This is a genomic window from Bacillus pretiosus, from assembly GCF_051294775.1.
Taxonomy (GTDB): domain Bacteria; phylum Bacillota; class Bacilli; order Bacillales; family Bacillaceae_G; genus Bacillus_A; species Bacillus_A wiedmannii.
Map to the genome: position 1 here is coordinate 1339564 of NZ_JBPPHF010000001.1, position 115343 is coordinate 1454906.

At 34.3% G+C, this 115343-nt stretch carries 117 protein-coding genes, 5 pseudogenes and 4 other annotated features (2 of these 126 only partly in view); of the genes and pseudogenes, 37 read left to right on the plus strand and 85 right to left on the minus strand.

All coding sequences use genetic code 11. From position 1 onward, the window contains the following. A protein-coding gene (locus ACSG5Z_RS06680) for an ABC transporter substrate-binding protein (RefSeq protein WP_435711119.1) crosses the window boundary here: on the minus strand, positions 1–820 show its 5' end (the start). It extends 917 nt beyond the left edge of the window; the window shows 820 of its 1737 coding nt (coding positions 1–820); its start codon is at positions 818–820; the stop codon falls past the left edge of the window. A gap of 101 nt (positions 821–921) precedes the next feature. Between ACSG5Z_RS06680 and ACSG5Z_RS06685 the strand changes: the two genes are divergently transcribed. Then, positions 922–2148: an MDR family MFS transporter gene (locus tag ACSG5Z_RS06685; protein ID WP_435711121.1), complete on the plus strand. Its 1227-nt coding sequence runs from the start codon at positions 922–924 to the stop codon at positions 2146–2148. A gap of 22 nt (positions 2149–2170) precedes the next feature. Here ACSG5Z_RS06685 and ACSG5Z_RS06690 read toward each other — a convergent pair whose 3' ends face one another. The 8 genes from ACSG5Z_RS06690 to ACSG5Z_RS06725 form a co-directional block, all read right to left on the minus strand. Next, positions 2171–2839 carry a YjgB family protein gene (locus ACSG5Z_RS06690; RefSeq protein ID WP_087983802.1) on the minus strand — a complete coding sequence of 223 codons (669 nt, stop codon included), beginning with the start codon at positions 2837–2839 and terminating at the stop codon, positions 2171–2173. A 16-nt stretch (positions 2840–2855) separates the two neighbouring features. After that, positions 2856–3713 (minus strand): gluzincin family metallopeptidase, encoded by an 858-nt coding sequence (locus ACSG5Z_RS06695; protein ID WP_435711123.1) that lies wholly within the window; start codon positions 3711–3713, stop codon positions 2856–2858. Positions 3714–3932: 219 nt separating this feature from the next. After that, positions 3933–4328 (minus strand): hypothetical protein, encoded by a 396-nt coding sequence (locus ACSG5Z_RS06700; RefSeq protein WP_000847587.1) that lies wholly within the window; start codon positions 4326–4328, stop codon positions 3933–3935. Positions 4329–4405: 77 nt separating this feature from the next. Then, positions 4406–4648, minus strand: coding sequence for a GlsB/YeaQ/YmgE family stress response membrane protein (locus ACSG5Z_RS06705; protein ID WP_000638305.1), 243 nt, complete (start codon positions 4646–4648; stop codon positions 4406–4408). A 172-nt stretch (positions 4649–4820) separates the two neighbouring features. Next, positions 4821–5786, minus strand: coding sequence for a nucleoside hydrolase (locus ACSG5Z_RS06710; protein WP_435711127.1), 966 nt, complete (start codon positions 5784–5786; stop codon positions 4821–4823). 77 nt (positions 5787–5863) lie between these two features. Next, positions 5864–6052: a DUF3970 family protein gene (locus ACSG5Z_RS06715; protein WP_000621879.1), complete on the minus strand. Its 189-nt coding sequence runs from the start codon at positions 6050–6052 to the stop codon at positions 5864–5866. Between the two features lie 69 nt (positions 6053–6121). After that, complete coding sequence (locus ACSG5Z_RS06720) at positions 6122–6907, minus strand: class I SAM-dependent methyltransferase (RefSeq protein WP_435711130.1); 786 nt, start codon at positions 6905–6907, stop codon at positions 6122–6124. Positions 6908–7103: 196 nt separating this feature from the next. Beyond that, entirely contained in the window at positions 7104–7472 is a 369-nt protein-coding gene (locus tag ACSG5Z_RS06725) for a hypothetical protein (protein ID WP_060487118.1), read from the minus strand. Positions 7473–7923: 451 nt separating this feature from the next. Here ACSG5Z_RS06725 and ACSG5Z_RS06730 point away from each other — a divergent pair, with 451 nt between their 5' ends. The 6 genes from ACSG5Z_RS06730 to coaW all read left to right on the plus strand — a co-directional run bounded on the left by ACSG5Z_RS06730 (position 7924) and on the right by coaW (position 12858). Continuing rightward, a complete protein-coding gene (locus tag ACSG5Z_RS06730; protein WP_071680000.1) occupies positions 7924–8076 on the plus strand; it encodes a YqbF domain-containing protein in 153 nt (50 codons plus the stop codon). A 290-nt stretch (positions 8077–8366) separates the two neighbouring features. Then, positions 8367–9569, plus strand: coding sequence for an MFS transporter (locus ACSG5Z_RS06735; protein WP_000269247.1), 1203 nt, complete (start codon positions 8367–8369; stop codon positions 9567–9569). Between the two features lie 170 nt (positions 9570–9739). Next, complete coding sequence (locus ACSG5Z_RS06740; protein ID WP_435711133.1) at positions 9740–10102, plus strand: hypothetical protein; 363 nt, start codon at positions 9740–9742, stop codon at positions 10100–10102. A gap of 178 nt (positions 10103–10280) precedes the next feature. After that, entirely contained in the window at positions 10281–11480 is a 1200-nt protein-coding gene (locus ACSG5Z_RS06745) for an LL-diaminopimelate aminotransferase (protein WP_435711135.1), read from the plus strand. A 56-nt stretch (positions 11481–11536) separates the two neighbouring features. Beyond that, the gene (locus tag ACSG5Z_RS06750) at positions 11537–11935 is read left to right on the plus strand and encodes a 3-hydroxyacyl-ACP dehydratase FabZ family protein (protein WP_087983795.1); all 399 of its coding nucleotides are present in this window, start codon (positions 11537–11539) and stop codon (positions 11933–11935) included. A gap of 92 nt (positions 11936–12027) precedes the next feature. Further along, on the plus strand, positions 12028–12858 hold the full coding sequence (gene coaW, locus ACSG5Z_RS06755; protein ID WP_087983794.1) for a type II pantothenate kinase: 831 nt from the start codon (positions 12028–12030) through the stop codon (positions 12856–12858). 6 nt (positions 12859–12864) lie between these two features. On the opposite strand, the gene ACSG5Z_RS06760 is transcribed toward coaW, so the two are convergent. The 6 genes from ACSG5Z_RS06760 to ACSG5Z_RS06785 form a co-directional block, all read right to left on the minus strand. After that, positions 12865–13374 carry a 2'-5' RNA ligase family protein gene (locus ACSG5Z_RS06760; RefSeq protein ID WP_137035968.1) on the minus strand — a complete coding sequence of 170 codons (510 nt, stop codon included), beginning with the start codon at positions 13372–13374 and terminating at the stop codon, positions 12865–12867. A 117-nt stretch (positions 13375–13491) separates the two neighbouring features. Beyond that, positions 13492–13971, minus strand: coding sequence for a CcdC family protein (locus ACSG5Z_RS06765; RefSeq protein WP_060487126.1), 480 nt, complete (start codon positions 13969–13971; stop codon positions 13492–13494). A 41-nt stretch (positions 13972–14012) separates the two neighbouring features. Beyond that, positions 14013–14684 carry a DUF4052 family protein gene (locus ACSG5Z_RS06770; protein WP_435711139.1) on the minus strand — a complete coding sequence of 224 codons (672 nt, stop codon included), beginning with the start codon at positions 14682–14684 and terminating at the stop codon, positions 14013–14015. Further along, positions 14681–15553 carry an ATP-binding cassette domain-containing protein gene (locus ACSG5Z_RS06775; RefSeq protein WP_097891888.1) on the minus strand — a complete coding sequence of 291 codons (873 nt, stop codon included), beginning with the start codon at positions 15551–15553 and terminating at the stop codon, positions 14681–14683. Before ACSG5Z_RS06775 ends, ACSG5Z_RS06770 begins: the two co-directional genes overlap by 4 nt. A gap of 2 nt (positions 15554–15555) precedes the next feature. Continuing rightward, positions 15556–15930: a GntR family transcriptional regulator gene (locus ACSG5Z_RS06780; RefSeq protein WP_000805192.1), complete on the minus strand. Its 375-nt coding sequence runs from the start codon at positions 15928–15930 to the stop codon at positions 15556–15558. A 125-nt stretch (positions 15931–16055) separates the two neighbouring features. Continuing rightward, complete coding sequence (locus ACSG5Z_RS06785; protein ID WP_435711142.1) at positions 16056–16688, minus strand: DUF4825 domain-containing protein; 633 nt, start codon at positions 16686–16688, stop codon at positions 16056–16058. 438 nt (positions 16689–17126) lie between these two features. Between ACSG5Z_RS06785 and ACSG5Z_RS06790 the strand changes: the two genes are divergently transcribed. Genes ACSG5Z_RS06790 through ACSG5Z_RS06810 form a run of 5 tightly spaced genes read left to right on the plus strand, consistent with a single transcriptional unit; the run spans position 17127 to position 17942 of the window. Continuing rightward, a complete protein-coding gene (locus ACSG5Z_RS06790; protein ID WP_000156189.1) occupies positions 17127–17267 on the plus strand; it encodes a YrzI family small protein in 141 nt (46 codons plus the stop codon). Between the two features lie 27 nt (positions 17268–17294). Further along, the gene (locus ACSG5Z_RS06795) at positions 17295–17438 is read left to right on the plus strand and encodes a YrzI family small protein (protein WP_000142721.1); all 144 of its coding nucleotides are present in this window, start codon (positions 17295–17297) and stop codon (positions 17436–17438) included. A 28-nt stretch (positions 17439–17466) separates the two neighbouring features. Beyond that, complete coding sequence (locus ACSG5Z_RS06800) at positions 17467–17610, plus strand: YrzI family small protein (protein WP_017560126.1); 144 nt, start codon at positions 17467–17469, stop codon at positions 17608–17610. Positions 17611–17635: 25 nt separating this feature from the next. After that, the gene (locus tag ACSG5Z_RS06805; protein WP_064469812.1) at positions 17636–17776 is read left to right on the plus strand and encodes a YrzI family small protein; all 141 of its coding nucleotides are present in this window, start codon (positions 17636–17638) and stop codon (positions 17774–17776) included. 25 nt (positions 17777–17801) lie between these two features. Then, positions 17802–17942 carry a YrzI family small protein gene (locus tag ACSG5Z_RS06810; RefSeq protein WP_064473550.1) on the plus strand — a complete coding sequence of 47 codons (141 nt, stop codon included), beginning with the start codon at positions 17802–17804 and terminating at the stop codon, positions 17940–17942. A gap of 241 nt (positions 17943–18183) precedes the next feature. Here the strand turns inward: ACSG5Z_RS06810 and ACSG5Z_RS06815 are convergent, their stop codons facing one another. After that, complete coding sequence (locus tag ACSG5Z_RS06815; protein WP_262749302.1) at positions 18184–19269, minus strand: AI-2E family transporter; 1086 nt, start codon at positions 19267–19269, stop codon at positions 18184–18186. A gap of 149 nt (positions 19270–19418) precedes the next feature. Between ACSG5Z_RS06815 and ACSG5Z_RS06820 the strand changes: the two genes are divergently transcribed. After that, on the plus strand, positions 19419–20240 hold the full coding sequence (locus ACSG5Z_RS06820) for an HNH endonuclease (RefSeq protein ID WP_000189705.1): 822 nt from the start codon (positions 19419–19421) through the stop codon (positions 20238–20240). Positions 20241–20468: 228 nt separating this feature from the next. Here ACSG5Z_RS06820 and ACSG5Z_RS06825 read toward each other — a convergent pair whose 3' ends face one another. From ACSG5Z_RS06825 to ACSG5Z_RS06925, 21 genes and pseudogenes are all read right to left on the minus strand, one after another. Beyond that, on the minus strand, positions 20469–20561 hold the full coding sequence (locus ACSG5Z_RS06825; RefSeq protein ID WP_001289320.1) for a putative holin-like toxin: 93 nt from the start codon (positions 20559–20561) through the stop codon (positions 20469–20471). Between the two features lie 222 nt (positions 20562–20783). After that, positions 20784–21896, minus strand: a complete 1113-nt coding sequence (gene ssuD, locus ACSG5Z_RS06830) for an FMNH2-dependent alkanesulfonate monooxygenase (protein ID WP_435711150.1) — start codon at positions 21894–21896, stop codon at positions 20784–20786. Positions 21897–22059: 163 nt separating this feature from the next. After that, positions 22060–22908: an ABC transporter permease gene (locus ACSG5Z_RS06835; RefSeq protein ID WP_087983788.1), complete on the minus strand. Its 849-nt coding sequence runs from the start codon at positions 22906–22908 to the stop codon at positions 22060–22062. Between the two features lie 16 nt (positions 22909–22924). Then, on the minus strand, positions 22925–23911 hold the full coding sequence (locus ACSG5Z_RS06840) for an aliphatic sulfonate ABC transporter substrate-binding protein (RefSeq protein WP_098148229.1): 987 nt from the start codon (positions 23909–23911) through the stop codon (positions 22925–22927). 18 nt (positions 23912–23929) lie between these two features. Then, the gene (locus tag ACSG5Z_RS06845; protein WP_435711151.1) at positions 23930–24685 is read right to left on the minus strand and encodes an ABC transporter ATP-binding protein; all 756 of its coding nucleotides are present in this window, start codon (positions 24683–24685) and stop codon (positions 23930–23932) included. Positions 24686–24856: 171 nt separating this feature from the next. Beyond that, complete coding sequence (locus tag ACSG5Z_RS06850) at positions 24857–25381, minus strand: ribonuclease FAU-1 family protein (protein ID WP_106101950.1); 525 nt, start codon at positions 25379–25381, stop codon at positions 24857–24859. 165 nt (positions 25382–25546) lie between these two features. After that, positions 25547–26602: a hypothetical protein gene (locus tag ACSG5Z_RS06855; protein ID WP_435711152.1), complete on the minus strand. Its 1056-nt coding sequence runs from the start codon at positions 26600–26602 to the stop codon at positions 25547–25549. Between the two features lie 12 nt (positions 26603–26614). Further along, positions 26615–27088 carry a tetratricopeptide repeat protein gene (locus tag ACSG5Z_RS06860; RefSeq protein ID WP_435711153.1) on the minus strand — a complete coding sequence of 158 codons (474 nt, stop codon included), beginning with the start codon at positions 27086–27088 and terminating at the stop codon, positions 26615–26617. 137 nt (positions 27089–27225) lie between these two features. Continuing rightward, the gene (locus ACSG5Z_RS06865) at positions 27226–27915 is read right to left on the minus strand and encodes a phosphopantothenoylcysteine decarboxylase domain-containing protein (RefSeq protein ID WP_075307534.1); all 690 of its coding nucleotides are present in this window, start codon (positions 27913–27915) and stop codon (positions 27226–27228) included. 12 nt (positions 27916–27927) lie between these two features. After that, positions 27928–28728 (minus strand): BA2930 family N-acetyltransferase, encoded by an 801-nt coding sequence (aacC, locus tag ACSG5Z_RS06870; protein ID WP_133058558.1) that lies wholly within the window; start codon positions 28726–28728, stop codon positions 27928–27930. A 324-nt stretch (positions 28729–29052) separates the two neighbouring features. Then, on the minus strand, positions 29053–30300 hold the full coding sequence (locus ACSG5Z_RS06875) for a glutathionylspermidine synthase family protein (protein ID WP_435711154.1): 1248 nt from the start codon (positions 30298–30300) through the stop codon (positions 29053–29055). 20 nt (positions 30301–30320) lie between these two features. After that, complete coding sequence (locus ACSG5Z_RS06880; RefSeq protein ID WP_435711155.1) at positions 30321–30932, minus strand: hypothetical protein; 612 nt, start codon at positions 30930–30932, stop codon at positions 30321–30323. A gap of 112 nt (positions 30933–31044) precedes the next feature. Beyond that, entirely contained in the window at positions 31045–31446 is a 402-nt protein-coding gene (locus tag ACSG5Z_RS06885) for a GNAT family N-acetyltransferase (protein ID WP_097857734.1), read from the minus strand. Between the two features lie 56 nt (positions 31447–31502). Next, positions 31503–32441 (minus strand): DMT family transporter, encoded by a 939-nt coding sequence (locus tag ACSG5Z_RS06890; RefSeq protein ID WP_000643669.1) that lies wholly within the window; start codon positions 32439–32441, stop codon positions 31503–31505. A gap of 69 nt (positions 32442–32510) precedes the next feature. After that, positions 32511–33032, minus strand: a complete 522-nt coding sequence (locus ACSG5Z_RS06895) for a DinB family protein (protein ID WP_435711156.1) — start codon at positions 33030–33032, stop codon at positions 32511–32513. Between the two features lie 15 nt (positions 33033–33047). Next, the gene (locus ACSG5Z_RS06900) at positions 33048–33548 is read right to left on the minus strand and encodes a GNAT family N-acetyltransferase (protein ID WP_087983777.1); all 501 of its coding nucleotides are present in this window, start codon (positions 33546–33548) and stop codon (positions 33048–33050) included. A gap of 34 nt (positions 33549–33582) precedes the next feature. Then, positions 33583–34128 carry a GNAT family N-acetyltransferase gene (locus ACSG5Z_RS06905; protein ID WP_435711157.1) on the minus strand — a complete coding sequence of 182 codons (546 nt, stop codon included), beginning with the start codon at positions 34126–34128 and terminating at the stop codon, positions 33583–33585. Positions 34129–34143: 15 nt separating this feature from the next. Continuing rightward, the gene (locus tag ACSG5Z_RS06910; RefSeq protein WP_435711158.1) at positions 34144–34845 is read right to left on the minus strand and encodes a nucleotidyltransferase domain-containing protein; all 702 of its coding nucleotides are present in this window, start codon (positions 34843–34845) and stop codon (positions 34144–34146) included. A gap of 16 nt (positions 34846–34861) precedes the next feature. Further along, positions 34862–35545: a DNA alkylation repair protein gene (locus tag ACSG5Z_RS06915; protein WP_435711159.1), complete on the minus strand. Its 684-nt coding sequence runs from the start codon at positions 35543–35545 to the stop codon at positions 34862–34864. A 241-nt stretch (positions 35546–35786) separates the two neighbouring features. Continuing rightward, a pseudogene (locus ACSG5Z_RS06920) lies at positions 35787–35972 on the minus strand (cysteine synthase family protein); the annotation flags it as partial. A gap of 11 nt (positions 35973–35983) precedes the next feature. Beyond that, positions 35984–36373 carry a VOC family protein gene (locus tag ACSG5Z_RS06925; protein ID WP_262749317.1) on the minus strand — a complete coding sequence of 130 codons (390 nt, stop codon included), beginning with the start codon at positions 36371–36373 and terminating at the stop codon, positions 35984–35986. A gap of 565 nt (positions 36374–36938) precedes the next feature. Between ACSG5Z_RS06925 and ACSG5Z_RS06930 the strand changes: the two genes are divergently transcribed. The 3 genes and pseudogenes from ACSG5Z_RS06930 (at position 36939) to ACSG5Z_RS06940 (ending at position 39392) form a co-directional block, all read left to right on the plus strand. Next, positions 36939–37766: a peptidoglycan-N-acetylglucosamine deacetylase gene (locus tag ACSG5Z_RS06930; RefSeq protein WP_060487153.1), complete on the plus strand. Its 828-nt coding sequence runs from the start codon at positions 36939–36941 to the stop codon at positions 37764–37766. Positions 37767–37950: 184 nt separating this feature from the next. Then, positions 37951–38611 (plus strand): annotated as a pseudogene (locus tag ACSG5Z_RS06935) (DUF3841 domain-containing protein). 112 nt (positions 38612–38723) lie between these two features. Further along, positions 38724–39392, plus strand: a complete 669-nt coding sequence (locus ACSG5Z_RS06940) for a TerC family protein (RefSeq protein WP_060487154.1) — start codon at positions 38724–38726, stop codon at positions 39390–39392. 68 nt (positions 39393–39460) lie between these two features. Here the strand turns inward: ACSG5Z_RS06940 and ltaS are convergent, their stop codons facing one another. The 11 genes from ltaS to ACSG5Z_RS06995 all read right to left on the minus strand — a co-directional run bounded on the left by ltaS (position 39461) and on the right by ACSG5Z_RS06995 (position 59781). Beyond that, entirely contained in the window at positions 39461–41434 is a 1974-nt protein-coding gene (gene ltaS, locus ACSG5Z_RS06945) for a lipoteichoic acid synthase (RefSeq protein WP_060487155.1), read from the minus strand. Positions 41435–41962: 528 nt separating this feature from the next. Beyond that, complete coding sequence (locus ACSG5Z_RS06950) at positions 41963–43588, minus strand: ABC-F family ATP-binding cassette domain-containing protein (RefSeq protein WP_000633870.1); 1626 nt, start codon at positions 43586–43588, stop codon at positions 41963–41965. Between the two features lie 383 nt (positions 43589–43971). Next, the gene (locus ACSG5Z_RS06955) at positions 43972–47088 is read right to left on the minus strand and encodes an MMPL family transporter (protein WP_435711160.1); all 3117 of its coding nucleotides are present in this window, start codon (positions 47086–47088) and stop codon (positions 43972–43974) included. Between the two features lie 245 nt (positions 47089–47333). Next, complete coding sequence (locus ACSG5Z_RS06960) at positions 47334–47900, minus strand: TetR/AcrR family transcriptional regulator (protein ID WP_088063780.1); 567 nt, start codon at positions 47898–47900, stop codon at positions 47334–47336. 227 nt (positions 47901–48127) lie between these two features. Beyond that, complete coding sequence (locus ACSG5Z_RS06965; protein ID WP_435711161.1) at positions 48128–49288, minus strand: GNAT family N-acetyltransferase; 1161 nt, start codon at positions 49286–49288, stop codon at positions 48128–48130. A gap of 135 nt (positions 49289–49423) precedes the next feature. Then, entirely contained in the window at positions 49424–50713 is a 1290-nt protein-coding gene (aroA, locus tag ACSG5Z_RS06970) for a 3-phosphoshikimate 1-carboxyvinyltransferase (protein ID WP_000664597.1), read from the minus strand. A 16-nt stretch (positions 50714–50729) separates the two neighbouring features. Beyond that, positions 50730–51830, minus strand: coding sequence for a prephenate dehydrogenase (gene tyrA, locus ACSG5Z_RS06975; protein ID WP_435711162.1), 1101 nt, complete (start codon positions 51828–51830; stop codon positions 50730–50732). Continuing rightward, the gene (gene hisC, locus ACSG5Z_RS06980) at positions 51823–52923 is read right to left on the minus strand and encodes a histidinol-phosphate transaminase (protein WP_435711163.1); all 1101 of its coding nucleotides are present in this window, start codon (positions 52921–52923) and stop codon (positions 51823–51825) included. Before hisC ends, tyrA begins: the two co-directional genes overlap by 8 nt. A gap of 18 nt (positions 52924–52941) precedes the next feature. Beyond that, entirely contained in the window at positions 52942–54114 is a 1173-nt protein-coding gene (aroC, locus tag ACSG5Z_RS06985) for a chorismate synthase (RefSeq protein ID WP_435711164.1), read from the minus strand. A gap of 53 nt (positions 54115–54167) precedes the next feature. Continuing rightward, positions 54168–54387, minus strand: a binding site (T-box leader). 10 nt (positions 54388–54397) lie between these two features. Further along, the gene (locus tag ACSG5Z_RS06990; RefSeq protein ID WP_001273578.1) at positions 54398–55474 is read right to left on the minus strand and encodes a bifunctional 3-deoxy-7-phosphoheptulonate synthase/chorismate mutase; all 1077 of its coding nucleotides are present in this window, start codon (positions 55472–55474) and stop codon (positions 54398–54400) included. 194 nt (positions 55475–55668) lie between these two features. Beyond that, positions 55669–55904, minus strand: a binding site (T-box leader). 54 nt (positions 55905–55958) lie between these two features. Continuing rightward, positions 55959–56195 (minus strand) — a binding site (T-box leader). A gap of 106 nt (positions 56196–56301) precedes the next feature. Then, complete coding sequence (locus ACSG5Z_RS06995) at positions 56302–59781, minus strand: DUF4020 domain-containing protein (protein WP_435711261.1); 3480 nt, start codon at positions 59779–59781, stop codon at positions 56302–56304. Positions 59782–59961: 180 nt separating this feature from the next. Here ACSG5Z_RS06995 and ACSG5Z_RS07000 point away from each other — a divergent pair, with 180 nt between their 5' ends. Continuing rightward, positions 59962–60399, plus strand: coding sequence for a YndM family protein (locus ACSG5Z_RS07000; RefSeq protein ID WP_001013096.1), 438 nt, complete (start codon positions 59962–59964; stop codon positions 60397–60399). Between the two features lie 119 nt (positions 60400–60518). Here ACSG5Z_RS07000 and ACSG5Z_RS07005 read toward each other — a convergent pair whose 3' ends face one another. From ACSG5Z_RS07005 to ACSG5Z_RS07015, 3 genes and pseudogenes are all read right to left on the minus strand, one after another. Continuing rightward, the gene (locus ACSG5Z_RS07005; RefSeq protein ID WP_435711262.1) at positions 60519–61049 is read right to left on the minus strand and encodes a cysteine hydrolase family protein; all 531 of its coding nucleotides are present in this window, start codon (positions 61047–61049) and stop codon (positions 60519–60521) included. A gap of 15 nt (positions 61050–61064) precedes the next feature. Then, positions 61065–61598 (minus strand): annotated as a pseudogene (locus tag ACSG5Z_RS07010) (GNAT family N-acetyltransferase); the annotation flags it as partial. Between the two features lie 13 nt (positions 61599–61611). Continuing rightward, a pseudogene (locus ACSG5Z_RS07015) lies at positions 61612–61917 on the minus strand (YfzA family protein). Positions 61918–62017: 100 nt separating this feature from the next. On the opposite strand from ACSG5Z_RS07015, the gene ACSG5Z_RS07020 reads away from it, so the two are divergent. Next, a complete protein-coding gene (locus tag ACSG5Z_RS07020; RefSeq protein ID WP_088122419.1) occupies positions 62018–62536 on the plus strand; it encodes a kinase in 519 nt (172 codons plus the stop codon). 50 nt (positions 62537–62586) lie between these two features. Here ACSG5Z_RS07020 and entB read toward each other — a convergent pair whose 3' ends face one another. Together entB and ACSG5Z_RS07030 are read right to left on the minus strand one after the other, a co-directional pair. Next, positions 62587–64161, minus strand: coding sequence for a cell wall-binding protein EntB (gene entB, locus ACSG5Z_RS07025; RefSeq protein ID WP_306007870.1), 1575 nt, complete (start codon positions 64159–64161; stop codon positions 62587–62589). Positions 64162–64496: 335 nt separating this feature from the next. Continuing rightward, a complete protein-coding gene (locus ACSG5Z_RS07030) occupies positions 64497–64988 on the minus strand; it encodes a nitroreductase (RefSeq protein WP_075307578.1) in 492 nt (163 codons plus the stop codon). Positions 64989–65167: 179 nt separating this feature from the next. Here ACSG5Z_RS07030 and ACSG5Z_RS07035 point away from each other — a divergent pair, with 179 nt between their 5' ends. Together ACSG5Z_RS07035 and ACSG5Z_RS07040 are read left to right on the plus strand one after the other, a co-directional pair. After that, positions 65168–65548, plus strand: coding sequence for a VOC family protein (locus tag ACSG5Z_RS07035; protein WP_262749336.1), 381 nt, complete (start codon positions 65168–65170; stop codon positions 65546–65548). A 23-nt stretch (positions 65549–65571) separates the two neighbouring features. Beyond that, a pseudogene (locus ACSG5Z_RS07040) lies at positions 65572–65916 on the plus strand (GNAT family N-acetyltransferase); the annotation flags it as partial. A gap of 69 nt (positions 65917–65985) precedes the next feature. On the opposite strand, the gene ACSG5Z_RS07045 reads toward ACSG5Z_RS07040, so the two are convergent. Beyond that, a complete protein-coding gene (locus ACSG5Z_RS07045) occupies positions 65986–66984 on the minus strand; it encodes a hypothetical protein (protein WP_327971064.1) in 999 nt (332 codons plus the stop codon). Next, positions 66974–67552 carry a sigma-70 family RNA polymerase sigma factor gene (locus ACSG5Z_RS07050; RefSeq protein WP_087984660.1) on the minus strand — a complete coding sequence of 193 codons (579 nt, stop codon included), beginning with the start codon at positions 67550–67552 and terminating at the stop codon, positions 66974–66976. Before ACSG5Z_RS07050 ends, ACSG5Z_RS07045 begins: the two co-directional genes overlap by 11 nt. 131 nt (positions 67553–67683) lie before the next feature. Between ACSG5Z_RS07050 and ACSG5Z_RS07055 the strand changes: the two genes are divergently transcribed. Continuing rightward, entirely contained in the window at positions 67684–68151 is a 468-nt protein-coding gene (locus ACSG5Z_RS07055; RefSeq protein ID WP_435711165.1) for a hypothetical protein, read from the plus strand. Positions 68152–68194: 43 nt separating this feature from the next. Here the strand turns inward: ACSG5Z_RS07055 and ACSG5Z_RS07060 are convergent, their stop codons facing one another. Then, on the minus strand, positions 68195–69241 hold the full coding sequence (locus ACSG5Z_RS07060; RefSeq protein ID WP_435711166.1) for a DUF2332 domain-containing protein: 1047 nt from the start codon (positions 69239–69241) through the stop codon (positions 68195–68197). A 380-nt stretch (positions 69242–69621) separates the two neighbouring features. Here ACSG5Z_RS07060 and ACSG5Z_RS07065 point away from each other — a divergent pair, with 380 nt between their 5' ends. Further along, positions 69622–71124, plus strand: coding sequence for a malate:quinone oxidoreductase (locus tag ACSG5Z_RS07065; RefSeq protein ID WP_435711167.1), 1503 nt, complete (start codon positions 69622–69624; stop codon positions 71122–71124). A 46-nt stretch (positions 71125–71170) separates the two neighbouring features. Here ACSG5Z_RS07065 and lsrB read toward each other — a convergent pair whose 3' ends face one another. From lsrB to ACSG5Z_RS07085, 4 genes are read right to left on the minus strand one after another with little or no spacing between them, the layout of a single operon-like run. Continuing rightward, on the minus strand, positions 71171–72214 hold the full coding sequence (gene lsrB, locus ACSG5Z_RS07070) for an autoinducer 2 ABC transporter substrate-binding protein LsrB (protein WP_087984658.1): 1044 nt from the start codon (positions 72212–72214) through the stop codon (positions 71171–71173). After that, entirely contained in the window at positions 72211–73200 is a 990-nt protein-coding gene (locus ACSG5Z_RS07075) for an ABC transporter permease (RefSeq protein WP_435711168.1), read from the minus strand. Before ACSG5Z_RS07075 ends, lsrB begins: the two co-directional genes overlap by 4 nt. Next, positions 73197–74150 carry an ABC transporter permease subunit gene (locus tag ACSG5Z_RS07080; protein ID WP_435711169.1) on the minus strand — a complete coding sequence of 318 codons (954 nt, stop codon included), beginning with the start codon at positions 74148–74150 and terminating at the stop codon, positions 73197–73199. Before ACSG5Z_RS07080 ends, ACSG5Z_RS07075 begins: the two co-directional genes overlap by 4 nt. Next, positions 74147–75628, minus strand: coding sequence for a sugar ABC transporter ATP-binding protein (locus ACSG5Z_RS07085; protein WP_435711170.1), 1482 nt, complete (start codon positions 75626–75628; stop codon positions 74147–74149). The genes ACSG5Z_RS07080 and ACSG5Z_RS07085 overlap by 4 nt, the downstream gene beginning before the upstream one ends. Positions 75629–75825: 197 nt before the next feature. Here ACSG5Z_RS07085 and ACSG5Z_RS07090 point away from each other — a divergent pair, with 197 nt between their 5' ends. The 4 genes from ACSG5Z_RS07090 to lsrF are packed head-to-tail and all read left to right on the plus strand — an operon-like array spanning position 75826 to position 79498. Then, complete coding sequence (locus tag ACSG5Z_RS07090; RefSeq protein WP_087984656.1) at positions 75826–76758, plus strand: sugar-binding transcriptional regulator; 933 nt, start codon at positions 75826–75828, stop codon at positions 76756–76758. Then, positions 76758–78320, plus strand: coding sequence for an autoinducer-2 kinase (gene lsrK / locus ACSG5Z_RS07095; protein ID WP_435711171.1), 1563 nt, complete (start codon positions 76758–76760; stop codon positions 78318–78320). Before ACSG5Z_RS07090 ends, lsrK begins: the two co-directional genes overlap by 1 nt. A gap of 26 nt (positions 78321–78346) precedes the next feature. Further along, a complete protein-coding gene (locus tag ACSG5Z_RS07100; protein WP_046959771.1) occupies positions 78347–78709 on the plus strand; it encodes a cupin domain-containing protein in 363 nt (120 codons plus the stop codon). 6 nt (positions 78710–78715) lie between these two features. Then, positions 78716–79498 (plus strand): 3-hydroxy-5-phosphonooxypentane-2,4-dione thiolase, encoded by a 783-nt coding sequence (lsrF, locus tag ACSG5Z_RS07105; RefSeq protein ID WP_000219775.1) that lies wholly within the window; start codon positions 78716–78718, stop codon positions 79496–79498. Positions 79499–79636: 138 nt separating this feature from the next. Here lsrF and ACSG5Z_RS07110 read toward each other — a convergent pair whose 3' ends face one another. Further along, entirely contained in the window at positions 79637–80140 is a 504-nt protein-coding gene (locus ACSG5Z_RS07110; protein WP_087984654.1) for a GNAT family N-acetyltransferase, read from the minus strand. A 244-nt stretch (positions 80141–80384) separates the two neighbouring features. Between ACSG5Z_RS07110 and ACSG5Z_RS07115 the strand changes: the two genes are divergently transcribed. Continuing rightward, entirely contained in the window at positions 80385–80987 is a 603-nt protein-coding gene (locus ACSG5Z_RS07115; RefSeq protein WP_227558184.1) for a hypothetical protein, read from the plus strand. A 143-nt stretch (positions 80988–81130) separates the two neighbouring features. On the opposite strand, the gene ACSG5Z_RS07120 is transcribed toward ACSG5Z_RS07115, so the two are convergent. The 5 genes from ACSG5Z_RS07120 to ACSG5Z_RS07140 form a co-directional block, all read right to left on the minus strand. Next, positions 81131–81523 carry a VOC family protein gene (locus tag ACSG5Z_RS07120; RefSeq protein WP_087984652.1) on the minus strand — a complete coding sequence of 131 codons (393 nt, stop codon included), beginning with the start codon at positions 81521–81523 and terminating at the stop codon, positions 81131–81133. 204 nt (positions 81524–81727) lie between these two features. Next, positions 81728–82432: a nucleotidyltransferase domain-containing protein gene (locus ACSG5Z_RS07125; protein WP_098148218.1), complete on the minus strand. Its 705-nt coding sequence runs from the start codon at positions 82430–82432 to the stop codon at positions 81728–81730. A 140-nt stretch (positions 82433–82572) separates the two neighbouring features. Beyond that, positions 82573–82899: a heme-degrading monooxygenase HmoA gene (hmoA, locus tag ACSG5Z_RS07130; protein ID WP_000469503.1), complete on the minus strand. Its 327-nt coding sequence runs from the start codon at positions 82897–82899 to the stop codon at positions 82573–82575. A 96-nt stretch (positions 82900–82995) separates the two neighbouring features. Beyond that, entirely contained in the window at positions 82996–84210 is a 1215-nt protein-coding gene (locus ACSG5Z_RS07135; RefSeq protein WP_098091319.1) for an MFS transporter, read from the minus strand. Between the two features lie 57 nt (positions 84211–84267). Next, on the minus strand, positions 84268–85311 hold the full coding sequence (locus ACSG5Z_RS07140) for an ArsR/SmtB family transcription factor (RefSeq protein WP_435711172.1): 1044 nt from the start codon (positions 85309–85311) through the stop codon (positions 84268–84270). A gap of 163 nt (positions 85312–85474) precedes the next feature. Between ACSG5Z_RS07140 and ACSG5Z_RS07145 the strand changes: the two genes are divergently transcribed. Next, the gene (locus tag ACSG5Z_RS07145) at positions 85475–86668 is read left to right on the plus strand and encodes a NupC/NupG family nucleoside CNT transporter (RefSeq protein ID WP_087984648.1); all 1194 of its coding nucleotides are present in this window, start codon (positions 85475–85477) and stop codon (positions 86666–86668) included. Between the two features lie 49 nt (positions 86669–86717). Here the strand turns inward: ACSG5Z_RS07145 and ACSG5Z_RS07150 are convergent, their stop codons facing one another. Continuing rightward, the gene (locus tag ACSG5Z_RS07150; protein ID WP_087984647.1) at positions 86718–87965 is read right to left on the minus strand and encodes a glutamate-5-semialdehyde dehydrogenase; all 1248 of its coding nucleotides are present in this window, start codon (positions 87963–87965) and stop codon (positions 86718–86720) included. A 31-nt stretch (positions 87966–87996) separates the two neighbouring features. Further along, on the minus strand, positions 87997–89100 hold the full coding sequence (gene proB, locus ACSG5Z_RS07155; protein WP_098230644.1) for a glutamate 5-kinase: 1104 nt from the start codon (positions 89098–89100) through the stop codon (positions 87997–87999). A 144-nt stretch (positions 89101–89244) separates the two neighbouring features. Then, positions 89245–89455: a binding site (T-box leader), on the minus strand. Positions 89456–89794: 339 nt separating this feature from the next. On the opposite strand from proB, the gene proC reads away from it, so the two are divergent. After that, entirely contained in the window at positions 89795–90613 is an 819-nt protein-coding gene (gene proC, locus ACSG5Z_RS07160; protein WP_087984645.1) for a pyrroline-5-carboxylate reductase, read from the plus strand. Positions 90614–90804: 191 nt separating this feature from the next. On the opposite strand, the gene ACSG5Z_RS07165 is transcribed toward proC, so the two are convergent. Both ACSG5Z_RS07165 and ACSG5Z_RS07170 read right to left on the minus strand, forming a co-directional pair. Further along, complete coding sequence (locus ACSG5Z_RS07165; protein ID WP_435711173.1) at positions 90805–92445, minus strand: M20/M25/M40 family metallo-hydrolase; 1641 nt, start codon at positions 92443–92445, stop codon at positions 90805–90807. A 75-nt stretch (positions 92446–92520) separates the two neighbouring features. Beyond that, a complete protein-coding gene (locus ACSG5Z_RS07170; RefSeq protein ID WP_087984643.1) occupies positions 92521–93270 on the minus strand; it encodes an IclR family transcriptional regulator in 750 nt (249 codons plus the stop codon). 267 nt (positions 93271–93537) lie between these two features. Between ACSG5Z_RS07170 and ACSG5Z_RS07175 the strand changes: the two genes are divergently transcribed. Both ACSG5Z_RS07175 and ACSG5Z_RS07180 read left to right on the plus strand, forming a co-directional pair. Then, entirely contained in the window at positions 93538–94962 is a 1425-nt protein-coding gene (locus ACSG5Z_RS07175; protein WP_088063805.1) for an amino acid permease, read from the plus strand. Positions 94963–95265: 303 nt separating this feature from the next. Further along, entirely contained in the window at positions 95266–95613 is a 348-nt protein-coding gene (locus ACSG5Z_RS07180) for a VOC family protein (RefSeq protein WP_000589594.1), read from the plus strand. A gap of 196 nt (positions 95614–95809) precedes the next feature. On the opposite strand, the gene ACSG5Z_RS07185 is transcribed toward ACSG5Z_RS07180, so the two are convergent. The 4 genes from ACSG5Z_RS07185 to ACSG5Z_RS07200 all read right to left on the minus strand — a co-directional run bounded on the left by ACSG5Z_RS07185 (position 95810) and on the right by ACSG5Z_RS07200 (position 102987). Next, a complete protein-coding gene (locus ACSG5Z_RS07185; protein WP_097890229.1) occupies positions 95810–96997 on the minus strand; it encodes an RtcB family protein in 1188 nt (395 codons plus the stop codon). A gap of 282 nt (positions 96998–97279) precedes the next feature. Beyond that, a complete protein-coding gene (gene desA / locus ACSG5Z_RS07190) occupies positions 97280–98311 on the minus strand; it encodes a Delta(5) desaturase DesA (RefSeq protein WP_116891975.1) in 1032 nt (343 codons plus the stop codon). A 375-nt stretch (positions 98312–98686) separates the two neighbouring features. After that, positions 98687–101068 (minus strand): immune inhibitor A domain-containing protein, encoded by a 2382-nt coding sequence (locus ACSG5Z_RS07195; RefSeq protein WP_179192146.1) that lies wholly within the window; start codon positions 101066–101068, stop codon positions 98687–98689. A gap of 257 nt (positions 101069–101325) precedes the next feature. Further along, positions 101326–102987, minus strand: a complete 1662-nt coding sequence (locus tag ACSG5Z_RS07200) for an alkaline phosphatase (RefSeq protein WP_087984638.1) — start codon at positions 102985–102987, stop codon at positions 101326–101328. A gap of 323 nt (positions 102988–103310) precedes the next feature. Between ACSG5Z_RS07200 and ACSG5Z_RS07205 the strand changes: the two genes are divergently transcribed. After that, a complete protein-coding gene (locus ACSG5Z_RS07205) occupies positions 103311–103793 on the plus strand; it encodes a DUF2975 domain-containing protein (protein ID WP_000809089.1) in 483 nt (160 codons plus the stop codon). A 10-nt stretch (positions 103794–103803) separates the two neighbouring features. Next, entirely contained in the window at positions 103804–104019 is a 216-nt protein-coding gene (locus ACSG5Z_RS07210; RefSeq protein ID WP_002084833.1) for a helix-turn-helix domain-containing protein, read from the plus strand. A 40-nt stretch (positions 104020–104059) separates the two neighbouring features. Here ACSG5Z_RS07210 and ACSG5Z_RS07215 read toward each other — a convergent pair whose 3' ends face one another. The 8 genes from ACSG5Z_RS07215 to ACSG5Z_RS07250 form a co-directional block, all read right to left on the minus strand. Further along, positions 104060–104371 (minus strand): hypothetical protein, encoded by a 312-nt coding sequence (locus tag ACSG5Z_RS07215; RefSeq protein ID WP_087984636.1) that lies wholly within the window; start codon positions 104369–104371, stop codon positions 104060–104062. Between the two features lie 113 nt (positions 104372–104484). Next, positions 104485–104871, minus strand: a complete 387-nt coding sequence (locus ACSG5Z_RS07220; RefSeq protein WP_435711174.1) for a DUF3887 domain-containing protein — start codon at positions 104869–104871, stop codon at positions 104485–104487. A 2-nt stretch (positions 104872–104873) separates the two neighbouring features. Beyond that, positions 104874–105551, minus strand: coding sequence for a YhfC family glutamic-type intramembrane protease (locus tag ACSG5Z_RS07225; protein WP_137015354.1), 678 nt, complete (start codon positions 105549–105551; stop codon positions 104874–104876). Between the two features lie 89 nt (positions 105552–105640). Continuing rightward, positions 105641–106957 (minus strand): GHKL domain-containing protein, encoded by a 1317-nt coding sequence (locus tag ACSG5Z_RS07230; RefSeq protein WP_435711175.1) that lies wholly within the window; start codon positions 106955–106957, stop codon positions 105641–105643. After that, positions 106957–107691 carry a LytR/AlgR family response regulator transcription factor gene (locus tag ACSG5Z_RS07235; protein ID WP_088609176.1) on the minus strand — a complete coding sequence of 245 codons (735 nt, stop codon included), beginning with the start codon at positions 107689–107691 and terminating at the stop codon, positions 106957–106959. Before ACSG5Z_RS07235 ends, ACSG5Z_RS07230 begins: the two co-directional genes overlap by 1 nt. Positions 107692–107853: 162 nt before the next feature. Next, entirely contained in the window at positions 107854–108435 is a 582-nt protein-coding gene (locus tag ACSG5Z_RS07240) for a kinase (protein WP_087984631.1), read from the minus strand. Next, complete coding sequence (locus tag ACSG5Z_RS07245; RefSeq protein ID WP_435711176.1) at positions 108435–108977, minus strand: GNAT family N-acetyltransferase; 543 nt, start codon at positions 108975–108977, stop codon at positions 108435–108437. The genes ACSG5Z_RS07240 and ACSG5Z_RS07245 overlap by 1 nt, the downstream gene beginning before the upstream one ends. Positions 108978–108991: 14 nt before the next feature. Further along, the gene (locus ACSG5Z_RS07250) at positions 108992–109375 is read right to left on the minus strand and encodes a VOC family protein (protein ID WP_435711177.1); all 384 of its coding nucleotides are present in this window, start codon (positions 109373–109375) and stop codon (positions 108992–108994) included. Between the two features lie 282 nt (positions 109376–109657). On the opposite strand from ACSG5Z_RS07250, the gene ACSG5Z_RS07255 reads away from it, so the two are divergent. Beyond that, entirely contained in the window at positions 109658–109906 is a 249-nt protein-coding gene (locus ACSG5Z_RS07255) for a hypothetical protein (RefSeq protein ID WP_048547666.1), read from the plus strand. A 324-nt stretch (positions 109907–110230) separates the two neighbouring features. Here the strand turns inward: ACSG5Z_RS07255 and ACSG5Z_RS07260 are convergent, their stop codons facing one another. Continuing rightward, a complete protein-coding gene (locus ACSG5Z_RS07260; RefSeq protein ID WP_435711178.1) occupies positions 110231–110767 on the minus strand; it encodes a DUF2812 domain-containing protein in 537 nt (178 codons plus the stop codon). Positions 110768–110774: 7 nt separating this feature from the next. Next, on the minus strand, positions 110775–111092 hold the full coding sequence (locus ACSG5Z_RS07265) for a PadR family transcriptional regulator (protein ID WP_435711179.1): 318 nt from the start codon (positions 111090–111092) through the stop codon (positions 110775–110777). A 204-nt stretch (positions 111093–111296) separates the two neighbouring features. Here ACSG5Z_RS07265 and ACSG5Z_RS07270 point away from each other — a divergent pair, with 204 nt between their 5' ends. The 3 genes from ACSG5Z_RS07270 to ACSG5Z_RS07280 are packed head-to-tail and all read left to right on the plus strand — an operon-like array spanning position 111297 to position 114470. After that, entirely contained in the window at positions 111297–112226 is a 930-nt protein-coding gene (locus ACSG5Z_RS07270) for an AAA family ATPase (RefSeq protein WP_435711180.1), read from the plus strand. After that, positions 112223–113386: a DUF58 domain-containing protein gene (locus ACSG5Z_RS07275; protein ID WP_435711181.1), complete on the plus strand. Its 1164-nt coding sequence runs from the start codon at positions 112223–112225 to the stop codon at positions 113384–113386. The genes ACSG5Z_RS07270 and ACSG5Z_RS07275 overlap by 4 nt, the downstream gene beginning before the upstream one ends. Further along, positions 113361–114470 carry a DUF4018 domain-containing protein gene (locus tag ACSG5Z_RS07280; RefSeq protein WP_435711182.1) on the plus strand — a complete coding sequence of 370 codons (1110 nt, stop codon included), beginning with the start codon at positions 113361–113363 and terminating at the stop codon, positions 114468–114470. Before ACSG5Z_RS07275 ends, ACSG5Z_RS07280 begins: the two co-directional genes overlap by 26 nt. 58 nt (positions 114471–114528) lie before the next feature. On the opposite strand, the gene ACSG5Z_RS07285 is transcribed toward ACSG5Z_RS07280, so the two are convergent. Next, positions 114529–115343, minus strand: the 3' portion of a protein-coding gene (locus ACSG5Z_RS07285; protein ID WP_435711183.1) for an MFS transporter. Its footprint extends 643 nt past the window's final position; only the last 815 of its 1458 coding nucleotides appear in the window; the start codon falls outside the window, past its right edge; its stop codon occupies positions 114529–114531.

The window sequence follows — 115343 nt, forward strand, 5'->3', positions numbered from 1 at the left end:
GTACGATAGAACACTGTTCTGCACTAAGCATATGTAAAAACATCCTATTTTCAGCATGTAATTGAATTTCAACAACACATTCATCCACTGCACGGACGCTTTCAACATGTTGTAACATCCATGCGTGTGGGTTGTTTTCAGTTTTCATAAATCGATTCAATGAATGGATAACATCATGTGCAGTAAGTCGTTTTCCATTATGAAGATAAATGCCTTTTCTTAAATAAAATGTCCAAACCTTGTCAGCGTCATTATATTGCCAGTGAAAAGCAAGTCTTGGCTCTATACAATTTGTTTCCTCATTCACATATACGAGTGTATCAAAAATATGTTTAACCATATGACATTCTGAGCGCATCGTAGCGTAAACTGGATCTAAAGCGATGTCCAGGTTCATTTGTACTTGTAAACGAAGTACGTCTTTTCTTCCTTCAGGTGTCCGTTCTATTTGATGACCAAATATGGAATCTACCCAAGCTTCATACTCTTTCTTTATTGATGGAAATTGTGAGCTGTAGCGTTCTACAAATGAGATTCCACTTTTCACATCTCCTTTTTTCGTTAATTCTTTTCCTTTTTCTAAAATTAATGTCATCGGTTGCTTTTGAAATATTAGTTTAGAACGATTCCCTCTTCCACGCCCTGGAAACCAAGTAATCCAACGTAGTTCTTCTAATTTTTTTATTATTAATTTACTATTACGTTCCGTACAAAATAATATTTCGGATATATTTTGCACTGTTATTTCTAATTGTTCTCCTTCTTTTTCCCTTTTGCCATAGGCAATCCATAGTTCAATGTATTGATCTAAAATAAACATCATATTCCCCCTAAAAGGTGAAAAATACTCCTTATTCTTTCTACCCTTTTTCCAATTCTCCTTTCATCTTATCATTTCAATATAGAAAGGAGGAATTAATATTGAACAATCTTTTACTACGTTATAATAAACCAATCATTATAAGACTGTGGGGCGAATTATTAACCCGAACAACTGAATCCATGTTAGCTCTCATTATGATTATTTACGTTAATAAAATGTTAAACGGTAATATAATAATCACCATGCTCATTTTTGGACTACAACCTCTTTCAGACATCATATTTACACTTATTGCTGGGGGAGTTACTGATAAATATGGGCGAAAGAAAATTATGTTGCTCGGATTATTGCTACAAGGCGTTGCAATCGGCAGCTTCGTCTTTGCTCAATCTGTTTTTATATTTGCACTGTTATACGTCATAAATGGGGTTGGCCGTTCCTTATATATTCCCGCTCAACGTGCACAAATTGCTGATTTAACAAAACAAAAACAACAAGCAGAAATTTTTGCTCTTTTGCATACAATGGCTGCAATTGGTTCCGTAATTGGTCCAATAATTGGTGCTATCTTTTATCAAACTCACCCTGAATATTTATTTATAATGCAAAGCATTACACTTATGGTATATGCAGTAGTTGTATGGACGCAGCTTCCAGAAACTGCTCCAGTACTTACAACACCAAAGCAAAAATTTGAAGTATCATCTCCAAAACAATTTGTACACAAACATTACGCCGTTTTGGGACTTATGATTTCTACAATTCCTATTAGCTTTTTTTATGCTCAAACTGAGACAAATTATCGCATTTTCGCTAAAGATATATTTCCAGATTTCGTATTCATGCTTGCTTTTATTTCAACATGCAAAGCTATTATGGAAATCATTCTGCAAATCTTTCTCGTGAAATGGTCTGAACGATTTTCTATGGCGAAAATTATACTTATTTCTTACACCTGCTTTACGATAACTGCAATTGGCTACGGATTTTCAGCAACAATCTTGTCACTATTTTTCACATTACTCTTTTTAGTCATTGGAGAAAGTATTGCTTTCAACCATTTACTTCGATTCGTTTCAGAAATCGCTCCTACAGATAAACGTGGATTGTATTTTTCAATTTATGGATTACATTGGGATATATCTCGAACGTGCGGTCCTGTTATTGGTGCGGTTTTACTAAGTAAACTAAACGGTAGTATGCTATTTTATATTTGTGCTTGTTTCTTAATAATTGGGGGCATTATTCAAGCTCTTTTTGTTCAAAATTTAGAGCGTAATAAAATAAAAAAAGATATTTCAGAACATACTCCCCATGTTTTATAGGCTGCGTCCCTCATCCTTTTTTTTACCCTGCCATTTTATTAATACTATCTTCTGGTGAAAATACCGAAATATGATTTACCTTCCCAGTCGATTTTGGAATAATGAATTTTAACTCAAACTGATTGTTTACTTTATATACATATATTTTGTCTTCCCCATTTACCTTAACTGAAGTTGGTTTTCCTAATGCTTTCTCTATATCTTGTAATGTAATTGATTTCAGTTCTGCATGATAGGAGCGTACATCAAAAACTTGTGATCCTTTATTAAAACCGAAGCTAACATTTTTATTTGTAAAGGTAGCGTACATTCCGTTACCTGCTTGTTCTGTTTTATCTGCTTTCCCCCACGCTTTTTCTATTTCTTCAATATCTCCTGTATGAGCTGCGAACGGAACATTAGGTACTTTTCCTTCTTTCGCTAGTTCAAACAAATCTTTAATGTGGTTAATTGATTTTTGATTGATTACTGTATCTTTCGTGCTTGAATCTGTCTTTGGTTTTGCTGATCCTTCATTATTTGATTTTGCTTCAGGCTCTTTCTTTTCTTCAGAAGAATTATTTTGTTCGTTTTTACTATTTTCAGAGGTTGAGTTTGTTTCCTTTTTTTCGTCTGTCCCTTTACATGCTACTAATGCCAATAGGCATGTAAAAACGAGAAATAACATAGCTATCTTTACATACACTTTCATACATTTCAGCCCCCTATTATAATCTTATTCCTTTCGATAACCAATCCATTACGCTACTTTTCAAATTATATTTGTTCCAAAAAATAAATGCTTCACTTTCTCCTAGTGCTTGTACAACATCCTCTACAAAAGCTGTTCCTAAAAAATAACCAATTCGGTTGTATCCAAAGTATTGTCCGCCAGATAACCGGAACCACTCTTTCTCTTTTTCGAACGTCCATCCTTCTATATAATCTTCCAAAAAACGATTCTTTATTTGTTTTTCATTTTCTATATAGCATTGTAACCAACGTTCACCATCATTGTTATATGAGTAGTACACTGATTCATTTACGCCTTTTATAATTTGCTTTGATAAATATGTTGCAACACCTTCACGATACAAAGTAACTGCCGCGTCAGTCCACTCAGCTTTTGTCCAATCCATTCCATCATTTTGTAACATAACATTATGATATATATGTCCTATTTCGTGAGCGACAATAACACGAAGGTGATTTACATCTGGAGATAATTTTTCTGCCGCAAAAAAGATGTCTCCAATAATTTCCCTTTCTACAAATGCATTAGAGCCAAAAGCTCCAACAAATAAATGAAACTTCATATTTAAATCAAAGTTATAATTATTATGATATTCATTCGTTATCTCTTGAATAATAATCGGTAATGTTTCTGCAATGATATGAATACCTTCTATTTTTGCGGGATATTGTTTAATGGCAGTAGAAAGACGTTCTCTCGTATGTGGACAATGATACTTAAAGTATTCTTCAAATATCTCTGGATGCGAAATGAAATATTGGTTAAGAACTTCTAATTCTACATTATCACTTTCCCATACTTTCAAAAAACTTGGAATTGTATTATTTATCATTTTTCCCATCTCCTTATATATCCCTTCTCGCCATTTACACTGCAATCCTTCCTGAAACGTAGAAAAAGCAACAAAGAAAGATGAGTCTTCTTTGTTGCTTTTTCTGTTTAATCAAACCATTTATCACCATCAGAAATCCATTTACCATAATGCAAACCATAACATTCATCATAATAATAAAAAAAGCTGTCCAAAAAGGACAGCTTTACATATGTATTTTTACACTTCGATTGACTTACCATCTTCAACAATATGATAAAGCAAGTGAGCTAAATGATGAATTGGGCCATACTCTTCCTCTTCTTCATCTGTTTCACCTTGGAACTCAAGATCATTTAAGTACAGTGCTAAAAATTGATAGTATAGTTTTAAATCAAATCCGTAGCACGCAGTTGGCTCTTCATGATCACCTTCGTATTGTAACATTAAGTATTGATCGTTTCCTTCTGCATCTTCTGCGTCAAAGAATACGAAGAATCCAACGTTTGTATCTAAATCAAATAGATGACGAGTGCCTTTTTCTGTTGCTTTGTTGAAGTCCTCTTCACTTAATTTATGTACTGTTGTCGCTTTAGCATTATCTTCTTGATGGAAATTTACTGTAAATGTTTTCAATGCTGACACCTCCTGATTGTATAATACTAGCATAACATATAAAAAGGACTGCTTACAAATGTAAACAGTCCTTACATTCATTTTCGCATTGCTCGTAATAAGAAGCTTACGATGAAAATTAAAACGATCGCACCGATTAAAGCTGGAATAATTGCATATCCACCAATGACTGGACCAAAACTACCAAGTAATTTCGAACCAATCCATGAACCGATAATACCAGCAATAATATTACCAATTACACCACCAGGTACGTCCTTTCCAGTAATTAAGCTCGCAAGCCATCCTAATATACCACCGACGATTAAAGACCAAATCATATGATAACCTCCTTTATATTTTACCAATCAAAATATAATTAGAAACAATTGCTTACCATTAGTTATGTTACATTTTTCAATAGTTATTCATACAGATCAACTATTAGATTATTTCAAAATAATGAACGGCCAGTTTTTCGACTCGAGGTTGATGTTATTCGTAATACACATATTAAGGACAGTCAGGCTTTAATATTGTCCGCATAAACTCTTCTTTAAATGCAGGATAGTCAAAACCAACTGCAATTTTTTGAATTGGTCTATTATCAAATGTTGTTGGCTCGGCTATTTTTCTAAAGTCTGCCACACTTTGTCCTCTTGTTACGTCATTTGTCGTACTGATCCAAACTGCTGACTTTTTATATTCAAAAATATCATCATTAATAAAGGAAATGAACGGAAGTAAATCGTGAATCGGACTTCCAGCAATACCCGGGTATTCTTTTTTATAAAAGTTCTCATAATAAAAATCGATCATCGGTTTAATAAGTTTCGCCTGTCCTGTTCCTTCTTTATTAATAATATCCACCATTTCAGGAGTAATGAGGGCTGCTTGCGTTACATTTAACGGATAAATAGTCGCATTTTTTGCGTACTTCATCACAATATTTGCGGCGATTGGATCCCCATAAAAATTAGCTTCTGATACAGGAGTAACGTTACCAGGAAATAAAAACGCACCGCCCATAATATAATATGAACATACCTTATCCATTACATTTGGATATAATAAAAATAACGTTGCCAATGTTGTTAAACGCCCTGTCGCTACGATAATAATATCTTCTGGACAAGGTTCAATTAATTTAATTAATTCACAAAAATTTTTCCGTTTACAAATCCTCATATCAGGTGGAATAATTGGGCCTAGGCCATGCTCCCCATGAATTTCGGGAAAGAACAATGGTTCTTCCGCTGTCATTGGTCTAGCTGCACCCTCAATGATTTTCACTTCTGTAGCATAGTATCTTTCTAAAAAATACACATTTTCTGTTACGATTTCTCGCGATACATTCCCATATTCAGCAACAATACCTATAATATCTAATTTACATGTTTTATTTGCATAAATTAACGCCACAGCATCATCAATACCAAAGTCTCCAAAAAAGATGATTTTCTTTTTAACTATCCTCACCCCTCTTCAACATAATCTACTATTATTATTATGTAAAAAAGACAAGGCTGTGAAACAGTGCCAACTAAAAAAGCCGCCTATTTATTGGCGACTTCAATCTTTTTATATGATAAATATGCTAATACATTCTTACTTGAATCGTATTTTGGATTATTCCCTTTTCTCGGTTCTCTCATATGTGTTTTTTCAAATCCAGGAATGTCCGGCATTTTCTCCATAAATTCAAGCATTTCTTCTTCAGTTCCTTCAATACGTACGCGAATCATTATTACTTTTCCTCAATTCTCATTTTCTCTGTACTAAGTATAACGTACTTTGAAAAGACTGCAAGAAATTTATCTTTTTAATGTCGCGCTTTTTTTACATACAAACAATGCCATTTCAGTATAAAACGAATTTATTTTATTATTTTCAATTTGAATATTAAAGAATTCTTGCATTTCAACTGGTGTTTTCATCATACACTCTGTTAATTTCATACGTTTCAGCAAAGGTACATTCATCATATCGCACCACCAGTCAAATTCAAATTTCTTGTCAAAAGTAAGACATGACTGCATTTGCAAACCGTTTTTTTCTAACAAGGAAATCCAGTCTGTTTTTTTCAGCGCTCGTTCATGACTCGGATCCCGCTTTTTTTCTATAAAATTATAAAATGTATCGTATTCATTATTTTCCGGTGAAACATTATCTATTAAAATAAACAATCCATTATGTTCTAACGTACGATTTACTTCATATATAAACTGAGGTGGATTCGTAAAATGATGTGCTGCAATTCGGCACGTAATTGTATCAAAAAAACCATCAGCAAACGGTAAACTTTCAGCGTTTCCAACAATAAAAGATACATTTTCATGTCCATTACTGATAATAAAATTTTTCGCATTCTCTAACATTTTTTCTGTTAAGTCTAAGGCAACTACTTCTTTAAACAATGGAGCTAATATATTCGCAACATGTCCACCGCCAGTAGCAATATCAAGAAGACGATTATTATGACGAGACTCAACTTGTTGAACTATATATTGTAAGTCTGGTCCATTAGCATGAATTTTACTTTTTACATATTTTTCAGCATTATTACCAAACTGTTGTTTCACAAGCTCTTCTTTACTCATTTTATCATCTGCTTTCTATTGTTATTTACATATAGGATTCATATAATAATTAAAGTTCTCTTTATGTATTTTCAAATCCTCTTTTCAGCTTACTTCTTATCATGCTTTCCTATCATCAATATAATATAAATTTTACGTTTTATTCCTAAACAAAAAAGGCTACGGAAACTTGTCCCCTAACCTGGCTAAATATTTATTACATTTTTACTTTTTCATATACATCTATATAATATAAATCCTCTTTTAACTTCATAATAACGTCTACTTCGTTATAAGTAGCCTCACGAGCATGTAAACCAAATTGATCCATACCAATCCATATCCATCCAGGTGTATGCTGTAGAACATCTATGTTAAAATAATCTAATTTAATAAGCTCCGATTTTATAAATTTATCTTTATTAGCGATTTGTTTATCCATTAAGCCGTATTCTTTTCCATTTTCAAGTAGCGATATAATTTTCCCTAAAATCGGATGTTCACGTATAATAAAATGGTATTCCCTTTCGTCTACATTCGCCATAATTAAACGAGAATTAGATAAATCTAATCCCAAACTCGGCATATTTATTTTAATCACCTCCAATATTGGTTTCATCTCCATCCTAACAAACAAATATTTAAATAATATTAATATAATGTAAAAATATAAAGGCTGATTTCCCTTTAGAAATCAGCCTTTATATTTTTATATCGTTTCTTTTTCCTCATTATTTCTAGAAACTAAATTTCCAATAGCATCTGCCGTTACTTCAACTACAAATTCACACATACCTGCTACAACTTCTCCAATTACTTCATCCATCTTTTTTCCCCCTTATTTTATATAACTTATTTGTAGTATAGAAGAGATTGGTTATTTTTAACTATCGGAAAACGTGACAACAACATTACAGTTTTGTAATCTTTTGTAATTTGTTTAGTTTCTATCCTTTGAAACTCCAAGTATGATTAACAAGCATATAGGCCATCATAATATTAATTAAGTTCCAATTATGCTAGAGGAGGTGTGTAAAATATACTACGTAAAATTAATTAAAGGTCAATCATTCTATGCTTTTGATCATCGTTTCTTAATGTCTGAAGAAGAAGAGGTTTCCGAGAAAGTTTATAATTACTTACGTCGTAATGAATTTTTCGAAGTACGTAAAGAAGAATATTCGGCCTGATGTATTAAAAGCATCAAGAAAAATATCATTTAATAGTGATATTTTCTTGATGCTTTTATTTTATTTATCCTTAATTTCACTGAATATGTAATCATTGATTTTATACATTTCGACTTACTTGTTTCATCTATTAACACATCAAATTTTTAACAAATCAAAAAGATTGAAATCCACTCATGAAACACGTAATATAGACTCTGACTCTAAAAAAGTTCGTTATAAATTATACATAAAATAAGGAGGTTTTATATACGATTTTTTCATTTTAAAAGACGGAGAGGTTTTACATTATGTGGCGTAATAAAAATGTTTGGATTGTATTAATTGGGGAATTTATTGCTGGTCTAGGGCTATGGCTTGGTATTCTTGGCAACCTTGAATTTATGCAAAAATATGTCCCTTCTGATTTCATGAAATCAGTTATATTATTTATCGGACTATTAGCTGGTGTACTAGTTGGTCCTATGGCTGGTCGTATTATCGATCAGTATGAAAAGAAAAAAGTTCTTCTTTATGCTGGGTTCGGTCGCGTTATTAGTGTTATTTTTATGTTTTTCGCTATCCAATTTGAAAGCATTGCCTTCATGATTGCATTTATGGTTGCTCTTCAAATTTCTGCAGCATTTTACTTCCCTGCATTACAATCTGTAATTCCACTCATCGTACGTGAGCATGAGTTATTACAGATGAACGGTGTACATATGAATGTAGGTACAATCGCTCGTATTGCAGGTACTTCACTAGGTGGAATTCTTTTAGTTGTAATGAGTTTACAGTATATGTATGCCTTCTCAATGGCAGCATACGCTTTATTATTCCTCTCAACTTTCTTCCTACAATTCGAAGATAAGAAATCAACAACACCAAGTAAACAAGCTGCGAAAGATAATAGCTTTATGGAAGTATTTCGTATTTTAAAAGGAATTCCTATTGCTTTTACAGCACTTATATTAAGTATTATCCCTCTATTATTTATAGCCGGATTTAATTTAATGGTAATCAACATTAGTGAAATGCAACATGATCCAACGATTAAAGGCTTTATATATACAATTGAAGGTGTCGCATTTATGTTAGGGGCCTTCGTTATTAAACGTTTATCTGACCATTTCAAACCTGAAAAATTATTATATTTCTTCGCTGTTTGTACCGCTTTTGCACACCTTTCCTTGTTCTTTAGCGATATAAAATGGATGTCTCTTACATCATTTGGTTTATTTGGTTTTAGTGTTGGTTGCTTCTTCCCTATTATGTCGACAATTTTCCAAACGAAAGTGGAAAAAAGCTATCATGGTCGTCTCTTCTCATTCCGTAATATGTTTGAGAGAGTTATGTTCCAAATTGTCTTACTCGGCACAGGCTTCTTCTTAGATACGATTGGATTGCAATATATGGTTCTCATTTTCGGTGTGATTTCATTATTAATTATTTTCATTTCATTATCTAAACAGAAACAATATGAAAAACAACCTTCGCAATCTGCGAATTTATAGCATAAATAAAGACGCATGGATCAGACTTTACACTAGATTCATGCTTTTTCAATTCCGCCTAAATTTTTATGTGAAATTAAATAATTCTTTATAAAAATTTAAACTTTATTTATTACAATATTCGTATCGTATTCGCACGTTTATTAAAAATGAAAAGAAAGGAGTACAAAATGAAAAAGGTTCTATTAATTATTCCAATAGTCATCGTTCTACTTAGCGGATGTAGCAATAATGATATATACGGTTCTTGGGAAGTCGTTGACAACAAAAATGGTCTTTGCCCTGCATCTTATAAATTTGAAACAGTTGTAAAAGAAGAAAAGAAAGAAAAAATTGTTCAATATTTAGTGGAGATGCAAACATCAAAGGAAAAAGAAGATTTATACAAAGGCTCATTTGTAAAGAATTCTAATGTATATCACATTGATTATGGTAACTCATTTACATCGGATCAAACTTTAAAAGTTGTCGATGGCAAATTAAATGTATACTTTTATGCAGTGGAAAAGTTATGTACATATAAAAAGAAATGATTACACTTCATATAAGACGCAGAAAATATTTTCTGCGTTTTTTATGTTTCTCCTTATTATTCTCTCTCTAAATTTGTCAATCATTTTAATTTTCATAAAAAAATGATAAAATGTAAACATGTGTTTTCAGAATAATTAAAAACGCAGAAAGAAAACACTGTTTTTAGGAGGGGTTTTGATGACTTACACGTTAGCAACTAGAATGAAAGCATTCCAATCTTCTATATTTAGTGAATTAGGGGCTTATAAAAAAGAAAAAATTGCAGCAGGTCACAAAATGATTGATTTAAGTATCGGGAATCCTGATATGCCGCCTGCTGACTTCGTAAGAGAAGAAATGGTACATACAGCAAGTGAAAAAGAAAGCTATGGATACACATTAAGTGGTATTCAAGAATTTCACGAAGCTGTAACTGAATATTACAACAACACTCATAACGTTAAATTAAATGCCGATAAAGAAGTTTTATTATTAATGGGTTCACAAGACGGACTCGTTCATTTACCTATGGTTTATGCAAATCCGGGAGATATTATATTAGTTCCGGATCCAGGATATACAGCTTATGAAACTGGAATTCAAATGGCTGGTGCAACATCCTATTACATGCCTTTAAAGAAAGAAAATGAATTCTTACCTAATTTAGCAGCTATCCCCGAAGATATTGCTGATCAAGCAAAGATGATGATTTTAAACTTCCCAGGGAATCCAGTTCCAGCAATGGCTCATGCAGATTTCTTTAAAGAGGTAATTGCATTCGCGAAAAAGCATAACATTATTGTTGTCCATGATTTTGCTTATGCTGAATTTTATTTTGATGGTAATAAACCAATTAGCTTCCTCTCTGTACCTGGTGCTAAAGAAGTTGGAGTAGAAATCAACTCTTTATCAAAAAGTTATAGTTTAGCAGGTAGCCGTATTGGATATATGATTGGAAACGAAGAAATTGTTCGTGCACTTACTCAATTTAAATCAAATACAGATTATGGTGTGTTTTTACCAATTCAAAAAGCGGCATCAGCGGCACTAAGAAATGGCGCTGCATTTTGTGAGAAAAATCGCGGTATTTATCAAGAACGTAGAGATACTTTAGTCGATGGATTCCGAACATTTGGTTGGAATGTTGATAAACCAGCTGGTAGTATGTTCGTCTGGGCCGAAATTCCGAAAGGCTGGACTTCGATAAATTTCGCTTATGCATTAATGGATCGTGCGAATGTCGTTGTTACACCAGGTCATGCTTTTGGACCTCATGGAGAAGGCTTTGTACGTATTGCACTTGTTCAAGATAAAGAAGTGTTACAACAAGTTGTTGAAAACATTAGAAATAGCGGTATTTTTTCTCTTGAAAAAGTAAATGAATTAGTTAAAAATTAATGATAACTCCCCTGCTTAACTGTAGCAGGGGTATTATTTATTGGAGGTACTTTCATATGCATATTCAAGACACTCTTCCTCATCGTTATCCTTTTTTAATGATTGATAAAGTAACAAATGTAAAACATGGTGAATCCGTTACGGGATATAAACTGATTTCAAATAATGAGTGGTTTATAAATGATAATCAAAAACATATGCCTCATATGTTAATTGTAGAAGCACTTGCTCAGCTTAGTGCATTTGTAAATACAAGTGACTCTGAAGGTCTAGGCTTCCTCTCTTCGTTGGATGGGGTTGAATTCCACGGAAACGCATATCCCGGTGATAAACTTGATTTACATTATAAGCTTACTCGCAATCGTCGAGGTTTTATTCTCGGTAAAGGTACTGCAACTATTAACGATCAGCCGATTGTAACTATAGAAAAGCTATTAATATATCAAGCAGAATAGAGACGATGTAATTCGTCAGGATATCTCCCTCCTACAAATTCGTCTCACCAACATGAACAGAGTAAACAAATTACTTGGTTAGGAGCAGGAAAATGGAAAGTACTATCGGTATCGATGCTGGAGGAACATTAACAAAAATTGCTTATTTGAACGAACAAAAGCACTTAGCTTTTGAAAAATTTTATTCAAATGAACAAGATAAAATAATAGATTGGCTTAAGAAAAGCACTCGTATAAAACAAATATGTATAACAGGTGGTAAAGCAAAACAATTACAGCAACTACTTTCAGACTCATATAATATAGTAGAACTAAACGAATTTGAAGCTACTCTTGTAGGTGTCCGATACATATTAAAAGAAGAGCAATATGATATAAACAACTTTATTTTAACAAATATAGGTACAGGTACTTCCATTCATTACGTTTATAATGACAAATATATTCGAGCTGGTGGAACGGGTGTTGGCGGTGGTACTATTATGGGGCTTTCAAAATTGTTAACAAATATAGATCATTTTGAAGATGTGATTCCTTTAACAAAATTAGGTTCTAGAAAAGAACTAGATATTACGGTCGGTGATATTTATGGTGGCATTCTCTCTCCTATTGATACTAGCTTAACTGCAAGCAATTTTGGTAAAGCTACCAAAACAGATTCAAATTTTAGTAGTGCTGATATACTAGCAACTGTGCAAGGACTTGTCGGTGAAGTCGTTACTGCATTAAGCCTTCAATTCGCCGAAACAAAAAACATTGACCATATTATTTATATTGGTTCCACTCTATGTAATAACGTACACCTTCAAAATATTATTAGTAACTACACAAAATATCAAAATAAAACACCAATCTTTTTACGAGATGGTGGTAATAGCGGTGCGATTGGTGCTTTACTTCATGCTACGAATAAAAAAGGCTGACTTTTGTCAGCTTTTTTGCAACGGTACTTCAAATTCTATAATTGATTCCCCATTCTCTCCAATTCGCTCTACACTAACTCTATCAACTATACATTGTAACTTTTCAGGGAAATTATGAATATCCTTAGCTACTTCAGCAGCTAACTCAGTACGTTCTTTTCTCCCGACTGTTACATTCGGTATATACGGAATATCTTCTTTCAAAAATTGTAATAAGGCTCCTGTATATAGCAAGTCATGTAGTTCTTCTATTTGTTTTTGCCCCTTTTCAACTCGTAAAAATAAATATTCCCCTTCACCCGAAATTTGATTCGCAAATTCTATTTCTATCTCTTGTATCCCTTTTGATAATTTTAAAATATGTAATTTCAGCTCATCATTTGAAATCGAGCTTTCAAATGGGAATACAATTGTAATATGCGGTGGGATTAAACCAAATAAAGGATCATGTTTTTTCCTAATGTTCTCTATTTCATTAATAGACATGTCGTTTAGAAAAAGTAAAATTGTACGCATTTTTATATCCCCTACTTTCTCTTTTTATATTCATCATATTGTATGGTAGCTTGCACTTCAACAAATGATTTCAATTACATATAAAAAGAAAAAACTTCTCAAAAGAAAAGTTTTTTCTTATAAAGCATGATTATTATTTTCCCGCCAAACTTTCCTAAACTTTATATAACAAGCAATTCTCCAAGGAATAATATACGAGACAGCAACAACATAAAATAATAAACCAATTGTTTGTTGATCTAAGTCAACAATATATTGTCTTGAACCATATCTTAAAAAGACAAGTGCAATAAAAGTAATTAAAAAAGCTGCGCTTTTTTTCGTATAAATATTCCCATCCTCTCTTCGTTCGTAATTTGTTAGTACTATAAGTGGTACGGCGAAAATAATTCCAATGAATGCTGCTATTATAACTTGTAAAATAGCTGGATGTACGGGACCTAAAAACCATACAATACCTGGTGTTAAAAATAGTAATGGCCATAAAATACGTTTTCCTGTTCCTTTTATTGGCTTATGCATAGAACGATAACGACGCCAAAATATGAGCAGTGCAATGCATAAAAAGACTGTAATTAGTGAAGAAGTGTCTCCCATTTGTTTTTCCTACTCTCCTCAAATATATACTTAATTATATTTTAAATTGTTTGCTCAAATGATACCTTTCGAATAAATATACCGCTAGTCACGACATAGACGATAGTTAATATAATTGAACTGACAATAAAATATGGGATATCTATTAAAGATAGATTAGATGTAGAATTTAAATCCTGTATTCCTACTTCTGCATAAAGCACACTATTCAATGATATAAAAAATGTTCCACCAATCATAAGACCAATCCACTTAAAACGTTTCTTAATCACTACTACTACTTGAAAGAAAGTTGCTATTGTAAGATACAATAATAGTTGTACAATAAACTGTTTAACTGATTGTTCTCCTAAACTAATATTTACTGTACTATACAATGTATTTTTTAAAAAAATTACTTGAAGGAATGAGAAAACCACAGCTTGTAATAAGATATAGAAAACTGATCCAATGAAAAACTGTAATCTCGTTACTCCAAATGAAACTGCTAAACGAAACACATCATCCTGTATGATAAAAGTACTTACTACTATAAACAATGTAATTGCAATCGAAGGATTATTTAATATATGTTGTAAAAATCCTTCTCTTATTTCTCTCAAATCCATTACACTTGTAATTCCTTTTATAAGTAATGCTGCAATCCAAAATATTAAAATTGCTTTATAATGAAAATTTATATGTAACTTCAACTGCTTCATTAACATCGTCATTTCACTTCACCACCAGTTATGTGTATAAATAGTTTTTGTAATGTAATTCTATCAATCAGTAACCCTTCTTTTTCAAGAGAGTAATAATCTTCATTAGAAAGTTCTTCCCATATAACAGCAATCCCCTTATTTCCATAAACTTCTCGATTTATTATTTTTTTATTTATCGAAAACTCATCTACTTTATCTTTTTTTCCTGAAATAATATGAGCTTGTTGCAATAAATCTTCCACCGATGATTGAACAACAAGTGCGCCTGCTTTTATGATGATTACATCTTCAATAACATGGGTTACTTCTTCTACTAAATGTGTTGATAATATTATTGTTCGTGGATACTCACCGTAATCTTCTAGTAGTAAACTATAAAACAACTCGCGATGTGCTGCGTCTAAACCTGTAGTTGGTTCATCAAAAATGGTAATTGGCGCCCTACTTGCTAATCCTTGAATAATTCCGACGACTGTTTGCATGCCATGTGATAATTTATGATATTTCACTGTCATATTAAGCTGAAATTTATCAGCGAGTTCTTCAGCGTACTTTCCATCCCAGTTTTTATAAAACATGTTGCACATCTTAAAAATTTCTTTTACTTTAAAACTTAGATGTGCTTCTTCTTTCACTCTAACGAAACAAATATTTTGCATTGCTTTACTATTTTCAAAAACATGTTCGCCAAATATTGATATACTTCCACTACTTGAAGTAATTTGGCCTGCAAGTAAATTTAATAGTGTCGTTTTTCCTGCCCCGTTTCTACCGAGCAAACCATATATTTTATGCTCTTCCAATGAAATCGTTACTTCATTTACTGCTATTTTCTTTTTATATTTTTTCGTTACGGCTTTTGTTTCAAGTGCAATCATCCCTATTTCCCCTCCTTCGTAATTTTTTGAATCATATCCATCAATTCATCTTTGGATATTTCTAGTACTTTTGCTTCTTCCCACACTTTAGGTAAATATTCAGTCATAAAAGTATTTTGTCTTTTTTTAAGTACGACTTCTTTCGCTCCCTTTGCAACAAACATCCCAATCCCTCTCTTTTTATATAGAATCCCTTCATCCACTAATACATTTACCCCTTTAGCTGCAGTAGCTGGATTTATTTGTAACATCTTCGCAAATTGATTTGTTGATGGAACTTGTTCTTCTTCAAGTAATATGTCTTTTAAAATATCAGATTCAATCGTTTCTGCAATTTGTAAGTATATTAATTTATTTTGCTCCAGAGTAGGTTTCACAATTTCACCACCTTAGGTTCTTAGGTTCATTACTTATGTAATTAACCATATCACATTAAATTATTTATTTCCATAAATTTCTTTTACAAAAAAAGAGAGTCATTCGTTTAAGAATGGCTCTCTTTCTAAAATGTTGAAGTTTCAACTCTTGTTCTCAAATTCTTTTCATTTAATTTCAACTGCTGCACCGGATATTTAGCAAATAAAGCTTTCCGAAACTCTTTCTCATTTATAAACATTGTAATTTTTTCGCTATTATCGTTAAGGAACTTTACTACTTTCTTTTTATCCCATATATCATTTTCTTTTGGAAAATCATCAAATTTTTCATACAAGATTGATAGTATATCTTCTCTTTTTATCGTGAAATTTTTATTTTCTACTTGAAACTCGTAACTTTTCGCATTTGGTACTAAAATCGCTAGATAAATAACGTTAAAGAGAAAATTCTTCTCCATTGTGTCCTTGCCATCAAACCAATACGTCTCAACCATGTCTTCTGTCAGAGTTCCATTTGCACCATATTTTACCTTTATACTTTCATTCTCCAAACTAATACTTTGAAATGTATCACCACCGGGTAAATGATTAACAATTGCAACTACATCTGAGTTATTACCAACGTATGTCCCAGCATATTTCTTAAAGTCACTAGGTTCAACATCAGATATTTCTTTTATTCTTTCTCCGCTAGAACAAGCAGTAATACATAAAAAAATTGTTAGCATAACAACTACATTACGATGCATATATTTCATTTAGCATCCCCCATTTTATCGATATTTCGTTCATTACAATACTTCTTTCCAAAACCCTTTAAAATATACGCATTTTAATCAAAATTAAAAATTTTCAATTTTTATGTTTACAATTATCCATTAATTGTATATACTTACTAACGTAAGAAAAAATTCTAAAAGGAGGTCGAAGGAAATGATGAAATTACAATTACATGCTTTAACTTTAGTGTTAACTGCACCTTTGTTTTTCGGACAATTAAATATGAATTCGACCACCCTAATGGAGAATTGAAAATCGCACTTTATTTCTATTAATTCATAAATTCGCCACAGGAGGTCGTATACTTTCCTGTGGCCTTTTGACGCCCAGCCATAGGAGAACTATATCTTCCTGTGGCTTTTTTGTGCGATTTTTTAGCCTCTTATATTATTTTTTAAAGAAAGGAGCAACATTCGATGACCATTAGCGTATTGTTTTTAAGTATTACGATTCAAAGAAATACAATTTCCAAAGATGAAATTTTTCATAATGAGCAAATTGAAAAAGCTATGAATGATGTTAAGGAGCGCCAAGCGCTTTATTGTGATCACCTGTAATTCCTTTTCGAAAGGAGGAATTCATTTATGACTTTTCATATTTTCTTTTTTACAACTGTACTTCAGAAAAACACTTTATCTGAAGATGAAATCATTCGTAAACAACAATTAAAACAACTGACTGATAAAATGACTGACATTAAAAGTTCATACTATACGCAAATGTATTAAAAATATATTTTAAAGGAGCAATACCTTCATGAAATTCAAAGCATTCTTTTTAACAATCACCATTCAAAAACGTAAGCTTTCTCAAAGTGAAATTTTGCGTGAGCAACACATTCAAACTATTATGGACGAAGTGAAAGAGCACCAAGCTTCTTATTACAGCCGTCTTTTCTAAATAACTTTTAAAGGGGAAAAAACAAATGAAATTTAAAGTATTCTTTTTAACGATCACCATTCACAAAACTAAGTTCTCAGACAGTGAGATATTGCATGACCATCAAATTAATAAAGCTATGGAGGATGTAAAAGAACGTCAAAGTCACTACTGTAGCCATCTATAATTCCTTGCGAAAGGAGGAATGTATCATGAAGTTTCACCTTTTCTTTTTAACAATTACAATTCAGAAAAAAAACTATTCTGATGCGGAATTAAAACAAGAACAACAATATAAACAGGTTATAGACGAAATTCGAGATCGTAGAAGCAAGTACTACTCTCATCTATAATCTTTTAAAAATATAAAATTTGAAAGGGGTCGATTATGATGTTGCTAGCACGCTGTAAGGAAATGATTTGGATAGTTCAGAGGGATTCCACATAGTTTTATTGGGGCTATATCATACAAGTTTATCGTTATATTTGATATGTAATAAATATATAATAAAAGTTTATGCATACACTTTTTTACATTGATTAACAAACAAAAGATACACCACTTAAAAAGCGGTGTATCTTTCTCAACTTATACTATTTTCGATTACTTCGTTTCGTCTTAAACAATCTCACTAAGTTCGATACAACTGTTTTTGTTACTGCATAAACTGGTACTGCCAAAATCATTCCGATAATTCCCGCAAAGTTACCTACCCCTAAAATTAAAATAATAATTGTTAACGGATGGATATTTAATTTTGAACTCATAATACGCGGTGAAATGATGTTACTTTCAAACTGTTGTACAATTGTTACGATAATAATTACGTACAACGCTTGCATCGGAGATACGAACAGACCTACAATAACAGCTGGTGCTGCACCGATAAATGGACCTAGGTTAGGAATGATATTTGTAAATGCTGCTATAATTCCTAAAACGAAAGCGTACGGTAAATCGATAATTAAATAACCGATAAAAGTAAAAGCACCTACAAATATACAAACGAGCGCTTGTCCTTGAATATATGCAGATAATGTTTCGTTCGTTTCCTTAATGATACGAAGTCCTTCTTCACGGTAAGACTCAGGTAATAGACTAACTGCTTTCCCTGGAAACGCATGTCCATCTTTAAACATATAAAATAAAATAAACGGTACTGTAAAGATAACTAATGCGACGTTCGTTATAATACCAAATAAAGCCGTTGCACTCGACGTAATTGTGTTTGGTATATCCTTTAAGTATTCAATTGCATTTTTTTCAATTGTTTCAATGGAAACATAGTTTTGTGTAGATAACCATTCAAACAATCTATGATGGGATAAATCTTGTATGTATAGTTTTCCCTCTTTAATATAACCGGGCATATTTTTTACTAAATCCATTAACTGTTGCGAGATCGTTGGAACAACTACCCCAACTCCAACTGCAGTTAATGTTATAATAAAAAGATATAACAGTAAAATCGCTAAATTTCTAGGTACTTTTTTATTCTCCAAAAAGACTAACAATGGGTTAAATATGAAGTATAAAAATAACGCGATTAAGATTGGGAAAAACAACGTTGATATGAAGATACCAATCGGTTGAAATAGAAACGATATTTTTGTGCAAATAAATATGATCGCTACAACCATTAGCACTTCTACTGTCCAAAAGTGCACTTTCGATTTCAAAAAAACGTCCTCCTTTAAACTAGCACTTCTCTTCATTGTACCAAAATAAGCAAGAATTTCACATAATATTTTCCTTTACAATATTCCAAAATACCAATAAATACACTACAATGAGATTACATACAAATTTGCAGGTAAAGGTGATAAAAATGACACAATGCATCATATGCAGAAAAGATACGAAAGAACTTAGTGAACAATATGTCATCCCCGAAATATTATGTGGATATTATTTCACAAACTCAATTTGTGATACTTGCCATGAACAAATGACAACAAATATTGATCGCCCCTTAATTCGGCATAAATTAAGTCAATTTAAGATTGAGCAAATGAAAAAACAAATTGATTCCCCGCTCTATACGAATGAACATGGTGAGGAACTTGCGGCTGCTGAGACAGATGTTGTTGAAGTAAGTGATGAAATACTTTATTCCAATGCATTAATTATGAAACTATGTAAAAAGCACGATATTTCGCTACATAATGAAATTTGGAAAGAAGAACGTGTAACGAAAGTAGCTAGCTCTATTCAACGTGAATTACTTTTAGATAACCGTAAATACAAAATGAGTGTATTAAAAACAGCTTATACTTTCGCTGTCCAAGCTGTTGATGGCTATTTTGAAGATCCAGATGCGATTGTTATTTCTAACATTCTATCAAATGCCGATTTTATGGAATTAAAAGAAAAAAGTATAGTTCGCGATTTAAGTAAAAGTTCTTTATGGAATACATTAAATACAAATAGCGAGAACCATTACTTTATTTTATTAAGTGATAAAGATGGCCTGTTCTGTTTCATTCGTCTATTTGATATATTTGACGTTGTCGTTCATTTATCAGAAAAGAGATATGAACTTTCATCTCCAATTGTCGGCGTAAATGATGTAAATAGGCAGGAATTTTATGTCCAAACTTTAAAACAGTATATGGATGGGCTATTTAAAGAAAAAAAACCTACTATTTAATCGAAATCAGAACATACGGTCTCCTTTCTTGATGAAAAGACACTGTGTTATAATAAGTATGAAAAGAACAATACAATCACATAAACCAATTATTAATTGTAAATAAATAAAAAAGACCAGTGTGCGGCTACACACTAGTCCACGTAACTTAGCAGATTGGATTGTTCATTTATCCTATTTGTTTCTTACAAACAAAACAACCCACATTCTATTGGCATAGGTGGGTTGTTATTTTTTGAGCTTGTCTATTAAAACGACGACGAACGTTAACAATGCAACGAGAAACAGTCCACCTTGCAGTAGCAACGCTATTTCACTCACGTATTATCACCCCCCTCCTATTTGGAGAAGTGATAATTGAACAACCAACCGTACCTTAAGTTACTATTTAATTTTACCATATTTTCTAATAGTTTACGACGAAAACCCGCAAGTGAAATACTTGCGGGTTTTTTATCCCGTATTAACAGGCAGTAAACAAAATGAAGCAAAACATAGGTGAAACTGCCTGTTAATAGCCGATTGGTTCAACTTTATTTCTCACTATTTTTTTAATGCATATGCATCAGCTATCATTTCACCAACAATTTTATTTTCTTGTTCCTTCTCGTCTTTCAATAAAGGAAATAACAGTTCTGCCACTTCATATGCCTCTTCTAAATGGGGGTATCCTGATAATACAAACGTATCAATTCCTAACACTTCATATTCTTTTATTCTTTCTGCTACTGTATGCGGATTTCCAACAAGCGCAGTGCCAGCACCACCTCTTACAAGCCCAATTCCAGCCCATAAGTTAGGACTTATCTTTAACGACTCTCTCGTTCCTTTATTTAAATGTGTCATTCGTTTTTGTCCAACTGAATCATATCTTGCAAATGTTTTTTGAGCGAGCTCAATTGTTTCATTATCTACATATTGAATTAACCTTTCAGCCTCTTCCCATGCTTCTTCTTCTGTCTCTCTTACAATTACGTGTAGTCTAATACCAAATCGTACGTTACGCCCCTTCTCTTCCGCAAGTTTTTTTACTTCATCTATTTTCTCTTTCACTTGCTCTGGTGGCTCTCCCCAAGTTAAATATACATCACTATGTTCAGCCGCAACTTCTTTACCTGCAGCGGACGATCCGCCAAAATAAATTGGTGGATACGGTGTTTGAACCGGCGGAAATACAACTTTACTCTCCGTAACTTTAATATGTTTTCCTTCTAAAGAGATTGTTTCACCTTGTAATACTGACTTCCAAACCTTTAAAAATTCATCTGCAACTTCATATCTTTCATCATGTTCAAGATACAATCCATCACCTTGCAATTCAACAGGATCTCCTCCAGCTACTACATTAATGAGTAATCTCCCATCTGAAATTCTATCAAATGTAGATGCCATCCTCGCTGCAACTGTCGGTGACATTAACCCTGGTCTAACTGCTACTAAAAATTTTAATTTCTCTGTCTCAGCCGCAAGAGCTGATGCTAACACCCATGGATCTTCACAACCTTGACCAGTTGGAAGTAATACACCAGTATATCCTAAATAATCAGCTGCCTGTGCAACTTGCTTATAATAACCATATTCAGCTGCTCTTCCTCTTTTTGTCGTTCCTAAATATCGACCATCTCCATAAGCCGGAATAAACCATAATAATTCCATATCTTTACACACCCCTTATTTATTTTGAAACGTATACTAACATACTCTATATAAATTACTCCTAATAATTTACCCCGCTATTTGCGGGCAGTAAGATGCCGATTGGTGAGGGCTGATAATCAGTGGGGGATGTCCCCTACTGATTAAAGTTTCACTTTATATGTTAATTCCCTGTCTCTCCTTTAAAATTATCTCGCCATCTTAAAAACTTCACTTCTAGTAAACGTACGAGTGAATCAGAAAACTTTCCAACGAATGCAAAAATAATAATGCCGACAAATACGATATCTGTATTTGAAAATTGCCTTGCATCCATAATCATATAGCCGATACCTTCTGTAGACCCCATAAGTTCTGCTACTACTAAACTCACCCATGCAACTCCTAATGATAATCTTGCTCCGAGTAATAGGTTCGGCAATGCTGCTGGTAAAATTAATTTTGTAATTAATTTTCTTTTACTAAACTCTAACACTCTGGCAACATCGAATAACTTTGAATCTACACCTCGTATCCCTAAAAACGCGTTTACGTATAGAGGAAAAAATGCACCGTCCGCAATTAATAATACTTTCGATGTTTCTCCAAAACCGAACCATAATACGAAAAGTGGCGCAACAGCTAAATGAGGTACAGTTCTTAACATTTGTACAGATGGATCTAAATATTGCTCACTTCTCGTTGAAAATCCAACAATCGTTCCTAAAATAATTCCTAAACTCCCGCCGATAAAGAAACCAGCCGCAGCCCTAAATACACTAATACTTAAATGACCGAATAACTCCCCTGTTTTTATAAGTTCTTGAAAAGCTAGTAATATATCTAATGGCGTTGGTAAAACTGTTTTAGAAACTAAATCGAATACGCCGGCTAACTGCCAAATAATTAATACGATAATCGGTATAGTAATCGCTCTTACTAGCACTTTTACATTCGTCTTTCGTACTTTCTTTACATTGTTTTTGCCAATCGCTATACTCGCCCTTTTCATAACAGCTTTCGTATTCTCCAATTTACAAAACCTCTTTTCATTCCGCCTTTAATGCTTTTTCTACGAAAGAATTATCTACAACTTTATCTGTTTTGATTTCTTTCTTTATAGAGCCGAGCTTATATTGAAAATCCGCTGTCTTTTGCTGTTCCGCTATTATTTCTTTCGTTACCGGAACTAAAATTGGTTTGTCGTGATCAAACACTTCTTTTACAATTTCTTCATCTATCTTCTTTGCAGAAGTATATATTTTTATCGCTTCATCTAAGTTTGACTCTTGCCATACACGTGCTTTTTCATAAACTTTAAGGAATTTCTCAACTAATTCTGGATGTTCCTTCGCAAATTTTGTTCTCGCAATTAAAAACTCTGGTGAAGAAACATTTAATCGTTCACCATCTGCAATAACCTTTGCCCCTTTATTTAACGTATGTAGTGAAATGAATGGATCCCAAATGGCCCATGCATCTACTGATCCGGATTCAAATGCCGGCTGCGCTTCATCTGGTTGCAGTTGAATGACATTTACATCTTTCGCATTTATACCTTCTTTTTCTAATGCTCGATATAATAAATTAAATGCGCTACTTCCTTTTGCTACTGCAATTTTTTTACCTGTTAAATCTTTTACACTCGTAATCTTGCTATCTTTTTGTACAAGAATCCCTGTTCCCTTTCTCGCATAACTTGTATTAGCAATTTCAGTAAATTCAATACCTGCAGCTTGCGCTGAAATAACTGGGGAGTTCCCCACTTCACCAAAATCCAACCGATTTGATGCGATTGCCTCAAAATAAGGAGGTCCGCTTTGAAACTCTGTCCATTTCACCTTAACTCCTTCTTTTTTTAACTCTTCTTCAAACCACCCTTTTTTCTGTGCCAGTAAGAGCGGGCTTAATCCTTGCTGTATACCAATTTGTATTGTTACCTCTTCTTTCTTACTACTTGCAGTGTTTTTTTCACATCCTAATAAAAATAAAGATATAACTAATGCAAAAGAAAGAACCTTACATTTTTTATACATATATAATCCACCCTTTTCCTATATACTTGTTTGAATCAGTCCCCTGTGTTCAAACTGATGTAGCACCTTCGTTCGAAGTTGTTGGAACGATTGAGAAGTTTTATTTCGCGGATAGGGCAAACTATTTTCAATAACTTTATGTATTTTCCCAGGCTTTGCACTCATGATGATAATTCGGTTTGAAAGATATATCGCCTCGTCTATATCATGAGTAACAAATATCATTGTCGTTTTCTTTTGTTCCCAAATGTTCAGCAGCACTTCTTGCAAATGACTTCGAGTAAAAGCATCCAGTGCCCCAAATGGTTCATCAAGTAATAATACATTCGGATCTCTTAATAAAGCCCTCGCAATCGCAACACGTTGTGACATTCCGCCTGAAATTTCTTTCGGATATGATTTTTCAAAACCATCCAATCGAACGATTTCAACCCATTCCTTTACCTTGTCTTTTACATACTTATCTTTTAACGACAGATCTGCAGCAATATTTTCTTCCACTGTTAACCACGGAAATAAACGATGTTCTTGAAAAATAAAACCTTGTTTTTTACTCGGTTTTACAATTTGCTCCCCATCGATGATAACTTCACCTTCAAATTCGTTATCTAACCCCGCAACAATTTTCAAAAGCGTACTTTTCCCACAACCACTCGGTCCGATTACAGTGACAAAATCACCTTTCTCTAATTGAAAATTAATATCTTCTAATACTTGAACCGTACCAGTTTGTTTCGAAAAATATTTTGATACCCCATCAATTGAAACAGTCACTTCTTCCCCTCCTTGAAATGATTCATTTAAATGAATAGATTCAGCAGTTGTATAATAAAAAAACCAAAGGCATTTTATCAATAGATAAAATGCCTTTGGTTTCTCCAATCAGCAATACGTTATAGAATTAACTACATATTATACAAATATTTCCGATAAGTCAACTAGGTTTTAATGAACGATATTTATTTTTTTATAAAGAGTAGCAGTTTCTAAAATGATTTTTGGAAGTGACTCTTGAATTATGTTTTTGACTGTATGAAGTGCCTTTTCTACATACCCGTCTTCAAATTGTTCTAACGACTCAGGTAATTCATCCTCATCCAATATAAAAAATTCTCCACTTGGAAGTATCATAATATCAAGGATTAAATCTTCAAAGGATACCACTTCATCCGTTATACATGTATTCTTTACAATATTAAAATACGAACCTAGATACCCCCCATCCTGATCTCTCCAAACGTATAAATTATATGGACGATTTCCCCAGTAATATGCAACTGTATAACTTCCTTTCGGGATTGTTAACTTCTTATCGTTTGCTGTCATTGTAAAAGAATACTGTATTTCATGATATAAAATAATTTTGTCCTGCTGCGCTTCTATTAGTAAACAAGCATGATCTATAGTTGTACCATCATATCGGATTTTTCTTTCAATAATTTCAATGTCTGACGTACGTAAGCAACTCATTTTTTATTTCCCCTTTTATTTTAGTTCTTTCATTATATCCCTTTATATTTCCACTAAGAAAGCGTTCAGTTAATTTGTTTCTTGTTTTTAAAGATAAAATCCATATAATCTCATTTTCTACTCCACAAAAAAGCCCCTTCTAAATTAGAAGGAACTCCAATAGTATTATTCATGTTTCAACTTTTCCGTAACCATATCATAAAATTTCCGTTCCTCATCAACATTTAAGTGAACACGACTTACTGTTTTAGAAAATCCATATAACAATTGTGCTTTCACTGGCTTTTTTAGCGTTATTTCAAATATTGGAGGTTCCTTTATAAATTCCATCATAGTTGCGTCAAGAACCTCTTTCTCTTCTTCTTTCTTTAAAGGTTTGCCTTTATAAAACGCAATTTTATCAATTTGTGTAAATGGTATAACAATTTTCTTTCCTAATCCGATTTGAATGATTACTCGTTCTTCTGTAACAATAATTGGATTTTTACGCATTGCTTGTATTTCAGCTAAAAAATAAAACATTGCGTATGCGTTTAAAATAAGTAGAATCCATGCTACTACTGGATTCCATTGATGAAGTAAATAATGAAAACCAATACTTTCTATTATGGTCGCATGAATGATCATGATATATACACCTATTGCACCGGTCTTTTTGTGATATGAGAATACGGATTCACCTTCCGGTACTTTTATATGCCACGATAAAAATGCATAATAGATTAACTTACACTCTGTTACAATGATATCTACTAATTTATTTCTTTTCATAGTAGCATCAAACGCTGCATCAATCGCATAAGAAAATGAAGAATACTCTCTTCTATATTCTTTATATCTTTTGATTGTATTAGGAAGCACTTTAACGATTTTATACAACAGGAATAGTTCTAGACCTACAAAAGCAATTTCTCCCGCAACTATAATATAAGAAACGTTTGAAAAAGCTTGTAAATAGTCACTTGGAATAATAAATCTCGCAAATATATATCCAGCTATTACGACAGGAAATATATACGTTAGCGAGTATCTTTTTTGAATAATAAAGAAATATGTAATAATCGGAATTACAAACATACAATCTAACAAAGAACCAAGCACTACTTCTTTCGGAGCGGCTGGTACAATCGGAAGGGCATACAATAAATAGTTTGATAACAAGATGAAAGATACGAGTCCAATCCAAATGCCTTTTCGCCTTCGTGATAGTGTGGCATTCATACGTTCACTCCTCTATTTAAAAACCTCGTTTAAATGATCTTTATAAAATGTAATCGCACGTTCAAATTCTTTAACTTCGTCTACTTTTATAACCGTTTCAAGTAATAATTTCATCGCGGATTCATGATCGTTAACGTTATATTTTGCTAATGATAAAAATACTTTTATCACGGCATTATCCGGAAACTGCTGCAAACCTGTTTCTAAAACTGTAATTGCTTTGTCATACTCACCTATACAACGATATGTACTTCCAAGACCGATATATGCACCGCAAAGTGACTCACCATCAAGACCATTTGCAATTGCCTGTTCATAATACGGCACAGCGTCTGTTTCAAGTCCCATTACATCATGTATCCAGGCACATTGAAAAAGCACTTCTGCATCCCGCGTAAAATTGGTTAACCCCATTAGTATCTCTCTAGATTGCGCATATTTCTTTTCATTTCTTAGTTTAATCGCTTGCTTTAATAAATGTTCCATAGAATCCACTCCTCACCAATTATTTTATGTATCCATCTTGAATGGTTAACGTTTGTGTAAAAGTAAAATTCCCATAAATTAAAGTTTCGCTTACCTATATATACTATGCGGATTCACTCTTATCCAAATACTTAAAATTATAAAGCAGTAATGTGATTACATAGTACTTCTAACCTTTTGACAATTTCTTTCGCCGTTTCATCTTTCCCATTACATAACTTCCCTTTACCGTCCTGTCCAATTACGTAGTGCACCGCTCCACGTGAATATAAAGAATGTGGTGAATTTGCAATCATTACATTTGCCTTAGATTCTTTCATTCTATTTTTCGCTCTTTCAAACAATTCTTCTTCATTTACATCACTTTCAAGTTTAAAGCCAACGAGTACGGTTTCTGGATCCCACTCTTTTATTTGCTTTAAAACTTTTGGAGCCTTTTGAAAATGAATAATTGGCGCTATATCACTTGAAATTTTCCCATTCATATCAAGAACATTACCATCTTGATCACAAATTTTGTCTACAACCCAATCTGATCCAGCCGCTGCCATAATGACCGCATCGACTTTTTCATGTGTAATTATACTTTTCATTTTATCTTGTAAATCAACAATTCCTTCAAATGGGTGTAATTCTAATTGATTGTTTACATCGTTCGGTTTCTCAGCGAAATAACCGTGTAAATATATAACATGTGCTCCTTTACTTATAAACTCTTCAGCGATTATTCTACCAATTGTTCCTTTTGCCATATTCGTATGACCACGCACTTGGTCCCATTTTTCTAAACAACCACCACTCGTAATTAATACCTTTTTCCCCTTCATTGTAACCATCCCTTACTGATTTTTCTTACGAAACCATTCTGTTCCAAAGTCAACTATATCTCGTTGCTTCATAAGACGGCACGTTGCATTTCCTATTTTTCCATTTGTTACAGTTCCTTTTCGCTCAAACTCTACACCGATTTCTACAAACTTATCAGAATCGTAATCCATATCAACAAACTCTTTCCATACTCTTTCACCATTCTCTATAATTGGTGCCCCTACTTTTATTAACTCACATGCACCAGTACGTACTTCAGATAAATGTACAGACGTATTGGAATCATATCCAACACCAATTAATAATATGTATCCATCTAAATCGTATATTTTTCGTAATGGAGATTCCTCTCCTAAACTAATTGATAACGACTGATTCATCGTTATTTCTTCTGCATGTTTTCCCCATGCAGCAAAACTTCCTAATGGATGGTTGCTACGTACTACATTCGGATATGTACGAAAACATTCAACTACTTTTCCCATTGCCCTTGTTGGTGTTATATGTGGCTCAAACGCCGGGACGTTATCTCGAATAATTTGCCACCATTCTTCAGGTACAGGTGGTCTTGACCAATGTTTCGGATCAGATAAATCCGAAGATTGAGTTGGCATAATAATTGTTCCCTCTTCCGTAATAACTTTCATTAACGCCTCTACTACCGCAACGGCTCCGCCAGATACCCAGCCAATAGAACTGAGCGAAGAATGCACAATAACCGTCATTCCTTTTTCTAACCCTAATTCTCTTAAATCATTTGTAATTGTTTTGATTGTATTTGGCAATTGTGTACTTGCCACTATGTCATTCATTTTCACGATTGTTCCCCCATTTTTTAAAACTAATACATACATATATTATCATATTTTTCTTAATTTTTAACTTAATCATTTCTGTCACTTCAAAAAAAGGTTATATATTCACATGCATAATAATCAAATGACAATATATCGATCTCAAATAACAATAGCAGATAAATAAAAAAACTTTATTCTCTTTTCTACTATTTGAACTAATTTGCTTAATTACATACGTTTTTTCAGTATGAAGAAAAATAAAAGTGATACGTCAAAACAATACAAACACTATATATAAACGAAAGAGCCCATCACAACTGATAAGCTCTTCCGTTTCATTTACCCTTCAATTGTAACCCCTGTAAACATCGATAAGTTTCCCGTTATTTTCTCGCCTACACGTAAAAATAACCCTGCGGCTCTCCCGCTAATACAGTGTGAACCAATTAATAGTTTACCAGTATACGGACCATCCCATGTGTCAATTGTATAGTCAGGCATTTCTATGTATTGCTGATATATTTTCCGTTGTTCAAAGTAATACTTTGTTTTATCTTCAGCCAATAGTTCATCATTTTCGTATATAGATACTCCTCCGCCTTCACGGCCGTATAAAGGTTTAGAAACATATGATTCATTTCTTTCTATAAACGGTTTATTTGTAAAATATGTTGGTAAGAAGTAGTTCTGAATGATTTCTCGCTCTTCTTTCTCAAAGAAAACTCCCTCTTCGAACAGTCGCCAAATTAATGCGAGTACACTTTTATTTTGCATAAGAAAAGCAGCAGGTGGATTAATAATTTTCAGTCTTCCTTGCGCTATATGATCTAAAAGCTGAAGTCCAATTCTTTTCCCATTTTTATCGGTATCTGAAACTAAATATTCAATTGGATATAGTCTATATAAATAATGGATTCGTTCGCCACTTGGCGTATATATACCATCATCTGTAACGACGATATCTTGTATTCCTATATAGTCTGTTGATTGATCTAAGCAATAGCTTCTTAAAAATTGAACTGTTTGATGATCTTCATCGTGCCAATCATAACTAGTAAAATATATCGTCTCTTCAGGACCTATATTATAGTCATGTTTAATTTGTTCCCACGCCTGCACAATATGCTCTTCTATATGATTTGGGTGATTCACGTCGTGATAACGGCATAACACTTCATTTGCGACAGACGGCTCTAAATAACCTGTTGGTGTGTCACAATTTACTTCTATTAACTTTATATCTTCACCATTTACGATAAAGTCAAACCTTGTAAAATATGAAAACAAACCAATATGTTTCATTCTCGCAATTTCCCACGTTTCAGCTGGAAATCCTAGTTTTTGAAAATCTTCTGTTGTATTGACAATATATTGATACGTTCTATATAACACGTACATAACTTCCTCTGTCGCTTTTGAAATAGCAGTATAAGTTTTTACTGGCATACGATACATACCTGTTGCCATATATTGATTCCATTCTTCATTTTCTAATAGACTCGGCCATGTAAAACCATTCCGACCAGCCTCTTCCGCAAGTGAAAACCATACTTTCATATACTCTTTCTGCTCTTGTTCTGTATACATGATCCTATTATCCTTTCGTGTTATGATCCGGCTGGCGCTTTTGCGTTTCCAATTCCACTTGAACCAGAATTCACTTTCGGCGTTTGAGTAGTAGATGATTTCGGCGTATTTGTATCTGGCGTCACCTTATTTGAGGAATTGGGCTGTTGTTTGTTTAAATCTACTTTATTGGAAGAATTATTGTTGTTACTGTTAGTTCCACCGTAGTATCCTCCACCACCGCTGCCACCAGTTCTACTTTGGTCTTTTTCACGATATGGAATAATATTATTTGCATACGTTTTTTTCATTACATTGGGTTTTGCTGAATAATTCATATTTGAAGTTCTGCTTGCTAATAAATATCCCGCTACGAATGGCAGTATCGGTAAATGTGAGTTTTCATTATACGATGAAAACGATGGATTAATTTCCTTGCATAACTCATCATTTTCTACATTTTCATTGGTAGGAGTTTTATCATCACAATGTAAATTTTCTTGTTCATTTCCTTGTTTTCCACCATCCGTTTTAACAGCAGTACTTTCTTGTTGAGCAGTATCTTCTTCATAATCGCCACATCCAGTTAATAAAAAAGATGATACCCCTATTGAAGTAGCAATTTTTATAAATTTACTTTTATCCATTCTCATGTGTTATACACCTAATTTCTTTTATCTATATTTTTCCAGATACCTTTATTATATAATGTAAATCTTACTTTTTTCAAACTATACCTAAAATGCACATTTGCATATTTTTATACTATTTTTCCATGTAACAATGAAACCTTTCAATTCCTGGATATTTTTCTCCTAAACTTTTAACTTGAAAACCAATTTTTTTATAAAATTCTACTGCCTCATCGTCTGTCTCAGCCTCGAGATACGTCAATTGATGCATTCTTAATACTTCCTTTATCATTTGCAACGCAATTCCTTTATGACGGTATTGCGGGACGACTGCTATGTGGCATATTCTCGCTTTATTTGTTCCGATTATTTCAATACCTATGCAAGCCTTTTCTTCAAATCTATGCAAAGTGCCTTTATTCCTTTCATAAAATAAAACTGCTTTCTCTAAGCTAGTTTCACTTGGCCCAACTGCATACTGTAGTACATGTAAAATTAAATCATTTTCAATTTGTTCAACACGCTGTAAATTCATACTTCCATCCCTTTCTATGAAAAAAGACTAGCTCTTTATAAAAAGAGCTAATCTCATTACGCTGTTATTTTTTCTTCTTTTTTCACAACGACCGCTACATAACTATGTAGTATCATTCCGACAATAACAAGACTCATTCCGATCCAAGATAAAGATGACGGAATTGGCGCAGATAGTAAGATAAGCTCTCCTACTAGCGCAAATAAAACTTCACCGGACTGTGTTGCTTCTACTGTTGCTAGTTTTTGTGGATCATCTTTTACAAGATCTGTCGCAAAGAAGAATAGTACTGTCGCGATTAAACCAGAACTAACTGCTACAATAAAACATTGGAAAACTTGGCTACTTGACGGTAATCCGCCTGTTGATACTTCATAACCAGATAGTAAAAACCAAAATGGTAAACTTGCTAATGTCATACCGAGAACTCGCTGGAATACGTCTAATTCACCTTTACAAACTTGCATCATTTTTCGATTTCCAAGAGGATACGCAAACGCTGCAATGAGTACAGGAACTACACATAAAACGGTTTCTCGAATTCCTAATGAAGAAGCATGTTCTACTTGCATGAGTACAACACCGCATAAAATAACCCCAGACATAACTAATTCCTTCATTGGAAGTTTTTTATGTAATGGATCTACTGCAAAAAATGGTGTTAACAAAATTCCTGCGACAATCGTAATTTGCCAAGTTGATGCAACAAGCCAACCAGGTCCAAAAGCTCCGGCAAAACTAAGTGGTGCATAGAAGAGACCAAATCCAACGATACTCCACACTAACCATTCTTTCGGATTATTTTTCATATATTGAAAGAGTTGCTTTAAGTTCCCTCTATACATGACAATAAGTAAAAGCATTGGAACCATAAAGTAGTACCGTAGTGAAGCACTCCAAATCCAGCTTCCACCTTCTAAGTCCATCGCCCGGTTTAAAACAAAGGTAAAGGCAAAGAAAAATGATGCCAATATCCCTACTGCAATAGCTTTCATTATAAAACCCCTTGTTTAGTTTCTTCTTATACTATACAACAAATTAAATATAATTAAAATTCGAAATCTTTATCTCACATCTATTCTAGCTCTATATAGTTTTCTTAACTGACTAATATGAGCTTGATGGTACCGATTATGATCGGCTATATGCCATATTCCCCACCTTATAGTCGCAGTTTCTCCCTTCTCATAATAAACTTCCCTTGTTAAATCATTTTCTGTTAGTTTCATACACTCCTCATAAAACATATGCTGCACCGCTTCATAATCTTGCATTAATTCTTGTAATTTATACTTTCTTAAACTAGGCAATCCTCCCATTTCATTCAACATTGGTCCATATTTATTTTCAAGTGTCGGTGGAACTTCCTCTCCTTTTAAACGGTACACCCAGTGTAAATCGACTATTGCTAAATGCTGAAGTAATTGCCCAATACTGTTTTCATTATTTTCTGACCTTTTGAAGGACAGTTCTTTCACATCAGTACCTTCTACTAACTTTTGCAATCGTTTAAATGTATCCGTAACCGTCGCATACAAAATCGCTACTTGCGGGTTCATATTTTTTTCTAAATGGAGATCTTTCATACTAAACTCCCTCTATTAAAAGAACAAGACCATATGTTCATCATCACTATACACACCATTCATCTTTATAGCTCTCTTTTCAATCCCATACGTTTTAAAGCCCATTGATTCATACAATTTTTTTGCTGGTTCGTTTGTAGATACAACACCTAAGTTCAATTGTTCTAAGCTCATTTCTATTGCTCTTTCAATTGCCTTACGTATTAGCTCACGTGCAAGACCACTTCTTCGATTGCTTGCATCTACATACATCGCAACGATATGACCTTTATGTTTATACGCCTCTTTCTCTTCTGTTAGTAAAGTAACCACTCCAACTAATTGATTCTTTTCATTAAAAGCACCGAATGTACAGCTAGTAGTAGCTGTTAAATTATTTTCCACTCGCTTAATAGGATTTTCTTGACGAATCGCCTCTTCATAAGTTGTTACAAATGCCTCTGGATTTACTTGTAATGCCTGTAAACGTAACTCCCAATATTGTTTTGCATCTTCTTTCGTAAGTAATCGAATCATATTTCTCCAGCTCCTTTAAGTTAACATAATATTTTTATAAACTACTATTTATAGATTCGTATTCTTCTCTTAACATACTATAACGATAACGATGAATGAACTTTCCTTGACGTAATCGATCATTTCTCATTAATCCTTCACAAACAAAACCAGCCTTTTCATAACTCTTTCTAGCTTGAAAATTATCTTCATCTACACGTAGCCAAACTTTTTCTAATTCAAATTCAAAGAATCCCACATGTAACATTCTATATAGGGCTGCTAATCCATATCCTTTACCCCAATACTCTTTATTACCAATTACGATTCCCAGTTCTGCATTTTTATTTGTTTTATCAAAGTTTTTAAGATCTACCCACCCAATATGTATGCCGTTTTCTGTAGTGATAGCTCTTTGTTCATAACCATTTTTTCGATTTATACATGCTTTAATCCACTTTTTCGTATCTTCACGAGTGAACGGTGGATATTGATCCGGTACAACTAAATGATTTGTCACTTCTTTATCTAATGACCATTGATATCGCTCTTCTACATCATCTAGTGTCAGTTCTCTTAATTGAACGATTGGTACATTCATTATGCTATCCCCTTTTTATTTTCCTATAGAAAACCCTTCGAACATTCTTCCTCCATACTGTTGTAGCGTTTGTTCTACGAAAGTAATTAAGTTTCTTTTCTCTCCCGTTGTATAAAAATGATCGAACGCCGCTACAAATTGATCTGCATATTGTTCATCATATTTTCTAAGTACCCTTATAAACCATTTTGAACTTCCAAGCCATTTCCCATTTACTCTTAATACATATTCATGTAATAAATCAGCTAATAAATTTGCGATAAACAACTCTTCTTCTCTTTTTGATGCACCAATAAAATCATCCAAAGTATCTGTAATAAAATACCGCTTCTGCTTCATCATTTCTTCAGTCCATTTTGCTGGTCCTTTATTTAGTAAATCATTCGCTTCTTTTTTTAATTCCTCTATAATTTCATTTTCCCCTTTTAATACAATTCCCTCTGCAACTAATTGTGGCAACGAAGGTCTCCCTCGGTCACAATCCATTTTAAAAAAGGATTTTATCGTTTCAAAATTATGTACAAATACCTCAACGGGCCATCCATTACTATAGAAAGATTCTCTATAACAAGATGACAAACTACGATCTATTATTACAATATCCAAATCAGATGTTTTTGTCGCTTCACCTCTTGCAACGCTTCCTCCCAGTAAAGCTACATCACAATTCGGAAATTGTGATGTAATTATGCTTTGTGCTGCTTCCATTGGTTTCATAACCGTTCCCCTTTTCTTATTTCACTTTCTTTTTTTCAGCTCTTTCTCTCGCCTTTTGTATATACGGTTCTGCGTCTGGTGTTTTGCATGACGTTGCCCCATGATCAACTTGTACTTTCCCAATTTCACGTGCAATTTCAATCGCTTTTCTCTCTAAGTCTTCATTACGAATTCCTATCGCGATTAAAGCACTATTCATCGCTTCTTTTTTTCTATTTTTTTCATTATGTATATTTGCTTTAATCTCTTCTAGATACGGAGTGAAGAATTCATCATGTAACGTTTTATTTTTAATCGCTATATTTGCTAATAGAGACCATCCTGCTCTTCCAATCCATTCATCATCAGACTTTGTCCATTCTTCCATTCTTTCTATCGCGATTGGCGACGTACAAATAGCCGTCATCAAAACGTCCATTAAACAATAATAATCAACTTCCTGTACCCATTTGTTTAGCTGTTCTGTCGTAACTTTCTTTGGTTCTAAAATCATTGTTGCTAAAGTCATTGCATCCATATTTTTTGTTTTCCATAATGAAATTGCTAAATCAGGATCTTTTTTTATCTTATTTTTTAACAATTTTAAATTGGCAAAACTAACTCCGAATAGTGGCTCTTTCGCTCCGTGGTTTTTATACGTTTTACGATTTTGTTCTGTTCCATATTTCTCTAGTTGCTGCATTACTTCTTCAAGTAACATATGCCCACCTCTTTATCTTTTATGTTGACTTCATATATGTATGTACGATATATTCTACATTACTTTTTGGTTTTCCTATATTTATTTCTTTAAATACGGTACGTGAAATTTTAAAGTTTCTACAGATAACTAACACAACCACGAAAAACCTGTACATTTTACATATACAGGTTTTCATTTCATCAATTTTCCAAAGTATAAGAAATAGAATATGAAAGAACTTTTATTTATTCGATTTTCTCTATATTTGTTGTAAGCTCTTTACATCTGACCACTCTTCTATAGACACTGCGTCCGGAAAAACTGTAACTACATTAAAATTCGCACCTTTTTCTTTTCCAATTTGTTTAGCAGCTAATAAATTCGCTGCCGCAGACGTCCCTATTTTCATACCAGTTTCATTATAAAAACGTGCTATTTCATACAAAAAGAGCTTCTTTATTCAAATGTGTTCATAAGTACAATTCTCCAACCATCTGGGTCCTCTATTGTGGTCCCTTTCTCTATCCAATACGGATTTTCTGGTTCTACCTCATGATAGCCCATATTACTTAATCGATTCACTACTTTTTCAATTTCATTTTTATTAGGCATATAAAAAACTAGTAAATTATCTTTTGTCGGTGCCGGACATGGACTTCCATTAACATGCGTTGTAAACTCCAAATGATACTCGGCATCCGGTAATCCAAACATAACTCCATCATATCCTTCATGATTGTGAAATTCTCCTATACGCTTTAATCCTAACCCCGTCTCATAAAAACTTATAACTTCTTCAAATTTATCTGTTGGTCTTGCCATTCTAAATTGAACCCAATTCTTCATGCAAATCTCCTCCTTTTCATTTTCCAAAGCTTTATAGTAATTATTATAAGTTACATATATTTCCTTTCATATCCCTCATTAGTGTGAGAACTACCTAAGTTGAAAGACCTATTAGTTTATAAATAGTAGGACTTTAGTACTAAATTCATATAAAAGTAGTTATGTAAATATTGAGATGAAATAAATAGTTCTTCCGATAATATCCAATGTTCCCCAGACTAAAATTTAATTTTTTCTATACCAATATTTTAATAGAAAACAAAAATATTCGAATCAATAATTGGAATGAAAATGAAATGCTACGAAAGTATGATTAGTCCCCTTTCATTTTGATATCGATTCTCCTAAAAACCACCTACATCATTATTAGAAGAACCAAATTTAATTCCTGAAAATTTTCATAATAAACATTCAAATCACCCTGTTTATTCAAGACTGCAATTGATACAAAATCTTGCATATTTTTGAACAAACTTTTTTGCACTTGTAAAAAAGTTTTTTTGCAATTACCTCCCTATAATTGCTAATATAGTAGAGTAGAACTTTTATAGAGAGAAGGAAAATTATGCACAATGGAATTCGAATGACAACTTTAGTAAAAAGGGCTATGTTGATTTGCGCGGGGGTATTATTTACATACGAAGCAGCTTTAGGATCAGCACATATTGCTCTAGCAAGTACAGAGGATGAAGCAAAATCTGTTCAACTTGTAAGTGAAATTCAATCATCTCTTGCACCGAAAGAAGCTCCAAAACAATATAATGGGCAAGTTAGAAAAGTAGCTTATTTAACATTTGATGATGGTCCTGGAAAATACACAGCTGAGCTTTTAGATATGTTAAAGAGAGAAAATGCAAAAGCAACATTTTTCCTAATTGGTTCAAACGTAAAAGCATTCCCTGATCTTGTAAAACGTGAAGATGCTGAAGGCCACTATGTTGGGATGCACAGTATGACTCATAACTACAAGAAACTTTACACAGAAGGTCATTACGTAGATGAAATGAAGGAAGACCAAGGCTTAATCGCTGGCGTTCTAGGTAAATCACCAGTATTAACTCGTCCATCTTACGGTTCAATGCCAGGATTAAACGAAGCTCTTCGTAACAAAGTTGTAGAAAATGGCTTGAAAGTTTGGGATTGGACAATTGATTCTTTAGACTGGAAATATAACAAAATGCCTGTTGACGCTGCATCAGCTAAAATTGTCGAAAACGTTCTAAATGGTGCTAACAAACCGACAGAAGTTATTCTTATGCACGACATTCATCCACAATCCGTTAAAGCAGTACCTGGAATTATTAAAGGGCTGAAAGAAAAAGGATATGAATTAGAAAGTTATAGTGAGAACGAACACTTCCCATTAAACTTCTGGCACGATAATCGTATGTAATGAAAAAGACTTGATTTCCTCTAGTAGGTTATTGAGTCTTTTTTTATCGCATTGGGTATTACTTCTCGTATATTCAATTCAACTCCCTCCTCCCCTTATATGAATAGAAATTAAGAATCACATTAATTTAACTTAAAAACATTTCATGTTATACTATAGGCTAGTTTAAATGAGTAGGTGTCACATGATAGTATATACAGTTCAAACTGAAACAGCATGGAAACAATTTAAAAAACTTGGTTATTTAGAAGGAAGTAAAGAAAACATCGATCCCGATTTTATATACTCATACAATTGGATGGTACGTGTAGCTAAAAAAAGATTACCCCACTACCAAGGTAACTATCCTATTTGGGTCTGGGAAGCAAATAATTATCCAGATCGAAATGCTAAAGCCTGGGGTAGAGAAAATTCAAAAATGGTAATTTTAACACTTGATGTGCCGAATGAATGGGTACTATGGAGTGATATTAGTTACTGGTGTTGTGCCATGACTGCTAGCTCTATGTATTTTCATCAAACAAATAAACGAACATTAAAAGACTGGTTTACTTTTATGGATGAAGAGTACAGATTAATATTCGACTTCGACTATTTATTATCTCATCCTGATTGGTATAAAGGTAAAGAGGCCTCATTAGAAAAACAAGGTGTTATCGGCAAAATCCCCCTTTCCTTTGTAAAAAAATCAGACGTTTTCGTGCTAAGGAAGATAAATCTATTAATGAAATCAGAAGTGATAACTGGGATAATAGAAAAGAAAATCGTATCAAAAAGATGAATCGAAAATTAAGAAAAAGAAACGACAAGCAAAAAAATTGCAAAAGCGACTTATACGGAATTAAAACATATATATCAAAATACAGTAAGAAATTATGGATTGAGTATACAAATTCAATCCTATTTTTTATATTATCAACACTTTAGCACATATTACTCTTAAGGAGTGATGTGTATATGGATTTTCTTTCAACCGAATATTTGTCTGCCTTACTTGCCATCATTGTAATTGATTTAGTGTTAGCCGGTGATAATGCCATTGTAATTGGGTTAGCAGCAAGGCGATTACCGAAAGATCAGCAAAAGAAAGTTATTATTTGGGGAACTATCGGGGCAATCGCGATTAGAGCCCTCGCTACTTTAGTTGTCGTTTGGTTATTAAAAATACCAGGGCTACTTCTAATTGGTGGTGTACTCCTTATATGGATCGCTTACAAATTAATTGCTGAAGGTAAAGATCATGATATTAAGGCAGAAGAAGGATTTTGGTCTGCTATTAAAACCATTATTATAGCTGATGCATTAATGGGAATTGATAATGTTCTCGCTGTTGCAGGAGCTGCGCATGGTAATTTTTCTTTAGTAATCATTGGACTATTAGTATCTATTCCAGTAGTAGTATGGGGCAGTACCTTAATTTTAAAATGGGTCGATAGATTCCCTGTCATCATTACGATTGGAGCAGCTGTTTTAGCTTATACTGCTGCGAAAATGATTGTAGATGAGAAATGGTTCGCTGGATTTTTCGAAAGTAATCCTTTCATAAAATGGGCATTTATCATTATTATCATTGCCGGTGTAGTATTCTTTGGAAAGATGAAACAAAAAACAAAAAACGAAAGATAATTCTATATAATGACAACGTTATATGTACAAACAAAAGCGCTACTCAAATGAGTAGCGCTCTTTAATATTTATTTCGTTTCCCCGTCTTCAGTCGTCTTTACCTTCGTTTTATTTTTATCACGATGGTTATAGTTGTACTTCGAACGATCTACTGGTGTAAAACCTTCCGGTGTGTAGAATCGTAATAAGTCTCCGTTTACGACTTGGTCAGAGTATTTTAGTGATTTTTGAACCATTTGTTCATTTTGTTTTATTTCGTCTGTTAATTCAACAGCGTTACCAGTCGCTGTATCATAGTATTTGCCGTTTAGTGCAGTCACTGTTGGACTTACGTAGTTACCGTTACGGAATGGAACGACTTGTTTATGCTCTGGTGATAATAAATCTGATCCGAACTGGACATAATTTTTCGTATCTGTACCTAGTAAGTGTAATAGTGTCGGCAGAACATCAATTTCTCCGCCGTATTGATGTTGTACGCCGCCCTTCATTCCTGGGACACGAATGATTAATGGCACACGTTGCAATTGTGCATTTTCAAATGAGTTCATTTCTTTACCCATTACTTGAGACATTGCTGCGCCATGGTTATCTGAAATACCGTAATGATCACCGTACATAACGATAATTGAGTTATCGTATAAACCAGATTGTTTCAAGTAATCCAAAAATCCTTTTACAGACTCATCTAAATAACGTGCTGTTTGGAAGTACGTATCTACTGATGAATCACCTGTAGTCGCTGGTTCAATTGTTGCTTCCGCTTTATCAATTGGATAAGGGAAATGGTTCGATAACGTAATGAACTTCGTATAGAACGGTTGTTTCAATGTTTGTAATAACGGAATTGATTCGTTAAAGAACGGTTTATCTTTTAATCCATAGTTTACTACATCTTTTTCATTCATATCATAGTATGACGCATCAAAAAATTTATTGAAACCAAATGATTTATAAATATCATCACGGTTCCAGAACGTTTTGTAATTACCATGGAATACAGCTGATGTGTATCCTTGTTGACCTAAAATAGCTGGTGCTGATTGATACGTGTTATGAGCTTTATTTGTAAAAACAGATCCTTGTGGTAACCCATACATTGAGTTTTCTAGCATGAACTCAGCATCAGATGTTTTACCTTGTCCTGTTTGATGGAAGAAGTTATCAAAGTATAGCGTATTCGCATCTTTTGTAAATGAATTTAAGAACGGTGTAACTTCTTGCCCGTTTAATTTATAATCAATTAAAAAGTTTTGGAATGACTCTAAATGAATATAAATTACGTTCATTCCTTTTCCTTTACCGAAGTACTCAGGATTTGGACTTGCATATGTTGATGCAAGATAATTTCTAACCTCTGTCATATTATCTCCATCAGCTAACGCTCGTTCTGTTGATGCTTTCGCACTTTGAATGCCATCATAAATCGTATAGTTGTATGCCCCTAAATATTTCACAATGTAATTGCGGTCAAATGTTCTTGTTAATAATTCAGGACGATCGGATTCTGCAAGACCTAAGTTAATGCTGAATAATAAAATACCTGCTACAAATACTAGTGATACTTTATGTTTCGCAACACGAATTGGTTTTGGGTTTGCAAATTTTGTTGCAACTAAAACGATTAAAATGATTGTATCTAAGAAATATAGTGGATCATATGCGTGTAGCAATGCAAAAATACTACCACCTAAATCTCCAAAGTTATTCGTTTGTGTTAATGTCGGGAACGTAATAAAGTCACTGAAAAAGCGATAATATACTACGTTTGCGTATAACAGTATAGACATTAACAAATTAATAACAATTAACCAAATGTAAGCACGTTTCCCCTTTGCAAATAATGCGAGCCCTAAAAATAAAACTGCTGAGCTTAACGGGTTGAAAAACAGTAAAAACTTTTGGATTGTGTTGGATATCCCTAAATTAAATTCTGTCACATATGCTGCGTATGTTTTTAACCAGAATAAAATAATGGCAAACACGAAAAATCCAAAGTGATTGCTTAACACTCGCTTACTCTTTAATAGTAATTGCTTCATCTCTCCACCTCTTTTGATCATCCAAGGCTTATTTTTTATAAGTCTGTCTCTATTCAATTTTTTATCTTCAAATAGATTTTGTTTGTTTAACTAAATGAAGAATATTAGTAATTATAATTTGAAGCTAGTATTTATTCAACTATTTCTTTCTAGACATTTTGACCTTGGTTTCTATTTAATAAAATAAATTTGTAACATTTTCTGTTTTCTCCCAAGTCTCATCCACTAATTATGACTCCACATACTATAAACCTTTATTTACTGCTTCGCAAATAAATATGTCTCCAGTTCTGGAACATTAATGTAATATAGTGAAATTCACAATAGATAGTATTTGTTTTTTTCGGTGTATATTAAATTCCTTCATATATTTCAAGTTTATTCTTAATACAGTCCTTTCTCTATATGTAACATCAAAAGGTCTTTTCTTCTCTAAAGTTATTTCTGTATAATTATTCACAATTCATAAAATAAAAGATTATAAAAAAACCTCGCTCTCATAAAGAGAGCGAGGTTTTTCATCATTTATTATTGACCTTTGTACATTGCTTCTACTTGTTTTTGAAGTTCTTCATTTTCTAAGAACTCATCGTAAGTAGCCTCTTTATCGATTACACCGTTTGGCGTTACTTCGATAATGCGGTTTGCAATTGTTTGTACAAACTGATGGTCATGAGATGTGAATAACATTGTACCTTTAAATGCGATTAAACCGTTGTTTAATGCAGTGATAGACTCAAGGTCTAAGTGGTTCGTTGGATCGTCAAGTGTGATTACGTTCGCACCACTTAACATCATTTTAGATAGCATACAACGAACTTTTTCGCCTCCAGATAATACAGAAACTTTCTTCTTAACTTCTTCACCTGAGAATAACATACGGCCTAAGAAACCACGTAAGAAGCTTTCTGACTCATCTTGTGGAGAGAATTGGCGTAACCAATCAACTAAGTTGGAGTCACTATTCTCAAAGTATTTAGAGTTATCTCTTGGGAAGTAAGATTGAGATGTTGTAACGCCCCATTTGAATGAACCGCTATCTGGCTCCATTTCACCCATAAGGATTTTAAATAATGTTGTCATCGCAATATCGTTACGACCGATAAATGCAACTTTATCACCTTTATTTAAAGTGAAGTACACATTATCTAACACTTTTTCACCATCAATTGTTTTAGAAAGACCTTCAACAGTTAATAAGTCATTTCCTATTTCACGCTCAGGTGTAAAGCCAACAAATGGGTAACGACGTGATGATGGTCTAATATCATCTAATGTAATTTTATCTAATAATTTTTTACGAGAAGTTGCTTGTTTCGCTTTAGATGCGTTTGAGCTAAAGCGTGCAATGAAGTTTTGTAACTCTTTTACTTTCTCTTCTTTTTTCTTATTAGCATCTTGTGTTAATTTTAAAGCTAATTGGCTTGACTCATACCAGAAGTCATAGTTACCAACATAAAGTTGAATTTTACCGAAATCAAGATCAGCCATGTGCGTACAAACTTTATTTAAGAAGTGACGGTCATGGGATACAACGATTACTGTATTTTCAAAGTTCATTAAGAAGTTTTCTAACCATTGAATCGCTTTTAAGTCCAAGTGGTTGGTAGGCTCATCTAGTAATAGAATGTCAGGTTTACCGAATAATGCTTGAGCAAGTAATACTTTTACTTTCTCTGCCCCAGTTAATTCTGACAATTTCTTATCATGAACATCTTCACCAATACCTAAACCTTTAAGAAGGATTGCAGCTTCTGATTCTGCTTCCCAACCGTTAAGCTCAGCGAACTCACCTTCAAGTTCAGCAGCACGCATACCATCTTCATCACTAAAGTCTTCTTTCATGTAAATGGCATTTTTCTCTTGCATTACTTTGTAAAGTTGCGTGTGACCCATAATTACTGTTTCTAATACTGGGAACTCTTCATATTCGAAGTGGTTCTGTTTTAACACTGCTAGACGCTCACCTGGCGTAATATGTATATCACCTGTTGATTGTTCGATTTCTCCAGATAAAATCTTTAGAAATGTTGATTTACCCGCACCGTTTGCTCCGATTAAACCGTAGCAGTTACCTGGCGTGAATTTTATGTTAACATCTTCAAACAATTTGCGATCCGCGAAACGCAAACTAACGTTACTTACTGTAATCATTTGTTTCCTCCTACTAATACCGCTTATTTCAGCGTTTTCTCACCGATTGTCTTAAAAAATCGCATATTACGACTCAATTATTGTAGACTATAGCTATTATATAGTAGAAGATGGATGAATAGCAACGGTTGATTGCTATTCATCCCTTTTCTACCTTGAATAAAATGTTTGTTTTTTAACGAAACAATATTATATAGAAGCAAATTTCACAATTTAAAGAGGAGTTATTTCGAACAAAATATTTATAATTGGAGCATAATGTTTATCGCTCACTTCCTATACAAATAAATGGCGAAATGAAAGATGAAAAGTTTGCAAAATATAAAGACGTGATGGAAAAGTTTATTAAATAAGAAAAATCCCCTTTTAAAAGGGGATTCTTCTTATTTTCTTTTACTTAATTTCTTCGTATAATTCTTCATTTTACTCGTTAATCCTATTAAAGCAGGTAGTAATATTGGCATCACAATGATAGCTAGTAGTAACAGTGCAACACCAACAACAGATGCTACTTGTATAAGCGTCAATACACCTGAAGGGATTAATGCAGCAAATGTTCCGCCTAAAATAAGTGCCGCTGATAATACAACTCCTCCTATGTGACGAGATGCATTTACAATTTTCGTTGCGGGATCCCCTTCTAACTCATTGTATCGCATCATTACAAAAATACTATAATCCACACCTAAAGCGACAATCATAATAAAACTAAAGAATGGCACATTCCAGCTTAATGACTCTACGTTTAATACGTGTGTACTAATTTGTTCACTTATGCCAAGTGATGCAAAATAAGCTAATATTAAAGATCCAATAATAAAGATTGTATTTAAAAATGACCGTGTAATAATGATTAATACAATCGCAATTCCAATTAACATAATTGTAGCTGTACGTAAGAAATCTTGGCCTGTTACTTCTTTTAAATCAACGTTTCTAGCTGTTGTGCCGCCGATTGCTTTTTTCGCCGATTTTAATTCTGTACCATTTAACGTACCGTCTATCGTTTTATTAATTTCTTCAATGATTGGCATCGCTTCTTTTGAATATGGATTTACGTCTAAAATGATTGTCATTTTAGCAGTCTTTCTATCTTGTGACATGTACGTATTCAATGCTTTTTGGAAATCTTCCCCCTCTAAAACTTCTTTTGGTATATAAAATTTCGCAGAGCTTTTTGATTCATTTAGTTCTCCTAAATATTTTTGAGCATCTCCTAGACCGTTACTTACCTTTTCAAGCCCTTCTGTACTTTTAGATAATCCTGATTGTAATTGCCCCATCTGTTCTTGCAAGTCTTTCAGCCCGGTTAATAACTGGCCTTGCCCATCATTTATTTTTGTTAATCCGGTTTGTAACTCAGATGACTTGTTCGCAATTTGTTTTGAGCCTGAAGCACCTTCATTTAATCCATTTTTAAGATCAGCTGCTCCTTTTTGTAACTTAGTAACTCCATCGCTCATTTCTTTTAAGCCGTTATCCACTTTCGATAATGATTGATTTGCTTCTTTAAATGAACCCATCGCCGCTTTGTGCTGCGTTGCTAATTGGTTTAATTCATTTGAAAGCCCACCTAATTGCTTTTGAGCCTCCTTAGCAATCCCTATCGTTTGCAGTATGTTCGGATCATTTGCTAATTCTGGTTTCGTTTGAATGAAATTGGTCATTAATATTTCAATTTGTTCATAGCCTTTTTTCGCACCATCAATCGCTTGAGAAATACTTCCGAAGTATTGATCGTAAGAACTTAAACCTTTTTCTAACTGCGAATAACCAGCATGAAGTTGTGACGTTGCATTAGATAGAACATTTATATTTTCATTTACTGAAGTTAATCCACTCTCAATTTGCTGCGCACCTTGTGCTCCATTGTTTATTCCATTCGATAATTGATTCAACGCTGTTCCTAAAGCCGATACACCATTTTTCGCCTCGTTCGTTCCATCAATTAACTTTTGAACATTTGCGAGGCCGTCTGACTCATTACCACCCATTTTATTTTTAGCATCCGTTAAACCATCATTGATTTCTTTTATGCCACCATTGGCATCTCCTAATCCTGTATTTAGTTCTCCCGCTTGTTTATTTATATATAATTCTTTTATCTTATCCCCAGTTGGACGTGTCGGTGCATATACTTCTGAAACACCTTTCACTTTCAAAATCTTATTAGTTAGTTCGTCTAAAGTTTGCAACGAACTCGCCTCATCTAACTTGTTATCCGATTGAATGACTAACGTACTTGGTGAAGAAAAACCTGGTGGAAAATGCTCTTCTATTACGTTAATCCCCATTTTCGACTCATATTTATTATCTACTTCAAATAAATCATTGTAATTTAGTGTGTTAGAGTATTTCATTACGAAAGGAATCGATATCACAAATACGATGATTAAAGCTGCGAACGGTCTTACTACTGAGTTTTTCGCAAGAAATCCCCATAAACGACTATCCTCATGACCTTTAAATGTTTTAACTGGGTAAAACATTCCTTTTCCTAAAAGCACCATAAAAAATGGATTTAACGTAGTTAATACGAGTAATAATACTGCTACACCAATTGCTACGGCTGAAGTAGATTGATATAATTTAAAACTCGCTAAAGCAAGAGATGCAAAACCAATTAGTACTGCTATCCCGCTATATAAAACGGTTTTCCCTGCTGATTTAAACGTTTCTTTCGTAGCCAAAAATGCATTTTCTTGTTTACTTAATTCTTCTTTAAATCTTGTATATAATAAAATGTTATAGTCTGTTCCAACCCCAAACAGGACAACGACTACAAACACTTGTGTAAAGTTAGAAAACGGAAAATTAAATTGTTCTACTAAATGGGCAATAATCCCCATTGAAACTAAATATGATACACCAACAGTAAGAAGGGAAACAATCGGAACAATTGGTGAACGAAATACAATGATTAATACAACTAGAATGAAAATGATAGAAATAACTTCTGTCTTCTTCACTCCCTCTTGAGAGGAAGTAAGAAAATCACCCGCTATTAAATCACTTCCTGTTAAGTACGTTTTTACCCCTTTCGTTTGCACTTTTTTATGAAGCCCATTTGCAACTTTTGATATTTCACCATTTTTTTTATTTACAGAGATTTGCGTTAAAATGGTCGTATTGTCTTTAGATATCAACTGTTTTTCCAAATCTTTATTATCTAAATGTGAAACAACTTCCTTAATTCCTAATTTCACTTTTTCATTTTGTAAAGCATTGATTGTTTTTATTATTTCCTCTTTTTGTTCAGTTGTTAAAGCTGTTTTACTTCCACTATTAAAAACAGCTATAATTTCATACTTTTCAGTCCCGTCTTTATCCATTTCTTTTATCATCTTGTCAGCAATACTACTTTGTTCTGTATTAGGAATCGTAATGTGCCCTTTTTCTTTCACTAATTTATCCATATTAGGCATCGTTACGATCATTGTAATAGTAATAACTATCCATAATAGAAAAGATAAACTTCTCCAATTTTTCAGCTTACTCATTTTAATCAACTCCCGTTTTGAAAATTAAAAGGGAATGAATATTCATTCCTATCCTTTTAAAAGATGCTTTTTTCGGAATGAACGTTCATTCCTATCATTCTATTACATTATTTTTTAAACTCTATTAAACTACCTTTACCAGAATGAATGTTCATTCCTATTGTTACACAAATATCCTCTCCTACTCTCATGTTTTAAATCTATTCAGGAATGAATATTCATTCCTATACTTATTAGCTATAGAATCAAATGATTCTAATAGCGTTCCAAGAACTTTCTTCCAATTCTTTTACTAACTCTTTCGAGTATTCTAATTGCCCTGTTGCAATTACTTTCGTTAATTGTTCTAACGGTTGATATACAATAATAATTAAAGCAACTGGAGGCAATGGACGAAGAAAACCTTTTGCGATTCCATCTTCAATAATATTCATAAAGAAGCCTATAAAATCATCAAATATTTTCTTACTCTGTTCATCAAGAAAATAACTATCGCAGTGAGAATTTGTAAACAAAAAAGCATCCACGTTGTTTCTCGCAAATTCAAATAAACGGTTGTACGTATGACTAAACTGTTCACGAATATTTGCTTCAACAGGAAAATCCGTTTTTATCATTTCAGAAAGCTCTAACATACTTTTTGAAAATAATGAGTTAACAAGCGCCTCTTTATTTTCAAAGTAGCGATAAATAGTACCCGCACCGACCTTTGCTTTTTCAGCGATCATTGGAATTGTCGTACCATCGTAACCACGCTCTGCGAAAAGTTGCATCGCAGCATCAAAAATATCCTCTTGTTTATTTTTAGCCATTTTTTCCACCTCTATTTCCAGGAATGAAAATTCATTCCGTTTTTAATTATAAATTACATGGATTAAAAGTCAAGTGCGTGACAAAGTATGGTTGCGTTTTAGTGAAAAAATTATATCAGCGATTCTCAGGATATATCGGCGATTTTCAAAATATATCGACTTACCGACAAAAACCGACAACTAAAGAGAAAGCTGTCCCAAAATTTGATTTTGGACAGCCCTATTTTTTAAAAGAAATCATAAATAAATGCTTTACGTACTGGAACTATATTCTCAAACGCTCGTATTTCCTCTTCACTTCCGCTAATTAATTCTAGTTCATTAAGTTCTAACGGACGTTTGTATCCAAACATTATTGTAGATAATGCATTTATATCTAGACTAATTCCTTTATCCTTTATTTCTTCTTCTACAATTGTTATTTCATGATTTGCAAGCTTTACTGTAACGTTATTCCACGGTGCAAATGAATCTGTAATATGTAAAATCACTTCTTGCTGTGCATTGTTCCAATTCAACTCGTATTGTTTTAAGAACTGCTCCACATCTACAATTCTGCCCATAAAATATGGCTTTATTTCTGCTTTCACGCGTGGCTCTTTTAGTGTATATAATAACGGTTCGTTTTCACTTACTGTCATTTCAAGTTCTTTAATCATAGAATCATGCTGGCAAATAAAGTTCCACAGACCATTCCGCGCTTCATTATGCAGTGGAACAAATTCCTCTACTGTCATTTTGTTTTTTTCAATTTTATATAACATGTAGCCAGCTGCCGTTTTATTTTTATCGTAATAAATCGCTAATGTTAAATCATCATAAACAGCTTGTAACCACCATTTTTCATCGCGAACTAGCATACCGGAAAAACGTTCTGCAAATGTTTCATAAATCTTTTCGACCTCTTCTGGGTGATTTTCTTTATTGAAACGTTTCACAGTACCATTTACTTGTTTTTTCATAACTAAATCACTCTTTGCCATATGACATACAAAGAGATTCGCACAAAGTTCCCAGCCGTATTTACGGTAAAATGAAACAGCAAATGGATGTAACATTGATACTGTATATCCGTCATTTTTCATCGTTTGAAGTGAGTGTTGAAGCAATTCTTTTACATACCCGCTTCTTCTATACTCTGGATACGTCGCTACCCCTGCAACGCCTCCCATTTTAAATTTCTCTTTGCCTATGTATATATGAAACGGAATAAGATGCAGTTTTGCTGCTACATCTTCACCTTCCATAATACCGTATATTTCATGACTTTCTTTCATCTTTGTAAGTTGTTGTTGCAATCGTTCCTCATCAACTTTATATTGAAAAGCGTATTCCGATAAGCGTAATGCTTCTCTAAATATATCTTCTTTTAATCGTATAACGTTCATATATTTCTCCTCCATTCCTTGTTTGAATTGTACCATAATTCTCAATATTCCAGTGCGGTGAATGAAATTATATGGACTTAACGACACGAATCCAATATAAAAAGCAGATACATCCCGTATCTGCTTTTTATTACTTTATTTGGCTAACTTTTGAAGTTCTTCGAAGAATGTAGGATATGATACGCCTACTGCTTCTGCGTCTTCAATTGTTGTTTTTCCTTCTGCTAGACAGCCGGCAATTGCAAGCATCATTCCGATGCGGTGATCACCGTAACTATTTACTGTATTGCCTTTTAGTGCTGATTTTCCGTAAATAATCATCCCGTCATCAGTTGCTTCTATGCGAGCTCCTAGTTTCGTTAACTCCGCAACGACTGTATCAATACGGTTCGTTTCTTTTACTTTTAATTCGTGTGCGTCTTTAATAACTGTAATTCCTTCTGCTTGCGTTGCCGCTAAGGCGATAACAGGAATTTCATCGATTAATCTTGGGATAATATCTCCGCCAATTTCGATTCCTTTTAATGAAGATGTTTCAATTGTAATATTTGCAGCTGGTTCTGATGCTCCTTCGTTAATTGGCTCTACAGTAAAAGTAGCACCCATTTTCTCTAAAACATCAATAATACCTGTACGAGTTGGGTTCATTCCTACATTTTGTAATACTAGTTTACTATTTGGAATAATTGCACCTGCTACTAAGAAAAATGCTGCTGATGATACGTCACCTGGTACTTGAACGTCTGTCGCTGTTAACTTCTGTCCACCTGCAAGTTTCACTGTTTTTCCCTCGCGAGTTACGTTAACACCAAATGCTTCAAGCATTCTTTCCGTATGATCACGTGAAATATGTGGTTCTGTAACAGCTGTTACACCTTCTGCACGAAGACCTGCAAGTAAAATAGCTGACTTTACTTGCGCACTCGCTACAGGTGAAGTGTATTCAATTGCTTTTAAATCTCCACCACGTATTGTTAACGGTGTAAACGTCCCTTCTTCGCGGCCATCAATGTTTGCACCCATTTGTTTTAATGGATTTGTAACACGTTTCATCGGTCTTTTTGCGATAGATGCATCACCTTGTACGCAAGAGAAAAATGGTGTATTTGCCAAAATTCCTGACATTAAACGTATTGTTGTACCAGAATTACCAACATCTAATACAGCTTTCGGTTCTTGTAAGCCTTCTAATCCTTTACCAACTACAGTGACTTCATCACCATTTTGCACGATTTCTACTCCCATTTCTTTAAAGCAAGAAATTGTACTTAAACAGTCTGCACCGGGCAAGAAACCTTTAATTGTTGTTTTTCCTTCTGCAATCGCGCCGAACATGACAGCGCGGTGTGAAATGGATTTATCTCCTGGAATTGTAATAATACCATTTAATCCGTTATTAACAGGTTCTATTGTTCTTTCCTTCATGTTTTCACCTTCTCATTTAAATTGTTTCATAAGTTTGGTATTTTTCTACTCTAAGCGCTAGCTTTGCTTTCATACGATCTTCTTCTCTTTGGAAGCTAATACGTAATACCCCAAGCAACCCTTCACGTGCTTCTAATATTTGCAAGTTCGTAATACTAATTTCTTCACGTGCCAGAATACTCGTAATATGAGCCAATGCCCCTACTTTATCTAAAACATCGACGTATAAGTCGTGATAGGCAGGAATTGCCCCTCTCTTTCGTACTGGTAAAGAGTCACGGTATTCTTTCGCGTCTGCAAAATAGTTTTGAATCTCGCCTGCATCTCCGGTAGAAACTGTATCATATAAATCTTCCATTTCAGAGATCCACTCTTTTAATAATACCATTAAATGCTCGCGATTTTGCTTAACAATATCACTCCACATTTTTGGGCTACTAGATGCGATACGTGTAATGTCTTTAAACCCTCCGGCAGCTAATTGATGAATGAGCGGATTATCTCCTGCATGTTTCTCCACTTGCTTTACTAATCCAGCTGCGATAAGATGCGGAAAATGACTAACGATCCCTGTTACATAATCATGTTCCTCCGTATTTAGAACGAGAAAATGAGACCCTGTTCCTTGTAACCAACGCTTTAGTTCTTCCACATGTTCATTTGGCACATGATTCATCGGCGTTAAAATATAAAATGCATTTTCAAATAAATGTGCTTTTGCACTTTCAACTCCCGTTTTATGAGAACCTGCCATCGGATGTCCGCCAATAAAAGAAACTTCCTTTGAAAATAAAGCTTCCGCTTCATTCATGATCGTCCCTTTTGTACTACCAACATCTGTTACAATAACATCTTCTCGTAAATGAAATGACGCTAATTTGTGTAATAACTTCTTCGTTTCTTCAACTGGAGAAGCAAACACAATTAAATGCGCCTCTTCACATGCATGCTGTAAATCTACTGCTACTTCATCTACTACATGTAATTCTTTTGCACGCTCTACTTGTTCTTGAAATATATCATAACCTGTTATCGTTACATTGTGCTCTTTCTTAATTGCTAATGCGAGAGAGCCTCCGATTAAACCAGTTCCAATTAAAACTACCTTTTTACGCATTTTCCTCATCTCGAGACTTTCTTTTTTTATTTTCAAAGTGTTGTTTTAACACTGAAATCACCCCTTCATTTTGCTCCCTTGTTCCGACTGTAATACGGACACCATTTGGGAACGGACGAATAATAAATCCTACGTGTGCACAAGCTTCATAAATCTCCCCAGCATTCTCAACTGGCAAGAAGATGAAATTTGTTTGCGATGGATAAAACGGAATTTCATTTTCCTTACAAAAGCTTTCGTATTGTTGTAATCCCTCTGTATTCACACGAACTATTTCCTCAATAAACTCGTCATCACCAAAAGCAATCGTCGCTGCTTTTTGCGCTAATGAAGATACGTTAAATGGCAAACGTACGACATTTAATTTCTCGATTAGCTCTTCCTGTCCAATTGCATATCCAACGCGGAAAGAAGCTAATCCGTACGCTTTAGAAAATGTTCTAAGTACAAGAATGTTTTTATGTTTTTCTAAAAGCGGTAATGTCTCTGGGAAATCCTTTGCTGTTACGTATTCATAGTACGCTTCATCAATGACAATTAACGTATTTTCACTAATACCTTCAATAAATTGAGTCAATTTTCGATCATTCACATATGTGCCTGTCGGGTTGTTTGGATTACAAATCCATACGATTTTCGTATTATTATTTATTGCTGACGAAATTTCGTCTAAATCGTATACACCGTTATTTAAAGGGATTTCTTTCACTTCACAACCTTCAATAATTGCATGATGACGGTACTGCGGGAATGTTGCACCAGCCGTTACGATGTTATCTCCTGCTCTAAGTACTGCACGGCTTATTATTTGAATGACTTCATCTAAACCACTACCGCAAAGTATTTGTTCCATTTGAACATGTAACTTATTTGCAATTGTTTGACGAAGCGCTATAGCACCTCCGTCAGGATATAAAGCATGTTCCAACCACGATTTTTGCAACTCATCTAAAACACGTGGTGAGCAGCCGAATGGATTTTCATTTGATGCTAATTTCACAAATAAATGATCTCCGTACACTTCTTTCATTTGTTCAGGTGATTTACCTGGTTTATATGGTTGTAATGATGATAGTTGATCTTTTACTTGCATGTTAAAACCACCTTTTTATTAAAATTCTTTTGCGTATTTATTATGTTGCGTAATGTTTTGCTGAATTAAATCCATACGATCTTTTCCGAATTGTTCGACTAGTGCATGTGCAAGTTCCCATGCTATAACAGATTCAGCTACTACACCTGCTGCTGGTACTGCACAACTATCAGATCTTTCAATACTCGCTTGGAATGCTTCTTTCGTATCAATATCAACGCTTGCTAACGGTTTGTATAATGTAGGTATTGGCTTCATAACACCTCTTACGACAATTGGCATTCCTGTTGTCATACCGCCTTCTAAACCGCCGGCATTATTCGTTTTTCTCGTGTATCCATTTTCTTCATCCCATAATATTTCATCGTGTACTTTACTTCCTGGCTGTCTTGCTGCTTCAAAACCAACGCCAATTTCAGCACCTTTAAATGCATTAATACTCATAATTGCACCAGCAAGTTTTGCATCTAATTTACGATCGTAATGAACGTAACTACCAACACCAATTGGCATACCTTCTGCAATGACTTCAACAATACCGCCGATTGAATCCCCACTACTTTTAGCGTTATCTATCGCATCCATCATCTCTTGTTCTACTTCTTTATCTAAACATCGAACTGGTGAATTTTCAGTAATCGTTTGAATTTCTTCTATTGGTAAGTTTGAAATTCGTTTCGCTTGTACCCCACCAATTTCAAGAACATGCCCTGCAATTTCTACGCCTAATTCTTTCAAAATTTGTTTCGCAACTGCACCAGCAGCTACACGAACTGTCGTTTCTCTTGCAGATGAGCGCTCTAATACGTTTCTTATATCACGATGTCCATATTTAATTGCACCGTTTAAATCTGCATGTCCTGGACGTGGTTTTGTAATTGTACGTTTCATATCTTTACTTTCTTTTTCCGAAATTGGCTCTGCACCCATTACTTTCGTCCAATGTTTGAAATCATCATTTTTAACGATTAACGTTATTGGTGAGCCAAGTGTCATCCCATGACGAACACCACTTACAATTTCAACTGTATCAGTTTCTATTTGCATGCGTCTTCCGCGTCCGTGCCCTTTTTGTCTTCTTAGTAATTCTTTATTAATATGTTTCGATGTTAATGTTAAACCTGCTGGTACACCTTCTAAAATAACTGTTAACTGCGGTCCATGTGATTCTCCAGCTGTAATGTATCTCATTTCTCTTGCCCCTTTACTATTTTTTTGTACAAAAAAGTCCCTACTGAGCGCTCAGTAGGGACGATGTTTATCGCGGTACCACCCTAGTTGTAGACAACTATCGTCTACCTCTCTTCTTCTGTAACGATCGTTTGACCGTCTTTCCCTCCAAAAGTTGGCGGAAAAGATGCTCCAAGGCTGTAATTCATGCTTATCTTTGTACTGATTCACACCGACCATCAGCTCTCTTTAACAGTGAGATAAGCACTACTGTTTCCTCTTCAGCGCATACTATGATATGGAATTAAGATAATTTATTTTTGAAACCTTTTAACTCATCCATGAATCTATGGAATTCTGGAATATCCATTTGTTGTGCAGAATCTGATAATGCAACCGCTGGGTCTGGGTGTACTTCAGCCATTACTGCATCTGCGCCAATTGCAAGTGCTGCTTTCGCTGTTGGTAATAATAAATCTCTGCGTCCAGTTGAATGCGTTACGTCAACGATTACTGGTAAATGTGTTTCTTTCTTTAAAATCGGTACTGCTGAAATGTCTAATGTGTTACGTGTCGCTCTTTCGTATGTGCGGATACCACGCTCACATAGAATAATTTGGTCGTTACCTTGTGCAATGATGTACTCAGCTGCGTTAATGAACTCATCAATTGTTGCTGCTAATCCACGTTTTAATAATACTGGCTTGTTAACTTTACCTACAGCTCGTAATAAATCGAAGTTTTGCATGTTACGTGCACCGACTTGAATGACATCAACGTAGTCTAGCGCCATTTCAACATCGTTCGGATTTAAGATTTCACTAATGATCGCTAAGTCGAACTCATCTGCTACTTGGCGTAAAATTTGTAATCCTTCTACTCCTAAACCTTGGAAATCGTATGGAGATGTTCTTGGTTTGAAAGCACCACCGCGCATTAATTTTAGACCTTGGTCTTTCATCGCTTGCCCTACTTGGCGAACTTGCTCTAAGCTTTCTACCGCACAAGGTCCCATGATGAACGTTTGTGTTCCGTTTCCAATCAATTCACCTTTTACATTAACGATTGTATTTTCTTGTTTCTTTTTACGTGATACTAGTAATGCTTTACGGTTATCATCTTCTTGTAATTCTAAGCTAGCTTTGAAGATTGTTTTGAAAATGTGTTGAACTGTTGACGTTTCGAATGGTCCTTCGTTATGCTCTGCGATCATATCAAGTACTTCACGCTCACGTACTGGATCAAAACGTTTCGTACCTTGTACTTGCTTTTGCTCCCCAATTTTTTGAACGATTTCACCACGTTTGTTTAAAAGGTGTAATAGTTGTAAGTTAATTTCATCTACCTGTTTACGTAATTGATCTAATTCATGATTTGCCATTTGGAAATCCTCCTCTAATGTTTTAAAAGTATAGTAAGAGAATGAAAAATTCTCTATTTTCTGAACTGATAAATTATACAAAATTTAAGTGGAATCGATACCTCTTCTTATTTTAAACGAATACTTACTATAAGGACACTATCAACTCAATCAAAACCCACTTTTTTGTACAAAAAATCCCTACTGATTCAATCAGTAGGGACGATATTTATCGCGGTACCACCCTAGTTGTAGACTTATTTCGTCTACCTCTCTTCATTGTTAACGATCATCTGACCGTCTTTCCCTTCATAAAGACAATACTATCTTTACTACGAAAAAGATGCTCTAGGACTGTAATTCGCTCTTGTTTTTGTACTGGTTCGCACCAACCACCAGCTCTCTGTTACAGGGAAACAACAACTACTGCTTTTCCTTTCAACGCATATATATTTAATTTTCAAGTTAGACCACTAAAATACAAAAAGTCCCTACTGAATAAATCAGTAGGGACGATATTTATCGCGGTACCACCCTAGTTGTAGACTAACTTTCCGTCTACCTCTCTTCACTGTTAACGATCAATTGACCGCTTTTTCTTCATAAAGACAATACTATCTTTACTACGAAAAAGATGCTCCAAGACTGTAATTCATGATTATCCCTGTACTGGTTCACACCAACCACCAGCTCTCTGTTACAGTAAGACTAACCACTACTGTGATCTCTTCATTGCACTTTGTTTATTCAAATGTTTTTGAAATTGAATAAGTATGATTCGTATTATAGAACGCTTTTCAAAACACTGTCAACAACTTTTTATATTTTTTTAAAATTCCACTTCCGCCCTACATTTCTCCTTGTAAATTCTCCATAACAATTCCGATGCGAATTATCTCATTATCTATTGCATTTAATACATATTTTTCTACTCCATACTGGATTAATATTTCTTTTATTTGAATGATTTCATTTTCAAGTAAATCGGCTTCTTGAAGCGTTTGTAGTAAAGTGAAAAATACATTTGCATACAATTCTTTATACATTTTTATACTTTCTGTCTTTTCAAGTATTTCATTAAACAACTGTTTTAACTCCGTTTGATTCCCTTTTCCAACCAAACCTGAAAATGTTTTTATTATAGATAATCCTCTTTCTACTATTTCATCCATAAATAAAATAATACGCAAAAGCATTACATATTCTCTAGCTGTGATTTCACCCATTTTCGGTCGCTCTCGCAAAAATACACTGAGCCAAGATGCCCAAAATTTTTGTTGTTCTTTTGCACTTAACGTTTTGACGTAATAGCATAAAAACTGCATAAATTTAATTTTATTTTCTTCATTTTCTTGTATAAGTAACGGGTATAACCAATCTGTTTTTTGCTCCCAATATAGTACACATTTAATAAATACAAAACTGAGCCATTTCAAGAAAGCTTCCCTCGTATGCGGATGTAATACTTCCAAATGTTCTACCGCATACTTAATAAATCGTTTCATTTCTGTAAATAAAGGTAAATTGATTTGCGTGTAACATAAGCCTGCCCATGCATATTTCGTAATCTCATTTTCTTTCTTTAAATCTAAGCACGGTAACAAATATTTTCGGCACCATTGCTTCTCAATATGATAAAGAAATGTAACATCTGCTACTAAACGAGCTAACATAAAATTTGTCCGTTCTTTACTAACTCTTACTTGTTCTTCAAATAAAAATAAATATTCATATACATTACGATCGTATAAATGATCATATGATAACAGTTTTAATAATACAGCTGTCATTTTTCCAACAGGATGCTGAATCGATTCATTGTAAAAGTCTTGTTTTCCAAGCTTAAAATCTGTATCACTTTTCATTACTTGAGGGAATACCGAAAAAGCAAAACGTTTCACATTGCGTATACTATTTTCCTCTAACTCTTCTAATCGATTACTAATTTCATATAGAAAGCTACTAATTAACCAATGAAAAGAAGTATTTCTAACAAATTTCTGTAATAGCGGAATTACTTTTTGGATTTGTTCATTTGTCAATCCTCGGTTATTTCGCCACTCTCTAATACAAACAAACCATACTTCATTACTTATTTCGTGCATACCAACTAATTGATAGGCAAATGAAATACTCCATTCTGTATTCAACTTACATGCTTTCGATAACATCTCTAAAAAATGGCGTTGTTCAAAAACACCATCTTGAGAAAATTGACGAACTTGCTTCATAATTTCATCGTCTTTCAACTGCAATAATCCATCAGCAGTTACATTACAAGTAATACTTTGATCTGCCGTCTCTTTCTTTTGTACACTATATCGATCAGAATGAAAGTGAGGATGTTTTTGCTTCATTAACTCATAACCTTTTGCTGTAGATGGACTATTCGAATCACAAGTGAATAATAAATCTAAAACTAAACAAGCATCAAATGCTCTCTCCTCTGCAAGGTCCTTCAATACAATTTGAATAACCTCTTCCTTTGTTTTTTCTAAAGAGAGTGCGAAATGATTTTTTATAAGTTGAAAAACTTCGTGTTTATACGTGACATCTAAAAAAAGTCCTTCCTGTAACAACCATTTCATTTTGGCATCAGCGCTAACGAATCTATTTTTATTCATCGCATCAATTGCAATTCGGTTCTGAAGCATGCTGTTTGCTTCTATCATTTCTGTAATATAATAATTTGCTTTTTTTTCATTATTTTCACACAAATAAGCTAAACACTCTTTTACAATTTGAATTAAAAATGCAAGATCATTTTGCTGAAACTCTTTTTCAACATTTTCCTTATCCTTTTTTTTCAGTGCCGTTTGTCGTAGTGATAACATTCGCATCTTCTCTATTCCCATCATCATAATTGGTACGGCGTAATAGGAAATATGAGGTTTCATCTTCTCATTCCAAATTTGCTCCACATAAGAAAATGTAGACACTGGTAAACGACTCGATTCCTCAAGTTCTATTGATTCTTGCGTATCATTTCCCCATTTTCTTTCCCGCTTCAATTTCAGTTTTCCGTCCAAAATAAACGTTAGTAATAATAAAGCAATTTCTTTATGCTCAGGAAAAGAACATTTTTGCAGTAAGCAAGAAATTTTTTCAATAGATTTACTATCTTTTTCAGCTGTTTCTAATAAAAGAAGCGTCCATCTTGCAAACAACAACGGGTCCATTTTAATTTTCGTTTCGTTTAAGTAGCTACAAATTGTTCTCCATAATAACGGAGATATTTTAGAATGATTTTTAAAAATTAATTGAAATAATTCTTTTTGATGACTAAAAAGAAATTGTTCCACCAACCATTCTGCAAGTAATTCATCTACCTCATTATCGTTTGATGTAACTAAAAATAAATTTTGTAATTTCCCTTCTGCTTCAAGCCATTCCACCCATTCATAATCATGAGCAAATTCAACAAAGTAGCGGACTGTTTCAATTTTTTTTATGGATTGTTTTATGTATGATAATTGTTCCTGCTCTACTGACGGTGGAACTGTTACTATGTCACGAATTCGCATTCGTTTTGTAATATAATTATCTCCCATTAATTCTGCCCATCGCTTCACTGCTTTAACAAGAGATTGATGATTATTACCTTTATTCGGGTATACAATCGGCCGTATTCCTAAATGCTCCCAATGGTACGTATTTTCCCCTTGTGCAACAAATGCATAACGCCTTGTACTTGGCGGTAAACCAGTAGCCAAATATTTCATTACTGGGTCATTATGGCTATATCCAACGAATAAAACAGTATAATTCGAGAATAAATCAACTAAAAACCTTCTTGCCCAGCCTTCGGTCAAGTAAGCCCTTCCAAAATCACCATCTGTTAAAATTAAAGCTTCTTTCTCTTGTTCTATATTGCCATGTATGTAAGCGAGTCCTTTAAACGCTCTACCTGTAGGTAATGCAGGTGCGTAATATACGTTTAATTCTCTATTCATTTCTTTCATCGCAGTTGTAAAATGCCGATCAAAATTTGTCGTGACAATGCGGACTTCCGTATCTAAAGGAAACAACCTCGGAATCGCATAATGAAGCGGATTCGGCTTTGATTTTTCAATATGAACTAAATCTCTTGCAACTTGATGTATATCTTTTGTTTTCGCAATTTTACCAAGATAATAATCATGAGGTTCTGTTATTTCACGCGTTTCTACATATAACGTTTTCGCAATCTCATCAACTAGATCATCAAAATTCGGTAAGTTTGATTTCCCTTTCATAGAAACTCCCGCTCCAACAAATAGTACTAACTTTCCTTGTTCAAGATGATCAATTAACTCCTCTGGAATTTCTACTTCTGAAGTAATCCACATCATGGATTCCCCCTTACCTAAAAATGTCATATACTCTCATTTTACTATAACATTTTTTCTTTGTTTTTTTAATATTTAGACAAAAAACGAACATGAAAAAGTTTTATGTAAATATATTCGTTACAATGTATGAACTCCTAAATTTATTGTAAAACTATGTATAAATCGGAGGTGTAAATATTGAATGGTTTTACTGTAGTACTTATCAAATTTATATCGTGCATTATCGCATTTAGTATTGGACTCGCTTTATTTTTCCCTGCAACGTTCGTCCAAATTATTTCATTTAGTCTCTTTGTTACAATCGTTTCCTATATGTTCGTCGATAAAATCATATTAAACCGAATAGGCAATACCGGTGCCATTATGTCGGATTTCTTACTAACGTATTTAAGCGTATGGATTTTCGGTAATATTTTATTAGACAATTACATGCAAATTGCATGGGGGAGTTTCCTTTCCGCTACTGTCTTTACATTATCTGAAGTAATTGTTCATCGCTTTTCTAACTCACACACAAGGCACAACAACGATAACATTCATATTAATCGCCGCTTTGCATATGGTACGGAATTTGCTGAAGAGCAGAATGTGTTGGATAAAGATAAGAAGAAGTAACATTTTGATGCAGGAGCGCCTCTTTTAATTATGTGGTGCTCCTTTTGTGTATTTTCATTATGGTATGTGAAATTATACGAACAATTTTTTTAATATATCTTATAATAAAAAACTGCCTCTTATTTAGAGGCAGTCACTTTCAAATCTTTTAACGCAACAACATTAGCAAGCGCTCCAAACACTACATTATGATGCTTTACAATGTCTTCCGCACGTAACACGTCTGTATGAAACGTACTATGTGCATCACTCACTAACGTTACTTTATAACCTTCACTAAACGCTCTTCGCGTTGTCGTATCCACACAGTACTCTGTTTGCATTCCTGAAATAATAACGTGTTCAATGCCTTTTTCTTGTAATACTTCGTTTAAGTTTGTCTTATGGAAAGAATCTGGCGTCGTCTTTTCAACGATACGATCCCCTTTTTGCGGAGCAATCGCCTCATGCACTTTCCAGCCCTCTGTACCTTTTTCTAACGGATGATCTTTTGGTCCGTTATGTTGTACATAAATAACTGGAATATCATTAGAACGACATTCCCCAATAAGCTCTTGCAATATTTCTAAAAACTTTTCCCCGTTATGTACTGGCATTCCCGCTGTATACATACCTGCTTGCACATCAATTACTAATAAAGCTTTTTTCATTTCGCGCAGCTCCCTTTGTTTGTATTCTATCATCCAACAATCTTCTAATTTCCCCTCATGCAGCTCATGTTCCTTTAATATCTTCACTTTTTTAAAGCCGCATTTTTCATAACATTTTATCGCACGTTCATTATTTACTTTCGGATCCATTGCGATTGCTTCTGCTCTCGTGTTCTCCATAATATATGTAATTGCTGCCTGAACGAGTTTCGTTCCAATTCCTTTTCCCCAATAAGTCGGCTCTCCGATAAATTGATCCATTCCCCATACATTTTGTGATTCTTCATAGCCATATAATGTTTTCCACTCAGAATCAATTGGGTACATTTGTATGTAACCAATTGGAACAGCATCAAACTCTATTAAACATCTTTTTTCATGACTATTTGGATTATGTATAAAATGATTCAGTACCATTTCTACAGATTGCGGATTATCGCGTCCTTCGTAATACCGCAAGACTTCTGGGTCTGTTAGCCATTTTGAAATGATTGGTGCATCCTCTTCTTTTACGTATCTAATCGATATATTATCTTTTTGAAATAGCATATAATACCTCTTTTTAATTATTTATATTTTTTCTTGTTGTGAAATCTTTCATTACACCTATTAGTGCGTATGGTAACAATGTAATCGCAAAAAGAGCTGTAAACACATTAAAATGAGGGATTTCATATGGAGTGAACCATTCCGTGAAAAATTGGGAATGTAAAATTCTATTTGAAATTTTCCCACTAGGTTTAAAGTTTGGTGCACATCCTGTACTCTCAAACATAATAAATAGTAATTGAACAATTATAAATGCCCCTAAATAACGAAACCATGTCCGTTTCTATATAGGGTGTGTATTCTTTAATGTATCTTCCATCTAGCCCCCTCCTTTAAATATCCATCATATTGAGTATACACTTTCTTTACTTCATTTGTTAAAATTTTCTATATAATCATTCGTGTTGGAGGAATACATTATGTCTAATTCTATACTTAAATCAACTTTAATCATTCTTAGAGGAAACTCCGCAAGTGGTAAAACAACAATCGCAAAGCAACTACAAGAACATTTCGGACAAGGTACACTTTTAGTATCGCAGGATGTTGTACGTAGAGATATGCTTAGCGTACATGATACGATGGGGAACTTATCTCATGATCTACTATTTGAAATTACGAAGTACGGAAAAGGAAAGTGTGAGTTTGTTATTTTAGAAGGTATTTTAAACAGTCGTAGATACGGTGAAATGCTAAAAGAGTTAATACATTTTTTTGAAGGAAAGGCATATACATATTACTTTGATTTATCATTAAAAGAAACGATTCGACGACATAACACAAGGGACAAACGATATGAATTTGGTGAGGGTTCCCTACAAAAATGGTATAATCCGCACGATACAATTGAAGTTGCTCGAGAAACTATTTTTACAGATACATTCACGCAAAAAGATATATTTAATGCGATTCTTACTGATGTTGCGATACAAAAATAAAAGCCAGTCTCAATAAAGAGAACTGACTTCTATCTAGATAACTTTATTTATTAAAGGATTTTAACTTTAACAGTTTGTCTTCCCCAATTCATAGCTTTACTTTTTGAGCCCATTAAAACATCAATACGATTTCCTTTAATAGCACTTCCAGTATCACCAGCAATTGCTTCGCCATAACCTTCTACCCATACTTTAGATCCTAATGGGATTACTTTCGGATCTACTGCGATAATTCTCATATTCGGATTAGCCGTTAAATCATGCCCCATCGCAGTTAAAACACGTCCACCATATGTACCATTTTCACTTGGATCAGCAGTATATGCTGTCGCAACTACCGTTAATTCACGTTTAGCAGACTGTATGTTATTTTTAGACTCTTCTCTTGCTTTTGCTTCTTCCTTAGCCTTTGCTATTTCTCTTGCTTTCTCTTCTTCTTTTGCTTTTGCTATTTCCTTTGCTTTCTCTTCTTCTTTAGCCTTTGCTATTTCCCTTGCTTTCTCTTCTTCTTTAGCCTTTGCTATTTCCCTTGCTTTCTCTTCTTCTTTAGCCTTTGCTATTTCTCTTGCTTTCTCTTCTTCTTTAGCCTTTGCTATTTCCCTTGCTTCGGCCTCTTCCTTAGCTTTTGCTTCTTCTTGGGTTTTCACGTCTTCTTTAGGCTTTACTATTTCTTGTACTTTCGTTTCTTCCTTAGGCTTTACTACTTCTTGTACTTTCACTTCTTCTTTTGGCTTTACTACTTCTTGTACTTTCACTTCTTCTTTAGGCTTTACTACTTCTTGTACTTTCACTTCTTCTTTTGGCTTTACTACTTCTTGTACTTTCACTTCTTCTTTTGGCTTTACTACTTCTTGTACTTTCGCTTCTTCTTTTGGCTTTACTACTTCTTGTACTTTCGCTTCTTCTTTTGGCTTTACTACTTCTTGTACTTTCACTTCTTCTTTTGGCTTTACTACTTCTTGTACCTTCACTTCTTCCTTAGGCTTTACTACTTCTTGTATTTTCACTTCTTCCTTAGGCTTTACTACTTCTTGTACTTTCACTTCTTCCTTAGGCTTTGTTACTTTTTGTACTTTCGCTTCTTCCTTAGGCTTTGCTATCTTTTGTGCTTTAACTTCATCCTTAGCTTTAGCTGTTTTGTATACTTTCGCTACTTGCTTCGTTTTCTCTTTAGCTGTTTTTTCAACTGGTGCTGTACTTGATAGGAAAGAAACATTAACATAAGCTGTTTTTCCTTTATACTCAAATTGTAACCAACCGTCTTTTACTTGATGCGTTGATTCAATTACATCATTTGTTTTTAGTCTACCAAGTATTTCTGATTCTGTACTTGCATCAGAACGGACATTTAACAAATTCGCTGTTACATAATACACATCTTTTGTAAACTCCGCACTTACAAACACTTCTTTACCATTTAAATCAATTTTGGACCATCCTTCTTCCGTATGTATAACCTTTAACTTTTCTCCTTCTTTTACTTTTTTGACAACTTTTGATTCAGTAGTCGGTTTTTCACGTACGTTGAGTACATCTGCTGTTACGATTGTTTCTGCGGTAGCAGTTGTAGTAAATGCTCCCAATCCAAAAACAGTTGCTGTTGCTGCGCCAATTATTTTTTTCATATTAGCCTCCATTATTTTTTTGAATTCTATCAAATACTTCCATAAAATTAGGAAAGCATTTGTAACAGTATATTAATACGACTTAATATACTGCTATTAAAAATCCTTACTCCAATACTATCAAATTCTCATTTTTAATTCTATATATTATAAAGTGAAACTTTAATCATTGGGGGTTTTGTTCATCCCCCAATGATTATTAGCCCTCACCAATCGGACGTTTACGGACAGCCCGACTCCCACCTAACTTCTTTGCTCCAACTGAATTTTGAGGTGGGAGTTTTACTGTCCGTTAACGCGGGATAAATCTCACTATCTTCTATAAACTCTTCATACTAAATAGTTGTCACAATTCCTGCCAAAAACAAACTTACGATTGCTAAAAATTTTGTGCCGACTATAGCCCCTCTTAAATGAAACTTATAATCTTTATATCCCTTCATGCCTTCTGTACTAGGAATAACAACAAATCTTGGGGTAATCCAGCAAAAGATTAGCCAATCAATTATAAACAAATCTACTAAATTGAAAATCATTAAAATACCAAAAGTATGTAAATAGGCATCAACATATAATAATTTTTCATGTTTATGTAGTATATATGTAGAAACGACAGGCGTACCGAAAAGAATAGCATTATATGCAATATTAAAGTAGATTGTTTGCTTTTTTTCATGAATCGATTTTGGAAAAACTACCTTTTGAATATCTTTCGGATATTCAGTTAACGAAAGACGAGGATTATAATATAAAGATCCTAAAATCATTACAGATAGTACAATAGACATAATGACACCAACGTACATCATTTGCTCAAATGGATTCATATGCTTCATTCACCTTTTTCTTTAATTACTATGCTTCTCCTTTACTTAATTACATATTGTATGCTCACAAATAACCAAAAATTAATAACACCTTTAACACCCAATCAAAATTCTTGCAATGCAAAAACAATTTTTATAAAGTGAAAACCAAATTAGTTAAGTAAGGATTGGTGAAAACTATGAAAATAGAACATATTGCAATATGGGTAAATGATTTAGAATTAATGCGTTCTTTTTATACAAAGCACTTTAATGGTAAAGCGAACTCTTTATATCATAATAAAGCAAAACAATTTGAATCTTATTTTATTACGTTCGAATCTGGTGCAAGACTTGAAATTATGCGTAAAAAAGGTATAGAAAAAGAGCCTAACCCCAACATAACTGGCTATGCTCATATGGCTTTCTCTGTCGGTAGTGAAGAACGTGTAAATGAATTAACTACAACATTGAAAAATGATGGTTACCCTTTATTAAATGGACCACGTTGCACTGGAGATGGCTATTACGAAAGTGTGATAAGCGATCCTGAAGGTAATCAAATTGAAATTACGATTTAATTTATCTTTTTTCTGAAGAACAAATGAAAATTAGTTTGAAGGAATATTATACAAAAGCTAAATTTGAAGAAACAGATTTTAATTTATATTTCCAACTCGTATTCAATAAAGAAGTAATGGCGCAAATTACCGAACGCGCTATTCCGTTAGATGAAGCGAAAAATGACTTTACAAGGCTAGTAAAGCGCAATGAAAATCATCAACTATTCGGCTCTTATAAAGTATATGATTCTATTACAAATGAGTATATAAATCTTGGACATGTTACGGTAAACGAGGATAATGTTAAAGAGGCTAAAATTGGTTATATGATTTTGCCAGAGCACTGGGGAAAAAGATATGGATTGCCTAAGGAGATTTTGAGTATAATTATTTAACTATATAAAAAAGAAATGCTGCTTTTGAACTAAAAGTAGCATTTCTTTACATATTACGCCCTATTCAACTATCGAAAGTAAAACTTTCTCAAGCTCTTTTTTAGAAAGCATACTACCATTTATATAGATTTGATATGCATTTTCCCCTTCTTTTGCAGGTACCACTATTTTCATAGCCCGTACATTCGATTCTTTATACTCACCGAATGTAACGTCATAGCCATTTAATGTATATTTTTTTATATCTCCAGTAAAATTATGTCCTCTTTTAGATGGTTTATCAAATGGTCTATCAAGAAAATAATCTTTATATTCTCCCTCAACGATTTCTAATTGATGAATTGTAAAACCTAATTCTACATCTGAAGTATGTGGCTCTTTTTTTACATTACGCTTTTCATATCTCATCGAAATCAAAGGCATTGGTTTGTCTAATGTCGCTTCTGCTTTTACTTCTTCAAATACTAATTGATGTCCAACCGGAATATACGTTGGATGCTTGATCGGAAAGCCAGTTATTTTTTCAGCTTGTTCAAATGTATAGGTAAAATGTTCATCTATTCTTTCTTCATATGTATTTAATTGTTCCATTACTTCTCTATCTCTTTTTTCTTCATCAACATTTAGACGGTTTGTAGCAGTATATTGTCTCTCACCATTCTCTACGACACTTACTTTCTTATAAAAATGGTACGTTTCCTGTAATAACGCTACATACTTTTCAAAATCCTCTTCTGTAAATATACTTTTAGCAATTTCTATACGTTCCATTACTAAATTATAACCATCTTCAGTCATTCCGATATCCTGTCTTGCTTTTTCTGGTGTCCCTACAATTTTATCCATTAATGTTGTACCTGCAAAAGTACCAGTCGGTATTAAAATAGCCGCAGCAACAAAGCCAAGTAATAACTTTTTCTTCATAGAAGTTTTCTCTTTGTTCTTCATCTTTCGGTATTTATAAAAAGAAGCTTGTACTTTATCTTCCAGATTAGGAGAAGGCTCTATATTCGTTGCCTTTCTTTTTAATTCATTCATTACATATTTTTCAAAATCCATTTACTTCTCCCTCTCTCATGTCTGGCATATGCTCCATTTCAGCTCTTAATCGTTTTAGTGCAGTATGTAACCGGGATTTCACTGTACCAATAGGAATTTGAAGAAGTGCAGCAATTTCCTCCGTACTATATTCATGGAAATAACGCATAATTATTACTTCACGATGCTTATAAGATAATCTTTGTACAATCTCCACTAATTCATTACGTGTTTCCTTATGTAAAATATCTTCATGCATTACGTAAGAACGATCTTGTTCATACATTTTTTTCTTTTCAAAAATTCGAAACCTTCGCCACGATTTACGACGCCAATCCTGTACTCGCTTCACAACTAGTCCGTGTAACCAAAATCGAAATGAACGATTTATATCATAGTTTGTTACGGACTTCCACATTTGTATGTACACTTCATTTACTATATCGTCTACATCTTCGTTTTGACTTCCTACTAAAAATACTACTGTTTTATAAATATCTTTACATGTGTATTCATAAATAACTTGAAAGGCTTCTTGGTCCCCAGACTCCATTTGATATAGCCATTCTTTTAATTGTACTTCATCCAACATTACGTTCCCCTCTCATGATCTTTCACACTATATTCGCTCGTTTTTCACAAAAGGTTCATTTTACATGAAAATTTATTTATTACAATAAAAATATAAAGTATATTTTTAAGAAAAGGAGGATTTCAAGAATGAATACAGAGGATAAAATTTACGCTGAAAAAGTGTTAAAAAATCTATTGACCGGATTACAATTTGGTATTTCTCCAGGCGCTATAAAGATTCATTTCACAACCTTTCACGACTCAGTTGATTATGACGGACAATTATATATCAATATCGAATCAAAATGGCGTTTATTTAATAAACTTCAAAAAAGATACCCATTAAATGAAGATGAATTTGAAGATTATTCTGAGGAAGAAGAATATGAAAGAATATTTAAGATAAGAAGACAAAAAGTTACCGATATACAACTCGGCTTAGAAAGCCCTCATTTAATTATTACATTAGAAAGTGGACAAATTATTTTCGTAAATGGTTTTCATGATGATTATGAATGTTGGCAAGCTGGTGTTCAATGTGAGGATTGGCTTGTTGTTGCTGCACCTTGTAATGAAATTGCTACTTGGGTTCCCGATGAGTGTAATGAAAAATAGCTAATGGCATATTCCCATTAGCTATTTTTATTTTGAAGAAACACTAGCAAAGGGTTTCCTTCCCAAGTTTCCAACTAAACCATCTCCCATGCCCTTCTGTTTCTCCAACCGTTTCACGATATTCGTTTCCGTTAATATAATAATCAATATGAAGGTCCCGGTCCCACATATTGTTATATAGGTGGAATACATCACGTTTTGCGCCGATGTCTTGCACTTGTTTTTCTAACTTACGTTTTACTTGTTCAGGTATTTGATTTGCGACGTGTGTATGAAAAATACAGATTACAGCATCTTTACTTATTTGTTCGATGATAGATGGCAATAGCTCCACACCGTCTCCTTCTATTAATTGAACAGATTCAGTTTTCACTAAAGATGCTGCTTGGTCAAACATTTCAAGTCTTTCTTTATGCTCTGGCCAAATGAGTGCACGTAGCCACAAATAATCTTCATTACTATGTAAATCATTTACATGTAAATCTAGTCCTATTCTTTCTGCGACAGATGGACTTTCTTTTAGAAAATGAGGCACATTCTCTCCTCTTATTTCAGAAGTTACATGCACATTCGAGTTTATATTTCCGTATGTTACATCTGTTCCATACGAATAGCTATATTGATCCCAGAACAGTTGTAATCCAGAACTTGTCCCAATTTCAATTAACGCTAATTGTTTTTTCACTTTATTAAATATGTAACAAAAACTTGGGTATAAGTACGCACATCGCCTTACTTCATTCGTTTGAACGAGTTTCGTTTGTAATAAGGTAATGATTTCTTCTCGATACGTTTTACAGAAATCTTTAAAATAATCAAAAGCTTGATTTAAATCCGTATTAGCATTTTCAACTAAGCTACTGTAATACATTTTTAAATGATGTTCTTTCCCTGATAGTAATAAATAATGTACAGCACCTAATAATAAGTTTGGAATTGGTTGGCCTACTTGAGCGTAGGAAGATAGTGTAAGTACTTCCTCATCTTCAGCAATTTTTATTGATAAGTATTCATATAAATCACTTGACCCTTTACATTCCTTTATTGAAAAATTTCGAAATAAGTTTGCGATTTGTTCTTGTGTACGCATTGGTATCCCTCCTTTTCATTTTACAGAATAACCATACTATTATCAGAGGTAAAATTCCATAAAAAGGTATCCTTTCTACCCATTCTACGATACGTAAGCTTTTTCGGGATAATTTCAAACTGTAATTTTTTTCTATTTATCACCTTAAAAGAGCTTGTTAAATAAGATTTTTGGCGAATAAAACGTTAAATAGTTTAAAATTATCAGATAACACTAGATATTTTAGTCTATTAATTATTATAATAGAGTATGAGATGGTTATACAATTGAGACAAAAAAGGTAAATACCTAGGTGGGGCCTAGGCGGTGTTTCTCTTTTACGGCTTAGACATAGAAAACACCTACTCTTTTTTGCCAATATAGGGGATGGAGAGATTATCATGAGCAACATGCAGCAAAAAACAGACGTTATCTTAATTGGTGCAGGAATTATGAGTGCAACGTTAGGCTCATTACTAAAAGAATTAGCACCTGAATGGGAAATTAAAGTTTTTGAAAAACTCGCAAGTGCCGGGGAAGAAAGCTCTAATGAATGGAATAATGCAGGTACAGGGCATTCTGCGCTATGCGAACTGAACTATACTTCCGAAAAATCTGACGGATCTATAGATATTAGTAAGGCTGTAAAAGTGAATGAGCAATTCCAGCTTTCAAGACAATTTTGGGCATATCTTGTAAAAAGTAAATTAATTCGTAATCCACAAGATTTCATTATGCCTCTACCTCATATGAGTTTAGTACAAGGTGAAAAAAATGTTGAGTTTCTAAAAAACCGTTTTGAAGCGCTTTCAAAAAATCCACTGTTTCAAGGTATGGAATTTTCCGATGCTCCTAAAACATTAAAAAAATGGCTTCCACTCATTATGGAAGGACGTACACCTAACGAACCAATGGCTGCAACGAAGATTGATTCTGGAACAGATGTTAACTTCGGTGCATTAACACGTATGTTGTTTGATTACTTACAAACGAAAAATGTCGAGCTAAACTACAAACATAGTGTCGAAAATATTAAACGCACAAAGAATGGTTTGTGGGAAGTAAAAGTACACGATATGAATAGTGGTAAAATTGAGCATCACACTGCAAAATTCGTCTTTATCGGCGGCGGTGGCGGTAGTCTACCTCTACTACAAAAGACTGGTATCCCTGAATCAAAACATATTGGTGGATTCCCTGTAAGTGGACTATTTATGGTATGTAAAAACCAAAAAGTTGTCGAGCAACATCATGCGAAAGTATATGGTAAAGCTAAAGTTGGCGCTCCGCCAATGTCTGTACCTCACCTTGATACGAGATATATAGACAATAAAAAAGCTTTACTATTTGGACCGTTCGCAGGGTTCTCTCCTAAGTTCTTAAAAACTGGCTCAAACCTTGACTTAATTGGTTCTGTAAAACCAAATAACGTCTTAACGATGTTAGCTGCTGGTGTAAAAGAAATGGGATTAACAAAATACTTAATTCAGCAAGTTATGTTATCTCACGAAAAACGTATGGAAGAATTACGCGAATTCATTCCGAACGCGAAAAGTGAAGATTGGGATATTGTAGTTGCTGGGCAACGTGTACAAGTAATTAAAGATACTGATGCTGGCGGTAAAGGTACACTTCAATTCGGTACTGAAGTTGTTAGTGCAGCTGACGGCTCAATCGCTGCATTACTAGGTGCTTCACCAGGTGCCTCTACTGCCGTTCACGTCATGCTTGAAGTATTAGAAAAATGTTTCCCGAGCCGCATGGTAGAATGGGAAGAAAAAATAAAAGAAATGATTCCTTCTTATGGCATTTCACTAACTGAAAATCCAAGATTGTTCCAAGACCTTCACACTTCTACAGGTCGTACGCTTGGATTAAATGAAAAAGAAACGGTTCATAATTAAAGAAGTTATTAAAAAACGTCCGATTTATTCGGACGTTTTTTTGTTACTAAAAATTATATTTATCAATATTCTCTTTCGTAAATACAACCCGCTCTGGTAATACTATAATTCCATTTCCTTCTGCTTCATAATCATAACCTTGGATGGAGTTTGGCTCTACTTTCACTTTTCCGATTCCTTTTACTTCGAAACTATCCCCTACTTTTAACTTCTTCCCTTTTACTACTATTTCATTTGCTACATACGTTGCGAGTGCACCTTGTTGTTTTACATCCCATAATCCAAATTGTTGTACTGTTCCACGTTTTACGTAATCACGCATAACGTTTGGTGTGGAAAAACCAGTTACGACTACTTTTTTATCCATTTTTAAGTTTTCAGCTGCTTGTGCCATCGCTGGTAGTGCCGTTGCATCCGGGCAAATGACTGCATTAATATCTGGATATGTTTTTAAAATGTTCTCTCCTACAGATAAAGATTTTTGCGCATTATTTTCACCATACTGCGTCGTTACAATTTCCCAGCTTGGATATTTCTTTTTAATAATTTCTTTCGCTTTCGTTACCCATTGGTTTTGATCCGTTACTGTTGGGCTAGAATAAAAGAAAGCTACTTTTCCTTTATCTCCAATTTGTTTGGAAGTCATTTCAATTAATAAATTAGCAAGTTGATCTGGTGTTCCTTGGCTTATATAAAATGATCGGTCTTTCGGATTCACATCAGAATCCCACGTTAAAACAGTCATTCCTTTTTTCTTAGCTCGTTGCAATGATTGCGATAGACCATCTACTGAAGTAGATGAGACCATAAGTGCATCATAGTTTTGATTAATAAAGTTGTTTATATATTTCACTTGCCCTGATACGCTTGCTTCAGACGGTCCATCATATTTCACATGTACGCCTAACTTATCTCCCATCTCTTTTGCTCCTTCACCGCCCGATGTAAAGAAGCCAACTCCAGTTAATTTCGGAATGAATGCAAATTTCACATCATCTGCCCTTTTCTTATCTGCCGTTTGACTAGAGCAAGCGATTAAACCGATTAAACAAATGCATACAATGAATACAATCCCCAGTTTTCTCTTCATGACATTTCCCCCTTATGCAAGTTCTTTCTTTTCCACGGTGTGAATTGATGTAATTTGAAATGTCTCATAATAACTGAAAGAATAAGAATAATACCAATAACTACGTTAGATTGTTCATTTGTTAAACCCGTCATTTGCAAGCCATACTGCATGAGTCCTATAAAAATACTCGCCAGTACAGTACCGATTATGCTTCCTTTTCCCCCTGTAATAAGTGTCCCGCCTAATACGACTGCTGTAATGATTGGTAAAATCGTTTCACTTCCCATATCAGCACGTGCGGAGCCGAAATATGCAGTTAAGAAAGCGCCTCCTAATCCACCTCCTAACCCGGAAAGTATGTAAGCGATGATGACTACTTTTTTCGTTTTGATCCCAGTGTATTTTGCTGCATTTTCGTTTGCACCAGTTAATTTGACGTGGCGCCCATAAATAGTACGGTGAAACAATACAGTGCATAAAATCGTTAATATAATCAATAACCATAATAAATTCGGTATCCCTATAAAACTACCGTTTGCCAGTTGTACAAATGCGTCAGGCAAACCACTTATCCCTTCATATCCAGAAGCACCTGCCCCTCCTGAAATGACGAGTGCAATTCCGCCGTATAAAAACATTGTTCCGAGTGTAACGACAAGTGGCTCTACGTCTGTCATTTTTATAATGAATCCGTTTAAAGCTCCTGCTAAACAGCTGATTAAAAGAGCTAATATGACCGCTAGCAAAATAAGTATTCCATTCATCCAAAGTACACCAATTATAATCGAAGTTAACCCCATAATAGATCCTACAGAAACGTCAATTCCTCCTGTTACAATAACGAAAGTCATTGGTATCGCTGCGATTGCTATAAATAGAAAATCATTTGTACTAAAAAGGAGATTACTAATATTTAAGAAATCACTACTTATAAAACTAAAGAGAATGAATTCTATAAAAAGTAATACAATTAGAACACCTTCCCATCTGTACAAATACTTCATCGATTCATCCTCCTTTCCGCCTTCCACTTTTTCATAACACTATCTAATATAACGATTACTAATAATAAAAACCCTGAAATAGCATTATTCCAAAACGCAGGTATTTTTAAAAAGACAAGTGAACTACTAATCGCCTCTAAAAATACTGCTCCTAATGCAGCTCCAACTATAGAACCCGTTCCTCCTTTTAAATGAATTCCCCCTAGTACAGCAGCTGCGATAACCTGTAGTTCTATCCCGGTGCCTGTTTGATTTGGAACGAATCCGATATTCATGACAAATATGCAACCAGCGAGTGCAGCGCTTATGCCAGATATAATAAACGCATATATCTTCACTTTATTAACAGGTATACCAATGAGTCTCGCGCCATCTTCATTATCACCTACCGCATAAAAGTATCTTCCGAATGGCACTTTCCTTAAAAAGAAGTATAGTAGTAGTAAAATAATAAGAACAACCCATACAATTATCGGCAAACCAAGTATGACGATCGATGACAGTTTCTTAAAATTGTTTGGTACGTCTTCAATCCACTTTCCGCCTGTGAAAATTAACATCGCACCTCTAATGATCCCTAACATACCTAATGTCATAATAATAGCTGGTACCCGAAACTTCGCAACGCCAATCCCATTTATAAAACCGAGAATAGCGCCAAGTAAAATAGCAGCAAGTATGGACAAAAATGCATGATATCCATCCGTTAACAACATCCCGCAAACAGCTGCGCTTAATCCCATAATTGAACCGACTGATACGTCTATATTCTTGGTAAATAAGACGAACGATTGGCCAATTGCTAGCACAACTAAAATAACGCTTGATTTCATCATTAAAGATAACGAGTTAAGCTGAACGAAACTTGGATTTATCATTCCGACAATGGCAATGTAAATGAGTAATAATAGTATGATAGATGTTTCGTGCATTTTATACATACGTTTCATTCCGTTACACCTCCGTATGCAAGACGTGTAACTTCATCTACAGTCATATTTTGTTTCTCTAAATGAGAAACAAATTGTCCATTTCGCATTACATATACACGATTTACTAATTGAACGATTTCTTCAACATCGGAAGAGATTAATAACATTGCGAGTCCTTCTCTTTTCATTTTTTCTATCGTCTCATATACTTCAATCCTTGCTTTCGCATCAATTCCGCGAGTCGGTTCATCAAGAATAATAATTTTTGGATTACACGCAAGATATTTTGCAAGCACGACTTTTTGCTGATTACCTCCCGATAAAGATGCTAGAACTTCATCCATGCTTCGTACAACAATTCGAAACTGTTCTATATACGCCTTCAATAAAGCGCTTTCTTTTTCTTGGTTAATGAAAAAGCGACTATTCTGATGTAAACTTGCTGCAGTCATATTTTCTTTAACCGATGCAATTGAGAAAATACCATTTCTTGCTCTATCCTCTGGCACATAAACTAATCCCTCGCTAAGTCTTTTATGCAAAGAGCATGAATCAATTGATTTTCCTTCTAATAAAATAGAACCTGATTTTATAGACTTCAATCCAAATATGGTTTCTGCTAATTCCGTTCTGCCTGATCCAACAATGCCAGCAATTCCTACAATCTCTCCAGCATGTACAGTAAATGATATATTTTCGAATGCGTGACTCGTTATATCAATTACTTCTAATATTTTTTTCGTTTCTTTTGTCTCTTGCACTATTTCTCTTTTCTCTTCTTGTTTATACCCTTTCGGCAATAACCCCTCCATTAGCATGTCATATGTATAGTCACATACATCACCTTGGCTTACAATCATTCCATCACGTAATATCGCTACTTTGTTGGCAATTTCAAAGATTTCTGGAAAGCGATGCGTAATATATATCATTCCAATTCCTTTTTCTTGTAAACTTTTCATCAGCACAAAAAGACTCTTTATTTCGTGAGTTGTTAATGTCGATGTTGGCTCATCTAAAATAAGAATCTCGGCTTCCCGTATTAATCCTCTAACGATTTCTACTAACTGTTGCTGCGCAATGGATAGTGATCCTCCTAATTCTTTAAGGTCAATATCCCATCTTAAACTGTCAATCAATTGCTGAATCTTTACTTTTAATTCCTTTTTCTTCCCTTTTAGTCCGATACATATATTTTCTTCAATGGTCATATGCGGAAAAATGAGTGGTTCTTGTGGTATTAAGTAAATCCCTTCTCGGTGTGCTTTTTCCGGATTTACAAACTGTTTCCTCATTCCTTTTATATACATTTCTCCACTATCATACGAATATAACCCCGTTAATATTTTCATTAATGTTGATTTTCCAGCACCATTCCCTCCAACTAAAGCGTATATATCGCCACGCTCTACTTGTAAGTACACCTCTTTTAACACATGTTGCTTTGAAAACGCCTTACTCATTTTCTTTACATGTAATAAAGGTACGTTCTCCACATGATGTCACCTGCCTTCATCCAGAACATTTTTTGAGAAAATGATTATTTGTTCTACTTGTTTTGTAGCATTGTATATTTCTTTTTTCATATCTAGAACACTTTTTTCATCAGACAATTAATCGTTTCAACTGGAATAAACAAAATATATGGCACATATGTTTAAGCAGTGGTCAATTGTTGAAAGGGATGACGCGTATGACACAGCTGAACTTTGAAGAGAATTTATTAACTAAAGTAGCTTGGTACTATTATAAAGACCAATTAACACAACAGGAAATTGCTTCACTTCTTCACATTTCAAGAAATAAAGTTGTCCGATTATTAGATAAGGCGCGCAGTGAAGGTATCGTTACATTTCACGTAAAAGGGACTGGTTTACACTGTTTAAGTATTGAGCGTGACCTAATGAAAAAATTCCATTTAAAAGATGCTTTTATTATCCCTACTCCAATAAACAATTATCACGCTTCTCTCGGAAAAGCTGCTGCACAGTATTTAGAAACTCAGCTCCAACAAGGCGATTTACTCGGCATTGGCTGGGGTGAAACGATTAGCAAAATGCTAGAAAACATTCATTTTGAAACTTCTATTAATCTTTCAATTGTAACGCTAACAGGCGGAGTAAATCACTATCTCCCGAGAAAACAAAACTATTTTCACTACATGCAAGGCGATTTTCACATTATCCCTACGCCGTTTCTAGCATCTACAACCGAAATGGCACAAAGTATTCTATCAGAACCGAGTGTAAAAGATATGCTTCATGTCGCTTCACTTGCTCATACAGCAGTTGTTGGTATTGGCGGGCTATCCCAAGACGCAACTATTGTAAAAGAAGAAAAATTAACACTACGTGAGATGACATATATTCGTAGTCAAAACGGTGCTGGCGATATTTTAGGGCAGTTTTATAATACGAATGGTGATTTATTAAAGCTCCCACATCATAATCGACTAATTGGTACGCCGCTCTCGATTCTGCGCAAAATGAAACATGTCGTTGGTGTTGCTGGAGGTATAGAAAAGATAGATGCAATTTATGGTGCCTTAAAAGGAAAGTTCATTCATACATTAATTACCGATGAGGAAACGGCCCTCTCCTTATTACGAAAGGATGGTGATTGTTAATGTCTCATTTATTAGCTTTTGATGCTGGTACAGGAAGCATTCGAGCTGTTCTTTTTGATTTACTAGGTAATCAAATTGCAGTCAGTCAAAAAGAATGGGTTCATAAAACGGATCCTTGTTATCCAGGTTCTATGAATTTTGATGTAATAGAAAACTGGGAGCTAGTACAACAATGCACGAAAGAAGTTTTACAAAGAAGTAATGTCCCGCCCTCTTCTATTCAAGCTATTAGCGCTACTAGTATGCGAGAAGGTTTTGTTTTATATGATAAAGATGGGCAAGAAATTTGGGCTTGTGCAAATGTTGATGGGCGCGCATCCGCCGAAGTTAGTGAACTAAAAGAAATTCGGTCACATCTTGAAGAAGATTTATATACTAAATCTGGTCAAACTTTTTCATTAGGTGCTTTACCCCGCCTACTTTGGATTAAAAAACATGAGCCAGACGTCTATAATGCTATTCACTCTTTTACGATGTTAAACGATTGGATTTTATATAAATTAAGCGGTGTGTTGCAAATCGATCCATCAAATGGATGTACGTCCGGTATTTTTGACCTGCAAAATAGAGTATGGGATAACGATGTCGCTATCGAGTGCGGTTTAACGTTACCATTTTCAACAACAGTAAATGAAGCGGGTACAGTAATTGGCAACGTCACAAAAGAGTGTGCAGCATTAACTGGATTATGTGAAGGAATTCCTGTCGTCGCCGGGGGCGGAGATGCACAAATGGCCTCACTTGGAACAGGAGTCGTGAAACCTAATCAAACGTTAATATGCGGAGGTAGTTTTTGGCAACAAGAAGTCAATGTTTCAGAACCAAAAACAGATCCACATGTTTCCATTCGGGTAAATTGTCACGTCGTACCTAACCTTTGGCAATATGAAACGATTGCCTTTTTCCCAGGCCTTGTTATGCGCTGGTTTCGAGACGCTTTTTGCCATGAGGAAAAGAAACTTGCTGACAAACTCGGTGTAGATGCTTATGCATTATTAGAAGAACAAGCGAAAGACGTACCTGTTGGTTCACATGGCATTATCCCTACCTTTTCAAATGTTATGAACTACATTTCTTGGCGTCATGCCGCACCTTCTTTTTTAAATTTAAGTTTAGATGCAGACAAATGCGGAAAAAAAGAACTGTTCCGTGCTATTGAAGAAAATGCTGCCTTCGTTACACTTGGCAACTTAAAATTAATAGAAAATCTCACAGGGACATTCCCTTCTGAAGTCATTTTTGCTGGCGGTGCTGCTAAAGGAAAACTATGGCCACAAATTTTATCGGACGTCCTTGGTATTCCTGTAAAAGTACCTGTTGTGAAAGAAGCAGCTGCTTTAGGAACTGCGATTGCTGCTGGAGTTGGCGCTGGCATATATTCAGCTATGGAAGAAACTGCTGAACAGTTTGTACAGTGGGAGCACACATTTGAACCAGTTACTGAAAATCATGAACTATATAAAGAATTCTATGAAACATGGAAAACTGTGTATGACAGTCAACTCGCTTTAGCTGATAAAGGTCTCACCTCACATATGTGGATTGCGCCTGGTGCTCTGTAACACATTACATAAAGGAGTGAAAAAGTATGTTAAAAGCGAATGAAAATGACTTCTCCTATCGCTTCGGTGATAACGGGCCGAAATATTTAATACAAGGCCCGAATATTGATCTTGGCCTTGTTGTCATTCAGCCTGGGCAAGAGTTTCAAAATCACTACCATACGACGTGCGAGGAAGTCTTTTATGCATTAGAAGGTGAAATTGATTTCTATGTGAATAACGAAAAAGTTCCGATTAAACAAGGCGATGTATTGCAAGTTCGCCCTCATGAATCTCACTATCTTATTAACCATTCTGACAAACCTTTTAAAGCAGTTTTTATTAAGTCACCACATTTACCAAATAAAGATACGGTACAAACGGAAAATCCAACATTAACGAAGGAGTGATTTCTAATGACTTGGGGATTTAAAAATCGATTAAATACAATTTTACCTGATGGAAGAGCGGTTATGTTAGCGATAGATCACGGCTACTTTTTAGGACCCATTCACGGGCTAGAACAGCCACTTGAAACAGTTAAAAACTTACTTCCTTACACAGATTCCCTCTTTTTAACTCGAGGTGTGCTTAGCTCCTGTATTCCTGAAAACTGCAGCACACCGATGGTTATGCGTGTTTCAGGTGGAGCTACTGTCGTCGGTAAAGATTTAGCGAATGAAACAATTGTTACACCAGTAAAAGAAGCAGTAAAACAAAACGCAATTGGCGTCGGTGTTTCTGTTTTCGTCGGATCAGACTATGAAACACAAACTGTTTCAAATCTCGCAAATGTAGTTTCAGAAGCTCACGATTACGGTCTACCAGTACTCGGTATTACCGCTGTTGCGAAAGAATTACAAAAACGTGAAGCACGCTTTCTAGCACTCGCTTCCCGCGTATGCGTTGAAATGGGAGCTGACATTATTAAAACGTATTACTGCGAAGGATTCGAAAAAATTACAAGCACTTGTCCTGCCCCAGTTGTAATCGCTGGTGGTCCAAAACTCGATTCAATTGAAGACGCATTAAACATTACGTACAATGCACTGCAAGAAGGCGCAATCGGCGTAGATATGGGCCGAAACATATGGCAATCTGAACATCCTGCTGCGATGATTCAAGCGATTCATGGCATTGTGAAGAATGGATTGAATGTGAAAGAGGCACTCCAATTATTCGACGATGTAAAAAATTAAAATAAACGACAGACTATTACTCTTAAAAATATACAAAATTAATATTTACTATAAAGAAAAACCTCTATGTTAGATTACTAAGTAACCTAACATAGAGGTTTTCTTTTACATTTTTTTGTTCCGGATTTAGTCAGATTTCTACAGATCGCGTACGTTCCAAACAATCTCACCGCGCTCCCCCCACGTACTGTGATGCCGATGAAACCCTATCTTTTCTAATACCCGGAAAGACGCTATATTCCAAGCGCCTACAGTTGACCAAAGTCTTTGGCGCCCCGTAGCGATCGCGGCCTCAAGCACTGCTGATGCTGCCTCTGTCGCATAACCTTTTCGATGAGCACTTTGGAACAACTCATATGCAATCTCTGGCTCTTCAAGCGTGGAACGACCGATGATTAAACCACAGTATCCGATGAAATCCCCTTCTTCTCGCCTACGTATAGTAAGAAGAGAAATACCATTTTCAGTTGCTTTCTTGCGCATTTCGATAAGAGAGCTACGAACAGATTCAATGGTTGGCATGTCCACACCACGTTCGCCAATTAATTGTCTCAGCCAGACTGCATCAGATTCCTCCCACATATTCAGATCGAGTCGTTCCGTTTTTAACTGGAACGCCATATCTTTAAAAACAGCTGTCATAGCGGTAACCTCCTATTGATTTCACTGTACTACTTATAATAGTTTCGTACTTTACCATATGGGAAACCTGCTTGATTCATACATTATTATTATTTTATGCATAAGCAATTCCTCTGCTAAATAGACCTTCTTATCAAACTTCATTTTAAGTCTACAATATTTGATTTATGAATGAGTTTAAATTTACATTTAAAAATGTATCGCACTTTCTTTTTTGTTAAAATAAAGAAAAGGAGGAATGATTATGCAAAGAATGACCTTTGAACGTCCTACTGATTATTACGATGAAAGATTATATACTATCGATGAAAAAATTTGTACCCTATTAAAAGAACGGAAAGAACTTTCAGGTGGTGATCCAGGTTTTCCACATGATGAAGCCATTTATAAATGGGCAGAGCAATACGGATTTTATCCAGACTACCTAAATTCATTATTCTCTTCCATGATGGACGAAGGTGAATTTAAACCTCGCGTCGAACCAACTACATTCAAAAAACATGTACCTGTTTTTAAATCTTATGAACATGATGGTATCATGTATACCGTAACTTTTATTCGGCAATATGCAAATGCTAGTGTCGTTTATTTATATAGCGATTGGGATTCTACGAATGACACTTTTAATGAAAATAAGCCTCATAGTTTCTTCCAATTATCAATAGATGATACATATGACTGCTGGCCTGAAGGTGGTGGCGGTACTGATGGACATTTGAGTCATCATTTCGTTGTATCTCCTGCCCTTCCTGATAATTCGTCTGGAATTAGATTACGATTTAAAGAACTCAATATACCGTTTAGGAAAGATCAAACTGTACTTGAATTTGAAATTAAGATAGATTAATAAAGAAGCTGTCTCACATGCCCTTTTCCTGACTAAAATTCGTTTATTTTCACTTTTATGTCCCTTAAAATGATCAAGCCCCTTTCCAAACTGGATAAGGGGTATAGTTACATCTTCATGCAATTACTCTTGTAAATTTGTTATTAAATTTTCTTACCATCTTTATAGTCAAGGCAGGACACTTCAATTAACAATCCATTAAACATTGAAAAATAAAAACCGTAACTACTACCTCTCATTGCATACGGCGCCTTTTCTATTTCAATGCCACCAGCTACTAAACGATTATATGTTTGATCAACTTCACTTGAAGTATCCACTAAAAAACCAATATGAAAAGCTTCAGGGTACATAACTTCCTTATTTCCCTTAAATGCTTTTGGATCGCTTAGCACAAGTATAAATCCACTCTCATCACTCATCACTACTAGTGCCTTCCCCTTTTGCTCCAAAAATTGAAAATCAAAAAATGTTTCAAAGAAATGTCTCGCTTCTGATAAATCATCAACACATAGATTCAAATGATTTAACTTCATTTACTCATCTCCTATTAAACAGAAGTTATATAGACTCATTTCCATAACACCTAAATATGTAAAGCAAGATATTCAAGCGTTCCGTCTAAGACTATGCTTTATAGTCTAATACTTTTCTCTATAGCTTAGAACGCTTTTTTAATGCATGCAATTACATGAATCATTCGACATGAAATTTTAATTTACCTATATAAAATGGTCAAATTATTTACTTTTCAAATTGTGTAAAATCCACTCAATTAAGAACATTGCCGAAGAGGTACGTTCTATTGTATCCCCTACAAATAGTTTATGAAGTAATGCCTCCAAATGAATTGGTTTATTAGGAAACATTTGTATATACCTTAAAACAGATCCCGCTGGCGGTGTAGGTTTGTTATGAATGGCCCATATGCCTTCTATCAATGTCCAAGTTGACGTATGAACGATGTATGAAGCTTTTAACTCATCATTTGCTTTTAAAGCAGACTGAATTTTAATGAGCGAACTACGCAACCAATGAGAAATACCTTTCACTTTGTCGCTAGAAACACGATAGTTTTCAAATTCATATGTAGCTATTTCCTTTAACTTTTTCAACTCGCCGCTTTTATCAAATAAAATTTCCCCTTCTAAAAATGAGTATAATTCCATCGGATTGTTTTTGAAGTTTTCTAGTATTTGATTAACGTCTGCATACTTATATTCAACTAAAATTTCTTCTCTCGTTTCAGAATGAAATTTCTTATTTTGTCCGTCTTCTAAAAGAACATAGAAGTCTAAATCCGAATCAGGATATGCATCACCTCTTGCGACAGATCCGATAAGCATACATCCAGTTATCTTATTTATAGATAAGATTTCAGCTACTATTGTTTGCACTAATTTTTTATGTTGTTCATGTTTAACAGATATTTGTGCTTCTAACATTTGTAACCTCCAAACATTTTTTTCACTTCATTTACCTCCATTTATAACGAAACAATAAAACATATATCACATCCATATTTTACTATAAGTCAAAAAAAGAGGATATTTGTTAACAAATATCCTCTACCTTTACATATATATTACGACTGTTGATAAGCCGCTTTCGATGATTTTACATAATAAACTGCGTGATCAACGTTAATGATATGATCTGGTTTTGGTTTACCACGACTCGCTCTATGCCCTGCTAAATGTTCTTCACTTGTTTCCCAGTTTTTCCATGCTTCTTCAGATTCCCAACGAATCATAACGACAACTTCTTCATCTCCGCGTCTTACTTTTTTCACAAGAACACTCAAGTCGATAAAGCCTTCAAATTTTTCAATTATACCTTCTCCAGTGAAACGTTCTACAACTATATTTGATGTACCTTCTTTTACTGTAAATGTTTTCGTTTCGATAAACATATATCCCACTCCCTCTTTGTAATACGAATACTACTATTCTTCTATTATAATTGATTATGATAATTATTTTCAATTGTAAAGTTTTAATTTTTTGAATTATGCTGATTTCTTTTCTATCGCCTCATCTAAAAATTTGAAATACGGAAGTAATAATCCTATTAAAGAAGTAATACATATAATCGCACCGATAATAAAGTATAGTGCTCTTATTCCCCAGATTTCACTTAGTATGCCTCCTAATAACACACCTAACGGCATAGCAGATCGTATGAAAAATAAACGCACTGAAAATACTTGTCCTATCATATTGTTCGGTACTGTTTGTTGGCATATTGTCGTGTTATGAACATTGAAAAAGGCAATGCAAATGCCTGCAACAACTTCAATGAACACTGCAATTACTATACTGTGATTGAACGCTAGAGAAATATATGTGAGTCCTCCTATAAACAATCCACCAAGCATAAGTATACGCCGGCTTTTATATGTTACTTTTCCAACTAGTATAGATCCAACTACATAGCCAAATGGGAATCCGGCCATAAAATAACCAAACTCTGCATACCCGGCTGACAGCTCGTCTTTTATATAAGGAAGATTTGTAACTAGCGTAACCCCAACTCCAAATTGCACGAAAGTAAGAAAAATACCGAGCCAAACGATAACTGGTTTTGTGAAAAAATATGTAAAACCGTGAAGAAACTGTTCTAACCACGTTTTCCGAATAGATTGTTTTGTTCTCTTTTCTTTTATATAAAGTAAAAAAGCGCCGCTAACAAATAGACAAATACATACGAAAGATAGTGTAAGTTCTACTCCAATCAAATGAATAGCTACTCCGCCTAATATTGGTCCAAGAAACATCATAAGTCGAGCCATCCCATCAATATACGCATTTGCGTCTTGAAGCTGTTCTTTACTTACAATACTCGGTGTAATGGCTTGACTTGCAGGTGTATACAGCGGCGTAATAAGCCCGATTATTATTTGTACGACATACACATGCCATACTTCTATACTGTTAGTAAGTAACATGACTAACGGCAGTAAGAAAACCGAAGCCCGCATCCATTGCGAAAAAATCATAATCCACTTCCGGCTCCATTTATCAATAAATGGGCCACTTATTAGTTGTAGTATAAGAGATGGGATAAAGTATAGTAGCCACATACTACTTAATGCTGTTTTTGATCCTGTTAATTCGTAAACAAGAATTGAATTACATAACGTTCCGAAAGCCCCGCCTAACTCTGAAATTGCACTGCCAATCCACATATAAAAGAATGAACGGTTTTTCAATACATTTTTCAATTTCACACACCAACTTTTCTACTAGATTCCTCCCTCTATGTGCATTCTAGTTGCATATTATCTATTTAAAAACGCATCTAATTCTTTCGCTAATGACTGAACTGCTTTCTTTCTTAATACATATTTCCCGTCATGTATATCAACTAACTTCGCTGCACGTAACAATTTCAAATGATGGTGTACAGTCGATTTACCGAGTTGCAGTCTTTCTGTAATTTCCTGCAATGTTCGTTCTTTTTCGAACAAAATTTTTACAATGCGTAATCTCGCTTCATCCCCAAGTGCCTTATGTTTTTGAACTAAAAAATAATTCGGTTCATATAGATTTTCAGGGTGGATGCTTTCATTTGCGACTGGGTAATGAAATACTTTCGTATCTTCAATATCCGCCTCAATATTCCACGGTCTGTACGTCATTTGCGGGATAAGAAGTACATTATGAACACTTGGTTCTGGCATATAGTTCACACCGCCAGTCGCCCACTCGACGAACTCTTCCGGTTTCATCTTTTTATTCATCTCATTTTTCGCTTCATAGTCTCTTTGTAATATAGAAAGTATTTTCTCCTCCTCTTTCTGAATAACACTCTCATACCAACCTGTCATAACGGCTACTAAATGATCCTTTAGTTTTTGCACATCGATATTACATATAAAACGAATATACGCGGAGAAAAACTGATGATCCTGCGTCAGTTCCATTAGTTCATATATTGCAGTTACGTCCCCACTTGCTGCTAAATGTCTTTTCTTTTCATACTTCTCGCCTAAAAACGGTAAGCATATATATTTCAAATCTACTTCTGAAAGCGAATCGATTTTAGCATAAAACTGTGCTAAGTCCTGAAAATCCTCTTTATACAACAACTGAAGTAACGCTTTCCACGTATTATGTTCTTCTACAAACTGTAAGTGCTCTCTCATTTCTTCTGTTAATGATTCCTTAATTTCTTCCCATTCATTTTGACTCTTTTCAAGGGTATCGATTAACCTTTTATGAGTGATTGCCGCAATGCCAAGTGCGCATTCGAAAAGTATCGAATACTTCACTTGAACATGGTAAGTTTCCCTCTTTCTACTCGTTATGTGATAGACCTCCATTTTATCCCCTCCCTGTTTGCTATATATCTAATTCTATTTTCGTCGAATTTATCCTTCTATATTTTTAGAATTTATAAAATATGAGTTGAAATACATTCATTCTAAATTAAGAAGAATAGGAGCTTTTTTATATACAAATAATAACTTTCAAGGAGTTGTTGACATGCATTTCATATTGAATATGTTAGGGATTTTCATTGTTATCTTATTCGTTTTCCTATTTTCGCCTAATAAAAAACAAATAAAATGGAGACCAATCGTTATTCTAATCATATTGGAGCTCTTTATTACATGGTTTATGTTAGGCACGAAGCTTGGCAGTATTATCATTAATAAAATTGCTTCATTTTTCAGTTGGTTACTATCATGCGCGAATGAAGGTATTCGGTTTGCCTTTCCTTCCGCTATGGAAAATCAAACCGTTGATTTCTTCTTTAGTGCATTACTTCCTATCATTTTCGTTATCACGTTCTTTGATATTCTTTCGTACTTCGGAATCTTAACTTGGATTATTGATAAAGTAGGTGCAGTTATTTCAAAAATTTCTCGTTTACCAAAGTTAGAAAGTTTCTTTTCGATTCAAATGATGTTTTTAGGAAACACTGAAGCACTTGCGGTTGTCCGTGATCAATTATCCGTTTTAAAAGAAAATCGTTTATTAACTTTTGGAATTATGAGCATGAGTAGCGTTAGCGGATCCATTCTTGGCGCTTATTTATCAATGGTTCCGGCAACATATATTTTCAGTGCAATCCCTTTAAACTGTATTAACGCATTAATTTTAGCCAATGTATTAAATCCTGTGGAAGTTTCAAAAGAAGAAGATGTCGTATATACACCTGCAAAAGATGAAAAAAAGGATTTCTTTTCTACTATTTCAAACAGTATGTTAGTCGGGATGAATATGGTTATCGTTATTTTAGCTATGGTAATTGGTTATGTGGCATTAACTGCATGTTTAAATGGAATTTTAGGCTTTTTCGTCACAGGTTTAACAATTCAAAAAATCTTCTCCATTATCTTTAGCCCTTTTGCTTTTTTACTCGGTTTATCGGGCAGTGATGCGATGTATGTAGCTGAATTAATGGGGATCAAAATAACGACGAATGAATTTGTTGCAATGATGGATTTAAAATCAAACCTAAAGTCTTTACAACCACATACAGTTGCAGTTGCAACTACATTTCTAGCTTCTTTTGCTAACTTTAGTACAGTAGGTATGATTTACGGAACTTACAATTCATTATTTGGCGGAGAAAAATCAGCCATAATCGGTAAAAATGTTTGGAAGCTTCTCGTTAGCGGGATGGCAGTTTCCTTATTAAGCGCTATGCTCGTTGGACTATTTGTATGGTAAATAATCTTTAAAATAAAAGACACCCAATCGAATTGAGTGTCTTTTATTATTATTTTCGAATCTGACCATTTCCACGAATCACATATTTTGTAGAAGTCAATGCAGGAAGTCCCATCGGTCCCCTTACATGTAGCTTTTGTGTACTGATGCCAATTTCTGCTCCAAATCCGAATTCAGATCCATCAGTAAAACGGGTGGATGCATTATGATAAAGTGCCGCCGCATCAACAGATGTGAAGAACTTATTGACGTTTTCCTCGTCCTCTGTAATAATTGCTTCAGAATGCATAGATCCATACGTATTTATGTGATAAATCGCTTCTTCTATAGAAGAAACTACTTTAACTGCCAGTGTGAGAGATAAAAATTCTGTCTCCCAGTCTTCTTCTGAAGCAAGTACAATTGAAGAATCAATTGCCAATGCTTTTTGATCACCACGTAGTTCCACGCCTCTTTCCTTTAAAGCAGAAAACAGCTCTTTACCATATTGCTGCACCCACTTCTCATGAAGTATAATCGTTTCAATTGCATTACATACAGATGGACGCTGCGTTTTTGCATTAATAATAATATCAATTGCCATTTGCTTATTCGCTGTTTCATCAATGAAAATATGACAATTTCCTGCACCTGTTTCAAGTACCGGAACAGACGCTTCTCTCACTACAGTATCAATTAATTGTTTGCCTCCTCTTGGAATAAGAACGTCTAAGTAATCATTCATTGTAAACAACTGTTTTGCGCTATCTCGCGTTGTATCTTCTATAAGCTGTACACTTTCTGGAGGCAAGCTTGTTTCTTTGAGTGCTCGATGAATAACGGTAACGATGGCTTTGTTAGAATTGATAGCAGAAGAGCTACCACGTAATATAACTGCATTTCCTGTCTTCAAACAAATTGTAGCAGCATCTACTGTTACATTTGGTCTTGCCTCATAAATCATCCCAACAACACCAAGTGGTACACGCATCTCCTGAATAGATAGTCCATTTGGTCGCTTCCATTCACTTACACGTTCTCCAACTGGATCACGTAATTCGATTAACTGCTTAATTCCCTCTGCCATATCAACAATTCGTTGTTCAGTTAGCATAAGTCGATCAAGGAGTGAATCAGAAAATCCTTTTGCCTTACCTTCTTCGATATCACGTTTGTTTTCCTCTACAATATAAGCTGTTTCTACTATTAGCCTTTCAGCAATAGCAGCAAGTGCTTCGTTTTTTTGACTTGTAGATTTTAGTACAAGTTCTCTAGCAATTTCTTTCGCTTTTTTTCCCTTTGCCAACACTTCATTCATCTTCATTTCCTCCTTTTTAACATCACTATTCTTAAAGTGACACCCAATAATCTCTATGAATGACTTCATAATTATGCCTTTCGCCTCTTGCTTGAATATGTTGACTTTGCATACCTTTTATCTCTCTTAATTCCTCTGCGCTATATGTGCATTGTCCTTTTCCAATTACGCGCCCTTGCTTTGTCATTACTTCTACGACATCGCCAACTTGGAAAAATCCTGAAACATTTGTAACGCCAGCAGGAAGAAGACTCTTACCATGCTGAATGATAGCAGTAGCTGCTCCAGCGTCTACTTCAATTTGTCCACTAACAAGCGAATGCAAGGCAATCCATTGCTTATTCACTTTCATTTCTTTTTGAGGAGCATTTCCGACATACGTTCCATCACCTTTGCCCTTCAAAACATCTACAAATTTCTCTTGTCCACGTCCTGTTCCGATAAATACACTCACGCCAAGAGAAAGTGCTGTCTTCGCAGCATCAATTTTTGATTTCATACCGCCAGTTCCAAGTTTTGAACCAGCATCTCCTGCAAGAGAAGCGATTTCTTCCGTAACTTCAGGAAGGAAATAATATTTTTTCGCATCCGCATTTTTCTGAGGATTTTTGTCATATAGACCGTTCACATCTGTAAAAATCATAAGCATATCAGCTGAAACAAGTCCGCTTACTAAAGCTGACAGCATATCATTATCACCGAACGTGAGCTCCTCTAAAGAGATGGAATCATTTTCATTAATGATTGGAAGAGCAGAACGGTTTAATAACTCTCCTAAAGTAGCGTAAGCGTTACTATATTGTTCTTTTCTAGAAAAGTCACTTCTCGTCAGCAATAATTGCGCAGTTACAATACCATATTTACGGAATTCCTCCGTGTACGCCTGCATTAACAAGCTTTGTCCGACAGCCGCAGCAGCCTGTTTTCCTTTAATTGTCACAGGTCTACTAGGATACCCTAGTGCTGAAAAACCTGCAGCGACGGCCCCAGATGTAATTAACAACACTTCATGCCCTTCCTCTTTCAATCGAGCCAATGCGGCAACGTGATCTGACAGTTGTTCTTTAGAAATGCCTCCGTGACTATCTGCCAAAGAGCTGCTCCCAATCTTTACAACAATTCGTTGTTTTTTCACTTTTGTATCCCCCAAGTCTAAAATCAAAGTTTTTTATACATTACACTTTTATTCATTCGGCTTGCAGCGATTCTATTCTTTTCAATGCTGCACCTAGCCTATTTAAGAGCAAAATAAAAATGACCGCTTCGCCCTTAATAAAATAAAAAGGACGAAACGGTCATTGTTCCGCGGTACCACCTTAATTGATATACATAGATATCCACTTGGCGCCTATAACGCAGGCGAACGCCTAAACTTTCATTTAAGACTCAGGGATAGGTTCGATATATTCTATACGAGGAATCTTTCAGCCGGTGAATTCCACTCTCTTTCGCAAGAAGACATATGTACTATTTCCCTTCAACGATTTTCGGTTTAATTTTTTATATTATGCGATATAATTTGATTTGGTGTCAAGAAGTATTTTTAAAAATAAATAGAGCGGCAAGTTACTTGTATGAAATTATTACCGTACTGAATGAAAATACAAATCGATATAAGTTTAACTCATATTCATCAACATAAAACCTAAAATTAAAGTGTATATATTTACATAATGTCGAATATAATTGATTTTTATCTTTTGGTGTTGCAAAAAGGAATATATTCTCTTAGAATGTTTCTTTATATTACATAAAGTTGTTATTGTTATTTTAAGATAGCAATTTCAAAATGATATAATTTATTATAAAAGGAGCAAGATTGAGTTATTATGGATAAACAAATTGGATTCATCGGTTGCGGAAATATGGGAATGGCTATGATTGGTGGGATGCTACACAAAAAGATAGTGTCTGCAAATAATATTATTTGTTCGGATTTAAACACTACGAATTTAAAAAATGCTAGTGAAAAATATGGGCTAACTACAACTACTGACAACAATGAAGTAGCTAAAAATGCTGATATTTTAATTTTATCAATTAAACCAGACCTATACACATCAATCATTAACGAAATAAAAGAAGTAATCAAAAACGATGTTATCATCGTAACGATCGCTGCCGGGAAAAGCATTAAAAGTACTGAAGAAGCTTTTGCTAAAAAATTAAAGGTTGTAAGAGTAATGCCTAACACTCCTGCTCTTGTTGGAGAAGGAATGTCTGCATTATGCCCTAATGAAATGGTGACAGAAAAAGATTTAGAAGATGTGCTAAACATTTTCAATAGCTTTGGTCAAACAGAGATCGTAAGCGAAAAATTAATGAACGTTGTAACATCTGTAAGTGGTTCGTCGCCAGCATACGTATATATGATTATAGAAGCGATGGCAGATGCAGCTGTATTAGATGGTATGCCTAGAAATCAAGCATATAAATTCGCTGCTCAAGCTGTGTTAGGTTCTGCAAAAATGGTACTAGAAACAGGCATACATCCAGGTGAATTGAAAGATATGGTTTGTTCTCCTGGCGGAACAACGATAGAAGCTGTAGCAACACTAGAGGAAAAAGGATTACGAACTGCAATTATTTCAGCAATGCAGCGCTGTACACAAAAGTCTGTTGAACTATCTGGGCAAACGAAAAAGTAAAACTATAAAAGAGATCACGTTAGCTATGAATTTAGTTAGAAAATGGTGGATTACATACTCTCTCGCTTGCACTAAATGATAAACGGACAAACTCATAGATACTTGAGTTTGTCCGTTCTTTTGGTTATATTGAGATAATTTTATTTAGATCTTCTTTTGAGATTTTAGTTTTATCCCTTCCTTATTCCCTACTATGGTTGTGTAATTTTATTAGAAACTAATAATTTTTCAATGCATTTCGGTAACATATCTAATAGCGTTTCAAATGCGTAATTTACATCTAAACGTTCTGTCCATTGATGTGCATCTTTTCCTACCGGCCCCATATTTAATACCGGAACGTCAAACTCTTCTAGATCCTGAAGTGGAATCGAATAACCTTTATCCCATAATGGCATATTGTCTACAAGTGAACTCATTGAATGTAGTGGATTCTGTAAGCCCACATAGCTCAAATCTGAAATTCCCCCAAAATAGTTTTGGTTTTCAAATGTAATGTTATGATTGTAGTGAGCATACTTTTCCATTTCTGCAACTACATCTTTAATTAACGGATTGTTGCGTGAACTTACAGCTGGATAATATGGTGGAGCAAAGAAAAGTACAATCATCGGCGCCTTTTCTTTACATAAAATAGATAGTTTATCTACTAAATCAATTGTTACCGCACGATCATCTTGATCTTCTCTATTTTTTATTATACTAGATTGAATATCATCTATTTTCTCTTGCCCATGTTGTTCAATTGCATAAGCGATAAGCTCTTCATACGTTAATACATTTACTTTCATATTAGGCAGTATAAACGGATTATATTTAGAAAAACGATACGCTTGCTTCTCGTATGATTCTTCTATTTTTTCTGCTACTTTCGTTACTTTTTGACGTAACATTGAAACGACGGCTGTCATCGTTTTTTCCAGTAAAAACAAATTGAATAATGTGACTGCACGATGCGGAATTTGTACAGAATAATCCTCCTTTAAATCACGTTGAAGTAAGTTAGTTGGGGGAGGACTCGCTTCTCCTTCTACAACATCACAAAGGTCCGTATTCAATTCTAATTCAGCAGTTAATAAAGCAGCCATATAACTCCCATTTAAGCCTGCAAATGGTTCACCCACATGTGTTTCTTTACCATAGCAAAGAAATCCAGGTAACACTTTACCAATAGAACCAGTATAAATATACTTATTTTGGTCACCAGGATGTCGTGAAAACATAGGCTCTGAATTTAATACCGTTTTATAATCCAAGTTATGTTCTCTTGCTAACTCTAGTAGTCTTGGAACAGCAGCCCTCATCCCTACAGAGTTTACTTCTTCATCTGGAACAGCTAATAAAAGAACATTCCCATCAAATCTTCCTTCACAGGCTTGCTCAATCATTGCCATTTGTAATGTGAGGCCGCATTTCATATCCATTGTTCCTCTGCCAAACAGCCAATCTCCTTGTTCTATATCTTCACGCACATGGTCTGGTAATTCATCTTTATGAGAATAAAACATAGATGTTAACTTTTCAGGATTAAATGCATCTTCTTTCCAAACTCCGTAATCTTGCACATCTACAACATCAAAGTGACTAACTAAAATTACGGTATTTTTTGTACTATCGCTTTTCTTCACTAGGGCTGTAACAAAATATCGTCCGTCCCCCGTCGGATTTTTTTGCAAATGATGTGGGTTTTCTTTGAAGTACTGTAAATCAGATAATTGTTCCACAACAAAGTCTGGCAATATCACTTCAGCTTCTGTACCTGTAATACTAGGAATTTCAACAAGACTGCTTAATAATTGAATCAATTGTTCTTTTGATTGCCACTTTGACATATAAATCCCCCTATTTTTCCGCATTATGAAAATGAATTCCAGTATATGAATAAAAAATGACGACAGTTATCAAAATTATAGTTCTGATGTACTGCCGATTTTTATTGATATTTCATGAGCTGCTTGTTTTACCTTACTAATCAGAAAAGATAGTCGATCATCATTAATGCGGTGACTAATTAACCCAACACTTAATGCTCCTACTACTTTATGATTAAATCCGATAATAGGTGCAGCTACTGAAGCTGTCCCTTCTGTTTTTTCACCATAACTTACCGCATATCCTTCAGTTTTTATTTGCTTTATTTGATCTAAAAGAATGTGCTTTTGTTCTGGTAATGAAGAAAGTAAATGTTCTACAATATGTTCCATTTCATTCGTTTTCATATTGGCAAGCATCGTTTTATTTGCGGCACCAATTGAAAGTGGAATTTGTTCCCCTAAGTTATCAATAACTCGAATTTTTAAAGGGCTATCCATTCTTTCAATGATAATAGAATGTGTTCCATTTGGAATGTTCAAATAAACACTTTCTTCCACTTCAGAGGCTAACCGCTTCATCACTTCTCTTGCAACTGATCTGTAGTCTACCTTCTCCAATTGACGTAATCCTATTTCCATCCACATTGGCCCAATTTTGTACTGTTTCGTTTCTGAAATTTGCGTAACTAACCCATGCTCGATTAAAGAGTTAAGTAATCTATGTACTGTACTAACTGGGAGATGTGTTCTGTCCGCTATATCAGAAATTGCCCAATACTCTTTTTTATTAGTAGAATTTAACAACTTTATAATACTTATCGCTCGATCAATGGACTGCACCATAACTCACCTCAACTTGAATTGTAATATGTTAGTACGCTCAATTACCTATCAATTTAACAAAAATTTAAAATGAAATCAATCTATTTATTTAATTTTCTAAAAATAAAAACATGCCACTGATAACAATTTGTAAGCGCGAACAAAAAAATATTGACTTTTCTTTTTAATTATCTGAAAATTATAACAAGATTTCACATCACGGAATGCATTCCACAATACGGAAAAACATCAAACTTCATTCTATCAACTACGAAAGTGAGGAAAACAATGACGCAAGTAAGTAATACAAACAATGAATTAAAACGTACGATGAAAAGTAGACACTTATTCATGATTGCACTCGGTGGTGTGATTGGAACGGGATTATTTAACGGATCTGGTTTTATTATAAGTCAAGCTGGACCTGGTGGATCCGTACTTGCCTTTATGGCTGGTGGATTATTAATGTATTTCGTTATGCTTTGTCTTGGTGAACTTGCTGTAGCCATGCCTGTTTCAGGTTCTTTTCAGGAATATGCAACTAAGTTCATCAATCCTGCAACTGGCTTTACAATCGGATGGTTGTATTGGTTAAGCTGGGCGAATACGACCGGTCTTGAATTTACAACTGCCGGCATTACAATGCAGCGCTGGTTTCCTGATATTCCTGTTTGGGTTTGGTGTTTAATATTTGGCGTTACTATCTTCACTATTAACGCATTATCTGCTCGTAGTTATGCAGAAACAGAATTTTGGTTTTCAAGTATAAAAGTATCTGCCATTATAGCTTTTATTATCCTTGGCGGTGCCGCTATGTTCGGTTTTATTGACTTAAAAGGCGACGAACCAGCCCCATTATTATCAAATTTCGTAAATCATGGCGGTTTATTCCCAAATGGACTTGCAGCTATTCTATTAACAATGGTTACAGTCAATTATTCCTTCCAAGGTACAGAACTTGTCGGAATCGCAGCAGGTGAAAGTGAAGATCCAGCAAAAACTTTACCTCGTTCTATTAGAAATATTATATGGCGCACGATGTTTTTCTTCGTCTTAGCAATCTTTGTTCTTGTTGCTTTAATTCCTTGGGAAGAAGCAGGATTAACAAAGAGCCCATTCGTTGCTGTATTTGATAATATCGGTATTCCATATGCAGCTGATATTATGAATTTTGTTATTCTTACTGCTGTTCTTTCTGTCGCAAACTCTGGACTGTACGCCGCAACTCGCATGCTTTGGTCATTATCCAAAAATGAAATGGCTCCGGCCTTTTTAAAAAAATTATCTTCACGAGGAATACCTTTAAACGCTTTAATTTTGACAATTTCTATTTCTGCTTTTTCTCTTTTAACAAGCGTTGTAGCTGCTGAAACAGTTTACTTATGGTTAATTTCCATTTCTGGCGTCATTACAATCATTGTTTGGATGTCAATTTGTGTCTCTCAATTCTTTTTCCGTAAACATTATTTAGCAGACGGTGGAAAATTAGAAGACTTAAAATTTAAAACTCCACTTTATCCACTTGTACCAATTCTTGGTTTTGGATTGTATGGCATTATATTAATCAGTCTTATTTTTATCCCAGAACAACGACTTGGAATCTATTGCACTGTACCGTTTATCGTTTTTTGCTATACCTACTATCACTTTAAAGTTAAGAAAAGAATTGCTACTAACACTCATAGTGAAAGTAAAATTAGCGAGACTATGTAATACTATACTTATATATAAAAGACCGCACATGGCTTTCATTTCATATGCGGTCTTTTATCATTGTCATTTGTTCTATTCCCTTTTCATTCATTACCCCATACGAGTCAGTATTGCTATATACCTTTACTTGGATTGCAAGTTCTTTGAAAAGTGATACCAATTTCTATAATGTGGTAAATACTACAATACTAGTAATTGGAATTTTTCACTTTTTATACGTTATTGATTTTCCTTACTATTACTGTTTTGATATATTGAATATATATTGCTTAAAAATTTTAAAAAAGACAGGAGTTATCTACAATGATAAAAGGTTTCGGGGGAATATTTTGGAGAACTAACAATCTTGATGTTATAAAAAAATGGTACAGTGAAGTGTTGAAAATTGAAATAGAAGATTGGAATGGGACTGTGATTAAACCCCAATTAGGAAATGAGACTATTTTTTCTTTCTTTACCGAAAATGATAATTATTTTCCAATAGAACAGCAAGTGATGTTAAATTTTGAAGTACATAATTTAAATGAGACTATTCAGCATCTTGAACATATTGGTGTACCTCTTGAAAAGAAAGAAGAAATTAGTGAGTTCGGAAAGTTTATTTGGATTAAAGATCCTGAAGGTCGTCTAATTGAGCTTTGGGAGAAATAGACGGTTATAATCCTTTGCTATTAAGCTAAAGGTTGCTTTCATTCAACAAAATAAATAAAAAAGTCGATTCCTTAACTCCACAGGAAATCGACTTCTTCTATCCCATCGCAATAAAATGGAACTACTTCCCTTGATTAGATTGTTTTCGAACAAAAGATACGAAAAATAGTTTTTTCTGGCTGCTTATTTATCCCTTCTAATTCGCTTTAAAATTATATAATGGCTTAATAATGTGCTTTATATCTATTGTTTCTTTTGTATTTTCTATAATTTCATCCATTGGCTTGTATACCATTGGTGCCTCATCAATTGTGCTCTCTACTACCGATGTAGTCCAAACCTCTTTCATCGTATTTTGGAAGTCCTCTAGACTCAATAATTCTTTAGCCTTCTTACGACTCATGATACGTCCTGCCCCATGCGGACCAGAAAAGTTCCAGTCTGGATTACCTTTACCAAATGCAATAATTGAACCATCTCTCATGTTAATTGGAATAATTACTCGTTCATCTTTCTGAGCTGAAATAGCACCTTTTCGTAGAATCATATTTTCCATGTCAATATAGTTATGTATTGTAGTAAATTGATCAGTTACTTTCCAATCCATTTTAGTGACAATTTCATCAATCATTGCTTTACGATTGAACTCAGCATACTTTTGGGCAATATTCATGTCATTCATATAATCTTTGAATTCTTTTCCTTCTAAATAAGCTAGTTCTTTACGAATCTGTGGCTTCTTAATTCCACGTAAAGTCTCTTGTATTTCTTTTTCTCTCCCCTCTTTAGTTAATCTCTTAATAATCTCATCCTTCATTGATGTAACATGAATTAGTTGTTCATACGCGAAGTTCTGGTAATACTCTGCTATTTGTTTACCTAAATTACGAGAACCACTATGAATGACAATATATACATTTCCTTTATCATCTTCATTTAATTCAATGAAATGATTTCCTCCTCCAAGAGTACCTATACTTTTTTGAGCTCGTTGTAATGTATATGGGGCCTTCACACCATCAAAATCAATCATTTTTGAGAATCGATGTTCTTTATCTCGGATACGAAAACCACTTGGAACAAATTTACGAATCGTTTCGTCTAAGTAATCGAAATTAATTTCTTCTTTTTTCTTATCAATCATAACAACTTCCATACCACAACCAATGTCTACCCCTGCAAGATTAGGAACAATTTTATCTTGTATTGTCATCGTTGTCCCAATCGTGCAACCTGCTCCTGCATGTGTATCTGGCATAATACGAATTTGACTATCCTTTACAAATTCTTGGTTACAAAGATCAATAATCTGCCCAGTTGCAGTCTCATCAACGTTATTCGTAAATACTTTTGCTTCATTGTATTTTCCTTGTAATTTCAACATCTTTCATGTCCCCTTCCTTTTGAAAGAATTATTTTATTACGTTGTATGTGTTCTTATAATTACTATCATCCACCTTCTGCTTTCCATTATATATGTACTATATCCTTCACTATAATAAAAAATTATAATGATTTATTTTGTTTACATAATATAATTACTGTCTCTTTATATTTATACCTACACATAAGCATTCCTCCTCCTCAATATCGATCATATAATAATTAAACAAAAACTCCCCTTAAATCGAAAATGATTAAGGAGAGTTTTTTATATACGATGAAATTATAGTTCAGATTTCACTCGAACAGAAACATTGTTTTTAATTATTTTTTTGAATTCTTTAAAGGTAACAAAATTGTTACTTTTCTCATCCCAAAGACGAAAACGGAGTGATCGTAAGCTTGTAGCAAGTGTAATCGTTGGTACATTTTTTAACGGAAGCGTATTATTGTGTGCCTCTTCTAGTTTATAGTTAGGTACTCTTGGACTTAAATGGTGAACATGATGGAATCCAATATTACCAGTTAGAAATTGCAAGATTTTTGGAAGTTTATAAAATGAACTTCCTTCCACTGCCGCTTTCACATATTCCCAATCTTTATCCTCTTCAAAATAAGAATCTTCGAATGTGTGCTGTACGTAAAACAGCCAAATTCCTACTGAACCTGCTATTAAGAATATAGTGCCATGCACTAACAGAAACGATTGCCACCCAATTGCCCAGCAAAGTATAGCTATTAAAGCAACGATTATAATATTCGTCAAATACGTATTCATACGTTCTTTCTGTCTAGCACCTTTTCGGTTAAATCTATTTTTAAGTAAGAAAACATAAATCGGACCTAATCCAAACATAACGAATGGATTGCGATATAAGCGATATGCTAAACGCAGTCTAAATGGCGCAGCTAAATATTCATCCACTGTAAGCGTCCAAATATCTCCTGTACCTCTCTTATCCAAATTACCACTTGTAGCGTGATGAATAGAATGCTCATGTCCCCATTGATCAAACGGGAATAAAGTTAACACACCCATACATGTCCCTACGATTCTATTTGCAGGTCGACTTTTAAAGAATGAATAATGGGTACAATCATGAAAAATAATGAAAATCCGTGTCATAAAACCAGCGGCTAACAGAGATGGAACTAACGATAACCAATAAGAAACGGACAAACTTTTATAAGCAAGGTACCATAAAATAATGAACGGCACAATTGTGTTAATAAGTTGCCACACACTTTTTTTAATCGTTGATTTTTCATACGGAGCAACTTGTTTTTTTAAATTTTTAGTATTTTCTAATGTCATTGGTCTAATTCCTTTCCTTTATGTTGCTAATTCACATTATAGCATACTATTAGTATCAGGTGTTAAAAGTAGCTGTAATAAATATTATATAATATAAAAATCTCTTTTTTCTTACTCATTACTTACAAATTACTTACGGTCAAAAAAACTTATATAATCGGACTGATGGAGCATTTCAATTATAAAAGAAACATCTATTTTTTCCAATAAATATATATAAAAGCAGAGGACTTTTTCACTTCTGCACATCTTTTCATTTCTTTAAATGGTAATTTTTTTCGATTTGTATTTATGTAACAGTTTTTTCTCACAAGAAGAAAAGAGCTGCCATAAGTCAGGTTTCACCGACTTATGGCAGCTCTTTTTCATTTTATTTTAGCGATGGATCCAAACTGCACCTGCAGACTTGTCCTCAGCTTGACCTACTACTTCAAACTTCAATCCAAGTTTCGGCAACTTACGTCCGGCATCTGGAATAACACTGTTGATGTATTGCTTAGAATCATCAAATTTCGCAACGCCTGGTAATCCTTTATAATCAAAAATACCGCGGGTTGGCGAATTTACTTTCCATGCTGGTGTTTGATCAAATGAGAATGCCGCATCGGCAATTTGATAACGCGTACTGCTCTTCACAGTTGGTTGTCCATTTAATGTTCCTACGATTGCCTCTGGATGAGAATCTACTACCCCAAGGAATCCTTCGCCTGGATGAACGCCTACCCAGTTATCTGTAAAGCTTTGATCCGCATACCATACAACCATTCCTGTATTAAATACTGGACCACGTGCATGTTGTAGCGCCGTGTCAGACCCAGCGTAATTTCGCCACTCGATATAGTAGTTATGTTTTTTCTGTTCAAATCCGTTAGACACAGTAAATCCTTTTAGTGTCATTGCTGGCTGGCCTTCTGCATCATCAGAGAAAACAACTTTTCCATCTACAGTTAATGCTGCATTGTCTAACGCAAATCCTTTATAAGCTACTGCAATATCTGTTACATACTCAAATTGTAGTTTTACTTTCTTTCCTTTAAATTGGCTTAAATCGTATGATTTATCAACCCACTTACCATCTGTTGTATCTACGCCGCCTTTTACATCTTTTTCGCCCATTCTATCAATACGTGTCTTCGTTCCATCTTCTGCAATCGCATTTACGTCAAGGAAATCATACTTCGCTTCCAATTCATAAAATGCCTTATAATCAAATTTAGCATCCGTTGCAGTCGTTAAGTCAAATACTGGTGTCTCAAGTGTTGTATGAATGTCATTTCCTTTTGTGCTGTAATAAAACTTCTTACCAAATGCTGATTCGATATTTTTTATATCTTTGTCTGGCAAGTTAACACGAACGATTCCTGGTCGTTTTGATTTTGTAACACTTTGATCTAAATATGTAGCAGTACCAATTCCCGTGCGAAGTTTATCATAATCTACTTCGACAATATTCGCCCAGTTCCCCTTCATATTCTTTTGGAAAAACTCTTTATTTTGCGGTGAGAAACTTGTTGGCTCTGTTCCCGCAATTTTTCCAGCCCAGCTACCGCCGCTCATAAGGGACCATGATTCAACAGGTTCACCTTGTCCAGAATACTTTGTATCATATTCATCTGGTAAGCCTAAATCATGACCGTACTCATGCGCAAACACACCAACTGCACCGTCTTCAGGCTCGATTGTATAATCATATGCAGCCATCTTTCCGCCCCAGTTTGATACAGTAGATTTTGTACCATCAATCGCATATGGCTTTGATCCTAGTTTTGAACGATGGGACCAAATCGCATCATCTTTCAATTTACCACCGCCAGCTTCTTGACCTACGCCCGCATGTACAACCATTAGGTGGTCAATAATTCCATCTGGCTCGTTTTTATTTCCATTACCATCTTGATCGTATTGATCAAATTGATCATAATCAGCTAAATTAATGCCTTTTGCTACAGCTGCTTTTAATGCTTCTTTCACAAAATCTTTTGGTCCTAAAGGCCCCTTGTTATCATGACCAGTACCCGCATCCGCACCATAATCTGACGCTTTTCCTGGAACAGTAAGCCATTCTGTTACAGTTCCATCAACTGTGTAGCTTCCGCCAGATTGTTCTTCATAATATTGCTTAAATGTATTAATCTTCGATCCATCAAATAACGTAAATGGCTCATCACCAAATAACATTTTTTGATAATGTTCACGATTAAAGTCCTTAGAATACATATAACCCGGTTCTTGATCAATATTATTATGCTTAAAATCGCTAAATTCTACGAGTAAAACAAGTACTTTATCTTTTCGAACAGTTCCATTGTACTCAGCTTGCTTCGCTGGTGTAGTAGGTACTTTTCCATTTAATTTTCTAGAATTCAATCCTGCATCTTGTCCAGCAACTGGTCCTACTTCTGGTTGCTGCGCCTGTTCATTCTCCTTCATTTTTGCATCTTTTACTTTTTTCATAAAATCTGAAGCTTCTTGCGTAAGGTTATCTCCTGTCAAGATTTCTTTTCCAGGGTTTTCCCCTTTCTTTTTCTCAACATATTTTTCGACAGCCTTTGATGTCTCGGCTTGTGATGCAGATTGATCAATTACTCCCCGTTGTTTCAGCGCTTCTGCCAAACGTTCCTCTGGTATTAAGTGCTCATCTATTGGTAGAGATGATGTTGGTGTCTCAGCATACGCTGCATGACCTCCAAAAGCAAACGTACCACTTAGTACTGCTGCTGTTGTTAATACCGCTAATGGTTTTAATTTCTTTTTCAATGTATTTCCTCCCCAGTGTCTGCAAATTATCGTTTTTTTTGCCGATAGGAACATAATATTCGTTATAATACGAATATTCAATCTTTTTAAAAGACTAAAATGTTGAGAAATATTTTTTAGGGTGAAAAACATATGATAAATAAATTTACAAGAAATCCATTTTAGAATTTGTGATTCTCTTTACTCTTGTTTTCGAATGAAATTTCATCTACACAAAAAAGCCAACTCCTAAGTACTAGCTAAGGAATTGGCTTTTTTTAATGAGAATATTTTATGAATAAATGGATTGCTTCTTCTTGTATATAGAACTTGCCATTGCTTTCTACAACGACACTACCTAATTCATATTCTTTATTCTTAATACGAATTATATTTTTATTTACAAATAATTGAGCTTTTACATTATTACGTTTTACTATGAGCACCGGGTTTTCTGCATCAGTATTATCTATTGTTACTGTTGCACCTTTTCGTTTAAAGGCTAATTCACTCTCTACAAATAATTTGTTTGTTACTTCTTCTAAGTTAAAGTCCATTGCTTTCGCCATCGTCTTCGCAATGTCTGTGTTTTGGATCAAACCTGTTGGCTTTTGAGGACCGTAAGAATATAAAAACACATCCTCACCTGTATGGCCTCCTGTTGTGAAGCCTATGTTCGCATGATTGGCCAATAATGTAGTAAGTATTGGACCTACATCCGATTTCTTTTTTGCTGCTTTTACTCTTTCTTTTTCATCATAAGTTAAATTGTCCAAACCGTATAATTTAGCTACATCTTCTACATTTGATAAATCAGATTTTAGTTTATTTGTAGCACCTTCAAGTGTCATTTTCGATTTTTTTAATGGACCAATGTATGCAGAGACCGGCGTAATATTATAGCCTTTTGTCGTATTCGCATTCCCAATAGAAATACCGCTGTTACCATGATCAGTTACAGCTATTAACATCGTATTACCATCTTTTTTTGCAAATTCCAATGCTTCTGCAACTGCGTTATCAAATGCTAATACATCACTAATCATCCCTATTGGATCGTTCACATGAGCTGCCCAGTCTGGCTTACTTCCCTCTACAAATAAAAAGAAACCATCTTTATCTTTTGATAGTGTTTGAATTGCTTTTTCCGTCATTTGAGAAAGTGTTGGTTGCTCCGGATTTGTTGCTTCACGATCCATATCAAACGCAAGAGCATTATGTGAGAAAGAGCCCCAAATTTTCTTAGATTTAGAGTTCAATAATGCATCTTTCGTTTCAACAAAGTCGTATCCTTTGTCTTGAATCACCTTTACTAAATCTTCACCATCTTTTCTTTTTATAGGTAGCAGTGCCTCTTTTCCCCCACCTAATACGACATCTATATTTTGATACACTTGCTGCTCCGCAATTACGTCAAAACGCTTACGGTTAATATGGTGAGCAGAAAATCCAGCGGGAGTAGCATGCTGAATTTCAGCTGTAGCAACTATTCCAGTTGCGCGACCAGTGCGTTTGGCACCTTCTAAAACATTGGCAACTGGACGTAACTTGTCCTCTTCTTTTATTGATTTTAATCCAGGTGAACTTACAATAGAAGGTAATATACCTACATATCCTGAATTCGATTTATTCCCCGTCGCTAAAGCTGTAGCTGCTGGGGCTGAGTCTGTTATAGCTGATTCCGCCGAATAAGTACGAACTCCTCCTGTTACAATTTCATCTAGTGCAAGTGGTTTCCCTTTATACAAGCGAGCTAATGTCGTTGCTGAAGAACTCGTTCCGTCCATAACCATTATGATTACATTTTTCGGTTGCCGTTCTACTTGTTTCACCTTAGCTTCCACCGTATGATAATTCATCATGCTTTCCGTACATAACATACTTAGTGTGATTGTTCCTACTAACAGTAACCTCTTCATCAATAAACCCAAATTCGACATTGTTGTTCCTCCGTATGTTTCACATTCATTTATATACAAAAAGATTTCCACAACCTATATATGTTTTATTAGTCCCCAATTTTCATGAAGCTAACAATCATTACCTTTACTTTCTTTTATTAGTAAAGCAACGAACGGTACATATCATAGCTTTTTATGTTCAAATAACTAGAGACCACACCTTTTTTATAAAAACGTCTTATCATTCTCTTCACCAAAATTTGTTTCTCAATAAAAATCCGATTGAAATAAATAAGAATTTATTGTTAAACGATAAAATTTATGTTAAATTAATATGATAATTTAAAAATGAGGTGCTTTATATGAAACAAGGATCAACACTCTTTTTAAAGACAGCAATTATCCTTATCGGTATTCCTGTTTTTGCTTTGTGTATATTTTTAATTCCTAATATTGGTAATTACACAGCGGACTTATACCCGGATATTGCATATATAAAATATCTTGTTTTAATCAATCTATATGCAACGGTGATACCTTTTTATTTTGCTCTATATCAAGCCTTTAAACTTGTAAGCTACATTGATAAGGGGAACGCCTTCTCGAAATTATCTGTTAGAGCTTTAAAAAAGATAAAACAATGTGCTATTACAATTAGTGTATTATATGTAGTAGGTATGCCGCTTTTCTATCTTGTAGCAGAGAGAGATGATGCACCAGGTATTATAATAATTGGCATGATCCTTATCTTTGCTTCAATGGTTATCGCAGTCTTTGCTGCCGTTCTCCAAAGACTTTTAAAAGATGCGATAGATATAAAATCAGAAAATGATTTAACGGTCTGAGGTGAATAACATGGCAATAATAATTAATATTGATGTAATGTTAGCAAAAAGAAAAATGAGTGTAACTGAACTTTCAGAGAAGGTTGGAATTACAATGGCTAACCTTTCTATATTAAAAAATGGAAAAGCAAAAGCAATTAGAATTACAACTTTAGATGCTATTTGTAAAGCGTTAGAATGCCAACCAGGGGATATTTTAGAATATCAACCGGAAGACAGCGAATAAAAAGAGTCCTTCTCGTATGAAGGACTCTTTTTATTCGCTATTATGGCGCAAAACTAACTCGACCAGTCAAAACTAAAATAATCGCGATAATCCAAAATATAAAGAAGGATAAGGACAGTATTAATGAAAGAATAGCAATACCCTTCTTCTCTGTTTTTTTCGTCATCGTAATGATAGAAAGTATGATTCCTGCAACTGTAAGGGCAACTGTAATATAATCTCCCACTATATTACCGGCATTCGCTATCCTTGTCGGGGTAATAAAAACGAACAAAAAACATAAAATGCCGATGAGTAAAGATATATAACTTATTATACTGTACTTCCTTTTAGGAACTATTTCAGTTTTCATACTAATCCACCCCTCTCTATAGCTATGTGTTTATATTAGCATGAATAACCATAATTTAGTTAAAACAATAAACAGATAAAGTGGACACAACCACTTTATCTGCCATTACATTTCTACCTAATTACTAACCCAGCTATTTCTTCTTTATCGTTATAAGTTACGATAAAGGTACGTTGTTCTTTACTATACTTTGCTACAAGAATAACAGTATATAAACCATCTTTTTCTTCAATCGATTTTTTCTCAATTTTTTCGAATGTACCAGCTTTTTCAATTACAGGTGTAAGATCTTTCATTTTTTCTTCTGGCAATCCAGCTTTCATTTTACTATCAAATTTTTCGTGTACGTCTTTATACTTCGCCTCATTTAGTAATGATACAATTTCTTCCGCCTTTGGAATAAACTTTTTTGACGTACTTTCATCTACTTTATTACCGGTACATGCTGCAAGCGCGAACGCCGCGATAGCACTTATAATAATAAGTAACATTCTTCTCATTTTCATACACCCTTTCTTTTTAAAGTGAAACTATAACTAAAAACGAGTAAAGCACAAATTGCTATTGAAACTTCTGACATAATGATCCCGTTTTTCCCTGGTACGTATAGAGATATAATGCCAGCTAATGCATTTGCAGTTCCATGGATGAGAATTGCATAGACAACATAACGAAATTTCTTTTGGACGACAGCTTGTAATATAATGAAGGAAAGTCCAATATGCAATACCATCGCAAAGATGCGCTCAATACCGCCGAAATAATAACTGTCACCATTTTGAATGACTGTTTGTGACAATAATAGGGATATTACCGGGATACCAACTATCAACACCGCTTCAATACCACCATGCCCTGCTCCAAATAAAAAACCAGACTGCCAATCTCGTTGCTTCATAAAATAACGCATTGCGATAAAACGAGCTATCTCTTCAAAAATTCCAGCTGATAAACTAAGCAATAGTACAAATAATACAGGCTGCATTATTGAAAACATTTGAAAATCTGTGCTAGTTCCATTTACATAATTCAGTATTGGTATGCGGATCAATATTTGCGATACAACAAAAGCCAATACACCTAACATATATGGAATATAGCGTTTCTTCCAAACAGCATATAAAAGTGCTACAAGCGGTAAACCAAAGCAAATCATTGTTGTAAAAATAAGTCCATTCATCTCGCTTCACCTTTTACTTGAAGTGTATAAAAACGAGTGAAGAAAGTATGTAGTTCTTTCCTATTCGGTTTCATTTTCATCATAGATGGTCATTTTATCTCTTTTAATATGAATGTTTGCGTGAAATAAGGACTTACATAAGTTGTTTCTAACGTTGCATTATTTGTTTTATTCATGATACGTTTTAATGAGAATAACCCGTATCCTCTAGCCCCCTCTTTACTTGAATGGTTTTTCTCATAAATTTTTTGCAAATCAATCGCTTCACTCTTTGAACTATTACGCACGATAAAATATTGTCGTGAATCCATTTCAAAGAATGCGATTTGCAATATCTTTTCCTCACTATGTACTGCTTCTTCAATTGCATTGTCTACTAAAACTGAAATGATGCGAATAAATGAAATAACCGTCATCGAAACACTTTCAATATTCTCTGGTATATCGAGCATTATTTTTATTTGTTGGTGCTGGGCAGTGCTAACTTTCGCCCTTAATACACTTCTCACTTCAGGGATATGTACGCGAGATAATTTCGCAATATCAAGTTCATGATCATTTATTGTTTTTAACGTAGGTGCTATAACGTCATAGTACACTTGCTCAATTTCTTTCACATTTTTCGTACGTATGCCCTCTTCTAACGATAGCAATATATTCATATAATCATGACGGAAACTAGCAAGCTCATCGTGCATATCCTCTAATTTCTCTACATAATCTAATAACTCTTTATCTAAACGTTTTTCGTGCTCTTCTCGTAACTTTTCTTTCGATAAGTGTGAGCTTATTAGCACAATGATTAGTAATAATAAAAATATAATAATCGCTGAAATATAACTTACTTCACTGTATTGTTGATTTAATTGTGCTAATAACGCAGAAGATGGCTGAGTTAAGATTAGTTCAATAATAAATCCGGCAATTAATAATATATAAGTTACATAGTATAGCGGACTACCTACTATATATTGAGCAATTTTTTGGATTCTTTTACGGGCTACAAAAATACCGATAAAAGTAAGTGTCGATACGGTAAGGTGAATCATGCTTCCTGTCCATAAATATAAATTGAATGGCGTTAACATAAAGATTTTCATTCCTAAATCGAAAAGCAACATTTTTACTAACGTTATAATCACCATGCTCACTAGTGCAAAATATACATTATACTTAAGTTTTAGTTCATTTTGCATTAGTCCTAAACTTATTAAAAATAACACAATCGTACTATTCAATTCTGGATATCTCGTTACTGTTACGACAATAGCAAGTAAAATAATGAATACCGCACTTAAAGCTATTAACATTCTATATGACAATCTATTGTACCGGATTAATTGAATGTATAAAAACGTATGGCTTATACTAGTAAGCAGTATTGCAAATAAATCATAAATATACATTACATCTCACCCTTTAATATGTTACGTACTTTACTGAATAAACGACGTGATACTGGAATACGTTTCCCGCTTTTTAAAACTATCATTTTTTGCTTCGCATCATAAGAAGACAGTTGCTTCGTATTCACGATATATGATTGATGACAACGAAATAAACGTTCATCTACTAATTCAATTTCTTTTAAAGTCCCATAAAAATAAACAATTCGATCTAACGTCACTAATGCTAAACGGTGCGGTTCATCGGTCATAACATATTCAACTTCATGAAACGGAACCCGCACAGTTGCATTACTATTTTCAACGATAAAGTCATCGGACGGAATAATATGCTTATTACGCGCTTCATATTGGAGTAAACATTGTTCAAAAACGTTACGCCTCTCCTCGTATGGCAACCCTTTATCAATAAAAGTTAAAGCTGATACCATGTATTGATATGAAATAGGTGCAAATTCAGAATGCGTCGTTACAAACACAATAATTCCTTGCGTATCATACTTTCGTATCTCTTGTGCCACTTGTAACCCTTTACGTTCTTCTCTTTTTATCTCTATATCTAAAAAATAGATTGGGATATACTTCGCCTTAGGAATGTTAGTAATGATGTTTTCACTTTTACTACTCACCTCGATAAAATCAAAAGGCAACATATATTTCTCACAAATCTCTTCAACTAGCCGTTTCATTTGCTGTGCTTGTATGACATCGTCTTCTAAAATGAAAATACTCATGTAATCACTCGCTTTATTGAAATCTTTCCATCTATAGATTTATCTATAACTATATAATTCAAATCGTTATACTAATCTCCTTCCCAAGAATTAAAATAATTAATTTGCTATTACATAGAGAAACCTCAACTATTCAAGCACAAAGTTGAGGTTTTCTTCAAATCATTCTATAACTAAATCCGCCCGATCCTTCGGCAATTCCGTTTCTAAGTAATAATCCTCTGCTTTCCAATACCTATTTTCAAACTTTGAAAGGTTTTTCTGCGTTTCTTCACTCTCACGTAGAAACCGTGTCTCTCTTGGACAATCTAAATACACCATATAATGAAAGAAATCTCTCCATTCTTTTCTCTGTAGAAAAACACCTTCTATTACAATTACGCCTACTATGGGGATCTGTACTTTTTTCATCTCACTTGAGTCTGTCTCATTATTATAGAACGGTAATTTCAGTTTTGTGTCATTTTGTAACTTCTGAAAAAACTTCTGCCGAAGCCATTCAATATCCCATTGTAAATAATAATACTCATACCATTCTTCATAGCCAGTATGATACCGTTTATTACGTTCTACTATATGATCATCAATATGAAAAATATGGAACGGAATACTTTCTTGTTTCATATTTTCTTTTAAGTTTGTTACAAATGTTGTTTTACCCGATCGACTTAGTCCATCAATACCTAGAATGAACCTATTTTCTTTATGCTTCTTCATAACATTTATAAGCTCATTTGTACGCATTACTTCTTCCACTCTTCTTTTAATAACGAGTATAAAATCGTATCATGAGCAACTCCATTTTGTATCATATGTTTTCGAAGTAATCCTTCTTCTTGAAAACCTGCTTTACTTAATAATTTTTGAGAAGCTTTATTCTCCACGTATACAACAGCAGCAATTCTTATAAGTTGTAACGTTTCAAACCCGTAAGTTAAAATCGCCTGTAACGCTTCCCTTGCATACCCTTGTCCCCAATATGTATCGTCCAATTCATAACCAATTTCAGCTCGCTTATGATGCTTGTTTATTAAATGAAATCCGCACGTTCCGATTAATTGGCCCGTACCCTTTTTCTCAATTCCCCAGCGAAATACAGTTCCTTCTTCATAACGATTTTTAAACGTTTGAATAGTCGTTTTCGCTTGCTCAATATTTTCGAAAGAATCCATTCCAAAATAACGTATAACAGATTCTTTTGAAAAATAACGGAACATCGTTTCTGCATCTAACAGTGTTAGTTCTCTTAATTGTAAACGTTCTGTTTCTAGTTTCGGAAACCCCATCTCTTTTTCTCCTTCTATTCTAATGAACTGCAAATTTCAATATAATTCCCATCTGGATCGGCAATGTATGCAATTGTTTGTCCCCACGGTTTCACAATTGGTTCAACTAAGATTTTAATTCCTTGCTCTCTAAATTGTTCGATTGTTTCTTGTACATGATTAACAACGAATCCCAATTCAAAATGAGAAGATTGTAACTCGCCTTCTGTAAGTAGTAGACCTGTTAATTCTTTCACATCTTGCCTTGTGTTCATCGCTAAAATTGTAGAACCAGTATTAAATTCAATATATGTACCATGCTCCGCTTTTATAGGTAACTGTAAAATATCTTTATAAAATTTTAAACATTCTTCGAAATTTTCTACATATAAAATGATGTACTTCATTTTTAAATTCATTTTACATCCTCCTTTATATCCATCCCTAAAATTTCGACAAATGTCTCATAAAAACCTTGTTCCTTATAGCAACGAGCACAAAAAAATGAGGCCGATTTCTCGGCCCCCCAGCTTATTGGCATAAAACAGGAGATTTGGTTTGGACATAACCAGTTCGTACCTTTATTATATTTTATTTTTTCTGAATTTTGAATATTTTAAATACCCATTTATATTGAGAAAGTTTTTTGCTTGCATAAAATTAATGAGTTTAAGAAATGCTACAAATGGAGGTGTATACATATGGAACCAATGCTATGTCCAAGCTGTAAAACGAACCGTACTCGCTTTAATATTCTTGAGCAACAAGTAAAACCAGTCAAGTTAAATCCACAAACTGGTCAAGTAGAAGAAGAATACACAAATGAAACGATGAATGCTTTTCATATGTCCTATCAAGGACCAACATATAGAGTCCAATGTGCTGTATGCGGACTTGTTGAAAACCCAGAACAATTTATTAAACCTGCGCAAAATCAGTCTTTTTCTTAAATATTTTTATTACCCCCTACCACTTTTCTATAGGGGGTTTTTTGTTTCATATGTTAATGAAAAAACATTTTTCTTCCTTATTATAAATTACACCTCACACCTTCTTTGTCATCTTTTATTTTTTGATCCTCAATATGAATCGTTTTTTCTTCATTTATTATTTTCGGGATATTGTTTAATCTTTGCAACTATTAATCCCTTACCTTTATATAGAGTTTTATTATATAAAAAAGAGCGAACAAAAATGCAATTATATAAAACCAAAAGAAGTTGATCCCGATATTTCTCCCTACAAAATCAACTTCTTTTTAATTCTACTTTTTATTATAATATTTCACTTTTTAATTTCTTAATTTTCCAAGTGAGTCTTATGAAGAAGTACATCCACATACAACCTGTAAGACCCGTCATAGCTTTCGCCCAAATTGGCACTCTTGATTCCATCGGGCTTATAAATAGATTGTACATTGATGGTAATATACTTGCTGATATAATAACAAGGAATAGCAATAACTCATTTAGTTTTTGTATCCTTGTCTCCTTTTCTGAGTATATGTCAGGTAATTCATTTACCTCTTCTACTTCCTTACAAAAATAATTCCATCTTGTAAAACTCGTTACGCGTTTCCAACCTGACATTTCGTATATTTCGAAATACTCTTGTTGTTGTTCTTTCGAATCTCTATAAACCAATCTAAAATCAGCTTTGTATATTACATCTTTTGGCTCAGTTTTCTTAAACGTATACATTAAATTATATTTTTGTAATCCCCAACCTTGTTGATGCATCTTTCGTAAAAAAGCTTCTTCTTTTTCTAAATTCCATGCCGTAAAAAACTTAAATACCCTTTTTGTCTCCATCTTCGATTCACCCTCCTAATATACTATTTCCATTCCTTACAGATCTCTGTAACCTGTTATACTCTAGCTCTAATACTTCTCTACCAAGTGACGTTAACTCATAGCATTTCTTTCTATCTGTAGAGGCAACTTCAACAATTAATTTTTCTTTTAATAACTTCGTCGTATTCCCGTATAAAGTACCTGGACCGAGCTTTACTTCTCCATTTGTCATCTCTTCTACCATTTGCATAATTCCGTAACCATGCATTGGTTTCACTAGTGATAACAATATGTAATATGTCGCCTCTGTTAATGGAATATATTTTTTCGCTTTCGTATTCATTATAACCACCTCCGATACATCGCTTTCTGATATATCGACTTACGATACATCGTATATCGATATTGTATAACTACATTCTAAAATATGCAAGTATAATTTAATACTTGTATATTTATTTCTTTGAATTTAAAAATAGTATCAATTTTCTGAATAAATTGTTAAAATATAGAAATATCCGTTTATATTTTGAAAGGAATGATACATATGATAAATAAATTGAAAGAAAACATAGGATCGGTTTTTGTAGGTAAAGGAAATGTTATTGATCTATTACTCGTTTCATTGCTTGCTGATGGACATGTACTGCTTGAGGATGTGCCTGGTACGGGGAAAACGTTACTTGCGAAAACACTTTCTAAAAGTATTGGTGGTAATTTTTCTCGTGTCCAATTTACACCGGATGTACTTCCGAGTGATGTAACAGGTATTGAATATTTCAATCCGAAAACGAGTGAATTCGAATTAAGACTTGGGCCCGTTATGACTAATATTTTGCTTGCGGATGAAATTAACCGCGCTATGCCTAGAACACAGTCTAGTTTATTAGAATCGATGGAAGAACGACAAGTAACGCTTGAAAAGCAATCTACTCCTCTTCCGAAACCGTTCTTTGTTATTGCGACGCAAAATCCAATTGAATCACAAGGAACGTTTCCTCTACCAGATGCACAGCTTGATCGTTTTTTAATGACAATTTCAATTGGTTATCCATCTCCAGAAGATGAACTACAAATGATGCGACGTTTTCGTAGCGATGTACCACTAGAAAGTGTCACATCTGTTATTTCTTTAGATGATATTTTAGAAGCACAGAAACGAGTAAAAGAAATTTTCGTATCAGAACCGTTAGAACATTACATTATTAAACTTGCTCATGCTACAAGAAATCATGATTACATCGCTAATGGTGTAAGCCCGCGTGCCACATTAGCTTTAGTACGCGCAGTTCAAGCACTAGCCTTTTTACGCGACAGAGAATATTGCACGCCAGAAGATATACAATTGTTAGTTCCTTCTGTTTGGAATCACCGCATCGTCTTATCAATGGAAGGCGCATTACGTACGACAAAAAATGAAATTATGCAAAGGATTTTAAAAGAAGTTGACGTACCAGTGGAGATTGAGCAAACATGAATGGACAGCGCGTTGTAACTGTACCTTTATTTTTCCAACTTCATATTATTCAATTAAGTGTGCCAGGTGCTATACTATTCACATTTTTTATGCCACAACGAATCATTATGTTTTTCTTTTTCTTCTACTATTTATTTGCGATTTTTATTTATAAATATGTCGCTTACATAGAGAAGAAATTTGAAGTTATAAATGAGAAACAAACAACTCGGCTTTTTCCTAATGAATCTGGGCAATTTTTTATTCATTTAAAAAACGGAGCAAATATACCGCTCGTTAACGGTGTTTGTTATTTTCATTTAAATTCGTCACTACTACCACAAAAAGATCAAGGAATTGAACAAATATCAAAAACACTATTCTCTTTCCCGTTTTCACAACCTGCTCATTCGGCGCAAAAGTGGGATTTAACATTAACCGCAACGAAACGTGGTGTGTTTCAAATTGAACAGTTCGAATGTGTCTTGAAAGATCCTTTTCATCTTTTAACTGTACATTTGCCCATTGTTGATAAATTACGAACTGAAATTATTGTGTACCCTTCCCCTAAAGAAGTAGCAGGCTTACAAGAACTACAGCAACTTTTAAATGGGTCTTATCGAACAAATTTTTCTTTTTACAATGATGAAACCTCTATTATCGGTGTTAAACGATATGAACGCGAATCTTTCCGTTCTATTCATTGGAAAGCATCCGCTAAAATGCAGGCATTACAAGCGAAACAATATGAACCTGTAAAAAATTATAGTTGGACGATTTGTCTTTCTTTAGCTGCTGATCGCGGATTTGGTTGGAAAGATAATATAGAAGACCTTATTTCATTTGCAACATACATTTGTCAATACGCAACGAAGCATCAAATACCGTTTGAACTATTTATTAGTGTATTAGCTGAAGGTGGTCCTCTGCACTTACCATTAAACGACGGGCAAACACATTACGGAATATCTTTAGAGGAATTAGCGCGTATTTCAGATGATAGTACGTTACTTCCGAAACAAGGATTTCTTCATTATGTAACGAGAAAAAGAGAACGATCGTCTACAATGATATACATTGGTTTACAGAGAAATGAACTCCCTCTTCTCTCTCAGCCTACGTTTCTCATTACTAACGAAGGGATGGTGGAAAAGCTTGAAAACTTGGCTTTATCACGTTAATGACTTTATTCTGCTGCTCCTCCTTTCGTTATTAACGGAAAGAGATGAACTCATCGGCATTGTTATATTTTTAGCAACAGGCTATATTGGAGTATTTCTTATCCATAAACTAATGAAGAAAAAAACAACAGGTTTTGTCATACTGTTAATGACTCAAATAATTGGTTGTTCTATCTTTCTCCCTTTCTCTCTGTTTGGCACAATTATGTTACCGCTTTTCTTCTTTATCGTACATGTAGTTGGACCCGGATATCCAGTTCAAAAGTCATTAGGTGGTATTGTATGGTTTAGTATTTCAGCCATATTTTATGCGCCCTTTCCACATTTGTGGAAACTATTACTTTTAGTTTTACACATTATGATTACATTTTGGTTAACCGGGATAAACCGTAATCAACAGTTATTACGTTTCGCTTCTCTTATTACGATTGGAATAATTAGTGCTTTCCTTATTCCTATTTTCCCATACATTCGGCTTCTTTTTTCTTATGTCGTACAAGTAGTTGCTTTAGGATTTGGATACGCCATTAATCCGTTATTTTCGGCAGCTGAATCCAAAGAAACTGACGATTTTTGGTCGAATAAAGGGAATTTAAAAGATCCTCAAATTAAAGATGAATTTGGACATCGTGCTTTTGATCCAACACTTATAAATAGCATTACAATAATAGTCTGTACAACCATTGCTATTTACGTCGTTTGGAAAATAATAAAAAAACGAAAACAATTCAGTTTACCAAATATGCCTGCCTTCGAATCTACTATCATTACTGATAAAGAAGGTATGAGCCAAAAACGTTTGAAACAAAACAAACCGCCACATAACGAAATTCGAAAAGAAATTTTCAAACTTGAAAGTAAGTTAACTCCTCCTTTAAATAGAAAACGTGGAGAAACTGTTGAAGCATGGTTAGGACGAATAAATAGTGAAGAAGATGTAAATATTAAGAGTCATATTGTTATAGATGCTTATAATACAGTGCGTTATTCAAATGAGGAAAACACCGTACTGTTACATGAATTTAAGGAAGAGATTCAAAAACTCTATGCATATCAGAAGCGTTTGAAGAAAAGAAAGAAATAACACAACAAAAAGACTCCTATTTTTTCATAGGAGTCTTTTTATACTTCTACGTTACTTGTTAAATTGAAGCATTCTTCCCTGCTTCAATTTCTAACGACTCTTCATGCCACCAAAGTGTTTCTTCAGGGTCTTCTTTAGCGATTTGGTGTGCTTCTTTTTTCGTTTCTACTGTAGGATATGAGCCTTTTAGCGCACGTCCTGAAGTTGTAACGAATAATACACTAAATGCGACTAATCCAATAATACTTACACCTGCTAAATAAAATGCTGGTGCAAGCGGGTTACCAGTAGCATGAACTAAGTATGAACATACGAGCGGTGTTGTTCCACCGAATATTGATACAGAAATATTAAATGAGATCGAAAGTGCTCGATAACGTACATCAGTGAAAAATAGTGATGGTAATAATGAAGGTAGCGTTCCTTCATATACACTTAGGAAGAATCCTAAAATGAAAATACCTGCAAATATAGCAGCAATATGTCCGTTACCTATTAAAATAAATGCTGGAATTGCAAATACAGTTAAACCAAGTAAACCAATTTGCACGACGCGTTTATTACCAATTTTATCACTTAATTTACCGAAATATAATGCCAGTGGAATCATAAGTGCCATCGTAATTGAAATAATTAATAAGCCAGTTGTTTCTTTGACTTTAAGTACTTGGGTTAGATAAGAAGGAATATACGAAAGAATCATATAATTCGTAATATTAAAGAAGGCGACAATTACTGTGCTTAATAAGAAGTCTTTTTTGTGATATTTTAATATATCCATAAATGAAAATTGTTCGTTGTCTTCAGATTCCTCTTGTGCTTTTTCCATCTCTTCAAAGATGGGAGATTCATCTAAATGACGGCGTAAATATA

Excerpts from the sequence above, each read along its gene's own strand:
- ACSG5Z_RS07210 (WP_002084833.1), top strand. The coding sequence starts at position 103,804 with ATGGCAATAATAATTAATATTGATGTAATGTTAGCAAAAAGAAAAATG.
- ACSG5Z_RS06895 (WP_435711156.1), bottom strand. The coding sequence starts at position 33,032 with ATGAAAGATCTCCATTTAGAAAAAAATATGAACCCGCAAGTAGCGATT.
- ACSG5Z_RS06790 (WP_000156189.1), top strand. The coding sequence starts at position 17,127 with ATGACCATTAGCGTATTGTTTTTAAGTATTACGATTCAAAGAAATACA.
- ACSG5Z_RS07170 (WP_087984643.1), bottom strand. The coding sequence starts at position 93,270 with ATGGTGCAGTCCATTGATCGAGCGATAAGTATTATAAAGTTGTTAAAT.
- ACSG5Z_RS07265 (WP_435711179.1), bottom strand. The coding sequence starts at position 111,092 with ATGAATACGAAAGCGAAAAAATATATTCCATTAACAGAGGCGACATAT.
- ACSG5Z_RS06950 (WP_000633870.1), bottom strand. The coding sequence starts at position 43,588 with ATGATTACAGTAAGTAACGTTAGTTTGCGTTTCGCGGATCGCAAATTG.
- lsrB (WP_087984658.1), bottom strand. The coding sequence starts at position 72,214 with ATGAAGAGAAAACTGGGGATTGTATTCATTGTATGCATTTGTTTAATC.
- ACSG5Z_RS06725 (WP_060487118.1), bottom strand. The coding sequence starts at position 7,472 with ATGCCGAGTTTGGGATTAGATTTATCTAATTCTCGTTTAATTATGGCG.
- ACSG5Z_RS07100 (WP_046959771.1), top strand. The coding sequence starts at position 78,347 with ATGTTAAAAGCGAATGAAAATGACTTCTCCTATCGCTTCGGTGATAAC.
- ssuD (WP_435711150.1), bottom strand. The coding sequence starts at position 21,896 with ATGGAATTATTATGGTTTATTCCGGCTTATGGAGATGGTCGATATTTA.
- hmoA (WP_000469503.1), bottom strand. The coding sequence starts at position 82,899 with ATGTTTATCGAAACGAAAACATTTACAGTAAAAGAAGGTACATCAAAT.
- ACSG5Z_RS06735 (WP_000269247.1), top strand. The coding sequence starts at position 8,367 with ATGTGGCGTAATAAAAATGTTTGGATTGTATTAATTGGGGAATTTATT.
- lsrF (WP_000219775.1), top strand. The coding sequence starts at position 78,716 with ATGACTTGGGGATTTAAAAATCGATTAAATACAATTTTACCTGATGGA.
- hisC (WP_435711163.1), bottom strand. The coding sequence starts at position 52,923 with ATGCAAGTAAAAGATCAACTATCATCATTACAACCATATAAACCAGGT.
- ACSG5Z_RS07175 (WP_088063805.1), top strand. The coding sequence starts at position 93,538 with ATGACGCAAGTAAGTAATACAAACAATGAATTAAAACGTACGATGAAA.
- ACSG5Z_RS07230 (WP_435711175.1), bottom strand. The coding sequence starts at position 106,957 with ATGTATATTTATGATTTATTTGCAATACTGCTTACTAGTATAAGCCAT.
- ACSG5Z_RS06750 (WP_087983795.1), top strand. The coding sequence starts at position 11,537 with ATGCATATTCAAGACACTCTTCCTCATCGTTATCCTTTTTTAATGATT.
- ACSG5Z_RS07115 (WP_227558184.1), top strand. The coding sequence starts at position 80,385 with ATGCAAAGAATGACCTTTGAACGTCCTACTGATTATTACGATGAAAGA.
- ACSG5Z_RS06925 (WP_262749317.1), bottom strand. The coding sequence starts at position 36,373 with ATGAAGAATTGGGTTCAATTTAGAATGGCAAGACCAACAGATAAATTT.
- ACSG5Z_RS06855 (WP_435711152.1), bottom strand. The coding sequence starts at position 26,602 with ATGAATGCCACACTATCACGAAGGCGAAAAGGCATTTGGATTGGACTC.
- aacC (WP_133058558.1), bottom strand. The coding sequence starts at position 28,728 with ATGAATGACATAGTGGCAAGTACACAATTGCCAAATACAATCAAAACA.
- ACSG5Z_RS07250 (WP_435711177.1), bottom strand. The coding sequence starts at position 109,375 with ATGAATTTAAAAATGAAGTACATCATTTTATATGTAGAAAATTTCGAA.
- ACSG5Z_RS07255 (WP_048547666.1), top strand. The coding sequence starts at position 109,658 with ATGGAACCAATGCTATGTCCAAGCTGTAAAACGAACCGTACTCGCTTT.
- ACSG5Z_RS07005 (WP_435711262.1), bottom strand. The coding sequence starts at position 61,049 with ATGAAAAAAGCTTTATTAGTAATTGATGTGCAAGCAGGTATGTATACA.
- ACSG5Z_RS06990 (WP_001273578.1), bottom strand. The coding sequence starts at position 55,474 with ATGGCAAATCATGAATTAGATCAATTACGTAAACAGGTAGATGAAATT.
- ACSG5Z_RS06875 (WP_435711154.1), bottom strand. The coding sequence starts at position 30,300 with ATGTATACAGAACAAGAGCAGAAAGAGTATATGAAAGTATGGTTTTCA.
- ACSG5Z_RS06965 (WP_435711161.1), bottom strand. The coding sequence starts at position 49,288 with ATGAACGTTATACGATTAAAAGAAGATATATTTAGAGAAGCATTACGC.
- ACSG5Z_RS06705 (WP_000638305.1), bottom strand. The coding sequence starts at position 4,648 with ATGATTTGGTCTTTAATCGTCGGTGGTATATTAGGATGGCTTGCGAGC.
- ACSG5Z_RS06860 (WP_435711153.1), bottom strand. The coding sequence starts at position 27,088 with ATGGAACATTTATTAAAGCAAGCGATTAAACTAAGAAATGAAAAGAAA.
- ACSG5Z_RS06880 (WP_435711155.1), bottom strand. The coding sequence starts at position 30,932 with ATGAGAATGGATAAAAGTAAATTTATAAAAATTGCTACTTCAATAGGG.
- ACSG5Z_RS07225 (WP_137015354.1), bottom strand. The coding sequence starts at position 105,551 with ATGAATGGACTTATTTTTACAACAATGATTTGCTTTGGTTTACCGCTT.
- ACSG5Z_RS06800 (WP_017560126.1), top strand. The coding sequence starts at position 17,467 with ATGAAATTCAAAGCATTCTTTTTAACAATCACCATTCAAAAACGTAAG.
- ACSG5Z_RS06795 (WP_000142721.1), top strand. The coding sequence starts at position 17,295 with ATGACTTTTCATATTTTCTTTTTTACAACTGTACTTCAGAAAAACACT.
- ACSG5Z_RS06745 (WP_435711135.1), top strand. The coding sequence starts at position 10,281 with ATGACTTACACGTTAGCAACTAGAATGAAAGCATTCCAATCTTCTATA.
- ACSG5Z_RS07235 (WP_088609176.1), bottom strand. The coding sequence starts at position 107,691 with ATGAGTATTTTCATTTTAGAAGACGATGTCATACAAGCACAGCAAATG.
- ACSG5Z_RS07065 (WP_435711167.1), top strand. The coding sequence starts at position 69,622 with ATGAGCAACATGCAGCAAAAAACAGACGTTATCTTAATTGGTGCAGGA.
- ACSG5Z_RS07080 (WP_435711169.1), bottom strand. The coding sequence starts at position 74,150 with ATGAAACGTATGTATAAAATGCACGAAACATCTATCATACTATTATTA.
- ACSG5Z_RS07185 (WP_097890229.1), bottom strand. The coding sequence starts at position 96,997 with ATGTTGAAATTACAAGGAAAATACAATGAAGCAAAAGTATTTACGAAT.
- ACSG5Z_RS06820 (WP_000189705.1), top strand. The coding sequence starts at position 19,419 with ATGACACAATGCATCATATGCAGAAAAGATACGAAAGAACTTAGTGAA.
- ACSG5Z_RS06785 (WP_435711142.1), bottom strand. The coding sequence starts at position 16,688 with ATGAAATATATGCATCGTAATGTAGTTGTTATGCTAACAATTTTTTTA.
- ACSG5Z_RS06770 (WP_435711139.1), bottom strand. The coding sequence starts at position 14,684 with ATGACGATGTTAATGAAGCAGTTGAAGTTACATATAAATTTTCATTAT.
- ACSG5Z_RS07245 (WP_435711176.1), bottom strand. The coding sequence starts at position 108,977 with ATGGGGTTTCCGAAACTAGAAACAGAACGTTTACAATTAAGAGAACTA.
- ACSG5Z_RS07270 (WP_435711180.1), top strand. The coding sequence starts at position 111,297 with ATGATAAATAAATTGAAAGAAAACATAGGATCGGTTTTTGTAGGTAAA.
- ACSG5Z_RS07020 (WP_088122419.1), top strand. The coding sequence starts at position 62,018 with ATGTCTAATTCTATACTTAAATCAACTTTAATCATTCTTAGAGGAAAC.
- ACSG5Z_RS07275 (WP_435711181.1), top strand. The coding sequence starts at position 112,223 with ATGAATGGACAGCGCGTTGTAACTGTACCTTTATTTTTCCAACTTCAT.
- ACSG5Z_RS06850 (WP_106101950.1), bottom strand. The coding sequence starts at position 25,381 with ATGAGTTGCTTACGTACGTCAGACATTGAAATTATTGAAAGAAAAATC.
- ACSG5Z_RS07240 (WP_087984631.1), bottom strand. The coding sequence starts at position 108,435 with ATGCGTACAAATGAGCTTATAAATGTTATGAAGAAGCATAAAGAAAAT.
- ACSG5Z_RS07090 (WP_087984656.1), top strand. The coding sequence starts at position 75,826 with ATGACACAGCTGAACTTTGAAGAGAATTTATTAACTAAAGTAGCTTGG.
- ACSG5Z_RS07220 (WP_435711174.1), bottom strand. The coding sequence starts at position 104,871 with ATGAGAAGAATGTTACTTATTATTATAAGTGCTATCGCGGCGTTCGCG.
- ACSG5Z_RS06960 (WP_088063780.1), bottom strand. The coding sequence starts at position 47,900 with ATGGCTAAAAATAAACAAGAGGATATTTTTGATGCTGCGATGCAACTT.
- ACSG5Z_RS06775 (WP_097891888.1), bottom strand. The coding sequence starts at position 15,553 with ATGATTGCACTTGAAACAAAAGCCGTAACGAAAAAATATAAAAAGAAA.
- ACSG5Z_RS07075 (WP_435711168.1), bottom strand. The coding sequence starts at position 73,200 with ATGAAGTATTTGTACAGATGGGAAGGTGTTCTAATTGTATTACTTTTT.
- ACSG5Z_RS07215 (WP_087984636.1), bottom strand. The coding sequence starts at position 104,371 with ATGAAAACTGAAATAGTTCCTAAAAGGAAGTACAGTATAATAAGTTAT.
- proC (WP_087984645.1), top strand. The coding sequence starts at position 89,795 with ATGGATAAACAAATTGGATTCATCGGTTGCGGAAATATGGGAATGGCT.
- ACSG5Z_RS07110 (WP_087984654.1), bottom strand. The coding sequence starts at position 80,140 with ATGACAGCTGTTTTTAAAGATATGGCGTTCCAGTTAAAAACGGAACGA.
- tyrA (WP_435711162.1), bottom strand. The coding sequence starts at position 51,830 with ATGCGTAAAAAGGTAGTTTTAATTGGAACTGGTTTAATCGGAGGCTCT.
- ACSG5Z_RS07200 (WP_087984638.1), bottom strand. The coding sequence starts at position 102,987 with ATGTCGAATTTGGGTTTATTGATGAAGAGGTTACTGTTAGTAGGAACA.
- ACSG5Z_RS07180 (WP_000589594.1), top strand. The coding sequence starts at position 95,266 with ATGATAAAAGGTTTCGGGGGAATATTTTGGAGAACTAACAATCTTGAT.
- ACSG5Z_RS06905 (WP_435711157.1), bottom strand. The coding sequence starts at position 34,128 with ATGAATGTACCAATCGTTCAATTAAGAGAACTGACACTAGATGATGTA.
- ACSG5Z_RS06900 (WP_087983777.1), bottom strand. The coding sequence starts at position 33,548 with ATGATTCGATTACTTACGAAAGAAGATGCAAAACAATATTGGGAGTTA.
- ACSG5Z_RS06765 (WP_060487126.1), bottom strand. The coding sequence starts at position 13,971 with ATGGGAGACACTTCTTCACTAATTACAGTCTTTTTATGCATTGCACTG.
- ACSG5Z_RS07260 (WP_435711178.1), bottom strand. The coding sequence starts at position 110,767 with ATGGAGACAAAAAGGGTATTTAAGTTTTTTACGGCATGGAATTTAGAA.
- aroA (WP_000664597.1), bottom strand. The coding sequence starts at position 50,713 with ATGAAGGAAAGAACAATAGAACCTGTTAATAACGGATTAAATGGTATT.
- ACSG5Z_RS06915 (WP_435711159.1), bottom strand. The coding sequence starts at position 35,545 with ATGTTACTTGAAGAAGTAATGCAGCAACTAGAGAAATATGGAACAGAA.
- ACSG5Z_RS06690 (WP_087983802.1), bottom strand. The coding sequence starts at position 2,839 with ATGAAAGTGTATGTAAAGATAGCTATGTTATTTCTCGTTTTTACATGC.
- ACSG5Z_RS06955 (WP_435711160.1), bottom strand. The coding sequence starts at position 47,088 with ATGAGTAAGCTGAAAAATTGGAGAAGTTTATCTTTTCTATTATGGATA.
- ACSG5Z_RS06995 (WP_435711261.1), bottom strand. The coding sequence starts at position 59,781 with ATGTGGATTACTTCAGAAGTAGAAATTCCAGAGGAGTTAATTGATCAT.
- ACSG5Z_RS07140 (WP_435711172.1), bottom strand. The coding sequence starts at position 85,311 with ATGGAGGTCTATCACATAACGAGTAGAAAGAGGGAAACTTACCATGTT.
- ACSG5Z_RS06840 (WP_098148229.1), bottom strand. The coding sequence starts at position 23,911 with ATGTATAAAAAATGTAAGGTTCTTTCTTTTGCATTAGTTATATCTTTA.
- ACSG5Z_RS06865 (WP_075307534.1), bottom strand. The coding sequence starts at position 27,915 with ATGAAGGGGAAAAAGGTATTAATTACGAGTGGTGGTTGTTTAGAAAAA.
- ACSG5Z_RS06885 (WP_097857734.1), bottom strand. The coding sequence starts at position 31,446 with ATGAATTTACAGCGTGTTGAACAAATTGAAAATGATTTAATTTTACAT.
- ltaS (WP_060487155.1), bottom strand. The coding sequence starts at position 41,434 with ATGAAGCAATTACTATTAAAGAGTAAGCGAGTGTTAAGCAATCACTTT.
- ACSG5Z_RS06805 (WP_064469812.1), top strand. The coding sequence starts at position 17,636 with ATGAAATTTAAAGTATTCTTTTTAACGATCACCATTCACAAAACTAAG.
- coaW (WP_087983794.1), top strand. The coding sequence starts at position 12,028 with ATGGAAAGTACTATCGGTATCGATGCTGGAGGAACATTAACAAAAATT.
- ACSG5Z_RS07045 (WP_327971064.1), bottom strand. The coding sequence starts at position 66,984 with ATGGATTTTGAAAAATATGTAATGAATGAATTAAAAAGAAAGGCAACG.
- ACSG5Z_RS07030 (WP_075307578.1), bottom strand. The coding sequence starts at position 64,988 with ATGAATCCATTTGAGCAAATGATGTACGTTGGTGTCATTATGTCTATT.
- ACSG5Z_RS06720 (WP_435711130.1), bottom strand. The coding sequence starts at position 6,907 with ATGAGTAAAGAAGAGCTTGTGAAACAACAGTTTGGTAATAATGCTGAA.
- ACSG5Z_RS07205 (WP_000809089.1), top strand. The coding sequence starts at position 103,311 with ATGAAACAAGGATCAACACTCTTTTTAAAGACAGCAATTATCCTTATC.
- ACSG5Z_RS06810 (WP_064473550.1), top strand. The coding sequence starts at position 17,802 with ATGAAGTTTCACCTTTTCTTTTTAACAATTACAATTCAGAAAAAAAAC.
- ACSG5Z_RS07060 (WP_435711166.1), bottom strand. The coding sequence starts at position 69,241 with ATGCGTACACAAGAACAAATCGCAAACTTATTTCGAAATTTTTCAATA.
- ACSG5Z_RS06890 (WP_000643669.1), bottom strand. The coding sequence starts at position 32,441 with ATGAAAGCTATTGCAGTAGGGATATTGGCATCATTTTTCTTTGCCTTT.
- ACSG5Z_RS06740 (WP_435711133.1), top strand. The coding sequence starts at position 9,740 with ATGAAAAAGGTTCTATTAATTATTCCAATAGTCATCGTTCTACTTAGC.
- ACSG5Z_RS06695 (WP_435711123.1), bottom strand. The coding sequence starts at position 3,713 with ATGATAAATAATACAATTCCAAGTTTTTTGAAAGTATGGGAAAGTGAT.
- ACSG5Z_RS07150 (WP_087984647.1), bottom strand. The coding sequence starts at position 87,965 with ATGAATGAAGTGTTGGCAAAGGGAAAAAAAGCGAAAGAAATTGCTAGA.
- ACSG5Z_RS07165 (WP_435711173.1), bottom strand. The coding sequence starts at position 92,445 with ATGTCAAAGTGGCAATCAAAAGAACAATTGATTCAATTATTAAGCAGT.
- ACSG5Z_RS06940 (WP_060487154.1), top strand. The coding sequence starts at position 38,724 with ATGGATTTTCTTTCAACCGAATATTTGTCTGCCTTACTTGCCATCATT.
- ACSG5Z_RS06930 (WP_060487153.1), top strand. The coding sequence starts at position 36,939 with ATGCACAATGGAATTCGAATGACAACTTTAGTAAAAAGGGCTATGTTG.
- ACSG5Z_RS06910 (WP_435711158.1), bottom strand. The coding sequence starts at position 34,845 with ATGAAACCAATGGAAGCAGCACAAAGCATAATTACATCACAATTTCCG.
- ACSG5Z_RS06715 (WP_000621879.1), bottom strand. The coding sequence starts at position 6,052 with ATGATTCGCGTACGTATTGAAGGAACTGAAGAAGAAATGCTTGAATTT.
- desA (WP_116891975.1), bottom strand. The coding sequence starts at position 98,311 with ATGACATTAGAAAATACTAAAAATTTAAAAAAACAAGTTGCTCCGTAT.
- ACSG5Z_RS07145 (WP_087984648.1), top strand. The coding sequence starts at position 85,475 with ATGCATTTCATATTGAATATGTTAGGGATTTTCATTGTTATCTTATTC.
- lsrK (WP_435711171.1), top strand. The coding sequence starts at position 76,758 with ATGTCTCATTTATTAGCTTTTGATGCTGGTACAGGAAGCATTCGAGCT.
- ACSG5Z_RS07055 (WP_435711165.1), top strand. The coding sequence starts at position 67,684 with ATGAATACAGAGGATAAAATTTACGCTGAAAAAGTGTTAAAAAATCTA.
- ACSG5Z_RS07125 (WP_098148218.1), bottom strand. The coding sequence starts at position 82,432 with ATGTTAGAAGCACAAATATCTGTTAAACATGAACAACATAAAAAATTA.
- ACSG5Z_RS07035 (WP_262749336.1), top strand. The coding sequence starts at position 65,168 with ATGAAAATAGAACATATTGCAATATGGGTAAATGATTTAGAATTAATG.
- entB (WP_306007870.1), bottom strand. The coding sequence starts at position 64,161 with ATGAAAAAAATAATTGGCGCAGCAACAGCAACTGTTTTTGGATTGGGA.
- ACSG5Z_RS07120 (WP_087984652.1), bottom strand. The coding sequence starts at position 81,523 with ATGAAGTTAAATCATTTGAATCTATGTGTTGATGATTTATCAGAAGCG.
- aroC (WP_435711164.1), bottom strand. The coding sequence starts at position 54,114 with ATGAGATACATTACAGCTGGAGAATCACATGGACCGCAGTTAACAGTT.
- ACSG5Z_RS06760 (WP_137035968.1), bottom strand. The coding sequence starts at position 13,374 with ATGCGTACAATTTTACTTTTTCTAAACGACATGTCTATTAATGAAATA.